We start from the raw sequence: 111,077 nt of genomic DNA, 5'->3' as shown, positions 1-111,077 counted from the left end.
CATGCCATCGCCACGCCCACCGAAGCCGGCGCCATGGGCGCTGTGGGCTCGTTGATCCTGGCGGCCATCCACAAGCGCCTGAACTGGCAGCTGCTCAAGGAGGCCATGGACGGCACCATGCGCCTGACGGCCATGGTGGTCTTCATCCTGATCGGCTCGCGCGTGTTCTCGCTGGTGTTCCAGGGCGTGGACGGCGCCATCTGGATCGAGCACATGCTCACCGACCTGCCGGGCGGCCAGATCGGCTTCCTGATCGTGGTGAACATCTTCATCTTCTTCCTGGCGTTCTTCCTGGACTTCTTCGAGATCGCCTTCATCATCTTGCCCCTGCTGGGCCCGGTGGCGCACAAGCTGGGGATCGATCTGGTCTGGTTCGGCGTGCTGCTGTGCGTGAACATGCAGACCTCGTTCATGCACCCGCCCTTCGGCTTTGCGCTGTTCTACCTGCGCGGCATCTCGGACACGCTGTTCAAGGAAAAGCGCATTGACCGGCCCGTCAAGTCCAGCGACATCTACATGGGCTCCATTCCCTGGGTGGTGATGCAGCTGATCCTGGTGGCCATCGTGATCTTCTTCCCGCAGACCGTGACCGTCTTCCTCGACAAGGAGGTGGTCGTGGACCTGGACAAGGTCCAGCTGGAGATGCCGGCCGACATGCAGCCGCAGGGCGGCAGCATCGACCTGGACAATCCGTTCGGCGCGTCCGCAGATACACCGCCCGCCGATACGCCACCCGCTGACACGCCCGCAGCGCCCGATGCTGCACCGGCTCCGGCTGAACCGGCAGCGCCCGCGCAATGACGCAGGAGCCGTCCACTGCGGCGCTGGAAAGCGCCGCCTACCCTCCGCTGGTGCGCGTGATGGCCGTGGCCATCGTGCTTGCACTGGCGGCCTTCGCTGCCTGGTCGGCGCCCGCATTGAGCGATGCGCAATGGTCGTTCGCCAGCCTGAGCACCTATGCGCTGGCCGCCGTGCTCATCGCCTGGGTGGGCTGGTGGATGGTCTTCAGCCGCACCCGATACCAGGACGGCGAGCTGACCCAGACCTGGCTCTGGGACAAGCGCGTGCAGGCGCGCGAGGTGGCCACCTTCAAGATCGTGCACTGGCCCTGGCTGCAGGGCTTGGTGGCGCCGCGCATGCTGGTGCGAAGGCGCAACGGCTCCATCGCCTGGATGCATTCGGCCGACCCGCGCCTGCTGGTCGCCTTCGGCGAAGCCGTAGTGCAGCAAGGCATGCAGCCCGCAGCGGCACAAACCTGAAGCCGCGCCAAAGAAAAAGCCCCGCTGGTATTGCGCCAGCGGGGCTTTTTTGTCGCGCAGCAGGCCTTGCGGCCTGCCTGCGCTCACAGCTTCTGTTGCTGCATGAAGCGGTCGAAGGTGCCTTCGGTGAAGCGGAACCAGGCGTTCTGGTCGGCCAGGAACTTGGCGTAGTCGGTGTAGACCTTCTTCCACTCGGGATTGGTGTTGTTCAGGTCGGCATAGATCTGCTGGGCCGACTTGAAGGCGGCCGTCATCACGTCCTGCGTGAACGGGCGCAGCTTGGTGCCCGAGCCCACCAGCTGCTTGATGGCAACGGGGTTCTTGGCGTCGTACTTGGCCAGCATGGTCACGTGGGCGTGCGAGGCGGCAGCCTCCACCACGGCCTTGTATTCGGCCGGCAGGCCTTCCCAGGCCTTGGTGTTGATGTAGAAGTCCAGCTGCGGACCGCCTTCCCACCAGCCGGGGTAGTAGTAGAAGGGCGCGACCTTGTTGAAGCCCAGCTTCTGGTCGTCATAGGGACCCACCCATTCCAGCGCGTCGATCGTGCCCTTTTCCAGCGCGGGATAGAGGTCGGCGCCGGGGATGGACTGGGGGATCACACCGAAGGGCTCCAGCACCTTGCCCGCAAACGGGTTGGTGCGGAACTTCAGGCCCTTGAGGTCGGCGACCGACTTGATTTCCTTGCGGAACCAGCCGCCCATCTGCGCGCCCGTGTTGCCGCCGGGCAGGTTGATGATGTTGTACTTGGCGTAGAACTCGCGCATGAGCTTGAGGCCGTTGCCCTCGTACATCCATGCGTTCATCTGGCGGGCGTTCAGGCCGAAGGGAACAGCGCAGCCCAGGCAGAAGGTAGGGTCCTTGCCGTAGAAGTAGTAGGGAGCGGTGTGGGCCATTTCCACGGCCGCGCTCTGCACGCCGTCCACCACGCCGAAGGCCGGCATCAGTTCGCCGCCTGCGTGCACCGAGATCTGGAACTTGCCGCTGGTGGCTTCGCTGACCTTCTTGGAGAAGACTTCCGCCGTGCCGTAGATGGTGTCCAGGGACTTGGGGAAGCTCGATGCCAGGCGCCAGCGGATCGCCGCTTGCGCATGCACGGCGGGGGCTGCACCAGCAGCCAGGATGCCGGCGATACCGGCGTTTTTGAGGATGGAACGACGATCCACTTCACTCTCCTTGATGAACGGAATTTCTGGGCGGGCTGCCAATCTGTGTCAGCTTGTATGACCGCCTGAAAATGTACATGAGGAGAGGGCAGGCACCGCCCCCAAATGGGCTGTGCCTTCTAGGAACTTCTACCTACGAAACGCCCGCAACTCTCGCGCTCACAGCCGCACCACGCTCATGTAGCTGCTGTAGCGGAATTCGGAAAAACGGTCCCACAGCAGCTGGTCGCGCTGGAAGCTGCGCAGGCTGTGGTGGATCTTCTTGAACTGGGGTGACTTGGCGTCGTTCTCGGCCAGCACTTCCATGGAGGCCTTGAAGCCCGCATCCATGAAATCCTTGGGAAAGGCGCGCAGCTGGACCTTGTCGCCCAGCAGCTTCTTGAGGGCCCCAGGATTCAGCGCCACATAGCGCGAGGTCATCTCGCGCGCGGCCACGGCGGCAGCGGCATCGACCATGGCGCGGAACTCGGGCAGCAGCGACGCATAGGCCTTGGTGCTGATGAAGAAGGACAGCTCGGCGCCACCCTCCCACCAGCCCGGGTAGTAGTAGTAGGGGGCGACCTTGCTGAAGCCCAGCTTCTGGTCATCGTAGGGGCCGACGAATTCGGCCGCGTCCAGTGTGCCCTTCTCCAGTGCCTGGTAGGTGTCGCCCACGGGAATGTTGTGGGCGACCACGCCCAGCTTGTGCATGGTGTCGCCGAACAGGCCGCCGCCTAGGCGCATGCGCAGGCCCTTGAGATCGGACAGGGTCTTGATCTCCTTGCGGAACCAGCCGCCCATCTGCGTGCCGGTGTTGCCCGCGCTCAGGCTCTTGATGCCGTACTGGGCATAGAAGTCGTCCATGAGCTTGCGGCCGCCGCCGTGCTCCATCCAGGCGTCCATCTGGCGCGCGGTCAGGCCGAAGGGAATGGCGCAGCCCAGCGCGAAGATGTAGTCCTTGTCGGTGAAGTAGTAGGGTGCCGTCAGCGCCATCTCCACGGTGCCGTTCTGTATGCCATCGACGACGCCGAAGGCCGGCATCAGCTCGCCGGCAGGGTGCACGCTGACCTCGAACCGCCCGGCAGACAAGGCCTTGAGCGTGCGCGCAAAGGTCTCGGCCGAGCCCAGGATGGTGTCCAGCGACTTGGGAAAGCTCGCAGCCAGCCGCCAGCGCACCGTGCCTGCCGCCGCATCCTGCGCGTGGACTGCGGGTGCGGCCGCCGCTGCCAGCACGCCGGCCATGCCTGCATGTTTGATGAGTGAGCGACGGTCCATGGATGGCTCTCCCTGATGGCCTTTTTCAGCAAAAAAAACGCACGTCTGCACGTGCGTTCGCTACTGTAGCAGGCGCCAGCCCTGCCAACGGTCCCGCAGCGCGCCTGAAGAGGCTCCCGCAGGCCGCCCGGCGCCAGCTGGCGCGGCCTGCGGCGCATCTGACGGAAAGCTTGCGGGGCGCCAGCCCTGCTCAGGCCACGGCACGCTCGGGTGCCAGATGGGCGCGGACCGAAGCCTCGATGCCCGCCGCATCCAGGCCCTGCAGGGCCAGCAGCTTGGCGGGATCGCCGTGCTCGATGAACTCGTCGGGCAGGCCCAGCTGCAGCAGCTGTCGCGTGATGCCGGCGGCCTGCAGCGACTCGGCCACGGCGCTGCCTGCGCCGCCCATGATGCAGCCCTCTTCCACGGTGACGATGAGCTCGTGCGTGGAGGCCACCTGGCGCAGCAGTTCCTCGTCCAGCGGCTTGGCCCAGCGCATGTTGACCACGGTGGCGTCCAGCGCCTCGGCTGCGGCCAGGGCCGGGTACAGCAGGGTGCCGAAGGCCAGGATGGCGACCTGCTTCTTGGCAGACTCGCGGCGCACCTCGCCCTTGCCGAAGGGCAGGCCCTCCAGGCTCTCCAGCGGCGCCACACCCACGCCCGCGCCACGCGGGTAGCGCACGGCCACGGGATGGTCCTGCTCGTAGGCCGTGGTCAGCAGCTGGCGGCATTCGCGCTCGTCGGCCGGGCAGGCCATGCTCATGTGCGGAATGCAGCGCACGAAGGCGATGTCATACGCACCTGCGTGCGTGGCGCCATCAGCGCCGACCAGGCCTGCGCGGTCCAGCGCAAAGACCACGGGCAGCTTTTGCAGCGCCACGTCGTGGATCAACTGGTCGTAGCCGCGCTGCAGGAAGGTGGAGTAGATGGCGACCACGGGCTTGAGGCCCTCGCAGGCCATGCCGGCCGCGAAAGTGACCGCATGCTGCTCGGCAATGCCCACGTCGTAGTAGCGGCCCGGAAAGCGCTTGTGGAATTCCACCATGCCCGAGCCCTCGCGCATGGCGGGGGTGATGCCCACCAGGCGCTGGTCCTTGTCCGCCATGTCGCACAGCCAATGGCCGAAGACCTGGGTGAAGGTCTGCTTCGGGGGCGTGGCCGGCTTGACCAGGCCCACGCTGGGATCGAACTTGCCGGGGCCGTGGTAGGCCACGGGATCGGCCTCGGCCAGCTTGTAGCCCTGGCCCTTCTTCGTGACCACGTGCAGGAACTGCGGGCCCTTGAGGCTCTTGATGTTCTCCAGCGTGGGGATCAGCGAATCGAGGTCATGCCCGTCGATGGGGCCGATGTAGTTGAAGCCGAAGTTCTCGAACAGCGTGGCCGGCACGACCATGCCCTTGGCCTGCTGCTCCAGCCGCTTGGCCAGCTCCAGCAGCGGAGGCACCTGCTTGAGCACGCTCTTGCCCATGTCGCGCGCCTTGGCGTAGAACTGCCCGCTCATGAGCTGGGCCAGGTAGCGGTTGAGCGCGCCCACGGGCGGGCTGATGCTCATGTCGTTGTCGTTGAGGATGACCAGCAGGTTGGCATCGGTCACGCCGGCGTTGTTAAGCGCCTCGAAGGCCATGCCGGCCGTCATGGCGCCGTCGCCGATGACGGCGATGGCGCGGCGGTCCTCGCCCTTTTGCTTGGCAGCCAGGGCCATGCCCAGGGCGGCCGAGATGCTGGTGGAGGAGTGCGCCGTGCCGAAGGTGTCGTACGGGCTCTCGGCGCGCTGCGGAAAGCCCGACAGGCCGCCGAACTGGCGCAGCGAGGCCATGCGCTCGCGCCGGCCCGTGAGGATCTTGTGCGGATAGGTCTGGTGGCCCACGTCCCAGACCACGCGGTCGTAGGGCGTGTCGAACACCGCATGCAGCGCCACCGTCAGCTCCACCGTGCCCAGGTTGGAACTCAGATGCCCGCCGGTCTTGGAGACGCTGTCGAGCACATAGGCACGCAGTTGCTGGGCCAGGGTCTTGAGTTCGGCACGCGACAGACGCCTCAGATCCGCGGGATCGTCGATGGTCTGCAGCAGGGAGTAGGTGTTCGTGGTCATGCTAGGTATCTTGGAGCGGCAAGGCCGCGGTCCGTATTGTCAGTGGGTGCGGCTCACCACCATGTCGGCAAGCGCCGCCAACGCGCGGGTATCAGGCAGGCCGCTGCGCGCCAGCGCCGCGTGCGCCAGGGCGCACAGCTCGTCGGCATGGGCGCGGGCCTGGTCCAGGCCCAGCAGCGAGACGTAGGTCGGCTTGTCGTTGGCCGCGTCCTTGCCGGCCGTCTTGCCCAGGGTGGCCGAGTCGGCCACCACGTCGAGGATGTCATCCACCACCTGGAAGGCCACGCCCAGCGCCTGCCCGTAGTCGGACAGCGCCTGCCAGGCCTGGGCATCCACGCCCTCCTTGCAGGCCGCTCCCATGAGCACGCTGGCATGCAGCAGGGCGCCGGTCTTGAGGCGGTGCATCTCGCGCAGTTGGGCCTCGCTCAGTTGCAGGCCCACGCTGGCCAGGTCGATGGCCTGGCCACCGGCCATGCCCTGCGCGCCTGCGGCACGGCCCAGCAGCCGGCACAGCCGCGCCTGCAGGGCGTCAGGCATGCTGCCGGCCTGATCGGGCTCGGGAACGAGCAGCTCGAAGGCCAGCGCCTGCAGCGCATCGCCAGCCAGCAGGGCCGAGGCTTCGCCGAACTGCACATGCACCGTGGGCTTGCCACGGCGCAGCACGTCGTTGTCCATGCAGGGCATGTCGTCGTGCACCAGCGAATAGGCATGGATCAGCTCCACCGCGCAGCCGGCACGCACGGCCGCGGGCTGCAGGCCATCGACGGCCTCCGCGGCGGCCCAGACCAGCAGCGGGCGCAGGCGCTTGCCGCCATCGAGCACGGCGTAGCGCATGGCCTCGCCCAGGCCCGCAGGCGCATCCACGCCCACCCATTGCGACAGCGCGCTTTCGGTGCGCGCCAGGCGATCGGTCATCCAGCAGGGGAAATCCAGCGCGCCGGGGCCGGCCGGCTGGGAAACATCGGAAGCGCAAGTCATCACGGCACTCATGGCAATCTTCAATCCTGGCTCCACGGGGCCAGCGTCCCCTCGTCAAGCACCTTGACCTGTTCCTGCACCGCGTCGAGCTGGCCGCGGCAATAGCCGAGCAGCTGCGCCGCGCGCTGGTAGCCTGTCAGCATCTGCTCCAGAGGCAGCTGGCCCGACTCGATCTGCGCGATGAGCTGCTCCAGCTCCTGCAGCGCGGATTCGTAACTGGTGGGCTCGGCAAGAGCCTTGGGAGCAGCCTTGGGCATGGTGCGATGGCGGTGCGTTGTGGGGAACCGACGATTCTAGGCGCCCCTCCGTGACCGTGCCGCCAATAACCGGACAGCCCTTGACAGGCGGCATCCGGCGCGCGCAATACACGTACCGGGCATCCGGAAATAACCCCACGGGCTATAATCCCATTCCCCGTCAAACCGGCCCCTTGCCTGGGCATACGGTCGGGCTCATCGACAAGAGACAGCGCCTCGGGCGCCGCTTCTTTTCACGTCGTGAAGCCTGCCTCCATGTCCAGGAACGGCCGGTTTTGCTTTTTCCAATCCCGTGCGCACGCGCACCCTCCCTGTGGGGAGTCTTTAGGTCAGGTCACCCATGTCTGATTTAAGTCTTCAACTGCAGCAGGCCGCAAGCCAACTACCAGTTTCCAGTTACTTCGACCCTGCGTTGTTCCAGCGCGAGTTGGAGACCATCTTTCAACGCGGCCCGCGCTACGTGGGCCACCAACTGGCCGTTCCCGAGATAGGCGACTACTACGCCCTGCCCCAGGAAAAGGAAGGCCGAGCTCTGGTGCGCAACGCCAGGGGGCAGGTGGAGCTGATCTCCAACGTCTGCCGCCACCGCCAGGCCGTGATGCTCAAGGGCCGGGGCAATCTGATGACCGAAGGCAAGGGCCATGCGGGGGGCAACATCGTCTGCCCGCTGCACCGCTGGACCTACAGCACCAGCGGCGAGCTGCTGGGCGCACCGCACTTCAGCCACGATCCCTGCCTGAACCTGAACAACTACCGGCTGCGCGAGTGGAACGGCCTGCTGTTCGAGGACAACGGCCGCGACATCGAGTCCGACCTGGCCGGCATGAAGCTGCGCGAGCAGCTGAGCTTCGAGGGTTTCGTGCTCGACCATGTCGAGATGCACGAGTGCAACTACAACTGGAAGACCTTCATCGAGGTCTACCTCGAGGACTACCACGTGGGCCCCTTCCACCCGGGCCTGGGCAACTTCGTGACCTGCGACGACCTGCAGTGGGAGTTTGCCAAGGAGTACTCGGTGCAGACCGTGGGCGTGGCGCCCGGCTTTGCCCAGCCCGGCTCGGACACCTACAGGAAGTGGCACGACGTGCTGCTGGCCTACCGCAACGGCGAGCTGCCCGAACGCGGCGCGATCTGGCTGACCTACTACCCGCACATCATGGTGGAGTGGTATCCGCACGTGCTCACGGTCTCGACCCTGCACCCGCTGGCGGTGGACCGGACGCTGAACGTGGTCGAGTTCTACTACCCCGAGGAGATCGCGGCCTTCGAGCCCGAATTCGTGCAGGCGCAAAAGGCCGCCTACATGGAGACCTGCATCGAGGACGACGAGATCGGCGAGCGCATGGACGCCGGCCGCAGGGCCTTGTACGAGCGCGGCGACAACGAGGTCGGCCCCTACCAGAGCCCCATGGAAGACGGCATGCAGCACTTCCATGAGTGGTATCGCGGCGTGATGGGTGACGCAGTCCCCGCACGCTGATCTGCTCCGGCTCTCCCGACGGCCCGCATTCGTGCGGGCCGTCTGCATTAGGCCGTCTGCATTAGGCCGTCTGCATCGGGCCGCTTGCAGCGGGCCGTCAGTATTGAGCGGCAGGCCAACTGCACAGCTCCTCTGAATGCAAGCGCCCTGATGTGCCCAATGGGCAGGGCTGGCGGCGGCAATGCATCCCGAGGCAAGTCCAATGTCTTGGCTTATGCAATACAGTTCCTTGCGCGTGTCCCTGCCACGGCCCTGGGCCGTACGCAGCCAGGCGGCATGCGCCAAAAACAAAACCCAACCCTTTTCTCGTCCAGCGCCGCGGCCCTTGTGCGGCTCTATCCGGTCATTTATATGCAAGCCCTGTGGATGGTGGCGGCCGCATTCGTTTTTGCGGTCATGAGTGTGTGTGTGAAGTTCGCCTCCCAGGATTTCAACGCGGCGGAAATCGTCTTCTACCGCGGGCTGGTCAGCATGGTGGCGCTGTGGTGGCTGGCGCGCCACCAGGGAATCTCGCTGGCCACGCGCTATCCGCGCGAGCATGCCTGGCGCAGCTTCGTGGGCGTGACTTCCATGGGCGCCTGGTTCTACTCCATCGGCCATCTGCCGCTGGCCACGGCCGCCACCTTCAACTCCATGAGCAGCATCTGGATGGCGGTCTTTCTGATCGGCCAGGGCCTGCTGCTGCGCCACCAGCTGCGCCGCCAACCCGAATCGCATGCGCTGCGCGCGCTGCCGCCGTTTCCCTGGAGCCTGGTCGCCACCGTGGCCCTGGGCTTCGTGGGCGTGATCCTGGTGCTGCGCCCCAGCGCGGCGCCGCAGGAATTCGTGGCCAGCGCGGGCGGCCTGATCGGCGGGGTGTTCGCCGCCATGGCCTATATGCAGGTGGCCACGCTGTCGCGCATGGGCGAGCCCGAGGCGCGCGTGGTCTTCTATTTCGCACTGGGCTCGGCCGTGGCCGGCGCCCTGGCCATGTGCTTTACGGGCGTGTCCGTCTGGCCGGGCTGGCGCGCGCTGTGGCTGCTGCCCGTGGGCGTGCTGGCCGCCGTGGCCCAGGTCTGCATGACGGCGGCCTACGCCTCGGCCAGCAACAGCCGCAACACCCTGGTCGTGGCCAACCTGCAGTATTCGGGCATCGTCTTCGCGGCCCTGCTGAGCTTGGCGATGTTCGGCGAAAGCGTGCCGCTGATCGGCTGGGCCGGCATTGGCCTGATCGTGGCCAGCGGCGCCCTGGCCACGGCCCTGCGTTCGCGCGGCTGACGCCGCCGGCCCGCCTGGGGCCGTCGCATAATGGATCGGATCTTTTGCCGCAGGCGCACCACCGCCTGCACAGGCCTTCGGAGTTCCGCATCCATGACTTCCAACACCCCCTACCAGACCCACCAGACCCTGATCTCCGTCCAGGAGCTGGCCGCGCTGCAGGCCAGCGGCCGTCCGCTGATGGTCTTCGACTGCAGCTTCGACCTGACCCAGCCTGCGGCCGGCAAGGCCCAGTACCTGCAGGCGCATATTCCAGGCGCCGTCTTCGCCGACCTGGACCATGACCTCAGTGCCAAGCATGGCGTGCCCGGCGCCCATGGCAGCGTGGCGGCCAGCGAGCAGGCCGCCTCGGGCGGCCGCCATCCGCTGCCCAACCGCGAACGCTTTGCCGTGTGGCTGTCCAGCATCGGTTTTTCCAACGACATGCAGGCCGTGGTCTATGACCGCAATGGTGCCAACCACTGCGGGCGCCTGTGGTGGATGCTGCAATGGGCCGGCCATGGCGATGTGGCCGTGCTCGATGGAGGTCTCCAGGCCTGGCAGGCCGCAGGCCAGCCTGTGGCATCGGGCGAGGAAAGCGCGCGCTTCCAGTCCAACTTCGAGCTGCGCGAGCCGCTGCAGCAACTGGCAACGGCGCAGCAGGTGCTCGATGCACTGGGCAGCGCAGGCCAGACCGTGGTCGATGCACGCGCCCCCGCCCGCTACCGCGGGGAGGTCGAGCCGCTGGACCCTGTGGCCGGCCACATCCCGGGCGCACTCAACCGGCCCTTCACCGAGAACATCGCCGCCGACGGCCGCTTCAAGCCTGCCGCCCTGCTGCGCGCGGAGTTCGAACAGCTGCTGGCAGGCCGCGATCCGGCCAGCGTGGTGCACCAGTGCGGCAGCGGCGTGAGCGCGCTGCCCAACCTGCTGGCGATGCGCATTGCGGGGCTGCCGCCTGCAAGGCTGTTCGCGGGCAGCTGGAGCGAGTGGTGCAGTGACCCGAAGAGGCCGGTGGAGCGCGGCTAATTCGGCTTATGCCTCCCCTTGGGGAGGCTGCACAATGACAGCACTGTGTCAAAAGGCCGACATGCAACAACACCACTGCAGCGGCCTGCTCCCAAGCCCCCAGACGGCGGGGCCTGAGCGAAATCGAGTCATCCAAACCTTGCTACAGGTGTAAGGTAAATCTTACAAACGCCGTCTCACAACCAGACATCCGGCGCAGACCTGCCCCGACTTCAACGGCGAAGGGCCCTCCTCCACAATCCATCTCAACAGATCGCAACAGGTTGAACATCTTGTTTCTACCCGGGCGTTGCGGCTGCCGAGATGCAAAGGATGGTCCTATGAACAATGAACAGCTGCTTGCCGAAATCCGCGAAGCCAACCTCACTTACCTGATGCTGGCCCAGACCCTGATCCGCCAGGACAAGGCCGAAGCGGTGTTCCGCCTGGGACTGAACGAAGAATCGTGCGACCTGCTGGCCGCACTGTCGGCAGCCCAGGTGCTGAAGCTGGCCTCGCGCAACACCTTGCTCGCCAGCTTCCGGGTGGACGACGAAATGGTCTGGAGCTTGCTGACCAACCACAGCAGCAACAAGATCGGCAACGGTGCGACCAACACGCTGCACGCCAACATCCTGATGGCCAGCCGCGTCTCCGAAGTCCTCTGATCCGCCTGAAGAACTCTGGAGCCCGCCATGTCCACCCCCGCCAAAAGTGTCCTGAACGAGTCCAAGCAGATCGAGCGCGCCGCCATGCTCATCGAAATGGGTGCACGCATGCAGGTGCTCGAATCCGAGACCACGCTGTCCTACGAGCGCCTGATCCGCCTGTACAAGGAGATCGCCGGCAAGTCGCCTTCCAAGGGCCAGCTGCCGTTCTCGACCGACTGGTTCCTGACCTGGCAGGAGAACATCCACAGTTCGCTGTTCCTGAATATCTACGAATACCTGTCCAAGGGCGCCGAGCTGGATGCCGTTGAACAATTGACCAAGGCCTACCGTCTCTATACCGAGCAGATCCAGGCCGCCGAACTGGAAGCGCTGCTGTCCTTCACCCGCGCATGGCGCCTGGTGAAGTTCGTCGACGCGCAGATGCTGACCCGCACCCAGTGCACGGTGTGCAAGGGCCAGTTCGTGACCGAGCCCTACGAGAACGAGCGCCACTACCAGTGCGGCCTGTGCAATCCGCCCGCACGCGCCGGCAAGAGCAAGAGCGCCGGCTCGCTGATGCTGCACTGATGATCTGCACTGCGCATCGCACCCGCGATGCCGCCACAGGAATCCAGGAATCTAGACCGTCCCGCCTGCCCTGGCGGCGCAGTCCCTGGCGAACTGCGGCAGTTTCTCGCCCGGCAGGGCGCGGCTGAAGTACCAGCCCTGCACCAGCAGATCGCCCTCGAAGCCCAGGGACTGCAACTGCGCCTCGGTCTCCACGCCCTCGGCCACCACGTTCAGCTGCAGCGCCTCGCAAAAGCGCAGCAGGCCGTCCAGCACCAGCTCGCCCTTGGCATGGCCGCTGGCCACGACGAAGCTGCGGTCGATCTTGATGGCATCCACATCGAACTGGTGCAGGTAGCTCATGGACGAGAAGCCGGTGCCGAAGTCATCGATGGACACCTTGGCGCCCAGCGCATGGATCTGCCCTATGGCGCGGCGGATCGCCTCCACGTCGCCCACCATTTCTTCCTCCGTGATCTCCACGCCGACCTGCCCCTTGGCCTGGGCCAGCAGCAGCATCAGGCGCGAGCAGTGCTCGGGCGAGGTCAACGTGGCACCCGACACATTGATGCTGATCGGCATAGCAAAGCCCTCCTGGCGCCAGTGCCGGCTCTGGCGCACGGCAGCGCCCGCCACCCACAGGTCCACCTCGCGCATCAGCCCCGCATCGGCCAGCCAGCGCAGGAAACTGCCGGGCTGCTGCAAGCGGCCCTGCGCGTCCCGCGCGCGCAGCAGGGCCTCGCAGCCCAGGCACAGGCCGCTGCGGTGCGAGACCTGGGGCTGGAATTCCAGGTGAAACTCGTACTCGCTGATGCGACGGATATGCGCCAGCATGGTCTCGCGCCGGGCCTGCGCCTGGTGCGCCTGCACCAGCGGATCGCGCACGATCAGGCCGGCCTCTTCGGGCAGGCGCGAGAACGTGGTGTCCAGCGCGTGCAGCACGATGGCACCGTCGTCCTGGCCCAGCCGGTCGATGGCCCGCACGTAGGGCGCATAGATCAGCGCTCCCAGGGCCGTCAATGCCAGTTGCAGCACCACGGCCGCCATGTCCCCGCCCGTGCTCACATAGGCATTGAAGACCACGGGCGCAGTCAGCGGCAGCACCATGGAGGCCGGTGCCACCCAGCCGGCCTGCACCACCGTGACGGCCACGACCAGGTTGATGGCGGGTACCGCGAGAAACGGCACGAGCAGGCGCAGGTTCAGGATGATCGGCAGCCCGAACAGCAGGATCTCGTTGACGTTGAGCAAGGAGATGGGCAGCGCCGCCAGCGCCAGCACGCGCAGGCCCCGCCCCCGGCAAAACAGCAGCACGGCCAGCGCCAGCGACAGCGTTGCGCCGGAGCCGCCGATGAAGACGAAGGAGCCCATCAGCCCGCCGCTGAGCGCCCAGGGCGCCTGCAGCCCCTGCGCCATCGCGGCGGCATTGGCCACCACCGCCTGGTCCAGCACCTGGAAGAAGGGCTGCATGGCGTAGTAGCCCTGGACGCCGAAGAACCAGAGCACGGAATTGAGCAGTGCCAGCGTCAGCCCGCTGCGGTAGGGGTTCTCGGGGCCCGCGATGGCCAGCGGCAGTTCGGCCCGCGTGATATCCGGCAGCACCTGTTGCAGGCCCAGCAGCAGCAGCACGAGCAGCACGGCGACAAGGGCGCCGGGAACGACGAGGTTCATGACCTCGCGCACGTTCTCGCTCACGAAGCCGGTGCGCGCGATGCGCGTCCAGCGCAGCCGGCTCAGGCGCGCCATCAGGGGCACGGTGATCAGGGGGGAGGCTATGGAGATGAACAGCACCAGGGTGGCCGCCGCGCGCGGATGCTCGCTCAGCAGATAGATGGCCATCTGCACATGCGCGAAGCACAGAAAGGTCACCGGCAGGCGCGGCAGCCGGTGGCGTATGGAGAGCATGTAGCCGATGGATGCGGCCACCAGCAGCGGCAGGATGCTGCCGATCTCCGCGTGCAGGCCCGCAAGCACCCGCACCACGGGTTCGGGCTGGCCGGACATCTGCGCCAGCGCCGACAGGATGAGGAACAGGGCCGAGACCAGCAGACAGGGAACCAGCCAGAGCAGGCCCTCGCGTATGGCCCGCATGGAGTTGGCGCCGGCCAGCCTGGCCAGGCGCTGTGTCAGGAACAGTTGCACGTCCGGAAAGCCGGCCCGTGACCTCTTGTTGCCCATGGCTCCCACCCTTTTCTTCCCGGCAGAAGTCAGGCGCTCCTGTCCGGAGCACATCGTACAACGCCGGCCGCAAAGGGCTGTTGCGGCCTCCAGAGAGCAGGATCAGCCCGTGTTGCGCACCCCGGCCGCGATGCCGTTGATGGACAGGTGGATGCCGGTCTTGATGCGCTCATCGGTCTGGCCAGCGCGCCAGCGGCGCACCAGCTCCACCTGCAGATGGTGCAGCGGATCGATGTAGGGGAAGCGATGGCGGATGGAGCGCGCCAGCGCTTCGTTGTGGGCCAGGCGCTGCTTGTCGCCCGTGATGCGCGCCAGCGCATCGACGGTGCTATGCCACTCGGCCTCGATGGCGCTGAAGATACGGCGGCGCAGGCGCGCGTCCGGCACCAGGTCGGCATAGCGCGAGGCCAGGTTCAGGTCGCTCTTGGCCAGCACCATGTCCATGTTGGACAGCAGGGTACGGAAGAACGGCCACTGGCGGTACATCTTCTGCAGCAGGGCCAGCTGGGCCTTGCCATCCTTGCCCGGCTGGTCGATGAAGGCCTTGACCGCGGCGCCAAAGCCGTACCAGCCCGGCAACGTGAGCCGGCACTGGCCCCAGCTGAAGCCCCAGGGAATGGCGCGCAGGTCCTCGATCTTCTGCGAGGGCTTGCGCGAGGCCGGGCGCGAGCCGATGTTCAGCTCGGCAATCTCGCGGATGGGCGTGCTGCTGAAGAAGTAGCTGGTGAAGCCGGGGGTCTCGTACACCAGGGCGCGGTAGGCGCCCATGCTGGCGTCGGACAGGAAGGCCGCCGCATCCAGGAAGGCGCGCGTGGCCGGCTTGGTCGGCTGCAGCAGCGTGGCCTCCAGCGTGGCGGCCACCAGGGTCTCCAGGTTGCGCCGGCCGATCTCGGGGTTGGCGTACTTGGAGGCGATGACCTCGCCCTGCTCGGTCAGGCGGATCTGGCCACGCACCGTGCCCGGGGGCTGGGCCAGGATGGCCTGGTAGCTGGGGCCGCCGCCCCGGCCCACGGTGCCGCCGCGGCCATGGAACATGCGCAGGCTGATGCCATGGCTGTCGGCCAGCTCGTCGAACAGCTCGACCAGCGAGATCTCGGCGCGGTACAGCTCCCAGTTGCTGGTGAAGATGCCGCCGTCCTTGTTGCTGTCGCTGTAGCCCAGCATGATGTCCTGCTCGCCGCCGCTGCGCTGCACCATGGCCGCCACGCCGGGCAGCTGGAAGTAGCGGCGCATGATGGGCGAGGCGCTGCGCAGGTCGCCAATGGTCTCGAACAGCGGCACGACGATCACATCGCAGATGGCGCCGTCGTCCAGCGTGCCGCGCAGCAGCCCGGCCTCCTTTTGCAGCAGCAGCACTTCCAGCAGGTCGCTGACCGACTCGGTGTGGCTGATGATGCAGTGGCGTATGGCCTCGGCGCCCAGGGCCGCGCGCAGGCGGCGCGCGGTCTCGAAGATGGCCAGTTCGCCGCGCGCATGCTCGGAATAGTCGGCGCCCACCACGCGCAGCGGCCGCGCCTCTTCCAGCAGGCGCACCAGCAGGGCGCACTTGGCGTCTTCCTGCAGGCCCGAGTAGTCGGGCTCCAGGCGCGCGGCAGCCAGCAGCTCGGCCACCACTTCCTCATGCTTGTCCGAGCTTTGGCGCAGGTCCACCGTGGCCAGGTGGAAACCGAAGACCTGCACGGCGCGCATCAGCGGGCGCAGACGCTGGGGCGCCAGCACCTCGCCGTGGTTGCGGCTCAGGGAATCATCGATGACGCGCAGGTCGGCCAGGAACTCCTCGGGCGAGGCATAGGCGTTCTGCGGCGCCACGGCGTGGCGCGCGGCCTCGCCGCCCGTCAGCCCCTTGAGCGTGGCCGCCAGGCGCGCGTAGATGCCGGTGAGCGCGCGGCGGTAGGGCTCGTCGGAGCGGTGCTCGTTGGTGTCGGGCGAGCGCTCTGCCAGCGCCTGCATCTCGGTGGACACATCGGTCAGGCGCTGGGACAGCGACAGCTCGCCGCCCAGGTAGTGCACCTCGCGCAGATAGTGGCGCAGGGCCACGTCGGCCTGGCGTGACAGCGCCAGCTCCAGGCTCTGGGCCGTGACATTGGGGTTGCCGTCACGGTCGCCGCCGATCCAGTGGCCCATGCGCAGGAAGCTGTGCACGGGCAGGGTGTTGCCCAGCTCCTGCTCCAGTTGCGCATACAGCTTGGGGATCTCGCGCAGAAAGGTGGCTTCGTAATAGGACAGCGCGTTTTCGATCTCGTCGGCCACGGTGAGCTTGGAGTAGCGCAGCAGGCGTGTCTGCCACAGCTGGCTGACACGGGCGCGCAGCTGGGCCTCGTTGCGTTCCAGCTCGCGCGGGGTGAGCGCGTCCTTGGCGCTGTTGTACAGCTGGGCGCGGGCCACGATGTCCTCGCGTGCGGCCAGCAGTTGGGAGATGTCGCGCTCGGCCACCAGAATGCTCTGGCGCTGCACTTCCGTGGGGTGGGCCGTGAGCACGGGCGCCACATAGCTCTTGGCCAGCGTCTGCGCCACGGTACCGGCCGAGATGCCGGCCCAGCGCAGGCGCGCCAGCGCCACTTCGATGCTGCCTTCCTGGGTGTTGCCCGCGCGCTCGTGCACGGCGCGGCGGCGGATGTGGTGGCGATCCTCGGCGAGGTTGGCCAGATGGCTGAAATAGGTGAAGGCGCGGATCACGCTCACCGTCTGGTCCGTCGTCAGGCCCTTGAGCAGACGCTTGAGCGCGCGGTCGGCGGTCTCGTCGGCATCGCGGCGGAAGGTCACCGACAGCTGGCGCACCTGCTCGATCAGCTCGAAGGCCGCCACGCCTTCCTGCTCGCGGATCACATCGCCCAGAATGCGCCCCAGCAGGCGTATGTCCTCGATCAGCGGCAGGTCCTTGTCCGTCTTGCGGACAGGCTTGTCATCACGCCTGTCATCTCGCGCATTGCTCTTGCGGGGGGCGGTGGCCATCAACGAATCTCCTGGAATCGGTCAGCGTATCGGTTTGCTTGGGCTTCGGTCCTGGTGCCGGGTTTACTGCGGCGCAGCATGCTAGCATCCCGCGCTCCCCCCGAGGCACCTGATGAACACCAAACCACTTCTCCCCCACTCCATCGTGATCGCCACGCGCGAGAGCCAGCTGGCACTGTGGCAGGCCGAGCATGTCCAGGCGCTGCTGCGCGCCCGGGGCATCAGGTGGAATTGCTGGGCATGACCACCAAGGGCGACCAGATCCTGGACCGCACGCTGTCCAAGGTCGGCGGCAAGGGCCTGTTCGTCAAGGAGCTGGAAGTGGCGCTGGAAGAAGGACGCGCCCACATCGCCGTGCACTCGCTCAAGGACGTGCCCATGGAGCTGCCCGAAGGCTTTGTGCTGGCCTGCGTGATGGAGCGCGAGGACCCTCGCGACGCCTTTGTCTCCAATCGCTACGCCACGCTGGCCGAGCTGCCGCAGGGCGCCGTCGTCGGCACATCGAGCCTGCGCCGCCAGGCACTGCTGCAGGCCCTGCGCCCCGATCTGAAGATAGAGCCGCTGCGCGGCAACGTGAACACCCGCCTGCGCAAGCTGGACGAAGGCCACTACGACGCCATCGTGCTGGCCGCCGCAGGCCTGATGCGCCTGGGCCTGGCCGACCGCATCCGCGCCAGGTTCGCGCCCACCGGCATGCTGCCGGCCGCAGGCCAGGGCGCGCTGGGCATCGAGGTGCGCGCCGACCGCCAGGACCTGATCGACGCGCTGGCCCCGCTGGCCCACCAGACCACCTGGCTGACCGTGACCGCCGAGCGCGCCGTCAGCCGCTGCATGGGCGGCAGCTGCTCCATGCCGCTGGCGGCACACGGCACATTCGACGGCCAGCAACTGCGCCTGGACGCAGCCTGGGGAGACCCGGAAGGCCGGCTGCCGCTGGTGCAGGTGCACGCCGACGCCACCGTCACCGACTTCGCCAGCGCAGACGCGCTGGGCCAGCACGTGGCTGCGCTGCTGCAGGCGGCCGGCGCCCAACCGGCCCCCAAGCTCTAGACGGCACGCCCACATGCCACCGCGCATACTCGTCACCCGCCCGGCCCATGACGCAGCCGCGTGGGTGGATGCGCTGCAGGCCCGGGGCCTTCCGGCCCAGCCGCTGGCGCTGATGGCCATAGGCCCCTGCCGCGATGCGGCCACGCAACAGGCCTTGCAGGCCGCCCGCAACGCGCTGCGCGAAGGCCCGGGCTACCGCGCCGTGATGTTCGTCAGCGGCAATGCCGTCCAGCATTTCTTCGGCACCGCCCCCGCACGGCTTGCGGCCTCCACCCGCGCATGGACGCCCGGCCCCGGCACGGCCCAGGCGCTGCTGGCCCTGGGCATTGCGCCAGCACAGATCGACGGCCCGCCACCGGACGCCGCCCAGTTCGAATCCGAAACGCTATGGCAGCGCGTGCATGACCAGATCCATCCGGGCGACCGCGTGCTCATCGTGCGCGGCGACAGCCAGGCAGGAGCGCCCAGGACCGTGCCGGCCACGGCAGGCGCCGGCCGCGATTGGCTGGCCGCCCGACTGCGCGAGGCAGGCGCCCAGGTCGAAATGCTGGCCGTCTACCAGCGCGAACTGCCTGCCTGGGATGCAGCCCAGACGGCACTGGCACGCCAGGCGGCCGAAGATGGCTCGCTCTGGCTGCTCAGCAGCGCCGAATCCGTTGCCAACCTGCAACAGCTCCTGCCGGGCCAACCGTGGCAAAAGGCGCGAGCGCTTGCTACGCACGAGCGAATCGCCGCCCAGGCCAAACAACTGGGATTCGGATATGTCAAGCAATGTCGGCCGGCTCTGGAGGACGTGGTTGCGTCGATAGAATCGACGCCATGAGTTCCGACGCAGCGCAAGACCGCCCCACCCCGCAGGACCTGACGCCCCCAGCCTCCGCCGCAGCATTCGCTGCCGGCTCCGCCCAAAGCAGCCCCGCTGCAGACCTGCGCAGCGGCTCCTCTGCCCTGGTCCTGGGCGTGGGCGCCGTGGCCGTGGCGGCGCTCATTGCCTGCGGCATGCTCTGGCAGCGCCTGGGCAATATCCAGGAACAATTGGCCCGCCAGTCAGCGCAGTCCGGCTCCCAGTCGGTCGAGGCCCGCACCCTGGCGCGCGACGCCCAGGACCTGGCCCGCGACAGCGCGGCGCGCACCTCGGTGATGGAAGCGCGCATTGCCGAGCTGTCGCTGCAGCGCACGCAGCTCGACGAACTCCTGCAAAGCATGTCGCGCTCGCGCGACGAGAACCTGGTGGTGGACATAGATTCCTCCATCCGCCTGGCCCAGCAGCAGGCCGAGCTGTCCGGCAGCCTGCAGCCGCTGGTGGCCACGCTCAAGAACGCCCGCCAACGCATAGAGCGCGCCGCACAGCCCCGTCTGGCTCCCGTGATGCGGGCGCTGGACCGCGACCTGGAGCGGCTGGCCCGCATGAGCGTGACCGACACTGCCGGCCTGCTCACCCGCATCGAAGACCTGGTACGCCTGGTCGACGAGATGCCCCTGCTCAACGCCGTGGCCCAGCCACGCGCCAGCCGCCATCGCGGCGTGGCCGGCCAGGCGGCCCGCCAGCCCGAGCCTGCCCCCATCGAGGGCAGCCCCACCGAGTGGAGCTGGTGGCAGTCCTGGGGTGAGCGCGGCTGGACGGCCGTGCGCGAAGAGGCCCAGGACCTGCTGCGCGTCAGCCGCATCGACCACCCGGACGCCATCTTGCTGGCGCCCGAGCAGGCCTATTTCCTGCGCGAGAACCTCAAGCTCAAGCTGCTGAACTCGCGCCTGGCCCTGCTGTCGCGCCAGTGGGATGCGGCGCGTGCCGACCTGGCCGCCTCGGGCATGGCCGTGAACAAATACTTCGATCCTGCCGCGCGCCGCACCCAGATCGTGCAGGCCCAGCTGCAGCAGATCCAGGCCAATCTGCGCACCACCGAACAGCCGGCGCTGCAGGAAACCCTGGCGGCGCTGGCAACAGCCGCCGCAGGCCGCTGAGCAGCCGGGAGACAGACGAATGCGCGCTGCACTGTGGTTGATCGGTTTGTTCGGCATGGCCGTTGCGGCCGCCTTGTTCGCGGGCTCCAACCAGGGCACGGTGACCCTGTTCTGGGCGCCCTACCGGCTGGACCTGTCCCTGAACCTGGCCATTGCCATCATCGTGCTGGCCTTCGTGCTGCTGTATGCCGCGCTGCGCGCCCTGGCCGCGCTGCTGCAGATGCCGCACCAGGCACGGCGCTGGCGCAGCCAGCAAAAAGAGCGCGCCATGCACCACAGCCTGCTGGAAGCCCTGTCGCACCAGCAGGCCGGCCGCTTCCTGCGCGCACGCAAGTCGGCACTGGCCGCCCTGGCGATGGAGGAGTCCCTGGCCGAGGCCCATGCCGCCGTGCCACACGGCACGCGGCTGCGTGCAGCCGCCCACATGGTGGCCGCCGATGCCTCCCACGCCCTGCAGGACAGCCCGCAGCGTGACCACCACTGGCGCGAAGTCCTGGCCAATGCACCGGCCCAGGGCAATGCCCAGGAGCAGGAAATGCGCGAAGGCGCCCAGATGCGCGCCGCGCGCTGGGCCCTGGACGACCGCGACGCAGCTGATGCGCTGCGCCGCCTGGCCGAACTGCCCCAGGGCGCGGCACGCCGCACGATTGCGCTGCGCATCCGCCTGAAGGCCTCGCGCCTGGCCGGCCAGACATCGACGGCGCTGGACACGGCGCGCCTGCTGGCCAAGCACCGCGCCTTCTCGCCAGCGGCCGCCGCCAGCGTGGTGCGCGGCCTGGTGCTGGAGAGCATCAACGAGGCACGCGACACCACGCAGCTGCAGCACTTCTGGCTGTCGCTGGACGGTGAGGAACGTGCCATGCCCGAGATCGCGCTGCCGGCCGCATCGCGCCTCATGGCCCTGGGCGGCGAGGCCGCGCAGGCCCGCGCCTGGCTGCTGCCCGTGTGGGAACGCCTGCTGTCCCATGCCGGCCCGCGCAGCGAATCGCATCTGCCGCGCCTGGTCCAGGTGCTGGAGCCCTGCCTGGACGGCCTGGATGGCACCTGGCTGGCACGCATCGAGGCGGCCACCAACAGCCATCCGCGCGAACCCCGCCTGCAATACCTGGCCGGCATGGCCTGCGTGCAGCGCCAGCTCTGGGGCAAGGCCCAGCAACTGCTGCTGCGCGCTGCGCCCCATCTGCAGGAAAGCGCACTGCGCACCCGTGCCTGGCAGCGCCTGGCCCTGATGGCCGAGCACCGGGGCGATGCCGACGCAGCCGCAGCCGCCTGGAAGCAGGCGGCGCAGGCCGTGGTCATGCTGCCCGCCGATCCCGCCCGGCCCTGAACTCCCGCAGCCCGCGCGTAGTGCGGGTGCTGCGGGTGCTGCGGGTACCACCGGTGCTGCGGCCTTCATCTTTTTTGAATTGAGCCGTCAATACCGCTGAACTCTTTTGGATTTGCCGCTTCCTACACTGCACGTTGTCCGCAGTGCACGAAGTTCTCGCAGAGCGCACCGCACCCTTTTTGCCATCCAGGGCCCCTTCACAGGGGCCCTGAACGGTTCCAAAGCCTGCCGCCATCCATGACAGAGTCCTCAGCCCGCGCCAACGCGCCAGCAAAATCCTCCTCCAGAGCCACGCGCTATACCGGCGTGGCCATGGCCGCCCACTGGGTGCTGGCACTGGGCCTGATCGCCGCCCTGGGCCTGGGCTGGTACATGACTGGCCTGCCGTTCTCCCCCTCGCGCCTGAAGCTGTACAACTGGCACAAGTGGCTGGGCGTCACGCTTTTGTCGCTGAGCCTGCTGCGCCTGCTCTGGCGCGTCACCCACCGCCCGCCCGAGCTGCCGCCCGCCGTGGCCCACGCCATGCCGCAATGGCAGCACTGGGCCCACAACGGCACCCACCACGCCATGTACCTGCTGTTCTTCGCCGTGCCCCTGCTGGGCTGGGCCTACAGCTCGGCGGCCGGCTTTCCCATCGTCTTCCTCGGCATGCTGCCCCTGCCTGACTTCGTGAGCGCCAGCCCCGAACTGGCGGAAACCCTCAAGCCCCTGCACGGCTGGGCGGCCTGGGCCCTGGTCGTGCTGATTGCCATGCATGTGGGCGCCGCCCTCAAGCACCAGTTCATCGACCGCGACGGCCTGATCTCCCGCATGCTGCCGGGCCGCGCCTGAACCTTTCGCCAACCTCTCGCCAGCCAGGGCCGGTGTACATCCGGCCCCAGCCACCCCCTGACCGGATTTTCCCGACCCCTAGGAGTCTCGCCATGCGCTTTTCCTCCACGCTGACCACCATCGCCCTGGCCGCTGCGGCCCTGGCTTCCCAAGCGGCACTGGCCGAGCAAAAGCTCGTGCCCGCACAGAGCGCCGTGAACTTCACGGCCAAGCAGATGGGCGTGCCCCTGCAGGGCCACTTCAAGAAGTTCGATGCCCAGGTCCAGTTCGACACCTCCAAGCCCGACACCAGCAAGATCCGCTTCACCGTGGACACCGGCAGCGCCACCATGGGCGCCAAGGAAACCGACGCCGAACTGCCCAAGGCGGATTGGTTCAACGTCGCCAAATTCCCGCAGGCCGTGTTCGACTCCACCGCCGTCAAGGCGCTGGGCGGCGGCAAGTACCAGGTGGACGGCAAGCTCAGCATCAAGGGCCAGGTCCAGAACGTGAGCATTCCCGTGCAACTGGCACAGTCCGGCACCACGACCACGGCCACCGGCACGCTGCCGCTCAAGCGCCTGCAATTCAAGATCGGCGAAGGCGAATGGGGCGATACCTCCATGGTGGCCGACGAGGTGCAGGTGCAGTTCAAGCTGGCACTGACCGGCGTGGGCAAGCTGTAAGCCGCGTCCCTGCCCAAGATCGGCCATTTTCTTTCCCGTTTCGTGCAACCCCAACCTAGGAGTTCTTTCATGCGCACTTCCGTGTTTGCCCTGGCCATTGCCGGCCTGTTCGCCACCGCTGTCCAGGCTGCTCCCGCAACCTACGCCATCGACCCGACGCACACCTTCGCCACGTTCGAGATCGACCACAACGGCGCCTCGACCAACCGCGTGCGCTTCGACAAGAAGAGCGGTACCGTGGAATTCGACCGTGACGCCAAGGCCGGCAAGGTCGAAGTCGTGCTGGAAATGGAATCGCTGAGCTCGGGCACCGCCGCCTTCGACAAGCACCTCAAGAGCGCCGACATCTTCAACGTGGCCAAGTTCCCCCAGGCCAAGTTCGTCTCCGACAAGTTCGTCTTCGACGGCGACAAGCTCAAGGAAGTCACCGGCCACCTGACCATCCTGGACAAGACCCAGCCCGTGACCATCAAGGCCAACAAGTTCACCTGCTACCCCAACGCCATGCTGCAAAAGCGTGAGACCTGCGGTGGCGACTTCGAAGCCGTGATCGACCGCACCGCCTTCGGCGTGAACTACGGCGTGGACTATGGCTTCCCCAAGCAAGTGCGCCTGGTGATGTCCATCGAAGCGGTCAAGCAGCAGTAAAACCGCATTCGCCGCAGTGCCTTTCAGGGCGCTGCCGCCCAAAGCCCGTGATCCGCAAGCCGGTCACGGGCTTTTTTTTGCCTTTTCTGAATTCCCGGAAAAGACCTTGCCAATGCTCTCCATTCGCACCTGCTCCACAGAGGCACAGCGAGCACATTGGCGGCCTTTGCAAATGCATCAAATTGATAGCGATTTCACGGTCATTGAGAAGTCGCAGCATAACGATTCCTCGATATCGATAGATACAAATAGACATACTCCAAAAAACTTACTTTAAATTTCATTTTCCGATCACTCCCTGGCATTCACCCATGAAGCAGATCTCCATTGCCCCCGCCGTTGTCGCCGCCATTGCCGCCCATTCATTCCCAATGGCCGCCAATGCCCAGAGCATCACGGTCGCTCCGGCTGCCGCCGTCGCGGCAACCGCGATTCCGGTGGACAACCCTTGGAGTCTGTTGGCCCTTGCCATAGGGCTGGCCATGGCCGCCTGGCTGGTGCTGCGCAACCGGCAGCACCGGGCGCTCTTCATGGCGCTGTGCACCAGCGCCATCGTGTGCGCCACGCTGTGGCACAGCCCCGATCTGCGTGCCCAATTGACGGGCAGCTTTACCAACCCGGCGGGCGAGACACGGCCATTGCTCGTTGCGCAAATTGTCAATGGCGGCAATATCAATGGATTTTCTGCAGAAGATTTCACCAATGATTCCGGTGTGGCACTCAAAATCACCGCCATTCAGCCACCGAATTTGAATCAGTGTTTTCCCTCGGGTTTCACCCATCTCATGCCGCCAGGGGCACCGCCCGCATCGCCCCCACCTCTTTGCGCCGTGGGCAACACCATTGCGCCCAATGGCACATGCCGGGTGAATGTGGAAACCATTTGCCGCGCCGAGGCAGCCCAGGCCACGGCCGGCGCCAGCCCCACCACGCTCAGCGTTCCCGGCGCGGGCCTGTCATTTGCCGCAGGCAGCACCGGCACGGTGAACGTCAGCAACAGCGGCGGCTCGGCAGCGCTCAATGTGCAGGCCACCATTCCCGCAGGCAGCGGCATCACCATCTCCTCCAACAGCTGCGCGGCAACGCTGCCTGCGGGCTCCAGCTGCGCCATCACCCTGACGGCACCCGCAGCGGAAGGCCCGACCACGGTCAGCATTGCCGGCAGCAACGCCGCAGCCACCACCACCCCGGTCACCGTGACAGGTGGCCCGGCCCCGACCACCACGCTGAGCATTCCCGCCACGCCGCTGTCGTTTGCGGCGGGCAGCACGGGATCGGTGACCATCACCAACAGCGGCGGCGCAAATGCGCTCAATGTGCAGGCCAGCATTCCTGCAGGCAGTGGCATCACGGTGTCCAACACCACCTGCCCTGCCGCCCTGGCACCCTCTGCCAACTGCACGATCACGTTGACCGCGCCCTCGGCGGAAGGCCCGACCGCCATTGGCTTCGGCGGCAGCAATACAGCGTCCACTTCCGTGCCGGTCACGGTGTCGGCAACCGGCACGCCCACGACGCTGAACATTCCGGCGACGTCCGTGTCCTTCGGAGCGGGCGGCGCCGGCTCGGTGACCATCACCAACAGCGGCAGCGCACCTGCGCTCAATGTGCAGGCCAGCATTCCAGGGGGCAGTGGCATCACGGTGTCCAACACCACCTGCTCCGCCATCCTGGCTCCCTCGGCCAGCTGCACGATCACGCTGACAGCCCCCTCGGCGGAAGGCCCGACCTCCATCGGCTTCGGCGGCAGCAACACGGCTTCCACGTCCTTGCCCGTCACGGTGACGACTGCCGTCCTGCCCGCGACGCTAACCATTCCCTCGGCTTCCCTGTCCTTTGGAGCGAACGGTGCTGGCTCGGTGACCATCACCAACAGCGGCAGCGCACCTGCGTTCAATGTGCAGGCCAGCATTCCGGGGGGCAGCGGCATCACGGTGTCCAACACCACCTGCGCCGCCATCCTGGCTCCCTCGGCCAATTGCACGATCACGTTGACTGCCCCTTCGGCCGAGGGCCCGACCAACATCGGCTTCGGCGGCAGCAATGCGCCCGCCGCTACCGCACAGGTCACGGTCACCGCACCCGTCGCGCCAACCGCGCCTACCGTTCCCCCGGCACCCGTGCTGTTCGGCGCCTACGGCGCAGGCTCGGTGACCATCACCAACAACGGAACGGCGCCTGCGTTCAATCTGCGGGCCATCATTCCGGTCGGCAGCGGCATCACGGTGGCCTCCTCCACCTGCCCGGCGTCACTGCCGGTGGGCGCAAGCTGCACCATCACACTGACGGCGGCAGGACCGGAAGGCCCGACGAACATCGGTGTTGGCGGCAGCAACACGCCGGCCACGACGGTGCCTGTCACGGTGACGACCCCTGTCACGCCGACTACGCTGAACATTCCCACCGCCCCCGTGTCCTTCGGCACCGGCGGCGCCGGTTCGGTGACCATCAACAACAGCGGAAGCGCACCCGCGTTCAACGTACAGGCCACCATTCCGGCCGGCAGCGGCATCACGGTGTCCAACTCCACCTGCGCCGCCATCCTGGCCCCCGCTGCCAGCTGCACGATCACGCTGACGGCCGCTGCGGCCGAAGGCCCGACCAACATCGGCTTCGGCGGCAGCAACACGCCGGCCACGACCGTGCCGATCACGGTGACAGCCCCCGTCGTGCCCACCACGCTGAACATTCCCACGACACCCCTGTCGTTCGGCACCGGCGGTGCAGGTTCGGTGACCATCACCAACAGCGGAAGCGCACCCGCGTTCAACGTACAGGCCACCATCCCGGCCGGCAGCGGCATCACGGTGTCCACCACCACCTGCCCCGCCATCCTGGCCCCCGCTGCCAGCTGCACGATCACGCTGACGGCCGCTGCGGCCGAAGGGCCGACCGCGATCAGCTTCGGCGGCACCAACACACCGGCGACGACGGTGCCGGTCACGGTGACGGTCCCCGTCGCGCCGACTACGCTGGACATTCCCGCCGCACCCGTGTCGTTTGGCACCAGCGGAGCGGGCACGGTGACCATCACCAACAACGGATCCGCACCGGCGTTCAACGTGCAAGCCACCATTCCGATCGGCAGCGGCATCACGGTGGCGTCCAGCACCTGCCCCATCTCCCTGGCCCCCGGGGCCGACTGCACGATCACGCTGACGGCTGCGGCGGCAGAAGGCCCGACCGCGGTCATCTTTGGCGGCAGCAATACGCCCACCACGACCGTGCAGGTCACGGTGACGGTGCCCGTTCCCACGACCACGCTCTCGATACCCAGCGCTCCGCTGTCGTTCGCTGCGGGCGGTTCGACAACGGTCCTCATCAGCAACACTGGCGCTTCTGCGGCCTTCAACGTGACCGCCACGGCGCCAGCCGGTAGCGGAATCACCGTGCAGTCGAACACGTGCGGTGCCGCACTCGCCTCTTTGGCCAGCTGCGGCATCACCCTGACTGCGGCCGCCGCCGAAGGCCCCACGGCCATCAGCTTCGGCGGCAGCAATACGCTGGCCACGACCGTGCCGGTCACGGTGACGGCGCCCGTCACGCCGACCACGCTGGGCATGTCCACCACGCCCGTGTCGTTCAACACAGGGACAACGGGCTCGGTGACCATCACCAACAACGGTGGGGCCCCTGCGCTCGACGTTCAGGCCACGATTCCGGCAGGCAGCGGCATCACGGTGTCGGCCAACACCTGTGGTTCATCGCTGGCAGCGGGGGCCAATTGCACGATCACGCTGACTGGAGCCACGCCGGAAGGTCCGACGGCCATCAGCTTCGCTGGCAGCAATACCCCGGCAACGTCCGTGCAGTTCACCGTGACGGCGCCCAGCACCACGACCACGCTGGGGATCTCTGCACCAACTCTGACGATTGCTTCTGGCGGCACAGGCTCCGTGACCATCACCAACACGGGATCGAATGCCGCCACCGGCATCGGCGCCACCATCCCCGGCGGCAGTGGGCTGTCCGTTTCCGGCAACACCTGCGGGCTGTCGCTGCCGGCCGGGGGGACTTGCACGGTGACCTTCACCGCAGGTGCGGACGAGGGGCCGACCAATGTCACCATCCAGGGCAGCAACACCGACACCGCAGCCCTGTCGATCACGGTCTCGGGTTCCATCGACATTGGCGCCTACCACCTCGATGGCACCTGTGGTGTGCTTGGCGTCCTTGGCCCCGGCTTCACCCTCACGGCAGGCTCTGCGCCGCTTCCCGTCGGCACTACGGTGACCATCACCGGTTCGGGAGTTGCCAACATCGGTGTGTTCAGTGTGACGGGAGGCACAGCCAGTGTGTCGGTACTTTCCCCAACCTCCCGCCAGGTCACCCTGACCTCGGCACTGCCGGCAGGGGCCGTGATCGCGTTCAGAACCACGCTGTCCATCAGCGTCGCCTTCACGCTGAATGGCTCGACGACGCTGCCCAACGGCTATGCAGGCACAGGCGGGAAGCCCGCTGGCAGCGTGAGTTCCACGCTCATTCTCTGCAGCGCCACCTGATTGCAGGCGCTGCGGCAATACCCGGAAACCTCAGCGTTGGCAAGGCGGGGCCTCGAAGGCCCCGCCTTTTTTCTGTCCATCCCGCACCACGCCCGCCAGCCTGCGCACCCCTTGCTCGATGGCCTGCGGCTGCAGGCTCGCATAACCCAGGACCAACCCGGCGCAGGACTGGCGGCGATGGGCATCACCGGCCGCATAGAGCGGCGAGATGGGGCGAACGCCCACGCCACGCTCTCGCGCCAACCGCACCAGGGCAATCTCATCGCGCTGATGCACGGCAGGCACCCAGGCCACCACATGCAGGCCGGAGGCCGAGCCTTCGACCTGCACCGCGCCCGGCAGGTGCCGCTCCAGCGCCTGCAGCAATGCCGCCCGCCGGCCTTCGTTGCGACGGCGGGCAGCGCGCACATGGCGCTCGTAGCTGCCGTCCTCGATCAGCGCGGCCAGCACCAGCTGGTCCAGGCGCGGTGCATGCCGGTCGGCCAGCCGCCGGGCTTCCCGGAACACGGGCACCAGGGACGGCGGCAGCACCAGGTAGCCCATGCGCATCTGCGGCGACAAGGCCTTGGAGAAAGTGCCGACATGGATGACGCAGCCCACCTCGTCAATGGACTGCAGGGCGTCGATGGGGCGCAGCCCGTAGCGGAATTCGCCGTCGTAGTCGTCTTCCAGAAGCCAGGCACCCGTGGCGCGCGCCCAGGCCAGCAGTTGCTGCCTGCGGCCTATGGGCAGCACGCCGCCCAGCGGAAACTGGTGCGAGGGCGTGACATAGGCCAACCGCGCCTGGCGCCCGGCCAGCGCCGAGGTATCCAGGCCCTGTTCATCGACGGCCATTTCCTGCAGGCATGCGCCCTGGGCCTCGAACACGCGGCGCGCCATCAGGTAGCAGGGCTCTTCCATCAGCACGGTCTCGCCCGGATCGACCAGCACGCGCGCGCACAGGTCGATGGCCTGCTGCGAGCCCTGCACCACCACGATCTGATCGGCCGAACAGACAAGCCCCCGCGCCCGGCGCAGATAGCCTTGCAGCGCCATGCGCAGCGCCGGCTCGCCTTCGGGCGCGTCGTAGGACAGGGAAGACTGGCGCTGCACGATGGCGCGGTTGTAGGCGCGCCGCCAGGCCAGCGTGGGAAAGTCGTCAAAGGCCAGGGCGCCGTAGAGAAAGTCGATCGGGGCCGGCCCACCATCGCCTGCTGCCGGCGGCAGGGCTGACGCCAGCGCATCCACCCGCTGCCCATAGGAAGACAGCCGGGGACGGCCATGCTGCTGGGCCGCTGACGGCATGCTGCGCGCACGGCTGCGCTGTGCCGCGCCAGCCGCCACGCGCGCCCTGCTGCCTGGAGCGGTCTCCAGATAGCCTTCGGCCGCAAGCTGCTCGTAGGCGGCCGTGACGGTGGTGCGCGACACGCCCAGGTCCAGCGCCAGGGCGCGGGTGGAGGGCAGGCGTGCGCCCACGGCCAGGCTGCCGTCGGCCACCTGTGATTTCAGCCATTCGTGGAGGGTGCGGGCGCCGGGCGCTGCACCGGCATGGCGGGTGAAAGCGGATTTCAACTGGTCTGCCAAAAAATCACAAAACTGGATTTTTCATTGTGCCAGGGATGGTGGATAGTCCGGTTTCCCCCGATGCCGGCACACCAGCCCAGGAAGCGCCCATGTACACGCCCGCCCATTTCTCCCTCACCGATTCCGACAGCCTGCACGGCCTGATCCGCAGCCACCCCCTGGGCACGCTCGTCACCCAGGCCAACGGCGTGCTGGACGCCAACCACCTGCCGTTCCTGCTGGATGCGGACCCAGGGGAGATGGGCACGCTGAGCGCTCATGTGGCCCGCGCCAATCCGCTGTGGCAGCAGTGCCGCGACGGCGCCGAGGTGCTGGTCGTCTTCCGTGGCGCCGAAGGCTATATCTCGCCCAGCTGGTATCCAAGCAAGCACGAGACGCACCGCCTGGTGCCCACCTGGAACTACGAGGCCGTGCATGTGCACGGGCAAATCAGCATCCATGACGACGAGAGATTCGTGCGCGGCCTGGTCGGGCGGCTCACGCGGGTCCATGAGGCATCGCAGGCCCAGCCCTGGAAGATGTCCGACTCGCCGCGTGAATTCATCGACGGCATGCTGCAGGCCATCGTCGGCCTGCAGATCCGCATCACCCGCCTGGAGGGCAAGGCCAAGCTCAGCCAGAACCGGCAGGCCCGCGACCTGGAAGGCGCCATCGGCGCGCTGCGCGAGCGCGGACAGGAGCCGCTGGCCGGTGCCATGGATGCGGCGCCGCGCCTCTAGCGCCTGCCATCCTCACACAGATTGCCAACCACCGATGTACACATCCACCTTCACCTTCGCGCCGGGCGAATATGACGCGCCATTCCATGCCCTTGACGGCCGGATCGCCGAGATCGCCCGCGCCATCCCCGGCTACCTGGGCGAAGAGGCCTGGGAGAACCCCGCCACAGGCCTGGTCTCCAACGTCTACTACTGGCAGACATGGGAGGCGCTGCAGCAACTGATGCGCCACCCTGCGCACCTCGAAGCCAAGCAGCAACAGGCGCGCTGGCTCAACGGCTACCAGGTGGTGATCGCCCAGGTGGTGGGCAGCTACGGCGATGGCGGGATAGCGCACCCGCTGGCCACCGCTGCGCAAGGCACTGCGCATCCGGCTCGCTGACCGGACCCGCTTTTGGCCCGATGATGGCGGCCATGCGATGGCGTTTTGATCCTGTTTCCCTGGCGTGGGCGGTGGCCCTGTTTGTCTTGCTCGTGCTGCTGGCCACCGTCGGCGCGCGCTGGGGCTGGGTGCGCAGCTTCTTCGGCGACGTGATGGCCGTGGCCTGGGTCTATGCCGTGTTCAAGACCGTGATCGCCGCGCGCGTGCTGCCGCTGGCGTCGGCCGCGCTGTGCGTGGGCCTGCTGGTGGAGCTTGGCCAGTTCCTGGCATCGACCTTCCATTTGCACATTCCCAACCGCGCTTTGCGCATCGTGCTGGGCAGCACGGCCGACTGGTGGGATGTGCTGGCCTATGTGATGGGTTTTGCAGCCGTGCTGGCGGTGGAGGCTGCGTTCCGTGGCCGCAGGCGTCCCGTCTTCACGGCATAAACCCGCAGCGGTCCGCTACGGCTCTGGAACAAACTCCTCGACAACGGATTCGCAGTGGATTTTCAGCCGCCCATAGTGGGACAGCTGCAAGAACAGATGCTGCGCCCTTGCTGACGAAGGCCTCTTCGTATCCCGCTGCAGCACTTCGCAGCGGTCCAGGCAGTCATCCATCTCTGCGGCTGCGTCGCGCTGGACGTCGGCAAAGTACGCCTGCACGGCAGGAAAGTTGACGATCCGTTCAAGGCGGATGGCTACCCTGGCCTGCGGCCTGTCGAACACGGCATAGAGAAAGAAGCACAGTTCCACGCTCCGGGCCGCCACACCCAGGCGCACCTGCTCCAGCAGTCCATCGTGGTACTGGTACTGCAATCGATGGCTCCGCGCCGGATCAGGCCCGTACAGCGCAGCCGCCGGCCTTGAGCACCCGCTTCGTAGAGGCCGGATACCGCTCCAGCCTGTCCGCCGGCCGGCGCGGCCTGGCCACCAGCTCGCCACCGCAGTTGGGGCAGGCGCCGTGCAGCACATGATCCGCACAGCCGGCACAGAACGTGCACTCGAAGGTGCAGATGCGAGCCTCGGCAGACTCTGGCGGCAGGTCCTTGTCGCAGCATTCGCAGTTGGGTCGAAGCTCAAGCATCGGTGCACTCCGGGTGTGGTCCATGAAGACTGGCATCCTAGTGGATGTGCTCTGCCGGGGAGCGGTCCTCGCTCTCCATCTGCAGCGTCGTATGGTGCAGGTCGAAGCCGGCCTGCAGCCTGTCTTCGATATCGCGGCGCACCTGCTCGCCGTCCGCGCCGGGCAGCAGCACCACATGGCCGGTCAGCATGGGCTTGCTCTGCGTGACCGCCCACAGGTGGACATCGTGGATCGCTGCCACGCCCGCCGTGCCCGCAATCGTCTCGCGCACTGCCTGCAGGCTCATCCCTGAGGGCACGCCTTCCAGCAGGATGTTGATGCACTCGCGCAGCAGGGTCCAGGTCCGCGGAAACACCATGAAGCCGATGCCCACGGCCACCGCCGAGTCGATCCACCGCCAGCCCGTCAGCCAGATCAGCGCGGCACCGGCGAGCACGCCAACCGAGCCCAGCATGTCCGCCCATACCTCCAGGTACGCGCCCTTCACGTTCAGGCTCTCATCCTTGCCACCCGACAGCAGGCGCATGGAGAGCAGGTTGATCACCAGGCCCACGGCCGCCACCGCCATCATGCCCAGGGACTGGATTTCTGCAGGCGCCGACAGCCGGCGGTAGGCCTCATACAGGATGTAGAAGGCCACGCCCAACAGCACCAGCGCGTTGACGGCGGCGGCCAGGATCTCGAAGCGCGCATAGCCGTAGGTGCGCAGCAGGTCGGCTGCCTTGCGGCCGGCACGTATGGCCACCAGGGCCAGCAGCAGCGCCATCGCGTCGGTCAGCATGTGCATGGCGTCGGAGATCAGGGCCAGGCTGCCCGTGACGATGCCGCCGATGATTTCCACCACCATGAAGGTGCCGGTCAATCCGAAGGCAAACCAGAGACGGGATTCCGGCAGGGCACGCACGTCGCCGTGCTGATGGCTGTCGCTCATGAGGCTCCTTGACTTGAAAACGGTTGTGAACAGAGGGTCGCTGCACCGATGGCATCCATGGCAGGCAGGGGCACGGACCTCCATGAGAAAGCATGAAGTAACTTGAAGGTCAAGTGCTGCCGGCAACTCGGCACCGCAGGTGGCCCGGACACCGCAGCGCGCATATCCCTGCATCCATCGCGACATTTCATTTAGGTAAATTGATTACGAATAGTAGAATTAACACATCCACCAAGGAGACATTCGATGAACACAAGCGCCCGTCCCGACCTGTCCACACTGCCACCGCCCGCCGCCGTGCAGCAGCTGCACCACTACGCCTACAAGGCCCGCGATGCCGAGGAGACCCGCCACTTCTACGAGGACATCCTGGGCCTGCCGCTCTATCACATCATCCAGAGCGACTACGTGCCCAGCACGGGCGAGTACTGCCCCTACACGCACTTCTTCTTCCGCCTGAAGGATGGGTCGTTCATCGCCTTCTTCGACATCGGCGACGACGAAAAGGCCCTGCCCTCGCCCAACACGCCGCTGTGGATCAACCACATCGCCTTCCGCGTGGACACCGTCGAGGAACTGGAGAACACCAAGGCCCGCCTGGTGGCGCATGGCATCGAGGTGCTGGGCGTGACCGACCACCACATCTTCAAGAGCATCTATTTCTTCGATCCCAACGGCATCCGCCTGGAGCTGTCGGCCCAGCTGGCCGACGAAGTGCAGATGGCGCGCGAAAGCACCACCGCCCACGCCCGCCTGAACGAGTGGACGGCACGCAAGGAGCAATGGCGCAAGGAACGCGCCGAAGGCAAGGCCGCCCAGCCGCTCAAGCCCCAGAGCAACGACCGGCCCGAGTTCGTCCCCGACGCAGCGGCCTGAATAAGACCCGGCGAACAGGCAGGCGGACGGGGTCGGTAGAATCCCCGTCAAACCGTCATCCATTTCGCATATGCAGACGGCATCCCTTCAACGGATGCCGTTTTCATTTGCCAAACGCCATTCGCACAATTCCCCGCAAGCAAGCCATGAGCGACACCATTGCCCAGCCAGGCCTCGACAGCCTGTCCAAATCGTTTGAACCCGCCGCCATCGAGGCCCAATGGGGCCCTGAATGGGAAAAGCGCGGCTACGGCGCAGCCGGCGTGCGCGGCACGGGCCAGGCAGATGCATCCCAGCCATCGTTCTCCGTCCAGCTGCCGCCGCCCAATGTGACGGGCACGCTGCACATGGGCCATGCGTTCAACCAGACCATCATGGACAGCCTCACGCGCTACCACCGCATGAAGGGCCACAACACGGTCTGGGTTCCCGGCACCGACCACGCGGGCATCGCCACCCAGATCGTGGTGGAGCGCCAGCTGCAGGAGCAGGGCATCGCCAGCCGCCACGACATGGGCGCGACGCCTCCCGAGGCGCGCAAGAACTTCGTGAGCAAGGTCTGGGAGTGGAAGAACCAGAGCGGCAACACCATCACCGGCCAGATGCGCCGCATGGGCGACAGCGTGGACTGGAGCCGCGAGTACTTCACCATGGACGACAAGCTGTCGTCCATCGTCAACGAGACCTTCGTGCGCCTGTACCAGCAGGGCCTGATCTACCGCGGCAAGCGCCTGGTGAACTGGGACCCCAAGCTGATGTCCGCCGTCTCCGACCTCGAGGTCGAGAACGAGGAAAAGGACGGCTCGCTGTGGCACATCGCCTACCCGCTGGCCGACGGCTCGGGCCAGCTCGTGGTGGCCACCACGCGCCCGGAAACCATGCTGGGCGACGCGGCCCTGATGGTGCACCCCGAGGACGAGCGCTACCAGGCGCTGATCGGCAAGACCGTGATCCTGCCCCTGGTGGGCCGCGAGATCCCCATCATTGCCGACGACTACGTGGACCGCGAGTTCGGCACGGGCGTGGTCAAGGTCACGCCTGCGCATGACAACAACGACTACGCCGTGGGCCAGCGCCACGGCCTGCCGATGATCTGCGTGCTGACGCTGACGGCCACCATCAACGACGAGGCGCCCGAGAAGTACCGCGGCATGGACCGCTTCGTGGCGCGCAAGGCCATCGTGGCCGACCTGGACGCGGCCGGCCTGCTGGTCGAGACCAAGAAGCACAAGCTCATGGTGCCCATCTGCACGCGCACGGGCCAAGTGATCGAGCCCATGCTGACCGACCAGTGGTTCGTGGCCATGAACAAGGTCGGCGAAGGCGATGCCACCGGCAAGTCCATCGCGCAGAAGGCCATCGATGCCGTCTCCAGCGGCCAGGTGCAGTTCGTGCCCGAGAACTGGGTCAACACCTACAACCAGTGGATGAACAACATCCAGGACTGGTGCATCTCGCGCCAGCTGTGGTGGGGACACCAGATTCCCGCCTGGTACGACGAGGACGGCAAGGTCTACGTGGCCCGCACCGAGGAAGAAGCCCGCGCCCAGGCCCCCGGCAAGACGCTCACGCGCGACGAGGACGTGCTGGACACCTGGTACTCCTCGGCCCTGGTGCCGTTCTCCACCATGGGCTGGCCGAACCAGACCGAGGCGGCCGACGATGACTACAACCTCTACCTGCCCAGCTCGGTGCTGGTCACGGGCTACGACATCATCTTCTTCTGGGTCGCCCGGATGATCATGATGACCACGCACTTCACGGGCCGCGTGCCCTTCCGCCATGTCTACATGCATGGCCTGGTGCGTGACGCCCAGGGCAAGAAGATGAGCAAGTCCGAGGGCAACGTGCTCGACCCCGTGGACCTGATCGACGGCATCGACCTGGACACCCTGCTGGACAAGCGCACGCAGGGCCTGCGCCGCCCCGAGACCGCGCCCCAGGTGCGCAAGAACACGCAAAAGGAATTCCCCGAGGGCATTCCCGCCTACGGTGCCGACGCGCTGCGCTTCACCTTCGCGGCCCTGGCATCGCTGGGCCGCTCCATCAACTTCGACAGCAAGCGCTGCGAGGGCTACCGCAACTTCTGCAACAAGCTGTGGAACGCCAGCCGCTTCGTGCTGATGAACTGCGAAGGCCATGACTGCGGCCTGCTGCCCCACACCAAGGAGCAATGCCAGGCCGGCGGCGAGTTCGCGGGCTACATGCAGTTCAGCCAGCCCGACCGCTGGATCGCCTCGCAGCTGCAGAAGGTCGAGGCCGAAGTGGCCAAGGGCTTTGCCGAATTCCGCCTGGACAACGTGGCCAACGCGCTGTACGACTTCGTCTGGAACGAGTTCTGCGACTGGTACCTGGAAATCGCCAAGGTGCAGATCCAGACCGGCAACGAGGCCCAGCAGCGCGCCACGCGCCGCACGCTGATCCGCACGCTGGAGGCCATTCTGCGCCTGGCCCACCCCATCATCCCGTTCGTGACCGAAGCCCTGTGGCAGAAGGTTGCCCCGGTCGCCGGCTTGCCCGGCGAGTCCGTGGCCGTGGCCCGCTACCCCGAGGCCCAGCCCGAGAAAATCGACGAGGCCGCCATCGCCTACGTGGGCCGCATCAAGCAGATGATCGACGCCTGCCGCACGCTGCGCGGCGAGATGGGCGTGTCGCCCGCACAGCGCCTGCCGCTGCTGGCCGTGGCCAGCTCGGCCGACGAGGCACAGTTCCTGCGCACCAATGCCGCCGTGCTGCAAAACCTGGCCAAGCTCAGCGAGGTCAAGGTGTTCGACGACGAAGCCGCCTGGGCCGAGGCCGCCCAGGCCGCCCCGGTCTGCGTGGTGGGCGAGGCGCGCCTGGCGCTGTTCGTGGAGATCGACGTGGCCGCCGAAAAGGCCCGCCTGTCCAAGGAAGCCGCACGCCTGGAAGGCGAGATCACCAAGGCCAATGCCAAGCTGGGCAACGAGGCCTTCGTGGCCAAGGCGCCCCCGGCCGTCATCGACCAGGAAAAGAAGCGCGTGGCCGATTTCGGCGCCACGCTGATCCGCATCCAGGAACAACTCGCCCGCCTGGGTTGACATGGAATCTCCCCCTGAGCGGCTGTGCCGCTTCCCCCTCTCTCGCTTCGCGGGAGGGGGACGACACCCTCGGCGCGGGGCGGCCCTTCCTCGGTGTCCCTGATCTTGGGCTGCGCCAGTTTCATCGTCCGAGGGCATCAAGTCGCACAATGAAAGCTGAGACACTTAGCGAAGAAGACGCAAAGCCGCACGCTTTTTCCATCACCTGAATCCCAAGATTTTCATGAGTAATCAGACCCGTGTCCGCAAAGCCGTGTTTCCCGTTGCCGGGCTCGGCACGCGCTTTCTGCCCGCCACCAAGGCCTCTCCCAAGGAGATGCTGCCCGTGGTGGACAAGCCGCTGATCCAGTACGCCGTGGAAGAGGCCTACGAGGCCGGCATCCGCGACATGATCTTCGTCACCGGCCGCAGCAAGCGCGCCATCGAGGACCATTTCGACACCGCCTACGAACTGGAAAACGAACTGGAGAACGCCGGCAAGCAGGCCATGCTGGAGCTGGTGCGCAGCATCAGCCCCGCCGACATGAACTGCCTGTTCGTGCGCCAGCCGCGCTCGCTGGGCCTGGGCCATGCCGTGCTGTGCGCCGAGCCGCTGGTGGGCAACGAGCCCTTTGCCGTGCTGCTGGCCGACGACCTGATGGTGGGCGAGCCTGGCGGCCCCGGCGTGATGGCGCAGATGACATCGGCCTTCCACAAGCAGGGCCGCTCCCTGCTGGCCGTGCAGGAAGTGCCGCTGGAGCAGACCAAGCGCTATGGCATCGTGGCTGGCGAGCCGGCCGGCGGTTCGCTGATGCGCATCGAGAAAATCGTGGAAAAGCCCGCGCCCGAGAAGGCCCCCTCGCGCATGGGCGTGGCTGGCCGCTACGTGCTGACACCGGCCATCTTCGAGGAGATCCGCAACCAGCCCAAGGGCGTGGGCGGCGAGATCCAGCTGACGGACGCCATCGAACGCCTGATGGCCCATGAAGCCGTCTACGCCTTCCAGTACCAGGGCAAGCGCTACGACTGCGGCAGCAAGGAAGGCTTTTTGCAGGCCACGGTGGAACTGGCGCTGCAGCACGAGGATGTGGGCGCGAGCTTCCGCGAATACCTGCAGGGCCTGAGCATCTGAGGCCGGGCCTCAGAGCCGCCCCTGCCCCATGCAAAAGGCCTGCGAAAGCAGGCCTTTTTCTTTGGAGCGAACCGCGTGCAGCCGCTCAGCGCCGGCGCAGGATATGGATGAACTCCGCACCCACGGTCTGCTGCTCCACCAGTTCATTGCCGGTCTGCTTGGCAAAGGCCTGGAAGTCGCGCAGCGAGCCCGTGTCGGTGGCCACCACCTTGAGCAGCTGGCCGCTGTCCAGTTCGGCCAGCGCCTTCTTGGCCTTGAGAATGGGCAGCGGGCAGTTGAGCCCGCGCGTGTCGATTTCCTTGTGAATTTCCATCGGATGCACCTCTTGAGCCTGGGATTCTAGGCGGCATCGCGGCTGAGGCCGGCAGCAGTGTCTTGATCGGCGCGACTCGCTTCAGCCTCCTGGGCCTGCTCGGCACGCTTCCAAAAGTCACGGATCACAGGATCATGCCCCCGGCTGCGCAGCCACTTGGCCAGCGCCATGCCGGTGCCCGAAGGCCAGGCCTGGACTTTCTCGGGCTCCAGCAGGCGGTACTCGAGCAGCTCGGGCGACAGCCGCACCTGGCCGCTGGCGCGCACATGGAAGGCGATGATCACCTGGTTCATGCGCAGGAACTCATGCACGCTGATCAGCTCCAGCGACTCGGCCTGCAGGCCGGTTTCCTCCGCCACCTCGCGTGCCACGCCCTCCTCGGGCGACTCGCCGGCTTCCATGAAGCCCGTGATCAGGCCGAAGACCTTCTCGGGCCAGGCCGCATTGCGCGCCAGCAGCACCTTGCCGTCCAGCTCCACGATGGCGGCCAGCACCGGCGTGGGATTGTTCCAGTGCGTCCAGCCGCACTCGGGGCAGCGCAGGCGCGATACATCGCCGCCGTCCTCGGCCTGGATCACCCACTGCAGGGGCGTTGCGCAGTGCGTGCAATAGCGGGTTTCATAGTGCATGGGGCTGTTCCTGGTTTTTTGCTGTCCTGGCTCAATGCAAACAGGAAGGCCCGCCGGAAGGCGGGCCTGTCGCTGCGTCAGGCGGGGAAGACGCCCGTGGACAGATAGCGGTCGCCGCGGTCGCAGACCACGAAGACGATGGTGGCGTTGTTCTCGCGCTCGGCAATCTGCTGGGCCACCCAGCAGGCGCCCGCCGCCGAGATGCCGGCAAAGATGCCTTCCTCGCGCGCCAGGCGGCGCGCCATATCCTCGGCATCGTCTTGCCCGACGAGCACGGTCTCGTCGATCAGCGAGGCGTCATAGATCTTGGGCATGTACTCCTCGGGCCACTTGCGGATGCCGGGGATGCGCGATCCTTCGGCCGGCTGGGCGCCCACGATTCGGATGGCCGGGTTCTTTTCCTTGAGGAACTTCGCCACGCCCGTGATCGTGCCCGTGGTGCCCATGGCGCTCACGAAATGCGTGATCTCGCCGCCGGTCTGCTCCCACAGCTCGGGGCCGGTGGTCTCGTAGTGGATGCGCGGGTTGTCGGGGTTGCCGAACTGGTCGAGCACCACGCCCTTGCCCTGGGCCACCATCTGGTCGGCCAGGTCGCGCGCGTATTCCATGCCGCCGCTCTTGGGCGTGAGGATCAGCTCGGCGCCATAGGCCTTCATCGTCTGGGCACGCTCGATGGACAGGTCCTCGGGCATGATCAGCACCATCCGGTAGCCCTTGATCGTGGCGGCCATGGCCAGCGCAATGCCGGTATTGCCCGAAGTCGCCTCGATCAGCGTGTCGCCGGGCTTGATGTCGCCGCGCTCTTCGGCGCGGCGGATCATCGACAGGGCCGGCCTGTCCTTGACCGAACCGGCCGGGTTGTTGCCTTCCAGCTTGCCCAGCACCACGTTGCCACGTTCCTGGCGAGACTGCGCACCGATGCGCTGCAATGCCACCAGGGGCGTGCGGCCGATGGCGTCTTCGATGGTCGGATAAATTTTCATAGCCTCACACTGTGCCATAATTCGCCCCTGCGCTAAGTAGCCCGGGTGGTGAAATTGGTAGACGCAGGGGACTCAAAATCCCCCGCCGCAAGGCGTGCCGGTTCGATTCCGGCCCCGGGCACCAGAGATTACGTAGCCGAAAAAGCAGTCCCCTGCTTTTTCGGCTATTTCTTTTCCGGCCGCTGTCTTCACAGCGTCCGCACAAACCTCAAGCCCCTTTGCATCCAGCCGTGTTCAACGGCTGCACTGCATTTCAAGGCCCTCCAGCCTGCACCGATCCTGCGTCCTCATGCCTTGGGCGGGATGACGCCTGCGCGCTTTTCGCCGCACAGGGTCCAACCTGTGTACAACTTTGGCATCAACCGCCTCTCAAGGCCTGCCAGGCCTGGACCTTGGCCCATGCTGAAGCCTCCTTGAAGCAGCTCCATCCCAGCCCGCAGGCAGGGCTGCAGCCCTGCGTCAAATTCAGCACTTTCCCTCTGAAAACCGCCACTTGCACCACCGTCATGCAGCCCTTGCCCAGCGCGGGCACCAGCCCGGTGCGCCCACGGTTCGGGCCTGTGAAAGCCCATGAAAAAAGCCACCCTGAGGTGGCTTTCTTTCTCCACAGATCCATTGAACAACCCTGTGGATAATCAGTGAACAGCAAGTGAACGAGGCGTCCAAGTGCTTGCATTCACTGGCCGCAGGCTAAGCTGCCTGCAAATCAGGCAACCTCCAGATCCAAGGGAAAACCCTCGATTTGGAAGGTGCCTGACACACCTCGCCTCAGGCATCCGTGCGGCGGATCTGCGCGCGCCCTGCCGCCGTGATGTGCCATTGATGGCTGCTGTCCACTTCGACCAGTCCACGCTCGCGCAGCCTCTTGGACAGATGCTCGCGCGCCGCGCTTTCCAGCGACACGGGCTCGCCCATCTCCAGCTTCTTGAGCACTTCGAGTTCATCCACCGTCGGCTCGTACACGGGTGCGTGATATGTGGTTTCGGCCATCGCTACTCCTTCGCTATTCAAAGTCTCATGCCCCAGGACTCTCGGGGGCACGGACCCAAACATAGCCTTGGCCCGGGAGCCGCGCAATCGGTGGCCGCACCTTTTTTCGAGTTGTGGGCGATGATTGCACGCTTTGCGGCGGCGTCCCACAGGCGCCAGGGCCAGGCCCCGGCCTGACAACGGGCGATCCACGCTCTTGCCGCACCCGCCCCGTTGGCCGCTCCCTCACCATCTGACCCAGGAATTCAGGTTTTCATGCTGTACGCCATCACCGCCTTGTTCGCCTTCCAGTTGCTGGGGGAGGCCATCGTCCAGCTCACGGGGCTGCCGCTTCCGGGCGCGCTCGTGGGCACGCTGCTGCTGCTGGGGGCGCTGCTGCTGCACGGCCGCCTGCCCGAGTCGCTGGAGAAGGCCGCCGGCGTGCTGCTGCAGAACATGATGCTGCTGTTCATTCCCGTCATTGCAGGCGTGATGCTGGAGTTCGACCGGCTGTCGCGCGAATGGCAGCCCTTTGTGATCGCCTGCGTGGCGGGTGCGGCCATTACCTTCCTGGCCACGGCCTTCACCTTCCGCTGGTGCCTGGAGCGCCAGCGCGCCCGCGAAGCGGCCGCCAGCCGGGGAGACAAGGCATGAGCGCGCTCGCCACCCACTGGCAAAGCGCCTGGCAGTCGCTGTCCGGCAATGCCTCCACCGCCCATCTGCCCTGGCTGGTGCTGACCATGGCCGTCTACCTGGCGGCCATGGCGCTGTACCGCCGAAGCGGCAACCATCCGCTCCTGATTCCCGTGTTCACGGCCGTCGTCGTCATCGTGGGCGTGCTGCTGGCCACGGGCACCTCCTATGCCAGCTACCGCAGCGGCGTCTCGCTGCTGGGGCTGCTGATCGGCCCGGCCACCGTCGCGCTGGCAATTCCGCTGTACGCCCAGCGCGAGCGCATACGCGCGCTGTGGCTGCCCATCAGCGTGGCCCTGGCCGTGGGCTGCGTGGTGGCGTTGCTGTCGGCACTGCTGATCGGCTGGAGCCTGGGTGCCACGGTGCAGACGCTGGTGGCGCTGGCGCCCAAGTCGGCCACCATTCCCATCGCCCTGCCCATGGCCGAGCGCTTTGGCGGGCCGGCCTCGCTGGCGGCCGTGGCCGTGGCCATCACCGGCATTGCGGGCACGATGATGGCGCCGCTGCTGATCCGCCTGGTGCGCAGCGATGACCCGGCCGTGCAGGGTTTTGCCCTGGGTCTTACGGCCCACGCCATTGGCACGGCACGCGCGCTGCAGGTGAATCCGACCATGGGCGCCTTCTCGGCCCTAGCCATGGGCCTGAACGGCGTGGCCACGGCCGTGGTCATGCCGTTGTGCCTGGCCGTGCTGCCCTGGTTTTGAGCACGATTGCGGGTTTTCCCCAGAGACACCCCCACAAGCCTGTGGACAAGCGCCGCCAGCAGCAAGGATAAGTCAGTTAAGTGACTGTCATCGTTGAACAATCCAAAGCCTGCTTAATTTTCAGGCAGGCCGGTGCTCCCTGGCGCGCTGCTGCAGCCATGAAGAGAACACGCGCAGGGCGGGCGCGGGCTGCGCATCGGGCGCCAGGGCCGGCGTGACCAGGTAGTAGGCGCGGTTGCCGCGCAGTGGCTGGGGGCAGGCAATGATGAGGTCGCCGCGCGCCAGTTCCTGCTCGATCAGCATGGGTGGCATCAGCGCCACGCCCAGGCCCTGGCTGGCGGCCACAGCCAGCATGGAGAACAGCTCCAGCCGCATGCCATCCAGCGCGCGCGGCGCGGCCACGCCCATGGCATCGAACCACTGCTGCCAGCCGTAGGGCCGCGTGCTTTGCTGCAGCAGCGGCATCCGGGCCACGATATCCGCCCCCACGGGCAGCCAGGCGCGGCCCGGCTCGCGCGCCTGGGCCGTGGCCAGCAGTTGCGGGCTGCACACGGGCACCACCTCTTCGTCCATCAGCCATTGCGCCTGCACACCGGGCCAGCGCGCCACCTGCTCGGGCGTGCCTGCATAGAGCGCGGCGTCGAACACGGTATCGGCGAAAAGGAAGGGCCGCGTCTGCACGTCGATGTGCACCGTGACCTCGGGATGCTCGCGCGCCAGCTGCGGCAGGCGCGGCAGCAGCCAGCGCGTGGCGAAGGTGGGCACGGCAGCCAGGTTGAGCGGGCCGCCTTCGCCCTGGTGGGCCATGATGTCCAGCGTGTCGCGCTCCAGGCCGTGCAGCCAGCGCGAGACCTGCTGGGCGTACTGCGTGCCCGCCTCGGTCAGCAGCACGCCGTGGCGCGTGCGCCGGAACAGCTGCACGCCCAGGAACTCCTCCAGCGCAATGATCTGGCGTGAGACCGCGCTTTGCGTGAGCGACAGTTCCTGCGCAGCACGCGTGTAGCTGATGTGCCGGGCGGCCGACTCGAAGCAGGCCAGGGCTTGGGTGGATGGCAGGGCTCTACGCATATCTCATGAATTCAACGCACTCCAATGGCACGCATCATAGGGAATAACCCGCAACATGGAATCCATACATGCGCTTTACGCATTCATGGATGAACAAACATCGTTTGCGCCACGCGCAGGCCCGCTTCTAAGATGCGTCGCAACAACGCTCCATGGCCACAGCCTGCCCGGCTTTGGCATATGGCAGCGACCCGCCCTTGACCTCTTTGTTTTTGGAGAAACCACGCCATGGCCCGCAACAGCTTCCAATGGGATGACCCCTTCCAGCTCGACCAGCAACTGAGCGAAGACGAGCGCATGATCCGCGACGCGGCCCATGCCTACTGCCAGGAGAAGCTGGCCCCCGCGTGCTGGAGATGTTCCGCCACGAGAAGTCCGACGTGAGCATCTTCCGCGAGATGGGCGAGCTGGGCCTGCTGGGCCCCACCATCCCCACGCAGTACGGCGGCGCCGGCCTGAACTACGTCAGCTACGGCCTGGTGGCGCGCGAGATCGAGCGCGTGGACTCGGGCTACCGCTCCATGGCCAGCGTGCAAAGCTCGCTGGTGATGGTGCCCATCAATGAATTCGGCACCGAAGACCAGAAGAACAGGTACCTGCCCAAGCTGGCCAGCGGCGAGTTCATCGGCTGCTTCGGCCTGACCGAACCCGACCACGGCTCCGACCCCGGCAGCATGTCCAGCCGCGCCTACAAGGTGGACGGCGGCTACCGCCTCAAGGGCAACAAGATGTGGATCACCAACAGCCCCGTGGCCGACGTGTTCGTGGTCTGGGCCAAGGAAGTGACCGAGGACGGCCATGTGGGCGAGATCCGCGGCTTCATCCTGGACAAGGGCATGAAGGGCCTGTCGGCCCCGGCCATCCACGGCAAGGTGGGCCTGCGCGCCTCCATCACGGGCGAGATCGTGATGGACGACGTCTTCGTTCCCGAGGAAAACGCCTTCCCCGAAGTGCGCGGCCTCAAGGGCCCCTTCACCTGCCTGAACAGCGCACGCTTCGGCATCGCCTGGGGCGCCCTGGGCGCAGCCGAGTTCTGCTGGCACACGGCGCGCCAGTACACGCTGGACCGCAAGCAGTTCGGCCGCCCCCTGGCTGCCAACCAGCTGATCCAGAAGAAGCTGGCCGACATGCAGACCGAGATCACCCTGGGCCTGCAGGCCGCGCTGCGCGTGGGCCGCATGAAGGACGAGCACCAGAACGTGATCGAGATCACCTCGCTGATCAAGCGCAACAACTGCGGCAAGTCGCTGGACATCGCCCGCATGGCGCGCGACATGATGGGTGGCAACGGCATCAGCGACGAGTTCGGCGTGGCCCGCCACTTGGTCAACCTGGAAGTGGTCAACACCTACGAAGGCACGCACGATGTGCATGCGCTGATCCTGGGCCGGGCCCAGACCGGCATCGCAGCTTTTGCCAACTGACCCCCTGAGGCGCTTCGCGCCTTCCCCCTTCTCGCTTCGCGGAGGGGGACGACGCCCTCGCCGCGAGGCGGCTCTTGCTCGGCGTCCCTGGCCTGTTCCACGCCCGTGTCACACGCTATGGGTGATGGAAGCTCAAGCCCTCAGCTGAACTACCAGCGGCATCGGGCGCGCTCATATTTCTTCTCTCTCATGTCCTCCACATCCTCCGCGCCGGCCGCATTGGCTGGCATCAAGGTGCTTGATCTTTCCCGCGTGCTGGCCGGGCCCTGGTGCACGCAGACACTGGCCGACCTGGGTGCCGATGTGATCAAGGTCGAGCGGCCCGTGGCCGGCGATGACACGCGCCACTGGGGGCCTCCGTTCCTGCCGCGCGACGATGGGCAGGCCACGCAGGAGGCCAGTTATTTCACGGCCTGCAACCGCAACAAGCGCTCGGTCACCATCGACATGTCCACCCCCGATGGGCAGCAGCTGATTCGCCAGATGGCGGCCGGGGCCGATGTGCTGGTGGAGAACTTCAAGGTCGGTGGCCTGGCCCAGTACGGGCTGGACTACGAAAGCCTCAAGGCGCTCAACCCGCGCCTGATCTATTGCTCGGTCACGGGTTTCGGCCAGACCGGCCCGTATGCCGAGCGCGCGGGCTACGACCTCATGGTGCAGGCCATGTGCGGGCTGATGAGCATCACCGGCCATGCCGACGAGGCGCCCGGAGGCGGCCCGCTCAAGGTGGGCGTGGCCGTGATCGACGTCTTCACGGGCCTGTATGCCAGCAATGCCATCCTGGCCGCGCTGCATGCGCGCCAGGCCTCGGGCCGGGGCCAGCACATCGACATGGCCCTGCTCGACGTGGGCATGGCCGTGCTGGCCAACCAGGCCGCCGGCTTTCTGGCCACGGGCGAATCGCCGGGCCGCGCCGGCAACATCCACCCCAGCCTGGCGCCCTACCAGGACTTCGCCACGGCCAACGGCAACGTGCTGCTGGCCATTGGCAATGACGGGCAGTTCGCGCGCTTTTGCGCCGCCTTCGGCGAAGCCGGCTGGGCGCAGGACGAGCGCTTTGCCACCAACACCGCGCGCGTGCGCAACCGCCAGGCGCTGCTGGAGCGGATGGTGCCCCTCATGAAGACACGCGGCACGGCCGAATGGATTGCGCTGCTGGAAGACAAGGCCGTGCCCTGCGGCCCCATCAACACCATCGCCCAGGCCTTCGACGACCCGCAGGTGCGCGCACGCGGCATACGCGTCGAGCTGCCGCGCGAGGCCGGCGACGGCATCTCGCGCATCGCCGGCGTGGCCAGCCCCATGCGCCTGAGCGATACCCCGCCCGTGCTGCGCAGCGCACCGCCCTCCCTGGGCCAGCACACCGATGAAGTGCTGGGCGAGCTGGGCATTGCGCCCATGGCCATCCAGGCGCTGCGCTCGCGCGGCGTGGTCTGATCGCCAGCGCCGCGCAACACCTCCTCCACATTTCTCAGCCCAAGCACCGCCATACGAATGTCCTAAAGAATCACGCCCTCCCACCCGTCGGTGCCTCACAACAAACGTCCACAACATCCATTCAAGGAGACAACACCATGACTCACACCTCCCGCATCGCGCTCGCCGGCATCCTCGGCGCCCTCGCGCTTTCGGGCGCAGCCCATGCCCAGGGCTACCCCACCAAGCCCATCAAGCTGCTCGTGCCCTTCGCGGCCGGCGGCACCACCGACCTGATCGCGCGCATCGTGGCCGAACCGCTGGGCCGTGCCCTGGGCCAGCCCGTGGTGGTCGAGAACAAGGGCGGCGGCGGCGGCAGCATCGGCGCGGCCGAGACGGCGCGCTCCCAGCCCGATGGCTACAGCCTGGGCATCGCCACCGTGTCCACCACGGCCACCAACCCGGCGATCAACCCCAAGATCCCGTACAACGTGCTGACCGACTTCACGCCCATCGTGAACATCGCGGCCACGCCCAACATCATTGCGGCCAACCCCAAGTTCGCGGGCAAGAACTACCAGGAGTTCCTGGCCGAGGTGAAGAAGAACCCCGGCAAGTACTCCTACGCCTCGCCCGGCAACGGCAGCATCACCCATCTGATGATGGAGATGTTCAAGCTGTCCACTGGCACCGACATCACCCACGTGCCCTACCGTGGCAGCGGCCCCGCGCTGAACGACGCCGTGGCCGGCCAGGTTCCGCTGATCTTCGACAACCTGCCCTCCGCCCTGGGCTTCGTCAAGGAAAAACGCCTGGTGCCCATCGTGGTGGCCGCGCCCCAGCGCCTGGCCGCCCTGCCCGATGTGCCCACCTTCAAGGAAGTGGGCCTGGCCCCCGTCAACCGCATGGCCTACTACGGCATCGTCGGCCCCAAGAACCTGCCGCGCGACATCGTGGACAAGGTCAACGCCGCCACGCGCAAGGTGCTGCAGGACCCCGCCATCAAGAAGCGCATCGAGGAAACCGGCTCGCTGATCGTGGCCGACACGCCTGAGCACTTCTTTGAAGAGATCAAGGCCGAGCTGGCGGTCTACAAGGACGTGGTGCAAAAGCAGAACCTGACGATGGATTGAGCCTGCGCGTCACCCACTGACCATCCCCGCCACGGCGGGGATTTTTTTCAGGCTTCGCCAGCGGTAGGCGACAGCAACGCCTCACACACCTCGCACAGGCGCTCAGCCAGGCGCCGGCCCGGCGCCGACAGCTGGGCGCGCACGTGCAGTGCCACTTCCACATCAGGCACGGGGGCGAAGCCGGCCATGCCGTCGAGCAGGCGGTGGCCGGGCCCGACCAGCCGGCGCGGCAGCAGGCTGATGCCCAGGCCCTGTTCCACGGCGGCTTCCAGGCTGGCCAGGCTGGCGCTCACATAGGCCAGGCGCCAGCGCCGGCCTGCGGCATCCAGCGCATGCGTCATCTCGCTGCGGTACAGGCCGCCCTGCGGAAATACCACCAGGGGCAAGGGATCCATCCCGTGGCAGGGATGCCGCGCACTGTCTATCCAGGCCAGCGGTTCGGGCCAGCGCGCCATGCCGGGCGTGCTGCCGCTGCGCTGCTTGACGATGGCCAGGTCCAGCTCGCCGGCCTGCAGTTGCTGCCATATCGCCTGCGACAGTCCGCTGGTCAGCTCCAGGCGCAACTGCGGCTGGCTGCGCGCCAGCGCGCCCAAGGCAGGCATCAAGGCATTGCCGGCAAAGTCCTCTGGTACGCCGATGCGCAGCACGGCTTCGGTGGCGCCAGCCAACTGCTCCACGGCCTCGTCCATGAGGGCCAGGATGCGTTGCGCATAGGCCAGCAAGCGCTCTCCTTCCAGCGTGCATTCCACATGGCGCCCGCTGCGGTCCAGCAGCGTGCAGCCCATTTGCTCCTCCAGCCTGCGGATCTGCTGGCTGACCGTGGACTGGGTCAGGTGCACGCCCTGCGCCGCGCGCGTGAAGCTGCCGGTTTCGGCCACGGCGCAGAAGCTGCGCAGCAGGGTGGGGTCTATGGAAGAGGGTTGCATGGGGCGTGGGCGGATTTCAGTGGCTTTGTCACTGCCCTGCATTTGATCATTTAATTTTCCAATTGATGGCCCCCGTCCTAGACTGCGGCCTCAGCTCCCGATTGCCCAGCCATCCCCATGCAAGAACAAGAACACATCCGCCTGCTGCGCCATGCCGTGCAGCTGGCGCACGACAACCGCCTGCGGGGCGGGCGGCCCTTCGGCGCCCTGCTCGCGCGCGAGGGGCAGATCCTGTCCACGGGCGTCAACGAGATCGTGCAAAGCCATGACCCCAGCGCCCATGCCGAAATGCAGGCGCTGCGCGCAGGCACGCGCGCCCAGGCCAACCCCAGCCTGGCTGGCTGCACCATCTACGCCAGCGGCCACCCCTGCCCCATGTGCCTGGCGGCGCTGGTGATGGCCGGGGCCGAGCAGGTTTTCTTCGCCTTCGACAACGCGGATGCCCAGCCTTACGGCCTGTCCAGCGAAGGCGTCTACCAGCGGCTGCGCATGCCGCTGCAGCCGCCACCGCTGCCCCTGGTTCGGCTGGACACGGGCATCACGGCGGCCCAGCTGTATGGCAACGCCCCCTGGGCCTGAAGCCATGTCGTCCATTGCGCCTGCACGCACCGAGGCGCCTGCCGCAGCGCACGCCATTCCAACGGCGCTGTGGCTGGCCACCGTGGTCCTGGTCACGCTGAACCTGCGCCCGTTTCTCACGGCCATCGGCCCGCTGGGCCCGCAGATACAGTCCGCCACCGGCATGGATCTGTCCACGCTGTCCTGGCTGACGCTGCTGCCCATGGCGTTGATGGGCGTGGGCGCCTGGCTGGCCCCGGCCGCGCTGCGGCGCCTGGGTCCGCGCTGCGCCGTGGTCGGGTCCTTGGCGGTGATTGCGCTGGGCTGCGCGCTGCGCGTGGCGGGCTCCAGTGCGGCCGCCCTGCTGGCCACGGCCGCGCTGTGCGGCGCTGGCGTGGCCCTGGTGCAAGGCGTGCTGCCGGGCCTGATCAAGCGCCAGTCGCCCGCACGCATGGCCCAGATGATGGGGTTGTACTCGGCGGCGCTCATGGGCGGCGGGGCGCTCGGTGCCCAGATTTCGCCGCTGGCCGTGCAATGGGGACTGGACTGGCGCTTTGCACTGGCGCTCTGGACTGCCCCCGCCCTGCTGGCATTGGCGCTGGCGCGGCATGCGCTGAGCACATTGCCGGGTCCGGCACCCATGGCGGCCCATGCCTCGCAAGACACCGGCTGGCTGCGCCAGCGCCCGCGCACCTGGCTGCTGATGGCCTGCTTCGGCCTCATCAATGGCGGCTATGCGGCCATGGTGGCCTGGCTTGCGCCCTTCTACCAGACGCACGGCTGGAGCCCCGCGCAAAGCGGCGGCCTGGTGGCCCTGCTGTCGGTGGCCCAGGCCAGCGCCGCGCTGGGACTGCCCGTGCTGGCTTCGCGCCATGCCGACCGGCGGCCATGGCTGGGGTTCACGCTGCTGTGCCAGATCATCGGCCTGGCCGCGCTGGCCTGGTGGCCTGATGCGGCGCCGCTGCTCAACATCGTCATCCTCGGCATCGGCCTGGGTGGCTGCTTCGCGCTGATGATGGTGGTGGCGCTGGACCATCTTCCCCACCCCACGCAGGCCGGTGCGCTCAACGCACTGATGCAGGGCGGCGGCTTTCTGATTGCGGCGCTGGCGCCCTATGTGATCGCCCGGCTGCACCAGTTCACGGGCGGATTCGGCGCCGGCTGGCTGGCCCAGATGGCCGCCGTGCTCGTGGTCTGCGTACTGGTGTCACGCCTGGCGCCGCAGCGCTACGCCCAGGCCATGCGGGCACCCGGCGACTGACCCGCTTCAGTGCGCGGCCTGGAAGCCGGCCGACCAGCGCACGAAGGCCCAGATGCACCAGGCCAGGCCCAGCGCCACCAGGCCGCCGCCGATCCAGCCGATGTTCTGCATGCCCGCGTGCATGCTGACCTGGCTGCCCAGCAGCGCACCGCCGCCAATGCCGATGTTGAAGATGCCCGAGAACATGGACATGCCCACATCGGTGGCGTCGGCCGCCAGCTTGAGCACCTGGGACTGCATGGCCAGGGCGAAGCAGATCATGGCGACACCCCAGACCGAGCTCATCACGTAGAGCGATGCCTCATGGCCCGAGGCCGGCACCAGCATCAGCAGGCTGGCCGACAGCACGCCAATGGCGGCCAGCAGAAAGCCGCGCGGATGGCGCAGGCCCCACCAGCTGAACATCACGCTGCCCACGATGCCCATGCCGCCGTACAGCAGCAGCACGGCCGTGGTCACCTTGCCCTCGAAGCCCGCGATGTCCTGCACGAAGGGCTCGATATAGCTGTAGGCCGTGAACTGCCCGGTGATCACGACCACCAGCAGGATGTAGATGGACAGCAGCGCCGGGCGGCGCAGCAGCATGGGCACGCTGGCCAGGTTGCCCGCGTTCTCGCTGGGCAGGCGCGGCAGCAGCCGGGCCAGGGCCACCATGACGATGGCGGCCACCCCGCCCACGGCCAGGAACGTCGTGCGCCAGCCCAGCCATTCGCCCACGATGCGACCCAGCGGAATGCCCAGCACCATGGCCATGGAAGTGCCGGTGGCCAGCAGGCTCAGCGCCACGGCCTTCCTGCCGGGCGGTGCCACGCGCACGGCCAGCGAGGCGGTGATGGACCAGAACACCGCGTGCGACAGCGCAATGCCAATGCGGCTGACCATGAGCGAGGCAAAGCTCCAGGCCACGCCCGACAGCACATGGCTGGCCACGAACAGCGCGAATACGCCCATCAGCAGCTTGCGCCGCTCCACATTGCGCGTGAGCAGCATGAAGGGCAGCGAGGCCAGGGCCACGATCCAGGCATAGATGGTCAGCATCAGCCCGACCTGCTCGGTGGGCATGGCAAAGCTCGCGCCAATGCTGCTGAGCAGGCCCACGGGCACGAACTCGGTGGTATTGAAGACGAAGGCGCCCAGCGCCAGCGCGATCACGCTGAGCCAGGCCTGGGCGGCCGTGGGTGTGGATGACGCGGAAACGGAGCCGGCCGCAGCGGAGACGGAAGGGGGCATGGGGAACGTGGGGCCTTTTTTGTTGCAGCGCAATATTGTGCTGCGCCATGCGACCGCCTGATGTCAGCTGCCGCGCAGGCCCCAGTGCCGCCAGGGAGACTCAGGCCGGAGGCAGGTGGCAGACGGCCTCGATGTTGTGGCCGTCGGGGTCGAGCACGAAGGCCGCGTAATAGTCGTCGTGGTAATGCGGTCGCAGGCCGGGCTCGCCGTTGCAGCGCCCGCCTGCCGCCAGGGCCGCAGCATGGAAGTCGTCGACCATGTGGCGGTTGTCCACGCGGAAGGCCACATGGATGGGCGGCTGGTTGGGCCTGCCCCCGCTGATCCAGAAGTCGGGCTTGGGCGGCTCGCCGAAGCCCGCAGTGTTCGTATGGCCCGTGACTTCGGCAGAAAGCTCCATGAGGATTTCATAGCCCAGCGGCGCCAGGGCGCGTGCATAGAAATCCTTGCTGCGCTCGAAGTCCGATACGAGGATTCCCGTGTGGTCGATCATGGCTGTGCTCCTGCCTGTTCATGACGGACACCAGCATGCCATGGAGACCGCTGCGGCACCAGTGGACTGGCGCAGGTGTTCAGTAAGCGACGGTGAAACGCTGGCGCAGGTGCAGGCCCTTGTCCAGCGCGTCGACCAGGGCCACGGCCAGGTCCGCCGCCGAAATCGTGCCGGGCTGGCCATCGGCCTGCATCAGCGGCTCATCCTTGCCCGTGCGGTATTGGCCTGTGCGTTCGCCATGGTCGCCCAGATGCAGGGCAATGGGCGGGCTCAGCATCGTCCAGTCCAGGCCCTGCTCCTTTTGCAGATCGTTGAGGGCATCGCGGGCAGCCGAGGCGCCAGGCTTGATGGCGGCCGGGAACTCGGGCGTGTCCACCAGTTGCTTGCCGGGTGCGATGTAGAGGCTGCCTGCGCCGCCGACCACCAGGTAGCGCTTGATGCCGGCCGCCTTGGTGCCCGCCACGATGGCGCGCGAGCCGCGCATGAAGTCCTCATAGATGTCGGGATTGCCCCAGCCCGCGTTGTAGGCGCTGACCACGGCGTCCGCGCCCGCCACGGCGCGCTGCACGGCGGCGGCGTCCAGTACATCGGCCTGCACGGCCTGCAGCCGCGGCTGGGCCGCCAGCTTGGCGGGGTCGCGCACCAGGGCCACGACCTCATGGCCGCGCTGCAGCAGCTCCTTCAATACCGCCGAACCCACAAAGCCGGTTGCGCCAATCAATGCCACTTTCATCTTCGGTCCCTTATGGCGCCAGGGCGCCTGTTCACGATGGCATTGAGATTACGCCGTTCACAATGCATGCGGTAGACGGCAATTTTTACCAAGACCTTGAAGTGCAGCTTCACAATACAGCCCATGGATGACTACAAACGCATGGCCGTTTTCGCCGCCGTGGTGCAGCACGGCTCCATGAGCGCCGCCGCGCGTGCCCTGGGCATGAGCCCGTCGGCCGTGAGCCAGCAGGTGCGCCAGCTCGAACGCGACGGCGGCGTCACCCTGCTGCACCGCTCCACCCGACAGATCGCGCTGACCGACACGGGCGAGCGCTACTACCAGCAGTGCGCCGCCATGGCCCAGGCCGCCAGCCAGGCGCGGGCCGAGCTGGCGGCCGCGCGCGACGAGCCCGGCGGCGAGCTGCGCCTGTCAGCCACCGTGGGCTTTGCCCGCCACATCGCGCCGGCCCTGGGCCACTGGCTGGCCCGGCACCCCGCACTGCGCCTGCACCTGGATGTGGACGACGCGCCCATCGACCTCATACAAAGCCGCATCGACCTGGCCTTGCGCTTCGGCCGGCTGGCCGATTCCGGCTGGGCCGCCCGGCGCCTGGGCGCCATGCGCAACTGGCTGTGCGCCTCGCCCGCATGGATACAGGCCCAGGGTGGTAGCGGTGCCTGGCGCCACCCGGCACCGCTGGCCAGCATGCGCTGGCTGGGCCTGGCGCGCGAGGGCCAGGGCCAGGCCCTGCGTGCCGAGGCGCGCCACCCTGACACGGGCGAGACCTACAGCCTGCAGGTGCTGCCGCATGTGGCCAGCAACAACCAGCTGTCCATCCAGCAGATGTGCGAGGCCGGCCTGGGCCTGGCCCTGCTGGGCAGCATGGACGTGGCCGACACGGTGGCCGAAGGCCGCCTGGTGCGCCTGCTGCCCGACTGGGACTTCGGCGGCCTCGACATCTGGGCCGTCACCCCGCAGCGCCAGGCACAGCCCGCCAAGGTGCGCCAGGCCATCGCTGCCTTGCAGGCCTATCTGGCCCGGTTGCCGGGCGTGGTCGATGCGCCGGCCCCGGCCTGAGGATCATGGACAGCGCACGAAAAAAAGCCCGCACGGGGCGGGCATGAAAACGAAGGAAGGACGCTCGCTCAGTCGAGGGCTGTCTTCTGGCCGTTCTTGAACACGCTCAGCGTGTACGAGGGATTCTTCATCTCGCCATTCTTCTCGAAGGCGATCTTCGAGGTCACGCCCGAGTAGTCGGCCTTCTGCAGGAAGGGGATGTAGACCTTGGGGTCCCAGGAGTTGGCGCGCTTCATGGCGTCGGCCAGCATCATGGTGGCATCGTAGAAGTACGGGCTGTAGACCTGGAACTGGCCGGGGTACTTGGCGTCGTAGCGCTTTTTCCATTCCGTGCCGCCGGGCATCTTGGCCAGCGAGGCGCCGCCATCGGCGCAGATCACGTTGTCCAGCGGCTTGGCACCGGCCGCCACCTTGGCCAGCTCGGGCACGCACAGGCCGTCGCCGCCGAAGTACTTGGCATCGTTCAGGCCCAGTTGGGCCATCTGGCGCAGCATGGGGCCGGCCTGGCCGTACATGCCGCCGTAGAAGATGCCATCGGGCTTCTTGGCCTTGATCGAGGTCAGGATGGCCATGAAGTCCGTGGCCTTGTCGTTCGTGAACTCCGAGGCCACGACCTTCACGCCCAGCTTTTCCGCATCCTTCTTGAACACATTGGCCAGGCCCTGGCCGTAGGCCGTGCGGTCATCGATGATGGCCACGGTCTTGAGCTTGAGCGTCTGCGCCGCGTACTTGGCCAGTGCCGCGCCCAGCGCGTTGTCATTGGCGATCACGCGGTAGGTGGTGTTCCAGCCGGGCTTGGTCAGGTCGGGGTTGGTGGCCGCGCCCGTGATCATGGGAATGCCGCAGTCCTGGAAGACCTTGGACGAGGGAATGGCCACACCCGAGTTGAGGAAGGCCACTGCGCCCGCGACCTTGTCGTCGCACAGCTTCTGCGAAGCGGCCGTGCCCTGCTTGGGATCGGCCACATCGTCTTCGGCCACCAGCTGGAACTTGACCTTCTTGCCGGCGATCTCCATGCCCTTGGCATTGAGCTCGTCGATGGCCATGCGCACGCCGTTTTCGTTGTCCTTGCCGAAATTGGCCTGGGGACCGGACACCGGGCCGATGTGGCCGATGCGGATCACCTGCTCCTGGGCCATGGCCACGCCACCCATGCCGGCCACGACGGCCACGACGGCCGCAATACACAACTTCCGGGACATCTTCATCGCGCACTCCTCAGTTGAAACAGGCCGTCACGTTATTCCCGTCATCGCGGCTTGGCAATGCCGCGTGACGGGGCCGCGACACTCGGCACCAACTCAGTGTTTACGAGCATCCGTCCCCACCCAAAGCTGTGCTGGGTGGCGCGCCGCAACCGGCGACGCAGGCGGCGCTTGCAACTCAGGCCGCGCGGGCCTGGCCCAGCGCCTGCACCTGGGCCAGCTGGTCCAGGGCCGCCAGGCAGGCATGGGCCACCTCCACGCCCTTCTTCACGAAGTGGGCGCGGAAGAACTCCACATGGTCGCCGTGCTCGTGGAAGTCGCGCGGCGTGAGCACGGCGGAGAACACGGGCACCTCGGTGTCGAGCTGCACGCGCATCAGCCCGTCGATCACGGCCGAGGACACGAACTCATGGCGGTAGATGCCGCCATTGACCACCAGAGCGCAGGCGACGATGGCGTCGAAGCGGCCAGTGTCGGCCAGCTTCTTGGCCAGCAGCGGGATCTCGAAGGCGCCGGGCACATTGAAGTGGCTGATGTTCTGCGCGGCCACGCCCTGGGCCTGCAGTTCGGCCGCCATGGAGTCGCGCGCCTGGTGCACGACATCGGTATGCCAGCTCGCGCAGATGACGGCCACGCGGCTGCGGCCCGCGACGGCCCTCCACGGCGTGCCCGAGGCCGTGCCGTGTGCGGAGAAATTCAAGGAGACAGGAGTCTGATTCATGGTGCTCTTTCAAGATGAGACAAATGAATCAGGGCGCGCGCCATGGCGCCGCATGGCGCGGCGCAGCCCATGGGAAAACCATGGGCATGGCGCCTGCCATGCAGGTGCTGCGCGATCTCTTTCATCCGGACTGTGACCGTCGGCTCTGGCATCTCACCAGATCTGCTGACCCCGGCCGGCCTTGCGGCTTGCCGGGCGCTCGCGGGCTCCTGGACACATGCCGAAAGACAGATCCAGATACCGCCGGTGGGGAATTTCGCCCCGCCCTGAGAACGCTGCTTTGCGGCGCACGGACTGCGCACCGCCAAAGACAGAGGCCATTCTAGCCGCGCCCGCAAGCCATTGCCGCGATCGGGGCGGCAGGCGCCCTTGCGCACCACGCCTGCGCAATTCATCTGGCAACACCTACAGAATATGGGCGAATTGCTATCAAAATAGAAGCTCCGCTGTCGCCCTTGTTGCCTTGCAAGGACGACCCAGGTCAACCAATACGGCCTGTCAAACGTCATAGGAAGAGATCCAGACAGGAAACACGCCTTTGCCCGGACCCCATACCATGCCCCGTTCCAACGCCCCCACCGCGCAGTCACACCAGCAGCGTGACCTGCGCCCCCTGCGCATGCTGCGCCTGCTGGCCGGCCTTGGCCTCGCCGCCCTGGTCACCGCCTGCGCCGTGCCGCCCGATGGCTACTCGGACATGGGCTCCGGCTACCCCAGCTATCCGACCTACCCCAGCTACCCCTCTGGCGGCGGCGTCATCTACCCCTCCTATCCCACGCAGCCCGCCTATCCCGACAACGGCTGGTACGAGCGCCAGCGCCTGCAGCGTGAGCGCGATCGCCTGCAGTACGAGCGCGAGCGCATTCAGCAGGAGCGCAACCGCGACGCCTGGCGCGACCGCCAGGAGCGCGAGCGTGAAATGCGCGAGCGCGACCGGGACCGGGACCGCCAGGCACAGGACCGCGACCGCCAGTTGCGCGAGCGCATGCAGGAGCAGCAGCGCCGCGAAGCCGAGCGCCAGCAGCGGGACCGCGAGCGCGACCAGGGCCAGCAGCAACGCGATCGTGAACGCCAGCAACGCGACCGGGAACAGCAGCAGCGTGACCGCGAGCAGCAGCAACGCGCCATCGAGCGCATGCAGCGCGAAAGCCAGGGCGGCGGCAACCCCTACCCCACGCAGGATCCGCGCCACTGGCGTTGAACGGCTGACCAGCGGCATGTCCAGCCCCCTGCGCTGCGCACCATAATCGGCAATGCACCACATCCCTGTGCCGTTTGTGATGGGAAAGGAAACCGCCATGCACCGCACCCAAGACCTTTGCCAGCGCCGGGCACTGGCGGCGCTTGTACCGATGCTTGCAACGCTGGTGGTGGCACTCACCGCAGGCCCGGCCTCGGCCCAGGTCATCCGCTGCACGGACGCCAAGACCGGCCGCGTCACCTACACCAACAGCAGTTGCAAGGACGGCGAAAACCGCGTGCAGGTGCAGGAAGCCCCCAGCCCCGAAGAGCTGGAACGCGAGCGCGCGCAGGCTGCCGCCGCCATAGAGCGCAAGAACCAGCAACTGACCCGCGAAGAGGCCGAGCGCCGCGCACGCGCCCAACAGCAGGAGCGCGAGGCGCGCAGCCGGCGCGAGCGCGAGAACTCGGCGCAGCGCGACAGCGGCGACTCACCTGCCTGCCAGCAGGCGCGCCGCCGTCTGGACACCATCCTGGCCGAGTCCAATCCCGATCCCGCCACCTGGGGCCCGCGCAGTCAGGCCGCCCAGCAGCAAATGGAAATGGCCTGCCTGGGCCCCAAGGCCTATGAGCAGCTGCAGCAATCGCGCGCATTGCAGCCCAATGCCATCAACCGGCCGTGGATCGTCGGGCGCCCCGTGCCGCCGCAGCCGCTGCCGCCTTCGGCGCCCATCTCGCACTGCAACGTATTTCGCTGCTACGACACCAACGGCGGCATCCATCCGCGCTGATTCACGCGCGCAGGCCCTGCTCCACGGTGGGGTAGCGCAGGCGCAGGCCCAGCTCGGCCTTCAGGCGCTGGTTGCGCAGGCGGCGTGACTCCCCCATGAAGCTCAGCAGGCTGGCCGGCAGCTCGCGCTGTGCCTGCTCGCGCGTGATGCGCGCGGGGCGCGGCAGGCCGTAGAGATCGGCCGCAAAGTCGAAATAGTCCCCCATGCGCAGCTGCGTATCGTCGCTGGCGTGGTACATGCGCTGCGGCCGGCCGCGCCACAGCGCCCGCACGCAGGCGCGGGCCAGATCATCGGCATGGATGTGGTTGGTGTAGACATCCTCTGCGGCACACAGCAGGGGCGTGCCGCGCAGCAGCCGCCCGCGCGGCGTACCGTTTTCCCGGTCCGGCGCATAGATGCCCGGGATGCGCAAAATGCTGGCGCGCAGGCCGCCGCGCCCGGCAAAGCGCACGGCACGCTCGGCGTTCACGCGGCGCTGGGCACGCGCCGTGGCCGGTGCGGGCGGGCGGCTTTCGTCGATCCAGGCGCCCTCGCAGTTGCCATAGACGCCGGAGGTCGAGCCATAGACCAGGCTCGCCGGCCGGCCGCGACGGCGCAGCACGCGCAGCAGGGCCGTGGTGCGCGGGTCCAGCCACCAGCCCTCTTCGCCAGCGGGCGGATTGGGTGGCGGCGCCAGGTGGACGACGCGCGTGGCCAGGCCGGCCAGACGGCGCAGCGTGGCTGGTGCGTCCAGATCGCCCAGCAGCGGCGTGATGCCGCGCCCGCGCAGATCCTGCAGGCGCTCGGCGCCACGCGTCAGGGCCAGCACGCGCGGGCCCCGTCGTGCGGCACCGGAGCGCGCGCCGGGCGCGCCCGCCAATGCACCAGCCACGCGCAGCCCCACGTCGCCGCAGCCGACGATGAGCACGCGTTCGCGTCGAAAGCGCGCCGGCAGCGCGCCCAATGGGTTTTGGTTTGAGGGCAAAATCCTGGCCTGTTGCGAGGGCGGCCACCCGCGCGCCGCCGGTCGCGGCAGCGGCATGTCCGTCCGGGAAAGAAGATCGCCGGCGCGCTCCACGCGCCCGCCAGCGCCCCCGAGGATACCGAGAACATGACCGAGATAGCCAACGCTTCCCACGAAATCACCGTACAGCCCAGCGGCCGCGCCTTCGCCACGCAGGGCAGCGAGACCATCCTGGCCGCCGCCATCCGCTCCGGCGTGGGCCTGCCCTATGGCTGCAAGGACGGTGCCTGCGGTTCCTGCAAGTGCAAGAAGCTCAGTGGCGATGTCACCCATGGCCCGCATGCCGACAAGGCGCTGACCGCCCAGGAAGAGGCCGACGGCTATGTGCTCACCTGCTGCGCCAGGCCGGCCACCTCGGTGGTGCTGGAGTCGCGCCAGGTCACCGATGCCAGCGCCTTTCCCATCAAGAAAATGCCCGTGCGCGTGGCCACGCTGGAGAAGAAGTCGCACGACGTGATGCAGGTGCGCCTGCAACTGCCCGCCGCAGACAAGTTCCGCTACCACGCAGGCCAATACGTGGAGTTCATCCTGCGCGACGGCGCCCGCCGCGCCTACTCCATGGCCACGGCCCCCCACGTGCAGGACACGGCACCGGGGCTGGAGCTGCACATCCGCCACATGCCCGGCGGCAAGTTCACCGACCATGTGTTCGGCGCCATGAAGGAAAAGGAAATCCTCCGCGTGGAAGGCCCGTTCGGCAGCTTCTTCCTGCGCGAGGACAGCGACAAGCCCATCATCCTGCTGGCCTCGGGCACGGGCTTCGCCCCCATCAAGGCATTGCTGGAGCACATCCGCCACAAGGACATCCACCGCTCCGTCACCCTGTATTGGGGCGGCCGCCGCCCCGAAGACCTCTACATGGACGCCTGGGTGCGCGAACAGGCCGAAGCCATGCCGCAGCTGTGCTACGTGCCCGTGGTCTCGGATGCCCTGCCCGAAGACGCCTGGACCGGCCGCACGGGCTTCGTGCACCAGGCCGTGCTGGACGATTTTGCCGACCTCTCGGGCCACCAGGTCTATGCCTGCGGCGCGCCCATCGTGGTCGATTCCGCGCACCAGGCCTATGTGCACCAGCGTGGCCTGCCCGACGAAGAGTTCTACGCCGACGCATTCACCACGGAAGCCGACAAGGCGGCCTGAAGCCAGGGCAGATCAATCAATACGCAGAAAAACTGCTCTGCATACCTACGCGCAGCCAGGTGTCGCAATTTTTTTGCACAATAGCGCCCCTATGAACCGTAGAAACAGCCTTCTCTCGGTCATGGCGGCCGCTGCTGCCCTGGCCTCCCCGCTTGCCCTGGCGCAAGAGCCCATCCGCCTGATCGTGCCCTATGCGCCCGGCGGTCCGCTGGACATCACCTCGCGCGCGCTGGCCGAGCGGGTGCGTGACTCCCTGGGAGTGGTGATCATCGACAACAAGGCCGGCGCCGGCGGCAACATCGGCGCCGACGCCATTGCCCGCGCCACGCCGGACGGCATGACCATCGGCCTGGCCGCCACGGCCACCCATGCCGTCAATCCCTGGCTGTACGCCAAGATGCCCTATGACGCGGGCAAGGACTTCGCCGGCATCACCCAGATGGTGCGCGTGCCCAATGTGCTGGTGATGAACGCGGCCCGTGCCGAGCAGCTCAAGATCCACAGCGTGGCCGACCTGATCGCCTACGCCAAGGCCAACCCCGGCAAGCTCAACTACGGCAGCGGCGGCAACGGCAGCGCGGGCCACCTGGCCGGCGAAATGCTCAAGCAAAAGGCCGGCATCTTCGCGCTGCACGTGCCCTACCGCGGAGCCAACCCGGCCCAGCTGGCCCTGCTGTCGGGCGAGGTGGACTTCAACATCGACAACCTGGCCGCCGCAGCGCCCAACATCCGCTCGGGCAAGCTCAAGGCGCTGGCCGTGACCACGCTGAACCCCACCACGCTGCTGCCCGGCGTGCCCGCACTGTCCAAGACCTTCCCCGGCTTTTCCATCGACACCTGGTGGGGCCTGGTGGCCCCGGCCGGCACGCCCAAGCCCGTGCTGGACAAGCTGAGTAAGGCCTTTGGCGATGCACTGGCCGCGCCCGAGACCAAGACCCGCTTCGAGACCCTGATGGCCGAGCCCGTGTCCTCCACGCCCGCCGAATTCGACAGGTTCATGGCCGCCGAGCGCGCCAAGTACCAGCCCATCGTCAAGGCCTCCGGAGCGAAGGTGGACTGAGCCGATCCACCGCGTCCCGACTGGCAAAAAGCCGCAGCCGCCCTCAGGGCGCTGCGGCTTTTTCATTCAGGCCACTGTCGGGATTCAGGCTTGTCGGAGATGCCAGCCAGGCTTGTGCGCCAGACAAATGCCCTGCCCCGCCACGGCCTGCAATTGCCCTGGCGTGATGCGCTCAGGCGCGATCTCGGCCAGCGGCACGAGCACGAAGGCGCGCTCGTGCATGCGCGGGTGCGGCACGCTCAGGCGCGGCAGCGCGATGCGCTCGTCGTCCCACAGTTCGATGTCCAGGTCCAGCGTGCGCGGCGCGTTGCGGTAGGGACGCTCACGGCCGGCCGCCAGTTCGATGGCCTGCAGCGCATCGAGCAGCGCCAGCGGCTGCAGCGTGGTGTGCACGGCGGCCACGGCGTTCAGATAGTCCGGACCGCTGGAATCGACGGGCGCCGTGCTGTAGAGAGAGGACACGGCCACAAGGCGCGTGCCAGGCAGGCCGCCAATGGCCTGCAGCGCCTGGGCCAGCGCCTGGCCCCGGTCGCCCAGATTGGCGCCCAGGCCAATGGCGACCCAGTGCCCCGGCTCAGTCATCCCCGCCCACGGCGCCATCACCACCGCCCTGTGGCTTGCGGCGACGGCGGCGGCGCTTCTTGGGCGCTGATCCTTCCTCACCCTCCACCTGGGGCAAGGCGGCAGCAGGTGCGTCGGCCTGCTGCGCTTCGCCAGCGCCGGCCTCCTCGCGCGCAGGGCGAGCCTTGGCCACGCGGTGCACCTTGGGCTCGGCGCTGCGCTGGCGGGCGCGCTGCTCGTCGCGGGCCTGGGCGATCAGGTCGTCGCGGCGCGCGTCGTCGGCGTTCTGGAATTCCTGCCACCAGCTGGCCAGGCTTTCATCGACCTCGCCGATGTCGGCGCGCAGGCGCATGAAGTCGAAGCCCGCGCGAAAGCGCGGCTGGGCCACCAGGCTGAACGGCGTGGCGCCCGTGCGCTTGTCGAAGCGCGGCTGCATGACCCAGATCTCGCGCATGTCGGCGGCCAGCTTGCCGCGGCCCGAGACATCGCCGATGCGCTGGTCGAACACTTCGTCGATGGATTCCTGCAGCGCGGGGAAGGGGTGCTGGCGCTGGTTCAGGCGTCGCTCCCAGCCGGTCTTGACGTCATGCCACAGCACGCAGGCCAGCAGGAAGCTGGGCGCCACGGGCTTGCCTTCCTCGACACGGCGGTCGGTGTCGGTCAGCGCGGCGCGCACAAAGGGCTGCTCCGCGCGCTCGACCACCACATCCAGCAGCGAGTAGATGCCGCGTGCCAGGCCCAGGCCACGCAACTGCTCCACCGAGGCCAGCGCGTGGCCGGTCTGCAGCAGCTTGAGCATTTCATCGAACAAGCGGCTTTGCGGCACATCGGCCAGCAAGGGCTCGCATTCCACCAGGGGCTTGGCGGTCTTGGGCTCGATCTTGAAGCCCTTGCCCGCCAGCTTGGCCGCGAAGCGCACGGCGCGGATGATGCGCACCGGGTCTTCGCGGTAGCGCGTGGCCGGGTCGCCGATCATGCGCAGCATGCGCTTCTTGGCGTCGTCGATGCCCTTGTGATAGTCCACCACGATCTGCGTGCGCGGGTCGTAGTACATGGCGTTGATGGTGAAGTCGCGGCGCGTGGCGTCCTGGTCCTGCGGGCCCCAGACGTTGTCGCGCAGCACGCGGCCGCTGGCGTCCACCGCATGGTGCATGCCGGCGAGCTGGGCCTTGCTGGTGCGCTCGTTGCCGCTCACGGCCTCGGCCGCGCTGTTGTCCAGGAAGGCGCGGAAGGTGGAGACTTCGATGACCTCGTTCTCGCGCCCGCGGCCATAGACCACGTGCACGATGCGAAAGCGCTTGCCGATGATGAAGGCGCGGCGGAACAGGCCCTTGACCTGCTCGGGCGTGGCATTGGTGGCCACGTCGAAGTCCTTGGGGCGCAGGCCCAGCAGCAGGTCGCGCACGGCGCCGCCGACGATATAGGCCTCATAGCCGGCATCCTGCAGCGTCTCGACCACGTCGATGGCACGCCGGTCCACCAGGTTGGGGTCGATGCCGTGCACCTGCACGGGCACTTCCTGGCGCTTGCCGAAGGGGGACTTGCGGGCGCGGGGGGCAGCCGAGGTCTTGCCCAGCAGCTTGTCGATGATGTTCTTGATCATGGTGCTTCGCCAAACAGGTCCAGAATGCGCCAGCCACGTTCCTGGGCCAGGGCGCGCAGCCGTGCGTCGGGGTTGGTGGCCACGGGATGGTCCACGCGTTCGAGCAGGGGCACGTCGTTCCAGGAGTCGCTGTAGAAGAAGCTCTCCACGCCGCCCCAGTCCAGGCCACGCGCATCCAGCCACTGCTGCATGCGCTGGACCTTGCCGTCGCGCATGCTGGGCGTTCCACGGATCTCGCCCGTGAACCAGCCCTGGGCGTCGCGCTCCAGTTCCACGGCAATCAGCTCCTGCACGCCCAGTGCGGCGGCGATGGGGCGCGTCACGAACTCGTTGGTGGCCGTGACGATGATGATCTGGTCGCCCGCCTGCTGGTGCGTGCGCAGCAGCTCCAGTGCCTGGGGACGGATCGCGGGGGTGATCACCTCGCGCATGAAGCGCTCATGCGCCTCGCCGGCCTGTTGCGCGCCACGGCCGCAGAAAGCCTCGGTGGCAAAGCGCACATAGTCGTGCACGTCGAGCGTGCCGGCCTGGTAGTGCGCGAAGAACTCGGCGTTGCGGCGGCCGAACTCGGCCGGATCGGTCCAGCCGATGCGCGTCGTGAACTCGCCCCACTCGTAGTCCGAATCGAGCGGCAGCAGCGTATGGTCCAGGTCGAACAACGCCAGCCGGGGCCGGAGTTGCTTCTGATCAGAGGTCATGCATATCCTAAAAAAATGGGTCCCGCGCTGCCCTTGCAACGCAGGCTCCGCCGGCTCCCGCAGTCCCTGCCCACACGAGAATGTGGGCTCATTCGGTTTCCAGCATCGTCTTGAGCAACGGGATGGTGATGGCGCGCTTGTTGCGAAGCGCAAAGCCGTCGAGCATGTCGAGCAGCTGCATCAGGCTGCCCAGGTCGCGTGAGAAGCGCTTGAGCATGTAGTCCATCACATCGTCGCCCAGAAAAACGCCACGGGCATCGGCCTCCTGGCGCAGCACCGCGCGGCGCGCGGTTTCATCGAGCAGTTGCAGCTGGAACACATGGCCCCAGCCCAGCCGCGTGCGCAGATCCTCGCGCAGCTTGAGGTCGGCCGGCGGCAGGGGGCCGGCACCCAGCACCCAGCGCGGCGAGCCCGTGGCCGGGCTCGTCGCATTCACGAACCAGTTGAAGGCCCGCGCCTGCTGCAGCGGAGTGTAGATGTCCACGTCGTCCATCAGCACCGCCGCCCAGCGCTCGTCGAACGGCGGCGGGAACAGGGTGGATGCATCCATCCAGCCCACCATGGCGCCCTGCTCGCGCAGCGCCTCACGCACGGCCTTGAGCAGGTGGGTCTTGCCCGAGCCCGACTCGCCCCAAAGATAGGTGGGCACCGGCGTGCGGGCGGTCTGCATGCGGCCGTCGCCCACCCAGTGGCGCAGATGATCGATCACTGCGGCATTGGGACCGACGAAAAAGCGCGACAGCGTCGGACTCGACGCCATGCTGATATCCAGAGCCAGCTGCTTCATCTGCGACATACGCGCAGCGCCCCCTTTCCTGTGTCCAGGCGGGTCCATGCGGCAAAAGCAGGCAGAGGAATCGGCAACGGCATTGGGTTGAGAGCAAAGACAGGCCCGCCTCGGCGCAGCGCTGCGGCAAGGCGGACAACGCCCGGGAGCTCCCGGGCGGACGAGGGATTTTAGTCTGCGCGGCGCCCGGCACGGCGGCAGCCGGCCCGCATGTGCAACGAAAGCCCCCTCGAAGCCCACTGGCGCGCGCGCCTGCCGGCGGCCGGCGCCGTAGAATCCCGGGGTTCCAGCCCGGCATCGGGCCTACCGCACCGTACCCATCCATGAGCTCTTCTGCCCCCTCCTCTACCCCGATTTCCTACAAAGACGCCGGCGTCGACATCGTCGCTGGCGATGCGCTGGTCGAGCGCATCAAGCCGCTGGCCAAGAAGACCATGCGCGAAGGCGTGATGGCCGGCATCGGAGGCTTCGGCGCGCTGTTCGAGGTGCCCAAGCGCTACAAGGAACCCGTGCTGGTCTCGGGCACCGATGGCGTGGGCACCAAGCTCAAGCTGGCCTTCGAGTGGAACATGCACGACACCGTGGGCATCGACCTGGTGGCCATGAGCGTCAACGACGTGCTGGTCCAGGGCGCCGAGCCCCTGTTCTTCCTTGACTATTTCGCCTGCGGCAAGCTGGACGTGGACACGGCCGCTGCCGTGGTCGGCGGCATTGCACGCGGCTGCGAGCTGTCGGGCTGCGCACTGATCGGCGGCGAAACCGCCGAAATGCCCGGCATGTACCCGGCCGGTGAATACGACCTGGCGGGCTTTGCCGTCGGCGCCGTCGAAAAATCCAAGATCCTGACGGGCCAGAGCGTGGCCGCAGGCGACGTGGTGCTGGGTCTGGCCTCGGCCGGCGTGCACTCGAATGGCTTTTCCCTGGTGCGCAAGTGCATCGAGCGCGCCGAAGCCCAGGGCAGCCTGCCCGAATCGCTGGACGGCAAGCCGTTCAAGCAGGCCATCATGGAACCCACGCGCCTGTACGTGAAGAACGTGCTGGCCGCACTGGAGCAGCACCCCATCAAGGCGCTGGCCCACATCACCGGCGGCGGCCTGCTGGAGAACATCCCCCGCGTGCTGCCCGAAGGCCTGGCCGCCCACCTGGATGCCGGCAGCTGGCCCCAGACCGAGCTGTTCGCCTGGCTGCAGAAGACGGCCGGCATCGACGCCGTGGAAATGAACCGCACCTTCAACAACGGCATCGGCATGGTCGTTGTCGTGCCTGCAGAGGCTGCCCAAGCCACGGCCGCCACGCTCAAGCAACTGGGCGAGACGGTCTACACCATCGGACGCATCGCCGCACGCGGCGAGGGCGAGCCTGTCGAGGTCCGCTGACCACGGGCCCGCAGCGCATGACCCAGCACCTGCCCTCGCCCATCATCTCCCCGCAGCCCGCGCCCACGCGCGGCGTGACGCTTTCCAGCTATGTGCTGATGGCAGGCGCCCTGCTGCTGATCATGTGGCAGGGCCTGTTGCCGGGCATGCTCTGTGTCTGCGTGGGCTTTCTGGTCACGCGCGCTCTTGCCGGGCTGCTGGCACGGGCCCAGCCCAAGGCCCGGCGCGGCTCGCTGCCGCGCTGGACCCAATTGGTGGCAGCCACCATCGTCATTCTTGCGCCGCTGGCCCTGCTGAGCGGCGCGCTCTCGCATACACGCACCTACATCACCGACGCGCCGCAGCAGTACCGCGAGCTGCTCGACTATCTGGCCCACACGGTGCTGGAGCTGCGTGACAAGCTGCCCGCCGACATGGCCGACCAGTTGCCGGACGGCGCGCAGGAAATCCAGCACCTGCTGGCCAGCTACCTGGCGGCCAAGGCCGGCGCCCTGGCCCATGCGGGCCGCGCCTGGCTTACCGGCCTGCTGTACGCCTATGTGGGCCTGATCATCGGCGCGCTGGCCGCCGTGCGTCCCATCACCACGCGCCGCCCGCCCCTGGTGGCTGCGCTGCGCGAACGCATCCGGCTCATGGGGCTGGCCTTCCGCCAGATCGTGGCGGCGCAGTTCTGGATTGCGGCCTTCAACACCTTCCTGACGGCCATCTTCCTGCTGGGCGTGCTGCCGCACTGGAACCTGACCCTGCCCTACACGCCAGCCCTGATCACGCTGACCTTCATCGCGGGCCTGGTGCCCATCGTGGGCAACCTGCTGTGCAATGCGGTGATCACCATCGTGGGGCTGTCGGTCTCCCCGGTGGCCGCCGCGGCCTGCCTGGGCTTTCTGATCCTGATCCACAAGGCCGAGTACGTGATCAACGCCAAGGTGGTGGGCCAGCGCACGCACATGGGCGTGTGGGAGCTGCTGGCCGTGATGTTCGTGGCCGAGTCGGTGTTCGGCCCCGCAGGCCTGGTGGCGGCGCCACTGTTCTACGCCTATCTCAAGAAAGAGCTGGAAGCCGTCCGGCTGGTCTGAGCAGCGCTCCGACCCTGGGGGCTGCCGCCGCTACAGCCCCCTGAGCCGCCGGATCACCTCGCGCACGGCCACGGCCTGCGCGCCCTGCTGGGAATGCAGGAAGCGCTCCAGGTCTTCGAGCGCACGCTCGGTCACTCCCCATTGCGCATAGGCCAGCCCCCGGTCCCGGAAGATCTCCGGCATGTCGGGCCGCAGCACGGCCAGCCGGTTGAGCACGGCCACCAGCAGCGGCCAGTCGCGCCGCGCATGGTGAATCTCCTGCAGATTGCGCAGCATGCGCTCCAGGATGTCGCGCGGCGATGCGCCCTGCAGGTACATGCCCAGCGGAGCCGCCTCCTCGGCGGACAGGCCGGCGTTCTGCCAGAAGGGCTCCAGCCGTTCGGCCAGGCTGTTGGCCGAGAAGGATTCACCGCTCAGCGGGTCCATCACCACCTGCCCCTGGGGCAGACGCAGCTTGACCAGGAAATGCCCGGGAAAGCTCACGCCCTGTGCCGGCAGATCGATGGCCGCAGCCAGCTCCAGCCAGATCAGCGCCACACTGATGGGAATGCCGCGCCGCGTCTGCAGCACGTGGTGGATGTAGCTGTTGGACGGGTCGTAGTAATCGTTGAGATTGCCGCCAAAGCCCAGCTCGCCATAGAAGAACTGGTTGAGCACGCGCAGGCGCTGCAGCGAATCGGTTTCGCCGGCCAGGCGCTGGAGCAGGCGCACCTGCAGCCGGTCCAGCTCGGCGCTGGCCGCCTGCAGGTCGAGATCGGGCACGGCATCCTGGGCGATGCTGATTGCCGCCTCCATCAACGGCAGGTGGTCATCGCTTTGCACCAGCGCTGCAAAGTATTGCAGGGCCGTTGGCGTGTCTTCGTAACTCCAGCTCATGATGCTTTGTATATTGCAGCGCCCAAGCCTGCAATTATGCGGGTTTGGGCAATGCCTCTCAGCGCCGCAGCAGTGCGCGCAGCTTGAGCCCCGCCGCCCACAGCGCACCGAAGTACAGCAGCACCGAGGCGGCCATCAGCGCGGCGAGCAGGCCCACACGCTGCCAGCCGTTGGCGCGCAGCGCGATCCAGTCGAAATGCTGGCTGCCCCAGGTCAGCAGCACGGCCAGCAGGCTGCTGGCCGCGATTACCTGCAAGCCCAGCCGGCCCCAACCCGGCTTGGGACGGTAGACACCCCGGCGCAGCAGCCCCCAAAGCAGCCAGCCCGCATTGACCAGGGCCGCCAGGCCGATGGACAGCGCCAGGCCGGTATGCGCCATGAAGGGCACCAGGACCAGGTTGAGCAGTTGGGTGATGACCAGCACCACGATGGCGATCTTGACGGGCGTGCGGATGTCCTGGCTGGCGTAGTAGCCTGGCGCCAGCACCTTGATAGCCACCAGGCCCACCAGGCCTGCGCCGTAGCCGACCAGCGCCAGGGCGATCTGGCCCACGTCGCTGTCCTGCAGCGCACCGCGGTGGAACAGCGTGGCCACCAGCGGCTCGGCAAAAGTGAGCAGGCCCACGGCGCACGGCACGGACAGCAGCACCACCAGGCGCAGCCCCCAGTCCAGCATGGCCGAGTAGCGCTCCGAGTCGTCGGCCGCCTTGGCAGCGGCCAGCTGGGGGGTGAGCACCACGCCCAGCGCCACGCCCAGCAGCGCCGTCGGAAACTCCATGAGCCGGTCGGCATAGAACAGCCAGGTCACGCTGCCCGGTTGCAGATAGGAGGCGATCTGGGTGTTGATCATCAGCGAGACCTGGGCCACGCCCACGCCCAGCAGGGCCGGCGCCATCAGCTTGAGGATGCGGCGCACGCCGGCCTCGGCCCAGGCTTGGCGCAGCGCAGCTGGCGAAAAGCCGATGCGCGGCAGCAGGCCCAGGCGCGCCAGCGCAGGCAGCTGCACTGCCAGCTGCAGCACGCCGCCCAACATCACGCCACCGGCCATGGCATAGATGGGCTCGATGCCGCGCGCCTGCAGCCAGGGCGCGCCCCAGAAGGCGGCGGCGATCATGGCCAGGTTCAGCAGCACCGGCGTGGCGGCCGAGACGGCAAAGCGCCGCCAGGTATTGAGCACACCGGCCGACAGCGCCACCAGCGACATGAAGCCGATGTAGGGGAACATCCAGCGTGTCATCAGCACGGCGGCGTCATAGCCCTCGGGCGACTGGCGCAGGCCGCTGGCCAGCAGCCAGACCAGAAGCGGCGCGCCCACCACGCCCAGCACGCAGGTCACCAGCAGCACCCAGAACAGCAGCGTGGCCACGTGCGAGATCAGCGTGCGCGTGGCCTCTTCTCCCTCCTTGGCCTTGCTGGCGGCCAGCACCGGCACGAAGGCCTGGCTGAAGGCCCCCTCGGCGAACAGCCGCCGAAAGAGATTGGGAATCCTGAAGGCGACATTGAACGCATCGGTCAGCGCATTGGCTCCGAACATGGAGGCCATGAGCAGATCGCGCACCAGCCCGGTGATTCGGGAGGCCAGCGTCAGCAGGGAAACGGTGGAGGCGGCTTTGAACAGTGACACCGTGGGGAGTGTATGCGCTGGCATGCCCCGCCGGCCGGCGCTCCAGGCGGGCCTGGCCGCTCTTGCACTCCGTTGCAACAGGCCGGCCCGCGCGGCCTGGGCCCTCAAGGCCCTGTCCGGGCTGCGTGCTATAATCCCGCGCTTCGCCGACAACATCCTCAGACACTAGGAATACATATCATGGCATCTAAGCCCGCAAAGAAGAACCCCCGTCTCGCCTCCGGCCGCAAGCGCGTCCGCCAGGACACCAAGCTCAACGCAGCCAACACCTCGCTGCGTTCCAAGTACCGCACTGCCGTCAAGAAGGTCGAAAAGGCCGTTCTGACTGGCGACAAGGCCAAGGCAACCGAACTGTTTGCCGCAGCCCAATCCGTTCTGGACACGATCGCCGACAAGGGCATCTTCCACAAGAACAAGGCCGCTCGCGACAAGAGCCGCCTGTCCGCCAAGGTCAAGGCCCTGGCCGCCGCCTAATCCAATTAGGCAACCGCACGGATGGCTCCGGCCATCTGCCGTTTGTAACGGGTGCGCTGTCAGCGAACGAGAAAACCGCCTTCGGGCGGTTTTTTTGTGCCTGAACGATGCCCCTGCATCCGCAGGATCCACCAAAAAAGCCCCACCCTCCGGAGCACAGGCAAAAAAAAACGCACCCCAGGCGCGCTTCACATCGGACGGGAACGACCCGCAAAAAAAGAAGCCGGCCTCAGCGGGCCGGCTCGTCCGGTATCAGGCAGGCCTCGGCAACCTGCAGGTTGTTGTCCTTGGCGAAGTTCAGGCAGAAATCCCAGGCCATGGGCTCGTAGTCGCGCAGGTCGCGGTGCACGACCACGCACTTGACGCCATTGAGCGTTGTGGGAACACACCAGGGCGAGTAGCTCAGGTGGCTGCCGCGCTGGGCACCACCGGGGCGAAACTGGCTCATGACGCCTGCCAGCCGCTCAGCCCAGTCGCTGGGCCGGAAAGTCTTGCCTTCGTGGGTGATGCCCTGGATGAACAGTTCTTTGCTGGAGGGAGAGACCATCAGGATGCACGCCAAAATACGACTTGCGCAACAAGGAACAACACAGGCGACCTGCCAAGGGGCACGGCGCCCTGCCACATCCTGTTTGCGCAAGTCCTTCAAAAAAGTCAGAGCCCACAGGCAGGATCGCTGCCAGCAGGCCAAGCCGGCATTTTATCTCTTATATAAGAGCTGAGGCCTTGTTGCAGCGCACTACCCAAGTGTGGCGTAGGTTCATTGCATGGCTGTGATGCGCAAACCGCAACGGTAGGCCATCGCGCGGCCCCTAGAATCGGGCTTCGCTGTTTTTCAGGCATCTGCGGCGGCAACGCCCGGATGCCGTTTACTTTCCAGCTCAGGAGATTTTTGCAATGACCGCTTTCATTGAGGCTGCCTCGCCCCACGTGATGAACACCTATGGCCGCGTACCGATCGCTCTGGAGCGAGGCCAGGGCTGCCGCGTGTGGGACGTCAACGGCAAGCAGTACCTCGATGCGCTGGGCGGCATTGCAGTGAACACGCTGGGCCACAACCACCCCAAGCTGGTGCCTGTGCTGCAGGACCAGGTGGCCAAGCTCATCCACACCTCCAACTACTACCACGTGCCCGGCCAGGAAACGCTGGCCAAGCTGCTGACCGAGCGCGCGAAGATGACCAATGTCTTCTTCTGCAGCACGGGCCTGGAGGCCAACGAGGCCGCCATCAAGATCGCGCGCAAGTACGGCGTGGACAAGGGCATCGCCAAGCCGGTGATCGTGGTCTACGAGCATGCCTTCCACGGCCGCTCCATCGCCACCATGACGGCCACGGGCAACCCCAAGGTGCGCGACGGCTTCGGCCCCCTGCTCGACGGCTTCCTGCGCGTGCCGGTCAATGACTTCGAGGCGCTCCAGAAGGCCACGGCCGGCAACCCCGACGTGGTGGCCGTGATGATGGAGCCCATCCAGGGCGAAGGCGGCCTGCACCCCATGCGCATCGAGTACATGCAGCAGGTGCGCGCACTGTGCGATGCCAACGGCTGGCTGATGATGTTCGACGAAGTCCAGGCCGGCATGGGCCGCACGGGCAAGTGGTTCGCCCACCAGTGGGCCGGCATCATCCCCGACGTGATGACCCTGGCCAAGGGCCTGGGCTCGGGCGTGCCCATCGGCGCCGTCGTGGCCCATGGCAAGGCGGCCACCGTGCTGCAGCCGGGCAACCATGGCTCCACCTTCGGCGGCAATCCGCTGGCCATGCGCGCGGGCATCGAAACCATCCGCATCATGGAAGAGGACGGCCTGCTGGCCCACACCACCAAGGTGGGCGACCACCTGAAGGCCTCGCTGCAAAAGGAACTGGCCGAGGTCAAGGGCGTGGTCGATGTGCGCGGCCAGGGCCTGATCATCGGCATCGAGCTGAACAAGCCCTGCGGCGCCCTGCTGGGCCGTGGCGCCGAAGCCGGCCTGCTGTTCAGCGTGACCGCCGACACCGTGGTGCGCCTGGTGCCGCCGCTGATCATGACCGAGGCCGAAGCCGACGAAGTGGTCGCCAAGCTCAAGCCCCTGATCGTGCAATTCCTGTCCGAATGAGTACCTGCCTATGACTGCCATCAAGCACTATCTGCAGTTTTCCGACTTCACGGCCGACGAGTACGCCTATGTGCTCGAACGCGCGGCCCTGATCAAGAAGAAGTTCAAGGGCTACGAAAAGCACCACACGCTCAGCGACCGCACGCTGGCCATGATCTTCGAGAAGGCCAGCACGCGCACCCGCGTGAGCTTCGAGGCGGGCATGTACCAGCTCGGCGGCTCGGTGGTCCACCTGACCACGGGCGACAGCCAGCTGGGCCGCGCCGAGCCCATCGAGGACAGCGCACGCGTCATCAGCCGCATGACCGACCTGGTGATGATCCGCACCTATGGCCAGGACAAGATCGTGCGCTTTGCCGAATACTCGCGCGTTCCCGTCATCAACGGCCTGACCAACGAGTTCCACCCCTGCCAGATCCTGGCCGACATCTTCACCTTCATCGAGCACCGCGGCTCGATCCAGGGCAAGACCGTCGCCTGGGTCGGCGACGGCAACAACATGGCCAATACCTGGCTGCAGGCGGCCGACCTGCTGGGCTTCACCGTCCACGTCAGCACACCGGGCGGCTACGAGGTGGACGAGAAGCTGGCCTTTGGCGGCAAGACCCCGCGCGAGGGCTGCTACAAGGTCTTCAAGGACCCGCTGGACGCCTGCAAGGGCGCCGACCTGGTGACCACCGACGTGTGGACCAGCATGGGCTACGAGGCCGAGAACGAAGCCCGCAAGAAGGCCTTTGCCGACTGGTGCGTGGACGCCGAAATGATGGCCGCCGCACGTGGCGATGCCCTGTTCATGCACTGCCTGCCCGCCCACCGCGGCGAGGAAGTGGAGGCCGAGGTCATCGACGGGCCGCAGTCCGTGGTCTGGGATGAGGCAGAGAACCGGATGCATGTGCAGAAGGCTCTGATGGAGTACCTGCTGCTGGGCCGCCAGCCGAACTGATAACGCAGTCCGCTCAAAAAAGAATGCCTGCAGGCTTTGCGCCTGCAGGCATTCTTTTTTCCCGGCGGAAGTTCGGGCCGTGGCCTTACGGTCCCCGCTTGTCCGGTGCGCAGCTGTCCCCGCCGCAGGCACTGCAGCCGCCACAGCCGCCCGCATCCTTGGGCGCCAGAGCCGGATGCATCTGCCCGGCCTTCTGGCGCCAGCGCGCGGGCAGATAGCGCCAGACCAGAGACACGCCGGCCAGGGCCACGATCAGCCCGACGATGATGTTCTGCCACATGGTGCTTGTTCCTTTCAGCCCGCGCCCAATGCGATGGCCACGCGGTAGGTGATGAAGCTGGCAAGGTAGGCCAGCGCGAACAGATAGCCGGTCATCAGCAGCGGATAGCGCCAGCCGTTGGTCTCGCGCCGCACGGCGGCCAGCGTGGAGATGCACTGGGGCGCGAACACGAACCAGGCCAGCAGCGACAGCGCCGTGGCCATAGACCAGGTGTGGGCGATCAGCGGCCCCAGTTGCTCGGCCATGGCCTCGTCGCTGGCGGCGGACAGGGCATAGACCGTGCCCATGGCGCTGACGGCCACTTCGCGCGCGGCCATGCCCGGCACCAGGGCGATGGCGATCTGCCAGTTGAAGCCGATCGGCGCCAGCACCACCTCCAGCCAGCCGCCGATGCGGCCCGCAAAGCTGTAGCGGATGGCCGCTTCGGTGACGCCATCGGGCGGCGCCGGGTAGCTGGCCAGGAACCACAGCACGATGCTCACGGTCAGGATGATGCCGCCGACGCGGCGCAGGAAGATCATGGCGCGCTCGTACAGGCCCAGGGCCAGACTGCGCGGGCTGGGCCAGCGGTAGGAGGGCAGCTCCATCAGCAGCGGCGTGGGTCCGGCGCTGCGGCCGGCCAACTTGGCCACGCCGGCCACGGCCATGGCGCTGACGATGCCGGCCACGTACAGCGCGAACAGCACCAGGCCCTGCAGGTTGAAGATGCCGCCCACCGTGCGCTCGGGAATGAAGGCGCTGATCAGCAGCGCATAGACCGGCAGGCGCGCCGAGCACGTCATCAGCGGCGCGATCATGATCGTCACCAGGCGGTCGCGCCAGCTGGTGATGGAGCGCGTGGCCATGATGCCGGGCACGGCGCAGGCGAAGCTGGACAGCAGCGGAATGAAGGAGCGGCCCGACAGGCCGACCTTGCCCATGATGCGGTCCAGCATGAAGGCGGCGCGCGGCAGGTAGCCCGAATCCTCGAGTGCAAGGATGAACAGGAACAGGATCAGGATCTGCGGCAGGAAGACCAGCACGGCGCCCGTGCCGGCGATCACGCCATCGGCCAGCAGGCTGCGCAGCGCGCCTTCGGGCATGTGCTCGTTGACCAGGGCCGAGACGGCCGAGACGCCGCCCTCGATGCCGTCCATAAGCGGCTGCGCCCAGCTGAACACGGCCTGGAACATCAGGAACAGCGTGGCCGCCAGCAGCAGCATGCCCCACAGCGGGTGCAGCACCACGGCGTCGATGCGGTCATCGCGCCGGGTGTCCACCACGGGTTCCTTGACGCAGTCGGCCATGATGCGGGCCACCTGCTGGTGCAGGGCCAGCACCTGCTCGCGCGCATCGCCCGGGTGGGCCGGGGCCTGCAGCTGCGGCGCTGCCAGGGCGCGGGCTTCGGGGCCGTCCAGCCATTGCAGCAGTTCGCGCGCGCCGTCCTGGCGCACGCCCACCGTGGACAGCACGGGCATGCCCAGGGCGCGTGACAGCGCCTCGCGGTCGATATCGATGCCCTGGCGCTTGGCCATGTCGCTCATGTTGAGCACCAGCAGCATGGGCAGGGCCAGGCGCTGGGCTTCCAGCACCAGGCGCAGGTTCAGGCGCAGGTGGGTGGCGTCGGTGACGCAGACCAGCAGTTCGGGAGGCGCCTCGCGCGCGTGGCGGCCCGAGACGATGTCGCGCGTGATGCGTTCGTCCTCGCTGTGGGCGTGCAGGCTGTAGGTACCCGGCAGGTCCAGCACGCGCACACGCCGGCCGCTGGCCGTGCTCAGCCAGCCTTCCTTGCGCTCCACGGTCACGCCCGCGTAGTTGGCCACCTTCTGGCGTGCGCCAGTCAGCAGGTTGAACAAGGCTGTCTTGCCGCAGTTGGGGTTGCCCAGCAAGGCCAGGCGCAGTGCGGAATCACCACCGCCGCCACCACCCTGGGCAGGCTGCAGCGGCTGGATGAGTTTGGGAGAGGACGACGCGCTCATGCCACCGCCTCAGGTGCCACGCGCACCAGGGCCGCCTCATGGCGGCGCAGAGCGAACGTGGCCTGGCCCACGCGCACGGCCAGCGGGTCGTCGCCCGGAAAGCCTGCGGCCAGGATGCGAACGGGCTCGCCCGGCAGGAAACCGATTTCCATGAGACGCAGCAGCAGTTCCTGCTCGGCCGTGTCGCGCGCCGCATGGAGTTCGACCACGCGCGCCGGAACCTGGCGCGGCAGCGCATCCAGGGTGATGGCCGCAGCGGTGGCCGGGCTTGGAGAGCTGGGAGGCGCGGACAGCGCGGACGGAGCCGTGGCGTCCGTCCCGGGATTCATCGAATGCATGGCGTGTTGTATCAACTGATTTTTATTCTCATTTTGATTTTGATCGAATCCCCGTGGGAAGCCCGCGCATGGTATCGGAGTAAGAGGCAGGGTCTTGCCAAATGGCCGTCATGGTTTTTGGCCGGTTCCAGGCGCCCCGCACGCGTGCGCGCGACAATCGCGCTCCCACGATCCGCACCTGCACCTGCTTGCCCACGCCATGACCCATCCCTGCCTGAGCTGCGGCGCCTGCTGCGCATCGTTTCGCGTGGACTTTTCCGTGCACGAGTCGCAGGAGCATGGCGGCCGCGTGCCGGCCGGGCTGATCGAGGAAGTCACCGACTACACCTGCCGCATGCGCGGCACGGACTGGTCGCGCCCGCGCTGCGCAGCGCTGGTGGGCAAGGTGGGCGAGAAGGCCCATTGCGGCATCTACGAGTGGCGGCCCTCGCCTTGCCGCGAATTTGCGGCCGGCAGCGATGCCTGCAACCGCGTGCGCGTGCGCCATGGCATGCAGGCGCTGGACAGCGGCCTGCTGTAGCAACCAGCCAGGCGCCAACAGCCGCCACCACCAGCCGCTATTCCACGGGCAGCCCCGCCAACTGCCCCTTGAACTCCTGCAGCGAGAAATGCGTGTGCACCTGGCGCACGCCGGGCAGCCGGTGCAGGCGGGTGAGCAGCAGGTCCGAATAGGCATCGAGATCGCGCGCCACGACGACCAGCAGGAAGTCTTCCGGCCCCGAGATGCCGTGGAACATCACGACCTCGGGAATGGCGCAGACCGCTTCCTGGAAGTGGCGCGATGACTCCTCGTTCTGATGGTCTATGCCCACCATCACGAAGGCCAGCACGCCAAAGCCGATGGCGCGCCGGCTCAGCGCGGCGTGGTAGCCGGTGATCACGCCCTCATCCTCCAGCCGCTTGATGCGCCGCCACGACGGCGATTGCGACAAGTGCACGCGTTGCGCCAATTCGCCCGAGGTCAGCCGCGCGTTGTCCTGCAAGGCGCGGATCAGCAGCCGGTCCGTTCTGTCGATCTCGATTGACATAAACCACCTATGAATTCATGTTTCACAGAATAACTTATCCAAGATCAAGCGCATTTAGGGATAACTACTAAACGCCCTGCGAAGGCCGTAACTAGCATCCGCCTCCGAAGCCCCCCACAGCAACGGAGACAACAACCCATGCCAGCCTTCGAAGACATAGTCCAGCGCGAAGCCGGACTCCAACAGCAGCTGTCCGCCGGACAGATGACCATGATCGCCATCGGCGGTGCCGTCGGCACCGGCCTGTTCCTGGGCAGCGGCTTTGCCATCGGCTTCGCCGGGCCCAGCGTGCTGATCAGCTATGCCATCGGCGCGGTGATCTCGCTGCTGCTCATGGGCTGCCTGGCCGAGATGACGGTGGCCCATCCGACCTCGGGCTCGTTCGGCGCCTATGCCGAGCACTACATCGCCCCCTGGGCCGGCTTCGTGGTGCGCTATGCCTACTGGGCCTGTGTGGTGCTGGCCGTGGGCACCGAGGTGACGGCCGTGGGCCTGTACATGGGCTACTGGTTCCCCGAGGTGCCGCGCTGGGCCTGGGTGGTGATCTTCTCGGGCGCGCTGATCGGCGTGAACATGATGAGCGTCAAGGCCTTCGGCGCCGTGGAGTACAGCTTCTCCATGATCAAGATCATCGCCATCGTGGCCTTCATCGTGGTCGGCGCCTGGGTGGTGTTCGGCACCCGGCCGGCCGGCGTGGGCTTTGCCAACTACGTCAACAACGGCGGCTTCTTCCCCAACGGCCTGTGGGGCACCTGGGTGGGCGTGATCATCGCCATCTTCAGCTACCTGAGCATCGAGATGATCGCCGTGGCCGCTGGCGAGGCCAAGGACCCGCAGCGCGCCGTCACCAGCGCCTTCCGCTCCACCATGGTGCGCCTGGTGGTGTTCTATCTGGCCACGATTGCGCTGATGCTGGCCATCGTGCCGTGGTCGGCCGCCGGCAAGGACGGCAGCCCATTCGTCAAGGTGATGGAGATCATCGGCCTGCCCGGCGCGGCCAGCGTGGTCAATTTCGTGGTGCTGGTGGCTGCCCTCTCGGCCATGAACAGCCAGCTGTACATCACCACCCGCATGATGTTCAGCCTCTCGCGCGCCGGCCATGCGCCCGCCGTGCTGGGCCGCGTGAACTCGCGCGGCGTGCCGCTGCCGGCGCTGCTGCTGTCCTGCCTGGGCATTGCCGTGGCCACGCTGTTCAACATCATCAATCCCGAGCAGTCCTTCATGCTGATGATGGCCGTGGCCATGTTCGGCGCCATGTTCACGTGGTTCATGATTTTCGTGACCCACCTGTTCTTCCGCATCCACTGGGTGCGCCAGGGCAACAAGCCGCTGGCCTTCCGCATGTGGGGCTTTCCGGTGCTGACGCTGCTGGGCGCGGCACTGATGCTGGCCGCCCTGGTGTCCACGCTGTTCACCGACGTGTTCCGCCTGACCGTGCTCACCGGCCTGCCCTTTTTGCTGCTGCTGGGCGCCATCTACGCCATCTGGTACCGCAAGCCGGCCGGCCAGACCGCAGCCGCTCCTCAAGCCAATCCCCCAACCCAGGCCCAGGCCCAGGCCCGGTGACATCCGGCCTTCCGTTTTTCTCCCTACCTTAGAAACATGACGACTCTTGCCCCCCTCGATACCGCCCGCGCCTCGATGTTCAGCCACGTCCCGCCCTACCCCGGAGATCCCATCCTGTCGCTGATGGAAGCCTTTCAGCAGGACCCGCGCGCCGACAAGGTCAGCCTGAGCATCGGCCTGTATTTCGACGAGGCCGGCCGCCTGCCCGTGCTGGACTCCGTGCGCCAGGCTGGCGATGCCCTGGCCCGCGAGCAAAGCCCCAGCGGCTACCTGCCCATCGAAGGCATAGCCCCCTACCGCCAGCTGGTGCAGAACCTGGTGTTCGGCGCTGAGCACGAGGCCGTGCGCGCGCAGCGCATCGCCACCGTGCAGACCTTGGGCGGCTCGGGCGCGCTCAAGCTGGGCGCGGACTTCATCAAGCACTATTTCCCCGACGCCGAGGTCTGGCTCAGCGATCCCACCTGGGACAACCATCTGGCCATCTTCCAGGGCGCGGGCCTGCGCACCCACAGCTACCCCTACTACGACGCGGCCACGGGCAGCCTGCGCTTCGACGCCATGCTGCAGACACTGCGCAGCCTGCCCTCGGGCAGCGTGGTGCTGCTGCATGCCAGCTGCCACAACCCCACGGGCGTGGACCTGTCGCGCGAGCAGTGGCAGCAACTCATCCCCGTGATCGTGGAGCGCGGCCTGATCCCCTTCGTGGACATGGCCTACCAGGGCTTTGGCGATGGGCTCGATGAAGACGCCTGGTCCGTGCGCGCGCTGGCCGATGCGGGCGCCCAGGCCTTTGTGGCCAACTCGTTTTCCAAGAACTTCTCGCTGTATGGCGAACGCGTGGGCGGCCTCAGCGTGGTCTGCAGCGACGCGGCCACGGCCGGCAATGTGCTGGGCCAGCTCAAGGCCACGGTGCGCAGCAACTATTCCTCGCCCCCCACCCGTGGCGCGCGCCTGGTGCAGCAGGTGCTGGCGTCGCCCGAACTGAGCGCCCAATGGGCACAGGAGCTGGCGCAGATGCGCGGCCGCATCAAGGACATGCGCGCCCAGCTGCACGGCGCGCTGCATGAACGCTTTGGCGAGCGGCGCGACTTCGGCTTCCTGCTGACCCAGCGCGGCATGTTCAGCTACACAGGCATCAGCGAGCCCCAGGTCCACCGCCTGCGCGACGAACACGGCGTGTACCTGATCCGCTCGGGCCGCATGTGCATGTCGGGCCTGTCCGGCGCCAACGTGCAGTACGTGGCAGACGCCATTGCCACGGTGCTGGAGGCACCGCAATGAGCGGCTGCCCCGTCCATGGAGGCCTGACCGAGCGCATCGTCGCCGAGGAAAGGGCGCAGCTGGATTTCAGCCAGTCCATGAGCTATGGCGACTACCTGCAGCTGGACGCCATCCTCGGCGCCCAGCAACTGCTGTCGCCCACGCATGACGAGCTGCTGTTCATCATCCAGCACCAGACCAGCGAGCTGTGGATGAAACTGATGCTGCACGAGCTGGGCGCGGCCACGGCCGCCGTGGCGGCCGACCGCCATGCCGATGCCTTCAAGATGCTGGCCCGCGTGAGCCGCATCATGGAGCAGCTGGTGGGCGCCTGGTCCGTGCTGGCCACCATGACGCCTACCGAGTACACGGCCATGCGCCCGTATCTCGCCAGCTCCAGCGGCTTCCAGAGCTACCAGTACCGCTGCATCGAGTTCGCGCTGGGCAACAAGAATGCCGCCATGCTCCAGCCCCATGCCCACCGGCCCGACCTGCTGGCCCGGGTGGATGCCGCATGGCGCGCACCTTCCCTGTACGACGAGGCCCTGCGCCTGCTGGCACGCCAGGGCCTGGCCATTCCTGCCGGGCACCTGGAACGCGACTGGACCCAGCCCTACACGGCCAGCCCCGAGGTCGAGGCCGCCTGGGCCCAGGTCTACCGCGACCCGCAGTCGCACTGGGACCTGTACCAACTGGGCGAAAAGCTGGCCGACATCGAGGACGCCTTCCGCCTGTGGCGCTTTCGCCATGTGACCACGGTGGAGCGCGTCATCGGCTTCAAGCGCGGCACGGGTGGGACCGGCGGCGTCAGCTATTTGCGCAAGATGCTGGACGTGGTGCTGTTCCCCGAAATCTGGTCCGTGAGAACGAAACTGTGACCCCTGAGCGGCTTTGCCGCTTCCCCCGCTCTCGCTGCGCGGGCGCGGGACGACACCATCGCTGCGGGACGGCCCTTGCTCGGCGTCCGCCGATGGGCCGCGCCAAGTTTCCGACGCAAGAACACCATGCCTTCGCATGTAGTCAAAACACAAGGAAATCCATGAAGCAAATCATCGACGTGGGACTGCCGCCGCTCAAGCAGCCCTTCTCCTGGGCCGTCAAGGCCAGCGGCCAGATGCTGTTCACGGCCCACGGCCCCGTGCGGCCCGACGGCAGCATCGACACCGGCCCCATCGAACAGCAGGCGCGCCTGACCTTCACCAACCTGCGCAACGCGCTGCAGGCCGCAGGCGGCACGCTGGCGCATGTGACCCAGGTGCTGATCTATATGACCGACGTGGCCGACATGCCGGCCATCGACGCCGTGTACCGCGAGTTCTTCGAGGCGCCCTACCCCAACCGCTCCAGCATGGGGATTTCGGCGCTGGTGGTGCCGGGGATGAAGCTGGAGATCGTGGCCTACGCCATGCTCCCCTAGAGGATGTGACGGACATGCCGGCGCCCCGCAATTGCGTTCAATACAGGGGCGGCGTGCGGGACGAGACTGCGGGCCTTGTGCAGTCCTGCGTCCGCGCGAAATCTCATGTCCTCCTCGCTGCTCGCCATGGGCGTCTTCACCCTCGTCGGCGCCATCACGCCCGGCCCCGTCAATGTGCTGGCCCTGCGCCACGGCGCAGCGCGCTCGCGCCTGGTCTCTGCCGCCTATGTGCTGGGCGCCAGCGCCAGCTATGCGGCCGTGGTCTGGGTCATGGGCCAGGGCGCACAGTGGCTGCTGCAGACGCTGCCGCAGCTGTCTGCGGCCGCGCAGTGGCTGTGCGCTGCCTATCTGCTGTGGCTGGCCTGGCGGCTGGCCAACGCACCTGTGGGCCAGGCCGGTGCGCAGCAGCAGGCCGGATCGCAGCGCACGCTGCAGGCCCTGCTGCAAGCGCTGTTGCAGGGCACGGCCGTGCAGACGCTCAACCCCAAGGCCTGGCTGGTGGCGCTGGCCGGCGTGGGCCTGTTCGTGCTGCCCCACGCGAATGCGCCGTGGGCGCTGCTGCAGTTTTGCGCCATCTCGCTGCTGGCCTGCCTGGTGGGGGTCGGCAGCTGGGCGCTGCTGGGGCAGCTGCTTTCGGGCTGGCTGCGCACCGAACGCCGCCAGCGCCTGTTCCACCGCCTGCTGGCCCTGCTGCTGGTCGCCAGCGTGGCGGCCATGCTGGCATGATGGCTGGCCGCCATGACTTCAACCTCTCCCCACCGCTTCCACCGCCATCCGGCCGCCCCCTGGGCCGAGCTGCGCGACAGCGCGCGCTCGCCGCATTGCTTTCGGCTGCACATGCATGCCGAGTATTCGATAGGCATCGTGGACGCGGGCCGCACCGTGTTCCACCATGCCCACGGACCGCAGCCTGTGGAAGCGGGCGGCGTGGTGCTGATCGAGCCCGGCGCCTGGCATGCCTGCAATCCCGACCCAGGCGCGCCGTGGTCCTACCGCATGCTGTTTGTCGATGCCGACTGGCTGCACGCGCGGCTGGGCGTGGCCGCGCTGCGCTTTCCCCGGCGCACGCTCACGGATGCGGACATTGCCCGCCTGGTGGATGGCCTGTGCCGCCCCGTCGATGGCACGGCGGCCGCCGACCGCCTGGCCCTGGGCCTGGAGCACCTGCTGGACCGCTGTGCCCAGCCCGCAGCCTTGCCCCTGCCCGGCGATGCGGCGGCCCTGGCCCCCGCACTGCAGCGCCTGCATGCGGGGCCCGATGCGGGCCTGACCGTGCAATCGCTGGCCCAGGAATGCGGCATGAGCGCCACGCGCTTCATCCGCCGCTTCAAGTCCGCCACGGGCATGACGCCCGGCAGCTACCGCCTGAACCTGCGCATCAACGGCGCGCGCCGCCTGCTGGCCACGGGCGCGGCGCTGTCCGATGCGGCCTATGCCATGGGCTTTGCCGACCAGGCGCACCTGCAGCGCGCCTTCAAGGCCCACCATGCGCTGACGCCGGGCTGCTACGCACGCGGCGCCTGAGCCGGTACCTGGGTCGGCCGCACCTGAGCCGGCCGCACCTGAGCCGACCGCATCTGGGCCGGACCCTCCCATGGTTTTGCAGCGGCCAGCCCGGGGCCGGCGGTGAAAGCGCAGATACTTACGCCTTCCGCTTTCAGCCCCCACCTGCCGCGCACCATGGCCGCCTTCCAAGACATTCAGCAACGAGAAACCGGCCTGCGCCAGCAGCTGTCCGCCGCCCAGATGGTGATGATCGCCATTGGCGGCGCCATCGGCACCGGCCTGTTCATGGGCAGCGCCTTCGCCATCGGCTTCGCCGGCCCCAGCGTGCTGGTCAGCTATGCCATCGGCGCGCTGATCTCGCTGCTGCTGATGGGCTGCCTGGCCGAGATGACGGTGGCCCACCCGACCTCGGGCTCGTTCGGCGCCTATGCCGAGCACTACATCAGCCCCCTGGCCGGCTTCATGGTCCGCTATGCCTACTGGGCCGCCGTGGTGCTGGCCGTGGGCATGGAGGTGACGGCCATCGGCATCTACATGGGCTACTGGTTCCCGGACGTGCCGCGCTGGATCTGGGTGCTGGTGTTCTCGGGCGCGCTGGTGGCCGTCAACGCCAGCAGCGTCAAGGCCTTCGGCCAGGTGGAGTACGGCTTTTCCATGGTCAAGATCATCGCCATCGTGGCCTTCATCCTGATCGGCGCCTGGGTGGTGTTCGGCTCGCAGCCCCAGGGCATCGGCTTTTTCAACTACACGGCCGATGGCGGCTTCTTCCCCAAGGGCCTGTGGGGCACCTGGGTGGCCGTGATCATCGCCATCTTCAGCTACCTGAGCCTGGAGGCCGTGGCCGTGGCGGCCGGCGAGGCCGAGGACCCCAAGCGCGCCATCACCCGGGCCTTTCGCACCACCATGGCGCGCCTGGTGATCTTCTACCTGGCCACGATCGCGCTGATGCTGGCCATCGTGCCCTGGCAGCAGGCCGGCACGGACAAGAGCCCCTTCGTGAAGGTAATGGAGATCATCGGCATCCCGGGCGCTGCCAGCATCATCAACTTCGTGGTGCTGGTGGCCGCGCTGTCGGCCATGAACAGCCAGCTGTATGTGACCTCGCGCATGATGTTCAGCCTGTCGCGCGGCGGCTATGCGCCCTCGGTGTTCGGGCGGTTGAACAGCCGGGGCGTGCCCGTGGCGGCGATTGCCATCTCCTGCCTGGGCATTGCCGTGGCCGTGGCCGTGAACCTGTGGAAGCCCGAGGGCTCGCTGCTGTGGATGATGTCCGTGTCCATGTTCGGCGCCATGTTCACCTGGTTCATGATCTTCGTGACCCATCTGTTCTTCCGCGCGCGCTGGTCGCGCGAGCATCCGGGCCAGCGCCTGCAGTTCCGCATGTGGGGCTTTCCGCTGTTCACGCTGGCCGGCGCCGCGCTGATGCTGGGCGTGATCGTCACCACCTTTTTCACCGAGGTCTTCCACATGACGCTGCTCACGGGCCTGCCCTTCCTGGGCCTGCTGGCCCTGGTGTACGCGCTGTGGTACCGGCCCCGCGCACAAGCGCGCAAAAAGGACTGAAGCCATGACCCGCAGACTCTGGGACATCTCCCCGGCCGTGCAGGCCGCCAGCCCCGTCTTTCCCGGCGACACGGCCTACAGCCAGCAGTGGTGCGCCACCATCGGGCCGGGCTGCCCGGTCAATGTCAGCGCCATCACGCTGTCGCCCCATGTGGGAGCGCATGCCGATGCACCGCTGCACTATGACGCCGACGGGGCATCCATCGGCAACGTGGACCTGGACGCCTTCCTCGGCCCCTGCCGCGTGATCCACGCCATCGGCAAGGGACCGCTGGTCGAATGGGAGCACATCGCCCACGCCGTGGAGCATCTTCCGGCACGCGTGCTGGTGCGCACCTACGAGCGCGCCCCCACCACCTGGGACCAGGAACTGGCCGCCTATGCACCGGCCACGGTGGAGCGCCTGGCCGACCTGGGCGTGAAGCTCATCGGCATAGACACGGCCAGCATCGACCCGGCCAGCAGCAAGAGCCTGGACAGCCACCAGGTGATCCGCCGGCGCGGCCTGCGCGTGCTGGAGAACCTGGTGCTGGACGAGGTGGCCGAGGGCGACTACGAGCTCATCGCCCTGCCGCTCAAGCTGGTCGAGGCCGATGCCTCGCCCGTGCGCGCCGTGCTGCGCGCCCTGGCCTGATCCCTGCCCGCATTGCGGCGCCGGCCCTGCCCGCGCCTTTCGCCTTTTCGATACCCAAGGAGACCCCGTGACGAGCCTGCAAGACTGCCTCACCCTCGATGCGCAAGACCCGCTGCGCGCCTTGCGCGACCAATTCACGCTGCCCGAAGGCGTGATCTACCTTGACGGCAATTCGCTGGGCGCCAGCCCCCGCGCCGCCGCCGCGCGCGTGGCCGAGGTGGTGCAGCAGGAATGGGCGCAGGGCCTGATCCGCTCGTGGAACGATGCCGGATGGATCAGCCTGCCCCAGCGCCTGGGCGACCAGTTCGCCCCCTGGCTGGGCGTGGGCGCGGGTGAGCTGGTGTTCACCGACACGGCTTCCATCAACCTCTACAAGGTGCTGACAGCGGCGGCCCGCATCGCGCGCGAGGACGCGCCGCAGCGCAAGCGCCTGATCAGCGAGCGCAGCAACTTCCCCACCGACCTCTATATCGCCCAGTCGGTCTGCCAGGAATACGGCCTGGAGCTGGTGCTGCTAGAACCCGAGGAAATTGCCGGCGCGCTGACCGACGAGGTGGCCATCTGCATGCTCACCCATGTGAACTACCGCACGGGCGCCATGCACGACATGGCTGCCGTGACGGCTGCCGCGCAGGGCAAGGGCATTCTCTGCGTCTGGGACCTGTGCCACAGCGCGGGTGCCGTGCCTGTCGATCTCAAGGGCGCAAATGCCGACTTCGCCATCGGTTGCAGCTACAAGTACCTCAACGGCGGCCCCGGTGCGCCGGCCTTTGTCTGGGCCAACCCGCGCCTGATCAACCGCTTCTGGCAGCCGCTGTCGGGCTGGTTCGGCCATGCCGAGCCTTTCAAGTTCGTGCCGGACTACCACCCGGCCCAGGGCATACAGCGCTACCTGTGCGGCACCCAGCCCATGGTCAGCCTGAGCGTGCTGCAGTGCGGCCTGGACGTGTTCACGGCCGTGGAGCCGCTCGGCGGCATGGACGCGCTGCGCAACAAGTCGCTGGCGCTGACCGACCTGTTCATCGCCCTGGTCGAGGAACGCTGCCAGGGCCACGGCCTGGGCCTGGCCACGCCGCGCGAGCACGGCCGGCGCGGCTCCCAGGTCTGCCTCACGCGCGAGGAGGGACTGGGCGTGGACGGCAAGGACAGCGGCGCCTATGCCATCGTGCAGGCGCTGATCGCGCGCGGCGTGATCGGCGACTTCCGCAAGGGCGACAGCACGGGCCTGCACAAGGACATCCTGCGCTTCGGCTTCACGCCGCTGTACGTGGGATTCGAAGACGTCTGGCATGCCGTGGAGCACCTGCGCCAGGTGCTGGAATCGGGCGAATGGCGCAAGCCGGAGTTCAACCGCGTCAATGCGGTGACCTGAAGCCTGGAGCCAGCCCTTCAGAACGCCGTGGACGACAGCGAGGCCCAGAGGTGGGCCGCGACCAGGGCGCGCCAGGGTGCGAAGTCCCGCAGCCACAACTCGGTCTGCACCGCGTCCATGGCGCCCGTCTTCAGCAGCAGGGCCAGGGCCCGGCGCACGGCCACATCGCCGTGCAGCGGGCCGTCCAGGTGGCCATAGCCGCGCAGCAGCATGTAGTTCACGGTCCACGGGCCTATGCCCTTGAGGGCCAGCAGCCGCTCGCGGATCTCGGCCACCGGCAGTTCAGGCAGGGCCGCCCAGTCGTCCAGCGGCAATTCACCCGACTGCACGGCCTGCGCCAGCAGGCGCAGCGTGTGCGTCTTGCTCCGCGAAAAGCCGGCGGCGCGCAAATCCTCCTCACCGAGCTGCGCCAGCTGGGCGGCCTCCGGCATGCACCACAGCTGCTGCGGCGCGTCGGCATGGCCATCGTGCAGCGCCACCGGCTGGCCGGCTGCGGCGATCAGGCGGCGGCGCAGCGACACGGCTGCCGCCACGCTGATCTGCTGCCCGGTGACGGCCCAGCTCAGCGCCTCCCAGGGCGTGCAGGCCGCCGGCACATGCAGGCCACGCTGGCGCGCCAGCAGCGGCCCCAGCCGCGCATGGCGGCCAAAACGGCGCTCGAATTCGCCCACATCCTGGGACAGTCCGAACATGCGCCGCAGCATGGCGGCCAGCACATCGTCCATGCCGGTGACTGCGCCTGCACCGGCAGGCAGGCGCCATCGAGCCTGCACCACGGCCGCCTCTTCGCACTGCTGCGTCAGCTCCAGGGTCAGCAGCGTGGGAAGGCCCTTCCACATCAGGCCCTTGTGCATGCGGATGGTGTCGCCGTTCTGCAGATCGCATTCGGACAGGCGCTGGGCATCGCGCCGGTGAAAGCCCCAGAACTCGTTCATGCGGTAGCCGGCCGGCAGCGTCAGTTGCTGCTGCGCCTGATGGATCTGGCCGGTGCCACGCCCTTGCCCTTGTCCTTGCCCGCTCATGCGCTTCCTGCCTGGCGCAGCGGTGCGTGCCCGGCGTCCTTGCCAGCGGCCTCCTGCGCCTGGCGCGCCTCGCGCAGCAGCAGGGCACGCTTGCGCTCCACGCCCCAGCGGTAGCCGGAGATGCTGCCGTCGTTGCGCACCACGCGGTGGCAGGGCACGGCCACGGCAATCGGGTTGGCAGCGACGGCGCTGGCCACGGCGCGGGCGCCCGTGGGCATGCCCAGGCGCAGGGCCAGTTCCGAATAGCTCAGGGTCTGGCCGGCCGGAATGGCGCACAGCGCCTGCCACACGCGCTGCTGGAAGACCGTGCCCTGCACATCCAGCGGCAGCGCCAGGCCGCGGCGCGGCTGCTCGACCAGGGCCACGACCTGGGCCACGGTGTGCTCGAAGCCCGCATCGCCACCCACCAGCTCGGCCAGCGGAAAGCGCTGCTGCAGGTCCTGCACCAGGGCCTCGGCGTCGTCGCCCAGCAGTACGCAGCACACGCCGCGCTCGGTGCTGGCCACGAGGATGCTGCCCAGCGTGCATTCGGCCACGGCAAAGCGGATGGTCTGGCGCATGCCGCCGCGCCGGTAGTCGCCGGGTGCCATGCCCAGCATGGCGCCTGCGTCGCGGTAGAAACTGCTGCTGGCCGCATAGCCGCTGGAGTAGGCCGCATCGGTGACCGAGTCGCTCTGGCCCGGCTGCAGCGCCGCGCGCAGGGCATGCGCGCGATGGGCCTTGGCATAGGCCTTGGGCGTGAGGCCCGTGGCCTGCTTGAACAATCGGTGCAGTTGCCAGGGGCTCAGGCCCGAGCGTTCGGCCAGCTGGCCCAGGGCGGGTGGGGGCTCCTCGGTCTCCAGCCAGCGGCAGCATCGGGCCACCAGGGCCGTGGGGTTGGCAGTGGCATCGCTGGCTTGATTCATGGCTTGGTTGGACACGGCATGTCTTTCTGGGTCATCGGATGCCCTACTCTACGCAGCCCGGAGCACCCGCGCATCCCGCTTCTTGCAACCCGCAGGATTTCAGCGCGGGATTCGGTTACGCTGCGCCCTGCATTTTCCGCGTCGAGACTTGCGAGACTCCCACATGACCACCGAACACTCCGGCTGCCCCATGAACAGCCCCGGCCGCACCGAATCCATCGTCAAAGAGGAGCGCGCCCAGCTGGACTTCAGCCAGTCCATGAGCTATGGCGACTACCTGCACCTGGACCAGATCCTCACGGCACAGCATCCGCTGTCGCCCGCGCATGACGAGATGCTGTTCATCATCCAGCACCAGACCAGCGAGCTGTGGATGAAGCTGATGCTGCATGAGGTCCGAGCCGCCACGGCCGCCATCGCAGGCGGCACGCGTGCCGACGCCTTCAAGATGCTGGCCCGCGTGAGCCGCATCATGGAGCAACTGGTCAGCGCCTGGACCGTGCTGTCCACCATGACCCCGCCCGAGTACACGGCCATGCGTCCCTACCTGGCCAACTCCAGCGGCTTCCAAAGCTACCAGTACCGCTGCATCGAGTTCTCGCTGGGCAACAAGAACGCCGCCATGCTCCAGCCCCATGCCCACCGGCCCGACCTGCTGGCCCAGGTGGAGGCGGCATGGCGCTCGCCCTCGCTCTACGACGTGTCCCTGCAGTTGCTGGCGCGCGAGGGCATTGACGTGCCCGCCGACCGGCTGGAGCGCGACTGGACCCAGCCCTACGAGGCCAGCGAGGGCGTCAAGCAGGCCTGGATCACCGTCTACCGCGATCCCCACAAGCACTGGGACCTGTACCAGCTCGGCGAAAAGCTGGCCGACATCGAGGACGCCTTCCGCCTGTGGCGCTTCCGCCACCTGACCACGGTGGAGCGCGTCATCGGCTTCAAGCGCGGCACGGGCGGCACCGGCGGCGTCAGCTACCTGCGCAAGATGCTGGACGTGGTGCTGTTCCCCGAAATCTGGGCGCTGCGCACCGAGCTGTAAGAACTGGCGGGCGCCACCGACGGCAGACCGCTGCGGTGGCGACAGCGCGCAGGCGCGCAAACGGGTAAGCTGCGGCGCCAGGAGAAATACCGTGTCCGCAGCGCCGCAACAGCCCCCACACAACAACACACACACAGAGGCTTCGCAGACCTCCACCGCAGCACCGCCGCCGCGCAGCCAGCTGCTGTGGGCCATGCTGCTGGCCCTGCTCTCGGCCTTTGCGCTGAGCCAGGCCTTTCGCACCACCACCTCGGTCATGGCCACGGGTCTTCAGCAGGATTTCGGGCTTACGGCCCAGTCGCTGGGGGCCTTTGCGGGCCTGTTCGGCCTGTCCTTCGGCGTGGCCCAGCTGCTGATGGGCATCGGCATGGACCTCTACGGCCTGCGGCGCACGGTGCTGCTGTCGTTTCCGCTGGCGATTGCGGGGTCGGCACTGTCCGCCGCCGCACCCAACTACGGCTGGCTGATGGTGGGCCAGTTGCTGATCGGCGTGGGCTGCTCGCCCGCCTTTCTGGCCTGCACCATGTTCATCTCGCGCCACTTTCCCATGGACCGCTTTGCCTTTCTGTCGGGCGTGGGCATGGGTGTCGGCGGTCTGGGGCTGCTGTTCACAGGCACGCCACTGGCCTGGCTGGTCCAGCATTTCGGCTGGCGCTCGGGCTTTGCGCTGCTGGCCGTGATGTCGGCCCTGTCGTGGCTGCTGATCTGGTGGCGCGTGCACGAGCCCGCCCGCAGCGGAGCACAGACCGCCGCACGGGAAAGCTGGGGCGTGGCGGCACGCCGCATGGCCGAGCTGTTCACGCTGCCGCACACGCTGGGCATCGTCCTGCTGGCCATGGCCTGCTATGCATCGTTTCTGGCGCTGCGCGGCCTGTGGCTGGGGCCGCTGCTCATCCATCGCTATGGCTTTTCGCTGGTGGAAAGCGGCAATGTGGCGCTGGTCGTATCGATGATCTCGCTGTTCAGCCCCGCGATTTTCGGGCGCATGGATCCCGGCCCAGGACGGCGCCGGCGCTGGCTCACCAATTACTCGCTGCTCATGGGCAGCCTGTTCATGCTCATGGCCTTTTTGCACCATGGCTGGACCAATGTGGCGCTGATCTTCGCCATGGGCCTGCTGTCGGGCTATTCGGTGCTGCAGTACGCCGATGTGCGCGCTTCCTACCCCCCAGAGATGACCGGCCGCGCGCTGTCGCTGTTCACCATGGCCATGTTCCTGGGCGTGGCCCTGGTGCAATGGTTCACGGGCTGGGTCGCCGCCTGGGCCGAGGCCTGGGGCGTGGAGCCCTACAAGGCCGTGATGATCTCGATTGCAGCCACGCTGGTGGGCGCGTCGACCGCGTTCCGTTTCCTGCCCTCCTCGCCGCTGCTGCGCCAGGCCCCGGCCGCCTAGCGGCCGGAGTCTCTGTCTCTACAAGGCGTTGGCGGCCGAGCCATCGCCACGGTACAGCCAGGGCAGATCCATCAGCCGGGAGCCCAGCAGGCGCAGCGACAGGTCACGCCCCCAGCGCACGGGACCCGTGGCATGGAAGATGCGGCCATTGCGCTGCGAGCGCGCCTGCACGCGCGCATTGCGCTGCCAGCGGTTGAGCGCGTAGCGGCGCAGGCGCATGTTGACGTCGAGATCGTGCATGGACAGGGCGCGCTGCAGCTCCGCTGCATCTTCGATCGCCATGCCGGCGCCCTGGGCCAGGTAGGGGCGCATGGGATGGGCCGCATCGCCCAGCAAGGCCACCACGCCGCGCGCCATCTGCGCGGCCGATTGCACGGGCGGGCGGTCGCCCACCGGCCACAGCCGCCAGTCGCCACCGGCTGCAGGCACATGCTGGACCAGGTCCAGCAGCTGGGGGCAACTGCCCTGCAGCACCCGCACCAGATCGTCAAGATTGCCCGCATGGTCCCAGTTCGCCAGATCCTCGGGCGCCGGGCCCTGGATGATGATCACCAGGTTCTGCAGCTCGCCCCGGCGCACGGGGTACTGGATGGCATGCATGCGCGAGCCCAGCCAGGCCGTGACATCGGTGGCCCGCAGGCGCTTGGGCAGCTGGGCCTGGTGCACCAGGGCGCGGTAGGCCAGGTGCCCGGTGACACGCGGCGGGCCGTCGCCCAGCAACTGCTGGCGCAGAACGCTGCGCACGCCATCGGCGGCGACCAGGGCATCGCCTTCTATCAGCTTGCCGGCCCGGGTTCGCACGGTGACCACGCCGTCGGTCTCGGAAAAGCTCTCGATGGGCTGGCCCAGGTTCAGGTGCATGCCCGGATAAGTCTGAGCGGCTTCCCGCAGCAATTGCTGCAGATCGGCCCGGTGGATGGTGGCGTAGGCCGCGCCATAGCGTTGCACGGACTCGCTGCCCAAGGGCATGTGCGCCAATTCCTGCCCGGTGACTGCGCTGCGCACGCGCAGGCTGCCCGGCAATGCCACCACCTGCTGCAGCGGTTTTTGCAGGCCCCAGGCCTGAAGCCGCCGCACGACATTCGGACCGATCTGGATTCCGGCGCCCACTTCACTGAGCGCGGGCGCCTGCTCGAAAAGACGCACTTCCCAACCCGCCCGCGACGCACCGATGGCGGCGGCCAGGCCACCAATGCCGCCGCCGGCAATCAACACCTGCTTGTTCATGTGCGTATTGTGCCCCTGCCGCCAACCATGGCGGCCGGGGCCTGATTATTCAAGTCGGACACCGCTGAAGAAAATCAAAGAATGCTCGGAATCTTCTGAAACATGCGCGCATCCCCCAGGCATTGAGGCGCATCAAGATCCCAAAAACGGGCATCTCGCCACGCACCAGACTGCCATAAAGGACATCGCCCCACCATCACCTGTGCGGCGCGGCCAAAAATCGGCCTTTGCATCGCCGCTCTGGAAATGTCCATACACGGATCCACACTTTATGCCTCAGATGATAGAGATTCTCAACTGAGACAATCTTTTGACAAATGGCCGTGACAATGAAAAAAGCCCGCACTGGGCGGGCTCTTTCATGCGCGACGGGAAAATCAGATGACAAACTTCTCACGGTCCTGATTCTGAATCCACTTTGGCGGCTTGCCGCGTCCGGTCCAGGTTTGGCCGGTTGCGGGATCGCGGTACTTGGGAGCCACTTTGGCGCCGGTTGTGCCAGCGGTACGACCACGAGCTGCAGGAAACACGTCATCGGCAGTCAGACCATATTCGGCAATCAAGTTGCGAACCTGTCCCACGGCGTCGGCAAGCTCGCGCTTGCGTGCTTCCTGGATCTGTTGCTCCAGTTCCTGTCGCTGCTTCAGCAGTTCCTTGTAAGAGCTCATGGTATGCGCCTTGAAAGTAGTTTAAGAGCTTTCATTATAAAAACATAATCAGCCCATGGCGCAAGACGCATGTAAGCAAAACCCACAATATCGCTGCTGCCTATTGCGAAGAGTAGTTCTCGGATAAATCCGATATGGCCAGCACCTTGTCAATGCGTTTGCCATCGAGATCGATGACCTCGAAGATCCAGCCTGCACAGCTGACCCGTTCCCCCAGAATGGGCAAATGACCGCTTTCTGCCATGAGAAGGCCCGCCACGGTGTTGTATCGGCCGCGGTGCTCATCGGGAAGATCACGAATATCGAGGCGCGCCTTCAGCTCCGATATGGGCATCAGGCCGTCCAATAGCCAGGAGCCATCCTCGCGCTGCATGGCCCAGGCTTCTGCCTCGGTCACAGGCTGTAACTCGCCGGTAATCGCCTCGAGCAAATCCCGGGGCGTCATGATGCCCTGCACCACGCCATATTCATCCACCACAAACACCATGCGCCCGGACCGGGCACGCAATTGCTCCAGCAGCTCCATGGCGCTGAGCGTCTCGGGCAGGAAAGAAGCCGGCAGCACATGTTCGTACAGCGTGGTGCCGGCGGCATCCGAGCCCAATGCCAGCAGGCGCGCCACGCTGATGATGCCGACCACGTCATCCAGCGAATTGCGGCACACCGGGTACCAGGAATGCCCGCCCTTCGAGTGGTCGTCGGCCGAGGCCTGCAATGCCTCGGTGACGGTCATGTCGGCATCCAGCCATTGCACATCGCCGCGCGGGACCATGATCGACGTCAGTGAGCGGTCATCGAGGTGAAAGACGTTTTGCACCATCTGGTGCTCGTTGGCCTCGATCACCCCGGCATCCCGCCCTTCGGCCAGGCTTGCCACGATTTCCTCTTCGGTCACGGCGCGCGCTGCGGATTCATTGATGCGCAGCAGAGTCAGCATGGCGCGCGTGGAAAAGGCCAGCAGCCGCACAAAGGGCTTTGCGGCGGATGCCACCCAGGTCATGGGCCGGGAAACCACCGTGGCCACGGTTTCGGGATAAAGCTGGCCTATGCGCTTTGGCACCAGCTCGCCGAAGACGATGGTGACGAAGGTGATCACGGTCACGACGAGCGCCGTGGCAGAAATGCTGGCCGCGCGTTCCGGAATTCCCAGGCCCAGCAGCCATGCGGCCAGCCCGTCACTGAAGGCCGCCTCGCCCAAAATGCCGTTGAGCAGGCCGATGGAGGTGATGCCCACCTGCACCGACGAAAGAAATTGCGTGGGGTTTTCGAGCAAGGCCAGTGCTGCCACCGCACCCTTGTCGCCTGTTTCAGCCAGTGCCACCAACCGAGCCTTGCGGCTGGAGGCCAGTGCCAATTCGGACATTGCAAACACCCCATTGAGCAGCGTAAGCAACGCGATCAGCAGAAAATCCATGGTTCGTATATCAGAAAGAAGACCATGGCACTTTACTGTATCGGCGATATCCAGGGATGCCACGACGCCTTTGAGCGCCTGCTGCACCGCGTGGACTTCTCCGCCAGCCGCGATACCTTGTACATCCTGGGCGACCTTGTGAACCGCGGTCCGGAATCGGACAAGGTGCTGCGCACCTGCATGGCCGCCGGCGACTCTATGCGCGCCCTGCTGGGCAACCATGACCTGCACCTGCTGGCCGCTGCCCAGGGCGTGCGACGCAGCAGCCGGCGCGACACGCTGGCCCGGGTGCTGGATGCGCCCGACCGCGATCAGCTGCTGGACTGGCTGCGCCACCAGCCGCTGGCGCGCAGCCACCGCATGGCGCATGGCGAGGAACTGCTGATGGTCCATGCCGGCGTGCTGCCGCAGTGGAGCAGCCAGGACGTGATGGCGCTGGCGGGCGAGGTGCATTCGGTACTGCGCAGCAAGCAGTTGCCCGATTTCTTGCAGGCCATGTACGGCAACCAGCCCGATCGCTGGTCACCCGACCTGCAGGGCTGGGAGCGCCTGCGGGTCATCGTCAACGCCTTGACCCGGCTGCGCTTTTGCACCGCACAGGGTGTCATGGATTTCGACAGCACCGAGTCGGCCGAGCAGGCGGCGCCCGGCCTCATGCCCTGGTTCGACGTGCCGGGCCGCGCCACGGCGAGCGCAACGATTGCGTTTGGCCACTGGTCCACGCTGGGCCACATCAGCCGGCCCGACCTGGTGGCGCTGGACACCGGCTGCGTCTGGGGTGGCTGCCTGAGCATGATGCGTTTCGGCGATCACCTGGCGGACCGGGAACTGATCCAGGTGGACTGCCCGCAGGCGCAGGCCCCGGGCTGACCTGGACGACGCCGATGAGCGAGCGCCCATGAAAAAACGCCTGCAAGGCAGGCGTTTTTCGTGAGGCAGGCGGCTTGCGCGGCGCTCAGACCTCGGAAGTGGCGACGGGTGCCACAGGCGGGACCGGCGCGACAGGCGCAACAGGCGCCTTGAACAGCGCGGCCAGCTTGCGCTTGGGCTTGATGCCGCTGCCCGCCTTGGGCGCGGCAGCACCCTGGCTGTCCCAGCTCGCATCGACGCTGGCGGTTGCCTCGTAGGGCTTGTCGAAGAACGGGTCCGAATGCGCCGGGCGCTGGGCCATGCGCGAGCCGCGATGGCCAAAACCGGAACTGCCCCGCGACGCATCACCGCCGCGATCGCCACGCTCGGCGCCGCGATCCCGTTCACGACCGTAGCCGCCGCTGCTTTGGCGCGGCAGCTCGTCAAAACGGTGACCACGCGGTGCGCTGCCACGGAAATCTTCCATGGGGCAGGCCTCGACGTTGATCTTCTTCTTGATGAGCTTCTCGATCTCGCCCACCAGGCGCGCATCGTGGTTGGTCACCAGGGTCACGGCAATGCCGGAGGCGCCTGCGCGGCCCGTGCGGCCGATGCGGTGCACATAGTCTTCGGCGTTGAAGGGCACGTCGTAGTTGAAGACGGCCGGCACGTCCTTGATGTCCAGGCCACGGGCCGCGACATCGGTACACACCAGCAGATCCACCTCGCCGCGCTTGAAGGCTTCAAGCGCCTTCAGTCGCTCGTCCTGGCTCTTGTCGCCGTGCAGCGCCGTTGCGCGCAGGCCATCACGCTCCAGAGCGCGCGTCAGGCGCGCACAGCCCAGCTTGCTGTTGGAGAAGACGAAGGCCTGGCGGATGTCGCGCTGCTTGAGCAGGGAGCGCAGCGCATAGCGCTTGTCGTCGTCGCTGACGCTGTAGAAGCGCTGCTCCACCGTGGAAGCCGTCTCGTTGGGGCGGGCCACTTCGATGGTGACGGGGTCCTGCAGGTAGCTGCTGGCCAGGCGCTTGATCTCGGGCGAGAAGGTGGCGCTGAACAGCAAGGTGGTGCGTGTCTTGGGCAGGTGGGACAGGATGCGCTGCAGATCGGGCAAAAAGCCGATGTCCAGCATGCGGTCTGCCTCGTCAAGCACCACGTACTCGACCTGGTTGAGCACGGCGTTCTTGGCTTCGATGTGGTCAAGCAGACGGCCCGGCGTGGCCACCAGCACCTCGACGCCCTTCTTGAGCTCCAGCGTCTGCGGCTTCATGTCCATGCCGCCGAACACCACGGTGCTGCGCAGCTTGGTGTACTTCGCATACTGGGCGATCTGCTGGGCCACCTGGTCCGCCAGTTCGCGTGTGGGCAAAAGCACCAACGCCCGCACGGGGTGGCGTGCAGGCGAAGCGGAGGTATTTTCGTGGCGCATCAGCCGCTGCAGCAACGGCAGCGAGAACGCCGCCGTCTTGCCTGTGCCGGTCTGGGCGGCGCCCATGACATCCTTGCCGGTCAGAACGACCGGAATGGCCTGTGCCTGGATGGGCGTCATGGACTCGTAGCCCATGTCGGCCACTGCGCGCGCCAGGGACTCAGCCAGCTGGAGATTGGAGAAAGAGCTTGTCATTGAGAGCGCTATTGTCGCACCTAGCGCGATTTGTGCGTTGCAATAACGCCAATTGGCACCTGGACAAGCATGGCGTTGTGTGAGCGCAACCCGCAAAAACCCGGTATGAGGGCCCGCAATGCGGGCATTTTGTCGTCGCCGGGCAGCCTCCAGATGAAAAAGCGGCCCCTCGCAGGGGCCGGCGAACCTTGAACAGCAAGGCGAGTGTAGGGGGTACTTCTCAGAGAGAAGCGGCCGAAAAAGTGTCGCAGGACTTGACGCTGCCGGTACGCAGGCCGGTGCTGAACCAGCGCTGGCGCTGGGCGCTGGTGCCGTGCGTGAAGCTGTCCGGCACCACGGCGCCGCCGCCTGCGCGCTGCAGGGCGTCGTCGCCGATCTTGGATGCCGCATTCATGGCCGACTCCACATCGCCCTGCTCCAGGATCTGGCGGGCGCTTTGCGCGCGGTTCGCCCAGACGCCGGCCAGGCAATCGGCCTGCAGCTCCAGCTTGACCGACAGATGGTTGTATTCGACCTTGCTGACGCGGCCACGGGCGCGGTCCACCTGGGCGCTGATGCCCAGCAGGTTCTGCACGTGGTGGCCCACCTCGTGGGCAATCACATAGGCCTGGGCGAAATCGCCGGGCGCGCCCAGCTGGTTCTTGAGCGTTTCGTAGAAGCCCAGGTCGATATACACCTTCTGGTCGGCAGGGCAGTAGAAGGGCCCCATGGCCGACTGCCCCGTGCCGCAGGCCGTGGGCGTTGCGCCACGGAACAGCACGAGCTTGGGATCGGTATATTGGGCGCCACCTTGGCGGAACACATCGCGCCAGACATCTTCGGTATCGGCCAGCACGGTGGAAACAAAGCGGGCGAGCTTGTCATCGGCCGGCGGCTTGTGGGCCGGGCCCTGAGGCTGCTGCACCTGCACCGGCGAGCCGCCGCTGAGCGCACCCAGGATGGTCAGCGGGTTGATGCCCAGCACCCAGCCGCCGACCAGGGCGATGACGATGGTGCCAATGCCTATGCTGCGTCCGCCGAAGACGGGGCCGCCGCCACCGCCACCCTCGTCACGGCGGTCTTCCACATTGTCCGACTCGCGGTTGCCATCCCATCTCATGGTGTTCACTCCTGGATCTGTGCTGCAGCCTGCAGCATCGGGCGGCGATATTACGTCGGAACCTGCAGGACTGCAGCGACCGCAGCTGTGGCAATGATACGGCGTGTATCAGCGCACGGGCTGCACCGCCATGGGGGCGGTGGCGGGTGGCGCCTGGCTGCGCAGGACCTGCTCGCGGGCCACCAGCACCATGGCGGCCAGCAGCGCGGCGACGATGCCCAGGCCGATGACGACCGCCAGGCCCAGCCCCCATCCGCCGCGCCTGCGCCGCTCGCGTGCGGGCTCGCCGGGCCGGCGGGGCGCGGGAGCCTGCTCGCTGGGCGGCTGCTCGCGCTGCCACGGCTCGGGCGCGGGTCCGCGCCGCTGCTGCTCATAGCGCGGGGCCGATTCCTTGCGCGGAGCTTCGGGCCGCGCCGAACCGTCCCAGCGGGGCTCTTCGCGCGGATAAGAAGGCTTTTGTGACATAGGCGACATCGTAGTGCCTGCGCAGGCCCTCACGGGCCTGTGCGCAGCACTGGACACATCGCGAATTGGTCGATCCAAGCCTACTGTGTACAGTCGCGGCCATGAGCCATTCCAGCATGCCCTCCTCCACCGCCCTTGACGCCCAGGCCACGGCCGGGCTGTTGCCCTGGAACGAACTGGCCGAAGAGATCGCCGCCCTGCTGCTGCAGCCCCAGGCAGCGCAGGTGCCGGCGCGCATCGTGATGCCCCTGCCGGCCGGTGGCAGCCTGTTTTGCATGCCCGCCACCGACGGCCAGGTGGCCATGACCAAGCTGATCAGCTTCACGCCCGGCAACGCCGGCACGCCGCGCGCCACCATCCAGGGGGATGTGGTGGTCTTCGACGTGGCCACGGGCGAGCGCCGCCTGATCCTGGACGGCCCCACGGTCACGGCGCGGCGCACGGCCGCCGTATCGCTGCTGGCCGCGCAAAGGCTGGCGCCGAATCCGCAGGGTCCGTTGCTGATCGTGGGCGCCGGCGTGCAGGGCCTGGCCCATTTGCAGGCCTTTGCCGCAGGCCTGGACGTGCGCGAGGTTCAGGTGGCATCGCGCAGCGCGCAGAGCGCCCAGGCGCTGGTCGACCAGGCCCGGGCCATGGGACTGCAGGCCACCGCCGTGGAGGATGTGGAGGCGGCGGCGCGCCACTGCCCGCTGATCGTGACCTGCACGCCCGCCCGGGCCGTGGTGCTGCGCGAGGCGCCGCGCAGCGATGCCTTCATCTCGGCCGTGGGCGCCTTCACGCCGCAGATGGTGGAGCTGGCACCCGGCCTGTGCCAGGGCTTGCTGCAGTCGGGCCGCGTGGTGGTCGATACCGGGGATGCGCTGCATGAGGCCGGTGACCTGCTGCAGGCCGGCATCGATGTCGCCGCCCTGCCCACGCTGGAGCAGGTGGTGCGCGAGCAATGGCCGCGCTCGGATTCGCCCGTGCTGTTCAAATGCTGCGGCTGGGGTGGCTGGGATCTTGCAGCCACCCGCCTGGCCATGCGCCGGACCGCACTCCAGAACAGTTGAAAGCGGATTTCTGCGTTGAACGAGCTTTTCCCCCCGGATTCCCCCGCCCCGGCTTCCAGCACCGCGCCCAGTCGCTGGCAGCGCCTGGGCCTTCGCACGCAACTGGCCCTGGTCTTCGGCTCGCTGCTGGTGGGCGTGACGGTGCTGATGTCGCTGGCATTCGGCGAGCTGCTGCGCTGGCGCATGGAGCGCGAGGTCAGCGCCTCGCTGCATGCCATGGCCTCCAACGCCGCCCGGCAGCTGTCCGATGGCCTGTTCAGCCGCGCCCATACCGTGGAAGTGCTGGCCGCCTCGCCGGAGCTCTGGATCCAGGGGCTGGAGGCCCCGGGCGTGGGCGCACTGCTCAACCGCGCCCGTTCACTGACGCCCACCAGCCTCTGGATCGGCGTGGCCGACGCCGAGGGCACGGTGCGCAGCGCGACCGACCAGGTGCTGGTGGGCCTCGATGTCAGCGACCGGCCCTGGTTCGAGCCGGGCCTGCAGCGCGTCCATGTGGGCGATGTGCGCGCCTCCTCGCCTGTGATGTCCGCCTTGCTGCCGCCTGCGGCCGACGGCGCGCCGCGCCGGTTCATGGACTTCGCGGCGCCCATTCGCGTGGGCGATCTCACCCAGGGCGTGCTGTGCATGCACAGCAGCTGGGAATGGGTGCGCGAAACCATGCAGACCCTGCAGCAGGCCGACAGCGCCGACCGGCAGATCGGCCTGTTCATCTTCGACCGGCGTGGACGGCTCATCCACGCGCCGGGCGACAGCCTGGAGCCGTTGCTGGCCCTGGACCAGCGCCTGCCGGTGGCCCATACCGTGTCAGCCGACACGGCCGATGCCACGCTGCAGCCCGTACAGGTGGCGCGCTGGCAGGACAGCCCGCAGAGCTTTCTGACAGCCACCGTGCCGCTGCAGGCCCACAACCGGGCAACCGCCATGGGCTGGCACATCGTGGCCCGGCAGCCGCATGACAGCGCCTATGCGCCCGCGCGCCAGGCCATGCACCAGGTGCTGGCCGGCGGCCTGGCAGCCGCGCTGGTGGCCGCCGTCATCGCCTGGCTGGTGGCGCGCAGGCTGAGCCAGGATCTCAAGCGCCTGGCCCGTGCCGCCAATGGCATCGACGGCAGCGGTGCGGCCTCCGACATCCCGCAGCTGCACAGCAGCCGCGAAGTGCACCGCCTTTCGCAGGCGCTGCGCGGCAGCATTGCCCAGTTGCGCTCGGCCAATGAGGCCATGGAGCGCCAGGTGCGCGAGCGCACGCTGCAGCTGCAGCAGGCCAATGCCGAACTGGAGCACCAGGCGCGCAGCGATCCGCTCACGGGCCTGCTCAACCGCCGGGGCTTCGATTTCCAGCTGGACTTCGCCATGGCGCTGGCGCGCCGCAGCGGCCGCCCCTTGAGCGTGCTCGTCATCGACGTGGACTACTTCAAGCGCATCAACGACCAGCACGGCCACGACATGGGCGACGCCGTGCTGCGCACCCTGGCGCGCGCCTTCCGCATGCGGCTGCGCGAGTCCGACGTGCTGGCCCGCATGGGGGGCGAGGAATTCCTGGCGCTGCTGCCCGACACCACGGCCGATGCCGCCGTGGTCATTGCCGAGCAACTGCGCGAACTGCTGGCCTCCACGCCCATGGCCCACGGCGAGCCCGTCACCGCCAGCGTGGGCGTGGCCACGCTGCGCGGCACCACGGACACTGCCACCGCCATGCTGCGCCGTGGCGACGAAGCGCTGTACGAGGCCAAGGGCGCGGGCCGCAACAACGTGCAGCTGCAGCGCTGAGGCGGCCCCGCGCCGCTTTTCCCGCCCTCGATTTCCTGACTGCCGCAAAACACCTGTGCGGCAAAAAACACCACACTAATACTCAAATTGAGCATATTATTCGCAGCCATCACCAGCCCTTTCCACAGTCCCGGACGGCCACCATGCAGCTCAAATCCGTGCAGTACGACAAGCCCCATTTCTCCCTCGCCGGCCAGTGCGGCATCGGCGAGGCCTGGGCCCGCATTCCTCCCGAACTTGACCGCGCCCAGCGCCTTCGGACCGCCGAGCGCATACGCGCCCTGCTGCACGAGCGCGATGCCGTGCTCGTGGCCCATTACTACGTGGACGGCGAACTGCAGGACCTGGCGCGCGAGACCGGCGGCTGCGTGGGCGATTCGCTGGAGATGGCGCGCTTCGGCGCCCAGCACCAGGCCAGCACCCTGGTCGTGGCCGGCGTGCGCTTCATGGGAGAGACCGCCAAGATCCTCAGCCCGGAAAAGCGGGTGCTCATGCCCGACGACGACGCCAGCTGCTCGCTGGACCTGGGCTGCCCGGCAGACGAGTTCAGCGCCTTTTGCGACGCCCATCCCGACCGCACGGTCGTGGTCTACGCCAATACCAGCGCGGCGGTGAAGGCGCGCGCCGACTGGGTGGTCACATCGTCGGTGGGACAGGACATCGTGGCCCACCTGCACGCCTGCGGCGAGAAGATCCTCTGGGCGCCCGACCGCCACCTGGGCGCCCACATCCAGCGCCAGACCGGCGCGGACATGCTGCTGTGGCATGGCTCCTGCCTGGTCCATGACGAGTTCAAGGCCGACGAACTGGCCGCCATGGCGCTGGAGCACCCGCAGGCCGCCATCCTCGTGCACCCCGAGTCGCCGGCCGCCGTGGCCGCCCAGGCCGATGTGGTGGGCTCCACCACCCAGCTCATCAACGCGGCAGGCCGGCTGCCTACCGACACCTTCATCGTCGCCACCGACCAGGGCATCCTGCACGACATGCGCATGCGCTACCCGGGCAAGACCTTCCTGCCCGCGCCCACGGCCGGCCAGGGCGCCACCTGCAAGAGCTGCGCCATGTGCCCCTGGATGGCGATGAACAGCCTGCACGGCGTGGAACTGGCCCTGGAGCAGGGCCTGTGCGCCATCGAGGTGGACCCCGCCATTGCCCAGGCCGCGCGCCGCCCCATCGAACGCATGCTGGCTTTCGCGGCCGGCCACCGCCAGCCCGTGCGCGCCAGCGGCGACCTTGCGCGCGATGCAGCGCTCTTCCAGCATTTCGGTCCCGCCTGAGGACAGCGCCATGACACAGCCTTGCACAGACGTACTCATCATCGGCGCCGGCCTGGCCGGCATGGCCGCCGCCCTGTCGCTGCCGCCGCATCTGCGCGTGGCCCTGCTCAGCAAGGGCGCGGCCGAGGAATGCGCCAGCGCCTGGGCCCAGGGCGGCATTGCCGCCGTGCTGGATGCACAGGACAGCATCGACGAACACGTGGCAGACACCCTGGTCGCGGGCGCAGGCCAGTGCGATGCACAGGCCGTGCGCGCCATCCTTGAGCAGGCGCCTGCCGCCATCAATTGGCTGGTGGCCCACGGCGTGCCTTTCACGCGTGACGACAGCGGTGGCCTGCACCTCACGCGCGAGGGCGGCCACGGCCGCAGCCGCATCGTGCATGCCGCCGACTGCACCGGACAGGCCGTGCACGCCGCCCTGCTGCACGCCTGCCGGGAGCGCGCGAACATCGATTTGCATGAGCACACCAGCGCGCTGGACCTGCTGACCGAAGGACAGCCTGCGCACTGCACAGGCGCGCTGGTGCGCCTGCCCGATGGCCACCAGCAGCGCTGGCATGCCGCGCATACCGTGCTGGCCACGGGCGGGCTGGGGCAGGTCTATCCCGCCACCACCAACCCGGCCACCGCCACGGGCGACGGCGTGGCCATGGCCTGGCGCGCGGGCTGCCGTGTGGGCGACCTGGAGTTCATGCAGTTCCATCCCACGGCCCTGCAGGTGGGCGGCCGTGCGGCCGGCCTGGTCTCCGAGGCATTGCGCGGCGAAGGCGCCCTGCTGCGCCTGCCGGACGGCACGCGCTTCATGCCTGCCCATGACGAGCGGGCTGAACTGGCGCCGCGCGACATCGTGGCCAGGGCCATCCGGCACGAGATGGACCGCCATGGCCTGGCCTTCGTGCACCTGGACATCACCCACCGGCCACGTGCCTGGCTGCAGTCGCATTTCCCGGGCGTGATGGCCCTGTGCGCCAGCCATGGCATCGACATTGCCACGCAGCCGATTCCCGTGGCCCCCTGCGCCCACTACGCCTGCGGCGGCGTGCTGGCCGATATCGACGGGCGCACGGATGTCGATGGCCTGCGCGCCATTGGCGAGGTGGCGCGCACCGGCCTGCACGGCGCCAACCGGCTGGCCAGCAATTCGCTGCTCGAATGCGTGGTGATGGGGCGGGCTGCCGCCCGGGCCATCGCGCAGCAGCCGGCTGCCGCCCCTGCGCCGGCCCGGCCGACCGAAACCCTGCAGGCCGGCGCACAGGAGCAGGACACGGCAGCCGTCGCGCAGGAGTTGCGCCAGCTCATGCAGGACTGCGTGGGCATACAGCGCAGCGACCAGGGCCTGGCGCAGGCCGTGCAGCGCATTGCGGCATGGCGTGAAAGGCTGGCACCTGCCGCAGGCCATGCGCTGCGCAACCAGCTCGATGTCTGCTGGCTCATGGCCACGGCCGCCGCCGCACGGCGCGAGAGCTGCGGCGCACATTCGCGCATCGACGCCGCCCTGGCGCTGGTGGAATGAAAATGGCCCCCACGCTCCCCTTGCTGCGCAAGGTCCGCTGCCCCCCGAGGGGGCTGCTTTTCATCTTGGGGCGGCCCGGCGATGAAAAATGGCCCCCACGCTACCCTTGCTGCGCAAGGTCCGCTGCCTCCCCGAGGGGGTTGCTTTTCATCTTGGGGCGGCCCGGCGATGAAAAATGGCCCCCACGCTACCCTTGCTGCGCAAGGTCCGCTGCCCCCCAGGGGGCTGCTTTTCATCTTGGGGCGGCCCGGCGATGAAAAAGGCCCGCAGCTTTCGCTGCGGGCCTTGTCTTCCGGGCCAAAGCCGTCAGGCCTTGGGAAGCGTCACGCCCACCTGGCCCTGGTACTTGCCGCCACGGTCGCGGTAGCTGACCTCGCAGACATCGTCGGGATCGCTCTCGAAGAACAGCACCTGGGCGCAGCCTTCGCCGGCGTAGATGCGGGCGGGCAGCGGCGTGGTGTTGGAGAACTCCAGCGTCACATAGCCTTCCCATTCGGGCTCGAAGGGGGTGACGTTGACGATGATGCCGCAGCGCGCGTAGGTGCTCTTGCCCAGGCAGATGGTCAGCACGTTGCGCGGGATGCGGAAGTACTCGACTGTGCGCGCCAGCGCGAAGCTGTTGGGCGGGATGATGCAGCTGTCACCCTCGAAATCGACGAAGCTCTTTTCATCGAAGTTCTTGGGGTCCACCACGGTGCTGTGGATGTTGGTGAACACCTTGAATTCGGGTGCGCAGCGGATGTCGTAGCCATAGCTGCTGGTGCCGTAGCTGATGATCTTGCGGCCATCGACGTTGCGAACCTGGGCCGGCTCGAAAGGCTCGATCATGCCGTGATCCTCGGCCATGCGACGGATCCACTTGTCGCTCTTGATGCTCATGGCAATTCCTCGTTCCCTAGCTGCACTTGTCAGGCGCCAGCACCCGGCCGGGCACTGGCGCAAAGGCGCTATTTTGCTTGAGAAACGACGGTGCGCTCGATCAGGCGGTCATCGCCCAGGATGATCATGGCGAACAGCAGCTCGTCCAGGCTCTCGGCCTGGCGGGTCTTGCGCTCGAGCAGCGGCGTGCAGGCCGGGTTGATGACCACGAAGTCGGCCTCGCAGCCCGGCTGCAGGTTGCCCACCTGGCCCGCCAGGCCCAGGGCGCGCGCCGCGCCCGCCGTGTGCTGCCACCACAGGTTGCCCGGAGACAGGCTCAGGCCCTGCTTGGTCTGGCCCTCGCGGCCCGCCACATAGGCGGCCTGCATGGTGCGGAAAGGGCTGAAGCTCATGCCGCCGCCCACGTCGCTGGCCAGGCCGTAGAGGAACTGCGCGGCATCGGCCCGCGCAAAGTCGAAGAAGCCGCTGCCCAGGAACAGGTTGCTGGTGGGGCTGACGGCCGCAGCGGTGCTGCGTTCACGCATCAGTGCGCGGTCCTCGTCGTCCAGGTGGATGCAGTGCGCGTAGACGGCGCGCTCGCGCATCAGGCCGAAGTCGTCGTAGACCGACAGATAGCTGCGGGCCTTCGGAAAGAGCTCGGCCACCCAGCGCACTTCGTCCAGGTTCTCGGCCACGTGCGACTGGATCCAGACATCGGCGTACCGTGCGGCCAGCTCGCCCGCGCCGCGCAGCTGCTCGTGCGTGCTGGTGGGCGCAAAGCGCGGCGTGATGGCGTAGCCCAGGCGGTCCACGCCATGCCAGCGCTGGATCAGGTTTTCGGTGTCGATCAGGCTTTGCTCGGTCTGGTCGCGCACGCCGTCGGGGCTGTGGCGGTCCTGCAGCACCTTGCCCGTGATCATGCGCATGCCGCGCGCCTGCGACGCGCCCATGAACGCATCGACCGAACCCGGGTGCGAGGTGGCAAAGGCCAGCGCCGTGGTCACGCCGTTGCGCTGCAGCTCGTCCAGGAAGAACTCGGCCACGCTGTCGGCATGGGCGCGTTCGCAAAAGGCCGACTCGTGCGGAAAGGTGTATTTCTCCAGCCAGGGCAGCAGGCCGGCGGCGGGCGCGCCGATCACATCGGTCTGCGGATAGTGGATGTGCAGGTCGATGAAGCCCGGCGCCAGGATGCGACCCGGCAGATGGGTGACTTCGGCGCCCGGCTGTCCGGTGAACTGCGCCTGCAGCGCTTGCCAGCTGCCGGCGGCGACGACGCGCTGCTGCCCCCTGTCATCCGGGGCGACGGCCAGCAGGCCGTCTTCGTCGTAGAGCGCCTGGCCATCGTCGGCAAAACGCAGCAATGAGGAACGGTAGATTTGCATGCCGCCAAGCTTAGCGGGCGGACAGGCAGATGCCATATCCGCAGCGCTATAGGCGCCATTGGCAGGCGCCATCCTAGGGTTTACGCCAGGATCGGACGCCCCGCAGGCGGCATCACTTGGGCAGGGTGGCCTGCACGCCTTCCACCAGCCAGTTCATCTGCAGGATCTGTGCATCGTCCAGCTGCTTGCCGGCAGGAATGCGCACCTGGCCCTGGTTGTCGCGCACCGGCTGGTCGCCGGCCTTGAAGGGCTGCAGGCGGCCCTGGGCCATGTCCTTTTGGCGCTGCAGCACTTCCTCGCGCACGGCGGGCGGCAGCTTGGGGCCGAAGCCCTCCACGCGGATCATGCCCTCGCGCACGCCGCCCCAGGTGTCCTGGCTCTTCCAGCTGCCGTCCAGCACGGCGCGGGCGCGCGCCGTGTAGTAGTCGCCCCACTGGTGGGTGACGGCCAGCAACTGGGCGTCGGGCCCGTCCTTGCGCATGTCGGAGTGGTAGGCAATCGCCATGCGGCCGCGCTCCTGGGCGGCCTGCATCACGGCCGTGGATGCGACCTGGAAGGACACCACGTCCACGCCGCCGTTGAACAGCGCCATGGCCGCATCGCGCTCGCGCGGCGGGTCGAACCAGGTATCCAGCCAGACCACCTTGACCGTGGCCTTGGGATTGACAGAACGCATGCCCAGCGTGAAGGCGTTGATGCCTTGCAGCACCTCGGGAATCGGAAAGCCGACCACGAAGCCGGCCACGCCCGTCTTGCTGGCACGGCCGGCGGCAATGCCCGACAGATAGCGGCCCTCGTAGTAGCGCGCATTCGAGGTGGCCACGTTGTCGGTGCGCTTGAAGCCCGTGACCGACTCGAACTTCACCTGCGGGAAGTCGCGCGCCACGCGCATCACGGACTCGGTGTAGCCGAAGCTGGTGGTGAAGATCAGCTGGTTGCCCGAGGCCGCCAGGTCGCGCAGCACGCGCTCGGCGTCGGGGCCCTCGGGCACGCTGTCCACCGCACGGGTCTGCACGCGCGGGCCCAGGGCCGCCTGCAAGGCGCGCCGGCCCTCGTCGTGCTGGCGCGTCCAGCCGGCGTCGAGCACGGGCGTCAGATAGACGAAGGCGGCCTTGAGGGGCGCGGACCCTGCGGGGGATGAAGGGGCGGGATGGCCTTGGGACAAGGCCGTGGATACAAGACTTGCGGCCGCGACTGCGGCTGCGAGGTTTTTGTACATGGTGTTCCTCTACATGGCCCGGAAATGAAAACGCACCGGCCATGGGCAGCGGCCGGTGCGGGGCGCGATTATAGGCAGCGGCCCTGAGGGCTGCCTGGGCCTGCGCTTATGGCCTCCATAAGGGACGGCAGATACCGTCCACTAAGATCGTCGGCAAATTCCAACCCCAAGCAACCACCAAGGAGTACAGGACCATGCCGATGTTCGTCGATACCTCGCCCCCGGGGCAGTGCCTTTTTTGCCGCCTCGTGGCGGGCGAGATCCCGTCCGCCAAGGTGTTCGAGGACGAGCAGACCATCGCCTTCATGGACATCGGCCAGGTCAACCCCGGCCATGTGCTGGTGGCCAGCAAGCGCCATGCCGTGACCCTGCTGGACCTCACGCCCGACGAGGCCGGCGCCGTGATGCGCACGGCCCAGCGCGTGGCGCAGGCCGTGCAGTCAGCGTTCGACCCCGAAGGCATCAGCCTGTTCCAGGCCAATGGCGCGGCCGGCGGGCAGACCGTCTTCCACTTCCACCTCCATGTGCTGCCGCGCCACGAGGGCGACGGCGTGGGCCTGGGCTGGCCGCGCAAGGAGCCCGGCATGCAGGCGCTGCAGGACCATGCCGAGCGCCTCAGGCAGGCGCTGGCCTGAACGGGCTCAGGCCAGGGCGGCGTATCGGGCGAACACGGCCTCCAGCTGGCGCATCCAGTGGGCGCGCTGCTGGGGTGTGACGAAGCTGGCGTCAAAGCTGTTGACCGCCAGCTGCCAGGCCTGCTGCGAGTTCATGCCCGTGGCGGCGAACAGCTGCAGGTAGTTCTCGTTCACATAGCCGCCGAAATAGGCCGGATCATCGGAGTTGACCGTGACCTTGAGCCCTGCCTCCAAGAGCTGGGGCAGGTTGTGCTGGGCCAGGTCGGACACCACACACAGCTTGAGGTTGGACAGCGGGCACACGGTCAGCGGCACGCCGTCGCGCACCAGGCGCTGCATCAGGGCCTCGTCGCGCGCGGCCTGCACGCCGTGGTCTATGCGCTCGGAATGCAGCACGTCCAGCGCGCCCCAGATGTAGGCGGGAGGTCCCTCCTCGCCCGCATGCGCGACCAGGTGCAGGCCCAGCTCGCGGCAGCGCGCGAACACGCGGGCGAACTTCTCGGGCGGGTTGCCGACCTCGCTGCTGTCCAGCCCCACGCCGATGAAGCGGTCGCGCAGCGGCAGCGCGGCCTCCAGCGTGGCGAAAGCGTCCTCTTCGCTGAGGTGGCGCAGAAAGCTCAGGATCAGCGCCGACGAGATGCCCTGCTCTATCTCCGCATCGCGGCAGGCGCGGTACAGGCCGTTGATCACGGTCTCCATGCCCACGCCGCGCTGGGTGTGGGTCTGGGGGTCGAAGAAGATCTCGGCATGGACCACGTTGTCCTGCGCGGCGCGCGTCAGGTAGGCGCGGCCCATGTCGTAGAAATCCTGCTCGTACAGCAGCACGCTGGCGCCGGCGTAGTAGATGTCCAGAAAGCTTTGCAGGTCGGTGAAGGCATAGGCGCGGCGCAGGTCTTCCACGCTGGCGTAGGGCAGCTTCACGCCGTTGCGCTGGGCCAGGGCGAAGATCAGCTCGGGCTCCAGCGAGCCTTCGATGTGTATGTGCAGCTCGGCCTTGGGCATGGCCTTGAGCAATTGGGGCAGATGCGCGGCATCCACGGCGGGTACGGTGTGCATCAGCAGACTCCGAAGGTGATGCCGCTGGCCCGGAGGTAGCGGCGGTAGGCGGACGACATGCGGTCGGCCGCAGAGTGCATTTCGGCGCGCGGGTCCAGCGGCAGGCACTTGGGCTGCTGGGACTCCAGCACGGGCTGGTCCTGGCAGAAGATGGTGTGCTGGAATTCCTGCAGCTGGGCGTCGGGCGAGTCGAAGTCTGCCACGGCCAGCCGGAACCAGACGCGGCTGGTCTCGGGCGTGACGGGGCAGATGAACAGTGCGATGGACTCGCGCCAGCCTACCTTGGTGGTGCCGGACTCGGGCAGCTTGGTCAGCACGGCAGCATAGGGCGCCGTGACTTCGTAGGTGTATTCGACCTCGGCCGCGCTGGTGGAGTGCAGGTTGGACTGCGGCTGCACGGCCTTGCAGCCCGTGGCCAGCACACCCGTCGACGTGGTCTCCACGGCATAGGCTTCGATGGCCGTGGCGTCGCGGCTGCCCAGCCAGCCTTCGTGGACAAAGCCGAAGTGCGACATGTCCAGGAAGTTCTCGATGATGCGCGGCGCGCTGGCGGCCACATCGTAGGGGCCGCAGTTGAGCTTGCGCAGGTGCGCGTCCGCCTCGGCTTCAAAGGCTGGAAGTGCCGCCAGGGCCGCCAGGGCCGGAGCCGCCGAGAGCTCCTCGCCCGTGGCCAGCCGCACCCAGACCAGGCCGTAGGCTTCCTGTGCCTCGAAGGCCTTCACGCATTGCGAGGGCGGCGGCGTGAAGCTGGGCAGGGCCGGCACCTTGACGCACTGGCCGCTGTCGGCGAACTGCCAGCCGTGGTAGGGGCATTCAAGGTGGCCGTTCTCGACACGGCCCATGGACAGGCGTGCGCCACGGTGCGGGCAGCGGTCCACGAAGACGCGGACCAGGCCTTGCGGATCGCGCCACAGCACCAGGGGCTGGTCCAGCAGTTGCACGCCCAGCGGCGCATCGACAACTTCGTGGGCCTGGGCCACGGGATGCCAGAGGGAGTTTTCGATCATGGGGGAATCTCTTGCTGTCAGTCTGTTCCGCGGCGGCGGGCAGGCCGCGGCTGGGAGCGAGCATAAACCCACTCGATGCGCAGCACAGGTACGGCACAGGTACGGTAAAGGTGCGGCACCTGTTCAGCACCTGTTCAGCACCTGTTCAGCACCTGTGCGGCGCATGAACGCCAAGGCCGCCCGAAGGCGGCCCTGCCGGCGGCAGGCAACCCGGCCTGCGCCGGGCGGCCTGGCGTCTGTCTTACTTGCTGTCCTGGCCCGGCACCTTGCCTTCCACGCCCTTGACGTAGAAGTTGATGCCCGTGAGGAACTTGTCCTCGGCCACGGCGTCGGCGGCCAGCAGTTCCTTGCCGTCCTGGCCTGCGATCGGGCCCTTCCAGATGTGGAAGGTGCCGTCCTTCAGGCCCTTCTTGACCTCTTCGATCTTCGCCTTGGCTTCGGCGGGCACGTCATCGGCCAGCGAGACGATGTCGATCGCGCCTTCCTTCACGCCCCACCAGGTCTGCTGGCTGCTCCACTTGCCGTCCAGCATCTCGCGCACGGTCTTGGTGTAGTAGGGCGTCCAGTTGATGATGGCCGAGCCCAGGTGGGCCTTGGGGCCGTAGGCCGTCATGTCGGAGTCCCAGCCGAAGGCGCGCTTGCCCTTTTCCTCGGCCGTCTTGAGCACGGCGGCGGAGTCGGTGTTCTGGAACAGGATGTCGGCGCCGCCGTTGATCAGCGAAGTCGCAGCCTCGGTTTCCTTCGGGGGGGCGAACCACTCGTTGACCCAGACCACCTTGGTCTTGATCTTGGGGTTCATGGACTGCGCGCCCAGCGTGAAGCTGTTGATGTTGCGCAGCACTTCGGGAATCGGCACGGAGCCGACCACGCCCAGCACATTGGACTTGGTCATGGAGCCCGCGATGATGCCGGCCAGGTAGGCGCCTTCGTAGGTGCGGCTGTCGTAGGTGCTGACGTTGGCGGCGGTCTTGTAGCCGGTGGCGTGCTCGAACTTCACATCGGGGAAGTCGGGAGCGATCTTCTGGATGGGCTCCATGTAGCCGAAGGTGGTGCCGAAGACCAGCTTGTTGCCGTTGGCGGCCATGTCGCGCAGCACGCGCTCGGCGTCGGCGCCCTCGGGCACGCTCTCCACATAGGAGGTCTTGATCTTGTCGCCGAATTCCTTCTCCAGCGCCAGGCGGCCCTGGTCGTGGGCAAAGGTGTAGCCGCCGTCACCGACGGGGCCCACGTAGGCGAAGGCGATCTTCAAAGGCTCGGTTGCAGCGGCAGCAGGGGCCTCGGCAACGGGAGCGGGCGCAGGCGCGGCCTCCTCCTTCTTGCCACAGCCGGCCAGCGCGGCGGCGGCCACGGCCGACAGCGCTGCCACCTTGATCAGGGAGCGTTTGTGAAGATCAGTCATCGAAGTTTCCTCAAGTGGTCCTGCGGCAGGCAGGAAGAAGGCGGTGTCCGCAGGGGCGCAGACCCGCCGCGATGGGTCCCGAGAATAAAGCAAGAATGGCGCCAGCCGCCTGCGCCAGAGCCACCAAGCATGCGGGAAAACCACATTTTGGGGGCTTTGCACAATCGTGGTGCATAGGGCGGACCCGTCTGGCGGATCGCGGCAGAAAAAAGGGCCCGAAGGGCCCTTGGTGCATGGACTGCCGTCGGATCACTTGGCGCCCGGCACCTTGCCTTCGACGCCGTTGACGAAGAAGTTGATGCTGGTCATGAAGCCCAGATCGCCGACCTGGCCTGCCGTCAGCACTTCCTTGCCGGTGTTGTCCTTGATGGGGCCGGTCCAGACGGCGAAGCTGCCGTCCTTCAAGCCGTCGCGTGCCTTGGCGACCTTGTCCTTGATGTCCTGGGGCACGTCGTCGGCGATCTTCACGAGGTCGATGGCGCCTTCCTTCACGCCCCACCAGAACGAGCCGCCCTGCCACTTGCCGTCCAGCGTGTCCTGGGTGACCTTGCTGTAGTAAGGCGTCCAGTCGATCACGGCCGAGCCCAGGTGGGCCTTGGGCGCGAAGGCGCTCATGTCGCCGTCCTTGCCGAAGGCGCGCGCACCGCGTTCCTCGGCCGTCTTGAGCACGGCCGGGGAGTTGGTGTTCTGGTAGAGCACGTCCACGCCGCCGTTGATCAGCGAGGTGGCAGCCTCGGACTCCTTGGG

At 67.4% G+C, this 111,077-nt stretch carries 105 protein-coding genes, 1 tRNA gene, 3 pseudogenes and 1 riboswitch (2 of these 110 cut by a window edge); of the genes and pseudogenes, 58 read left to right on the top strand and 51 right to left on the bottom strand.

Annotation, left to right across the window (positions count from 1 at the left end; translation table 11 throughout):
• Both BO996_RS10565 and BO996_RS10560 read left to right on the top strand, forming a co-directional pair.
• Positions 1-801: the 3' portion of a TRAP transporter large permease gene (locus tag BO996_RS10565; RefSeq protein WP_013803618.1), read on the top strand. It extends 762 nt beyond the left edge of the window; only the last 801 of its 1,563 coding nucleotides appear in the window; the start codon falls outside the window, past its left edge; its stop codon occupies positions 799-801.
• Positions 798-1,259, top strand: a complete 462-nt coding sequence (locus tag BO996_RS10560; RefSeq protein WP_013803619.1) for a hypothetical protein — start codon at positions 798-800, stop codon at positions 1,257-1,259. The genes BO996_RS10565 and BO996_RS10560 overlap by 4 nt, the downstream gene beginning before the upstream one ends.
• Before the next feature lie 83 nt (positions 1,260-1,342).
• Here BO996_RS10560 and BO996_RS10555 read toward each other — a convergent pair whose 3' ends face one another.
• The 5 genes from BO996_RS10555 to xseB form a co-directional block, all read right to left on the bottom strand.
• On the bottom strand, positions 1,343-2,422 hold the full coding sequence (locus BO996_RS10555) for a TRAP transporter substrate-binding protein (RefSeq protein WP_013803620.1): 1,080 nt from the start codon (positions 2,420-2,422) through the stop codon (positions 1,343-1,345).
• 159 nt (positions 2,423-2,581) lie between these two features.
• Positions 2,582-3,676, bottom strand: coding sequence for a TRAP transporter substrate-binding protein DctP (gene dctP, locus BO996_RS10550; protein ID WP_013803621.1), 1,095 nt, complete (start codon positions 3,674-3,676; stop codon positions 2,582-2,584).
• A gap of 190 nt (positions 3,677-3,866) precedes the next feature.
• Positions 3,867-5,747, bottom strand: a complete 1,881-nt coding sequence (gene dxs, locus BO996_RS10545; RefSeq protein WP_034391284.1) for a 1-deoxy-D-xylulose-5-phosphate synthase — start codon at positions 5,745-5,747, stop codon at positions 3,867-3,869.
• A gap of 39 nt (positions 5,748-5,786) precedes the next feature.
• Positions 5,787-6,737, bottom strand: coding sequence for a polyprenyl synthetase family protein (locus BO996_RS10540; RefSeq protein WP_012204164.1), 951 nt, complete (start codon positions 6,735-6,737; stop codon positions 5,787-5,789).
• Between the two features lie 8 nt (positions 6,738-6,745).
• Positions 6,746-6,982 carry an exodeoxyribonuclease VII small subunit gene (gene xseB / locus BO996_RS10535; RefSeq protein WP_012204163.1) on the bottom strand — a complete coding sequence of 79 codons (237 nt, stop codon included), beginning with the start codon at positions 6,980-6,982 and terminating at the stop codon, positions 6,746-6,748.
• 340 nt (positions 6,983-7,322) lie between these two features.
• Here xseB and BO996_RS10530 point away from each other — a divergent pair, with 340 nt between their 5' ends.
• The 5 genes from BO996_RS10530 to flhC all read left to right on the top strand — a co-directional run bounded on the left by BO996_RS10530 (position 7,323) and on the right by flhC (position 11,944).
• Positions 7,323-8,462, top strand: a complete 1,140-nt coding sequence (locus BO996_RS10530; RefSeq protein WP_012204162.1) for an aromatic ring-hydroxylating oxygenase subunit alpha — start codon at positions 7,323-7,325, stop codon at positions 8,460-8,462.
• A 351-nt stretch (positions 8,463-8,813) separates the two neighbouring features.
• A complete protein-coding gene (locus BO996_RS10525; RefSeq protein WP_063326876.1) occupies positions 8,814-9,719 on the top strand; it encodes a DMT family transporter in 906 nt (301 codons plus the stop codon).
• Positions 9,720-9,812: 93 nt separating this feature from the next.
• Positions 9,813-10,727, top strand: a complete 915-nt coding sequence (locus tag BO996_RS10520) for a sulfurtransferase (RefSeq protein ID WP_071954689.1) — start codon at positions 9,813-9,815, stop codon at positions 10,725-10,727.
• 320 nt (positions 10,728-11,047) lie between these two features.
• Positions 11,048-11,374 (top strand): flagellar transcriptional regulator FlhD, encoded by a 327-nt coding sequence (gene flhD, locus BO996_RS10515; RefSeq protein ID WP_012204159.1) that lies wholly within the window; start codon positions 11,048-11,050, stop codon positions 11,372-11,374.
• Positions 11,375-11,401: 27 nt separating this feature from the next.
• Positions 11,402-11,944, top strand: a complete 543-nt coding sequence (gene flhC / locus BO996_RS10510) for a flagellar transcriptional regulator FlhC (protein WP_012204158.1) — start codon at positions 11,402-11,404, stop codon at positions 11,942-11,944.
• Between the two features lie 51 nt (positions 11,945-11,995).
• Here flhC and BO996_RS10505 read toward each other — a convergent pair whose 3' ends face one another.
• Positions 11,996-14,101, bottom strand: a complete 2,106-nt coding sequence (locus BO996_RS10505; RefSeq protein WP_071954688.1) for a PTS sugar transporter subunit IIC/EAL domain-containing protein — start codon at positions 14,099-14,101, stop codon at positions 11,996-11,998.
• A 102-nt stretch (positions 14,102-14,203) separates the two neighbouring features.
• Positions 14,204-17,053 carry a phosphoenolpyruvate carboxylase gene (gene ppc / locus BO996_RS10500; protein WP_013803627.1) on the bottom strand — a complete coding sequence of 950 codons (2,850 nt, stop codon included), beginning with the start codon at positions 17,051-17,053 and terminating at the stop codon, positions 14,204-14,206.
• 112 nt (positions 17,054-17,165) lie between these two features.
• Between ppc and hemC the strand changes: the two are divergent.
• The 7 genes and pseudogenes from hemC to BO996_RS10465 all read left to right on the top strand — a co-directional run bounded on the left by hemC (position 17,166) and on the right by BO996_RS10465 (position 23,536).
• A pseudogene (gene hemC, locus BO996_RS10495) lies at positions 17,166-18,103 on the top strand (hydroxymethylbilane synthase).
• 13 nt (positions 18,104-18,116) lie between these two features.
• The gene (locus BO996_RS10490; RefSeq protein WP_071954687.1) at positions 18,117-18,926 is read left to right on the top strand and encodes a uroporphyrinogen-III synthase; all 810 of its coding nucleotides are present in this window, start codon (positions 18,117-18,119) and stop codon (positions 18,924-18,926) included.
• Positions 18,923-20,065 (top strand): uroporphyrinogen-III C-methyltransferase, encoded by a 1,143-nt coding sequence (locus BO996_RS10485; protein ID WP_012204153.1) that lies wholly within the window; start codon positions 18,923-18,925, stop codon positions 20,063-20,065. Before BO996_RS10490 ends, BO996_RS10485 begins: the two co-directional genes overlap by 4 nt.
• A 19-nt stretch (positions 20,066-20,084) precedes the next feature.
• On the top strand, positions 20,085-21,392 hold the full coding sequence (locus BO996_RS10480) for a heme biosynthesis HemY N-terminal domain-containing protein (RefSeq protein WP_012204152.1): 1,308 nt from the start codon (positions 20,085-20,087) through the stop codon (positions 21,390-21,392).
• A gap of 237 nt (positions 21,393-21,629) precedes the next feature.
• Positions 21,630-22,223: a cytochrome b gene (locus tag BO996_RS10475; protein WP_071954686.1), complete on the top strand. Its 594-nt coding sequence runs from the start codon at positions 21,630-21,632 to the stop codon at positions 22,221-22,223.
• Between the two features lie 92 nt (positions 22,224-22,315).
• Positions 22,316-22,888 carry a YceI family protein gene (locus tag BO996_RS10470; RefSeq protein WP_071954685.1) on the top strand — a complete coding sequence of 191 codons (573 nt, stop codon included), beginning with the start codon at positions 22,316-22,318 and terminating at the stop codon, positions 22,886-22,888.
• 69 nt (positions 22,889-22,957) lie between these two features.
• A complete protein-coding gene (locus BO996_RS10465; RefSeq protein WP_012204149.1) occupies positions 22,958-23,536 on the top strand; it encodes a YceI family protein in 579 nt (192 codons plus the stop codon).
• On the opposite strand, the gene BO996_RS28945 is transcribed toward BO996_RS10465, so the two are convergent.
• Complete coding sequence (locus BO996_RS28945; protein ID WP_156897931.1) at positions 23,523-23,756, bottom strand: hypothetical protein; 234 nt, start codon at positions 23,754-23,756, stop codon at positions 23,523-23,525. The two genes, BO996_RS10465 and BO996_RS28945, sit on opposite strands and share 14 nt — an antisense overlap.
• 91 nt (positions 23,757-23,847) lie before the next feature.
• On the opposite strand from BO996_RS28945, the pseudogene BO996_RS30040 reads away from it, so the two are divergent.
• A pseudogene (locus BO996_RS30040) lies at positions 23,848-24,351 on the top strand (midcut-by-XrtH protein); the annotation flags it as partial.
• Positions 24,352-24,408: 57 nt separating this feature from the next.
• Positions 24,409-28,038 (top strand): beta strand repeat-containing protein, encoded by a 3,630-nt coding sequence (locus tag BO996_RS10460; protein ID WP_232240508.1) that lies wholly within the window; start codon positions 24,409-24,411, stop codon positions 28,036-28,038.
• 30 nt (positions 28,039-28,068) lie between these two features.
• Here the strand turns inward: BO996_RS10460 and pdxR are convergent, their stop codons facing one another.
• Positions 28,069-29,589, bottom strand: coding sequence for a MocR-like pyridoxine biosynthesis transcription factor PdxR (gene pdxR, locus BO996_RS10455; RefSeq protein WP_071954683.1), 1,521 nt, complete (start codon positions 29,587-29,589; stop codon positions 28,069-28,071).
• A 101-nt stretch (positions 29,590-29,690) separates the two neighbouring features.
• On the opposite strand from pdxR, the gene BO996_RS10450 reads away from it, so the two are divergent.
• Genes BO996_RS10450 through BO996_RS10440 form a run of 3 tightly spaced genes read left to right on the top strand, consistent with a single transcriptional unit; the run spans position 29,691 to position 31,130 of the window.
• Complete coding sequence (locus BO996_RS10450; RefSeq protein ID WP_071954682.1) at positions 29,691-30,320, top strand: FMN-binding negative transcriptional regulator; 630 nt, start codon at positions 29,691-29,693, stop codon at positions 30,318-30,320.
• 34 nt (positions 30,321-30,354) lie between these two features.
• Entirely contained in the window at positions 30,355-30,702 is a 348-nt protein-coding gene (locus BO996_RS10445) for an antibiotic biosynthesis monooxygenase family protein (protein ID WP_071954681.1), read from the top strand.
• A 20-nt stretch (positions 30,703-30,722) separates the two neighbouring features.
• The gene (locus BO996_RS10440) at positions 30,723-31,130 is read left to right on the top strand and encodes a ribosomal maturation YjgA family protein (protein ID WP_071954680.1); all 408 of its coding nucleotides are present in this window, start codon (positions 30,723-30,725) and stop codon (positions 31,128-31,130) included.
• A 15-nt stretch (positions 31,131-31,145) separates the two neighbouring features.
• Here the strand turns inward: BO996_RS10440 and BO996_RS10435 are convergent, their stop codons facing one another.
• Genes BO996_RS10435 through BO996_RS10425 form a run of 3 tightly spaced genes read right to left on the bottom strand, consistent with a single transcriptional unit; the run spans position 31,146 to position 32,698 of the window.
• Positions 31,146-31,499 (bottom strand): hypothetical protein, encoded by a 354-nt coding sequence (locus BO996_RS10435; RefSeq protein ID WP_071954679.1) that lies wholly within the window; start codon positions 31,497-31,499, stop codon positions 31,146-31,148.
• 19 nt (positions 31,500-31,518) lie between these two features.
• Complete coding sequence (locus BO996_RS10430) at positions 31,519-31,767, bottom strand: DUF1272 domain-containing protein (RefSeq protein ID WP_071957066.1); 249 nt, start codon at positions 31,765-31,767, stop codon at positions 31,519-31,521.
• Between the two features lie 37 nt (positions 31,768-31,804).
• A complete protein-coding gene (locus BO996_RS10425) occupies positions 31,805-32,698 on the bottom strand; it encodes a cation diffusion facilitator family transporter (protein WP_071954678.1) in 894 nt (297 codons plus the stop codon).
• A gap of 246 nt (positions 32,699-32,944) precedes the next feature.
• Here BO996_RS10425 and BO996_RS10420 point away from each other — a divergent pair, with 246 nt between their 5' ends.
• The 3 genes from BO996_RS10420 (at position 32,945) to galU (ending at position 37,744) form a co-directional block, all read left to right on the top strand.
• Positions 32,945-33,574 (top strand): VOC family protein, encoded by a 630-nt coding sequence (locus BO996_RS10420; RefSeq protein ID WP_012204140.1) that lies wholly within the window; start codon positions 32,945-32,947, stop codon positions 33,572-33,574.
• A 146-nt stretch (positions 33,575-33,720) separates the two neighbouring features.
• Positions 33,721-36,633, top strand: coding sequence for a valine--tRNA ligase (locus BO996_RS10415; RefSeq protein ID WP_012204139.1), 2,913 nt, complete (start codon positions 33,721-33,723; stop codon positions 36,631-36,633).
• A gap of 223 nt (positions 36,634-36,856) precedes the next feature.
• A complete protein-coding gene (gene galU, locus BO996_RS10410; protein WP_012204138.1) occupies positions 36,857-37,744 on the top strand; it encodes a UTP--glucose-1-phosphate uridylyltransferase GalU in 888 nt (295 codons plus the stop codon).
• An 85-nt stretch (positions 37,745-37,829) separates the two neighbouring features.
• Here galU and BO996_RS10405 read toward each other — a convergent pair whose 3' ends face one another.
• From BO996_RS10405 to cysM, 3 genes are all read right to left on the bottom strand, one after another.
• Positions 37,830-38,057, bottom strand: a complete 228-nt coding sequence (locus BO996_RS10405) for a sulfurtransferase TusA family protein (protein ID WP_012204137.1) — start codon at positions 38,055-38,057, stop codon at positions 37,830-37,832.
• A gap of 26 nt (positions 38,058-38,083) precedes the next feature.
• Positions 38,084-38,686 carry an NUDIX hydrolase gene (locus tag BO996_RS10400; RefSeq protein WP_013803642.1) on the bottom strand — a complete coding sequence of 201 codons (603 nt, stop codon included), beginning with the start codon at positions 38,684-38,686 and terminating at the stop codon, positions 38,084-38,086.
• A gap of 77 nt (positions 38,687-38,763) precedes the next feature.
• Positions 38,764-39,669, bottom strand: coding sequence for a cysteine synthase CysM (gene cysM, locus BO996_RS10395; protein WP_017407070.1), 906 nt, complete (start codon positions 39,667-39,669; stop codon positions 38,764-38,766).
• 39 nt (positions 39,670-39,708) lie between these two features.
• Between cysM and BO996_RS10390 the strand changes: the two genes are divergently transcribed.
• Positions 39,709-39,793, top strand: a tRNA-Leu gene (locus BO996_RS10390).
• A 644-nt stretch (positions 39,794-40,437) separates the two neighbouring features.
• Here BO996_RS10390 and BO996_RS10385 read toward each other — a convergent pair.
• Positions 40,438-40,659, bottom strand: a complete 222-nt coding sequence (locus BO996_RS10385) for a hypothetical protein (protein ID WP_012204134.1) — start codon at positions 40,657-40,659, stop codon at positions 40,438-40,440.
• A gap of 255 nt (positions 40,660-40,914) precedes the next feature.
• Between BO996_RS10385 and BO996_RS10380 the strand changes: the two genes are divergently transcribed.
• Both BO996_RS10380 and BO996_RS10375 read left to right on the top strand, forming a co-directional pair.
• Complete coding sequence (locus BO996_RS10380) at positions 40,915-41,292, top strand: CidA/LrgA family protein (protein WP_043824084.1); 378 nt, start codon at positions 40,915-40,917, stop codon at positions 41,290-41,292.
• Positions 41,289-42,035, top strand: a complete 747-nt coding sequence (locus BO996_RS10375) for an LrgB family protein (RefSeq protein ID WP_065346817.1) — start codon at positions 41,289-41,291, stop codon at positions 42,033-42,035. Before BO996_RS10380 ends, BO996_RS10375 begins: the two co-directional genes overlap by 4 nt.
• Positions 42,036-42,155: 120 nt before the next feature.
• Here the strand turns inward: BO996_RS10375 and BO996_RS10370 are convergent, their stop codons facing one another.
• Positions 42,156-43,103 (bottom strand): LysR substrate-binding domain-containing protein, encoded by a 948-nt coding sequence (locus BO996_RS10370; protein ID WP_012204131.1) that lies wholly within the window; start codon positions 43,101-43,103, stop codon positions 42,156-42,158.
• 228 nt (positions 43,104-43,331) lie between these two features.
• Here BO996_RS10370 and BO996_RS10365 point away from each other — a divergent pair.
• The 3 genes and pseudogenes from BO996_RS10365 to BO996_RS10355 all read left to right on the top strand — a co-directional run bounded on the left by BO996_RS10365 (position 43,332) and on the right by BO996_RS10355 (position 47,076).
• Positions 43,332-44,527, top strand: a pseudogene (locus tag BO996_RS10365) (acyl-CoA dehydrogenase).
• 189 nt (positions 44,528-44,716) lie between these two features.
• Positions 44,717-45,964: a CaiB/BaiF CoA transferase family protein gene (locus BO996_RS10360; protein ID WP_071954677.1), complete on the top strand. Its 1,248-nt coding sequence runs from the start codon at positions 44,717-44,719 to the stop codon at positions 45,962-45,964.
• A gap of 137 nt (positions 45,965-46,101) precedes the next feature.
• Positions 46,102-47,076, top strand: coding sequence for a tripartite tricarboxylate transporter substrate binding protein BugE (locus BO996_RS10355; protein ID WP_012204128.1), 975 nt, complete (start codon positions 46,102-46,104; stop codon positions 47,074-47,076).
• Positions 47,077-47,123: 47 nt separating this feature from the next.
• Here BO996_RS10355 and BO996_RS10350 read toward each other — a convergent pair whose 3' ends face one another.
• A complete protein-coding gene (locus tag BO996_RS10350; protein ID WP_071954676.1) occupies positions 47,124-48,002 on the bottom strand; it encodes a LysR family transcriptional regulator in 879 nt (292 codons plus the stop codon).
• A 117-nt stretch (positions 48,003-48,119) separates the two neighbouring features.
• On the opposite strand from BO996_RS10350, the gene BO996_RS10345 reads away from it, so the two are divergent.
• Entirely contained in the window at positions 48,120-48,581 is a 462-nt protein-coding gene (locus BO996_RS10345) for a nucleoside deaminase (RefSeq protein ID WP_071954675.1), read from the top strand.
• A 4-nt stretch (positions 48,582-48,585) separates the two neighbouring features.
• Complete coding sequence (locus BO996_RS10340; protein ID WP_071954674.1) at positions 48,586-49,821, top strand: cyanate transporter; 1,236 nt, start codon at positions 48,586-48,588, stop codon at positions 49,819-49,821.
• 6 nt (positions 49,822-49,827) lie between these two features.
• Here the strand turns inward: BO996_RS10340 and BO996_RS10335 are convergent, their stop codons facing one another.
• The 3 genes from BO996_RS10335 to BO996_RS10325 all read right to left on the bottom strand — a co-directional run bounded on the left by BO996_RS10335 (position 49,828) and on the right by BO996_RS10325 (position 52,274).
• Complete coding sequence (locus tag BO996_RS10335; protein WP_071954673.1) at positions 49,828-51,051, bottom strand: sugar transporter; 1,224 nt, start codon at positions 51,049-51,051, stop codon at positions 49,828-49,830.
• Between the two features lie 100 nt (positions 51,052-51,151).
• Entirely contained in the window at positions 51,152-51,541 is a 390-nt protein-coding gene (locus BO996_RS10330; RefSeq protein ID WP_071954672.1) for a VOC family protein, read from the bottom strand.
• A gap of 79 nt (positions 51,542-51,620) precedes the next feature.
• Positions 51,621-52,274 (bottom strand): NAD(P)-dependent oxidoreductase, encoded by a 654-nt coding sequence (locus tag BO996_RS10325; RefSeq protein WP_012204122.1) that lies wholly within the window; start codon positions 52,272-52,274, stop codon positions 51,621-51,623.
• 123 nt (positions 52,275-52,397) lie between these two features.
• Here BO996_RS10325 and BO996_RS10320 point away from each other — a divergent pair, with 123 nt between their 5' ends.
• Positions 52,398-53,333, top strand: coding sequence for a LysR family transcriptional regulator (locus tag BO996_RS10320; RefSeq protein ID WP_043824067.1), 936 nt, complete (start codon positions 52,398-52,400; stop codon positions 53,331-53,333).
• 68 nt (positions 53,334-53,401) lie between these two features.
• Here the strand turns inward: BO996_RS10320 and BO996_RS10315 are convergent, their stop codons facing one another.
• On the bottom strand, positions 53,402-54,541 hold the full coding sequence (locus tag BO996_RS10315; RefSeq protein WP_071954671.1) for a branched-chain amino acid ABC transporter substrate-binding protein: 1,140 nt from the start codon (positions 54,539-54,541) through the stop codon (positions 53,402-53,404).
• Between the two features lie 175 nt (positions 54,542-54,716).
• A complete protein-coding gene (locus tag BO996_RS10310) occupies positions 54,717-55,259 on the bottom strand; it encodes a 6,7-dimethyl-8-ribityllumazine synthase (protein ID WP_013803651.1) in 543 nt (180 codons plus the stop codon).
• 109 nt (positions 55,260-55,368) lie between these two features.
• A riboswitch (FMN riboswitch) is annotated at positions 55,369-55,537 on the bottom strand.
• 278 nt (positions 55,538-55,815) lie between these two features.
• On the opposite strand from BO996_RS10310, the gene BO996_RS10305 reads away from it, so the two are divergent.
• Both BO996_RS10305 and BO996_RS10300 read left to right on the top strand, forming a co-directional pair.
• Positions 55,816-56,460: a hypothetical protein gene (locus BO996_RS10305; RefSeq protein WP_043824066.1), complete on the top strand. Its 645-nt coding sequence runs from the start codon at positions 55,816-55,818 to the stop codon at positions 56,458-56,460.
• Between the two features lie 97 nt (positions 56,461-56,557).
• On the top strand, positions 56,558-57,229 hold the full coding sequence (locus BO996_RS10300; protein ID WP_043824151.1) for a DUF4124 domain-containing protein: 672 nt from the start codon (positions 56,558-56,560) through the stop codon (positions 57,227-57,229).
• 1 nt (position 57,230) lies between these two features.
• On the opposite strand, the gene BO996_RS10295 is transcribed toward BO996_RS10300, so the two are convergent.
• Entirely contained in the window at positions 57,231-58,250 is a 1,020-nt protein-coding gene (locus BO996_RS10295) for an SDR family oxidoreductase (RefSeq protein ID WP_198041278.1), read from the bottom strand.
• Positions 58,251-58,319: 69 nt separating this feature from the next.
• Between BO996_RS10295 and BO996_RS10290 the strand changes: the two genes are divergently transcribed.
• Together BO996_RS10290 and BO996_RS10285 are read left to right on the top strand one after the other, a co-directional pair.
• Positions 58,320-59,372, top strand: a complete 1,053-nt coding sequence (locus BO996_RS10290) for a CDP-6-deoxy-delta-3,4-glucoseen reductase (protein ID WP_043824065.1) — start codon at positions 58,320-58,322, stop codon at positions 59,370-59,372.
• Between the two features lie 91 nt (positions 59,373-59,463).
• Positions 59,464-60,432, top strand: coding sequence for a Bug family tripartite tricarboxylate transporter substrate binding protein (locus BO996_RS10285; protein ID WP_043781175.1), 969 nt, complete (start codon positions 59,464-59,466; stop codon positions 60,430-60,432).
• Between the two features lie 84 nt (positions 60,433-60,516).
• On the opposite strand, the gene folK is transcribed toward BO996_RS10285, so the two are convergent.
• The 4 genes from folK to hda form a co-directional block, all read right to left on the bottom strand.
• Positions 60,517-61,032 (bottom strand): 2-amino-4-hydroxy-6-hydroxymethyldihydropteridine diphosphokinase, encoded by a 516-nt coding sequence (gene folK, locus BO996_RS10280; RefSeq protein WP_043824063.1) that lies wholly within the window; start codon positions 61,030-61,032, stop codon positions 60,517-60,519.
• Positions 61,007-62,596 carry a polynucleotide adenylyltransferase PcnB gene (gene pcnB, locus BO996_RS10275; RefSeq protein WP_043824061.1) on the bottom strand — a complete coding sequence of 530 codons (1,590 nt, stop codon included), beginning with the start codon at positions 62,594-62,596 and terminating at the stop codon, positions 61,007-61,009. The genes folK and pcnB overlap by 26 nt, the downstream gene beginning before the upstream one ends.
• Entirely contained in the window at positions 62,593-63,294 is a 702-nt protein-coding gene (locus tag BO996_RS10270; protein ID WP_012204110.1) for an HAD family hydrolase, read from the bottom strand. Before BO996_RS10270 ends, pcnB begins: the two co-directional genes overlap by 4 nt.
• A gap of 88 nt (positions 63,295-63,382) precedes the next feature.
• Positions 63,383-64,081 (bottom strand): DnaA regulatory inactivator Hda, encoded by a 699-nt coding sequence (hda, locus tag BO996_RS10265; RefSeq protein WP_026062235.1) that lies wholly within the window; start codon positions 64,079-64,081, stop codon positions 63,383-63,385.
• A gap of 323 nt (positions 64,082-64,404) precedes the next feature.
• On the opposite strand from hda, the gene purM reads away from it, so the two are divergent.
• Both purM and BO996_RS10255 read left to right on the top strand, forming a co-directional pair.
• The gene (gene purM / locus BO996_RS10260; RefSeq protein ID WP_013803658.1) at positions 64,405-65,457 is read left to right on the top strand and encodes a phosphoribosylformylglycinamidine cyclo-ligase; all 1,053 of its coding nucleotides are present in this window, start codon (positions 64,405-64,407) and stop codon (positions 65,455-65,457) included.
• Between the two features lie 17 nt (positions 65,458-65,474).
• A complete protein-coding gene (locus tag BO996_RS10255) occupies positions 65,475-66,533 on the top strand; it encodes an AI-2E family transporter (protein WP_012204107.1) in 1,059 nt (352 codons plus the stop codon).
• A 30-nt stretch (positions 66,534-66,563) separates the two neighbouring features.
• Here BO996_RS10255 and BO996_RS10250 read toward each other — a convergent pair whose 3' ends face one another.
• Together BO996_RS10250 and murJ are read right to left on the bottom strand one after the other, a co-directional pair.
• Positions 66,564-67,409, bottom strand: a complete 846-nt coding sequence (locus tag BO996_RS10250) for a SirB1 family protein (RefSeq protein WP_013803659.1) — start codon at positions 67,407-67,409, stop codon at positions 66,564-66,566.
• A 58-nt stretch (positions 67,410-67,467) separates the two neighbouring features.
• Positions 67,468-69,033 carry a murein biosynthesis integral membrane protein MurJ gene (gene murJ / locus BO996_RS10245; protein WP_071957065.1) on the bottom strand — a complete coding sequence of 522 codons (1,566 nt, stop codon included), beginning with the start codon at positions 69,031-69,033 and terminating at the stop codon, positions 67,468-67,470.
• A 180-nt stretch (positions 69,034-69,213) separates the two neighbouring features.
• On the opposite strand from murJ, the gene rpsT reads away from it, so the two are divergent.
• Entirely contained in the window at positions 69,214-69,507 is a 294-nt protein-coding gene (rpsT, locus tag BO996_RS10240) for a 30S ribosomal protein S20 (protein WP_012204104.1), read from the top strand.
• Between the two features lie 229 nt (positions 69,508-69,736).
• On the opposite strand, the gene BO996_RS10235 is transcribed toward rpsT, so the two are convergent.
• Positions 69,737-70,054 (bottom strand): DUF3579 domain-containing protein, encoded by a 318-nt coding sequence (locus tag BO996_RS10235; protein WP_012204103.1) that lies wholly within the window; start codon positions 70,052-70,054, stop codon positions 69,737-69,739.
• Between the two features lie 350 nt (positions 70,055-70,404).
• Here BO996_RS10235 and BO996_RS10230 point away from each other — a divergent pair, with 350 nt between their 5' ends.
• Positions 70,405-71,601, top strand: a complete 1,197-nt coding sequence (locus BO996_RS10230; protein ID WP_071954669.1) for an aspartate aminotransferase family protein — start codon at positions 70,405-70,407, stop codon at positions 71,599-71,601.
• 10 nt (positions 71,602-71,611) lie between these two features.
• Positions 71,612-72,544: an ornithine carbamoyltransferase gene (gene argF / locus BO996_RS10225; RefSeq protein WP_012204101.1), complete on the top strand. Its 933-nt coding sequence runs from the start codon at positions 71,612-71,614 to the stop codon at positions 72,542-72,544.
• Positions 72,545-72,629: 85 nt separating this feature from the next.
• Here argF and BO996_RS10220 read toward each other — a convergent pair whose 3' ends face one another.
• The 3 genes from BO996_RS10220 to BO996_RS10210 are packed head-to-tail and all read right to left on the bottom strand — an operon-like array spanning position 72,630 to position 75,120.
• Positions 72,630-72,824 carry a hypothetical protein gene (locus tag BO996_RS10220; RefSeq protein WP_043824054.1) on the bottom strand — a complete coding sequence of 65 codons (195 nt, stop codon included), beginning with the start codon at positions 72,822-72,824 and terminating at the stop codon, positions 72,630-72,632.
• 14 nt (positions 72,825-72,838) lie between these two features.
• Positions 72,839-74,782 (bottom strand): ferrous iron transporter B, encoded by a 1,944-nt coding sequence (feoB, locus tag BO996_RS10215; RefSeq protein ID WP_071954668.1) that lies wholly within the window; start codon positions 74,780-74,782, stop codon positions 72,839-72,841.
• Complete coding sequence (locus BO996_RS10210) at positions 74,779-75,120, bottom strand: FeoA family protein (protein WP_043824050.1); 342 nt, start codon at positions 75,118-75,120, stop codon at positions 74,779-74,781. The genes feoB and BO996_RS10210 overlap by 4 nt, the downstream gene beginning before the upstream one ends.
• 199 nt (positions 75,121-75,319) lie before the next feature.
• Between BO996_RS10210 and BO996_RS10205 the strand changes: the two genes are divergently transcribed.
• Positions 75,320-75,640 carry a YkgJ family cysteine cluster protein gene (locus BO996_RS10205; RefSeq protein ID WP_034391185.1) on the top strand — a complete coding sequence of 107 codons (321 nt, stop codon included), beginning with the start codon at positions 75,320-75,322 and terminating at the stop codon, positions 75,638-75,640.
• A 37-nt stretch (positions 75,641-75,677) separates the two neighbouring features.
• Here BO996_RS10205 and BO996_RS10200 read toward each other — a convergent pair whose 3' ends face one another.
• Positions 75,678-76,148, bottom strand: a complete 471-nt coding sequence (locus BO996_RS10200) for an Lrp/AsnC family transcriptional regulator (protein ID WP_012204096.1) — start codon at positions 76,146-76,148, stop codon at positions 75,678-75,680.
• 138 nt (positions 76,149-76,286) lie between these two features.
• On the opposite strand from BO996_RS10200, the gene BO996_RS10195 reads away from it, so the two are divergent.
• The 9 genes from BO996_RS10195 to kynU all read left to right on the top strand — a co-directional run bounded on the left by BO996_RS10195 (position 76,287) and on the right by kynU (position 85,466).
• On the top strand, positions 76,287-77,714 hold the full coding sequence (locus BO996_RS10195) for an amino acid permease (RefSeq protein WP_071954667.1): 1,428 nt from the start codon (positions 76,287-76,289) through the stop codon (positions 77,712-77,714).
• Between the two features lie 75 nt (positions 77,715-77,789).
• Positions 77,790-78,995, top strand: a complete 1,206-nt coding sequence (locus BO996_RS10190; protein WP_198041294.1) for an amino acid aminotransferase — start codon at positions 77,790-77,792, stop codon at positions 78,993-78,995.
• Positions 78,992-79,852 carry a tryptophan 2,3-dioxygenase gene (kynA, locus tag BO996_RS10185; protein WP_043790480.1) on the top strand — a complete coding sequence of 287 codons (861 nt, stop codon included), beginning with the start codon at positions 78,992-78,994 and terminating at the stop codon, positions 79,850-79,852. Before BO996_RS10190 ends, kynA (BO996_RS10185) begins: the two co-directional genes overlap by 4 nt.
• Positions 79,853-80,013: 161 nt before the next feature.
• Positions 80,014-80,391 (top strand): RidA family protein, encoded by a 378-nt coding sequence (locus tag BO996_RS10180; RefSeq protein ID WP_013803668.1) that lies wholly within the window; start codon positions 80,014-80,016, stop codon positions 80,389-80,391.
• A 105-nt stretch (positions 80,392-80,496) separates the two neighbouring features.
• Complete coding sequence (locus tag BO996_RS10175) at positions 80,497-81,117, top strand: LysE family translocator (RefSeq protein ID WP_034365336.1); 621 nt, start codon at positions 80,497-80,499, stop codon at positions 81,115-81,117.
• A 12-nt stretch (positions 81,118-81,129) separates the two neighbouring features.
• Positions 81,130-81,915, top strand: a complete 786-nt coding sequence (locus BO996_RS10170) for a helix-turn-helix domain-containing protein (RefSeq protein WP_071954665.1) — start codon at positions 81,130-81,132, stop codon at positions 81,913-81,915.
• Positions 81,916-82,071: 156 nt separating this feature from the next.
• On the top strand, positions 82,072-83,460 hold the full coding sequence (locus BO996_RS10165; protein ID WP_071954664.1) for an amino acid permease: 1,389 nt from the start codon (positions 82,072-82,074) through the stop codon (positions 83,458-83,460).
• 4 nt (positions 83,461-83,464) lie between these two features.
• Entirely contained in the window at positions 83,465-84,094 is a 630-nt protein-coding gene (kynB, locus tag BO996_RS10160; protein ID WP_043824042.1) for an arylformamidase, read from the top strand.
• A 67-nt stretch (positions 84,095-84,161) separates the two neighbouring features.
• Positions 84,162-85,466: a kynureninase gene (gene kynU, locus BO996_RS10155; RefSeq protein WP_071954663.1), complete on the top strand. Its 1,305-nt coding sequence runs from the start codon at positions 84,162-84,164 to the stop codon at positions 85,464-85,466.
• Between the two features lie 17 nt (positions 85,467-85,483).
• On the opposite strand, the gene BO996_RS10150 is transcribed toward kynU, so the two are convergent.
• Together BO996_RS10150 and ada are read right to left on the bottom strand one after the other, a co-directional pair.
• Complete coding sequence (locus tag BO996_RS10150) at positions 85,484-86,488, bottom strand: DNA-3-methyladenine glycosylase family protein (RefSeq protein ID WP_071954662.1); 1,005 nt, start codon at positions 86,486-86,488, stop codon at positions 85,484-85,486.
• The gene (gene ada / locus BO996_RS10145; protein ID WP_062794107.1) at positions 86,485-87,393 is read right to left on the bottom strand and encodes a bifunctional DNA-binding transcriptional regulator/O6-methylguanine-DNA methyltransferase Ada; all 909 of its coding nucleotides are present in this window, start codon (positions 87,391-87,393) and stop codon (positions 86,485-86,487) included. The genes BO996_RS10150 and ada overlap by 4 nt, the downstream gene beginning before the upstream one ends.
• A gap of 163 nt (positions 87,394-87,556) precedes the next feature.
• Between ada and kynA (BO996_RS10140) the strand changes: the two genes are divergently transcribed.
• Both kynA (BO996_RS10140) and BO996_RS10135 read left to right on the top strand, forming a co-directional pair.
• Positions 87,557-88,432, top strand: coding sequence for a tryptophan 2,3-dioxygenase (gene kynA / locus BO996_RS10140; RefSeq protein WP_034391164.1), 876 nt, complete (start codon positions 87,557-87,559; stop codon positions 88,430-88,432).
• A gap of 91 nt (positions 88,433-88,523) precedes the next feature.
• Positions 88,524-89,825: an MFS transporter gene (locus BO996_RS10135; protein WP_071954661.1), complete on the top strand. Its 1,302-nt coding sequence runs from the start codon at positions 88,524-88,526 to the stop codon at positions 89,823-89,825.
• A gap of 18 nt (positions 89,826-89,843) precedes the next feature.
• Here BO996_RS10135 and BO996_RS10130 read toward each other — a convergent pair whose 3' ends face one another.
• The 4 genes from BO996_RS10130 to BO996_RS10120 all read right to left on the bottom strand — a co-directional run bounded on the left by BO996_RS10130 (position 89,844) and on the right by BO996_RS10120 (position 93,134).
• Positions 89,844-91,052 (bottom strand): FAD-dependent monooxygenase, encoded by a 1,209-nt coding sequence (locus BO996_RS10130; protein WP_013803678.1) that lies wholly within the window; start codon positions 91,050-91,052, stop codon positions 89,844-89,846.
• 74 nt (positions 91,053-91,126) lie between these two features.
• The gene (locus BO996_RS28940) at positions 91,127-91,306 is read right to left on the bottom strand and encodes a hypothetical protein (RefSeq protein WP_143290083.1); all 180 of its coding nucleotides are present in this window, start codon (positions 91,304-91,306) and stop codon (positions 91,127-91,129) included.
• A gap of 123 nt (positions 91,307-91,429) precedes the next feature.
• Positions 91,430-91,720, bottom strand: a complete 291-nt coding sequence (locus BO996_RS10125) for an H-NS histone family protein (protein WP_012204081.1) — start codon at positions 91,718-91,720, stop codon at positions 91,430-91,432.
• 100 nt (positions 91,721-91,820) lie between these two features.
• Positions 91,821-93,134, bottom strand: a complete 1,314-nt coding sequence (locus tag BO996_RS10120) for a hemolysin family protein (protein ID WP_012204080.1) — start codon at positions 93,132-93,134, stop codon at positions 91,821-91,823.
• 24 nt (positions 93,135-93,158) lie between these two features.
• Here BO996_RS10120 and BO996_RS10115 point away from each other — a divergent pair, with 24 nt between their 5' ends.
• Positions 93,159-94,004 (top strand): symmetrical bis(5'-nucleosyl)-tetraphosphatase, encoded by an 846-nt coding sequence (locus tag BO996_RS10115; RefSeq protein ID WP_071954660.1) that lies wholly within the window; start codon positions 93,159-93,161, stop codon positions 94,002-94,004.
• A gap of 85 nt (positions 94,005-94,089) precedes the next feature.
• Here BO996_RS10115 and BO996_RS10110 read toward each other — a convergent pair whose 3' ends face one another.
• The 3 genes from BO996_RS10110 to BO996_RS10100 all read right to left on the bottom strand — a co-directional run bounded on the left by BO996_RS10110 (position 94,090) and on the right by BO996_RS10100 (position 97,168).
• Positions 94,090-95,604 carry a DEAD/DEAH box helicase gene (locus BO996_RS10110; protein WP_013803680.1) on the bottom strand — a complete coding sequence of 505 codons (1,515 nt, stop codon included), beginning with the start codon at positions 95,602-95,604 and terminating at the stop codon, positions 94,090-94,092.
• 220 nt (positions 95,605-95,824) lie between these two features.
• The gene (gene ypfJ, locus BO996_RS10105) at positions 95,825-96,703 is read right to left on the bottom strand and encodes a KPN_02809 family neutral zinc metallopeptidase (RefSeq protein WP_012204077.1); all 879 of its coding nucleotides are present in this window, start codon (positions 96,701-96,703) and stop codon (positions 95,825-95,827) included.
• A gap of 108 nt (positions 96,704-96,811) precedes the next feature.
• Positions 96,812-97,168 carry a hypothetical protein gene (locus tag BO996_RS10100; protein ID WP_224986416.1) on the bottom strand — a complete coding sequence of 119 codons (357 nt, stop codon included), beginning with the start codon at positions 97,166-97,168 and terminating at the stop codon, positions 96,812-96,814.
• Between the two features lie 101 nt (positions 97,169-97,269).
• Here BO996_RS10100 and BO996_RS10095 point away from each other — a divergent pair, with 101 nt between their 5' ends.
• The 4 genes from BO996_RS10095 (at position 97,270) to nadB (ending at position 102,774) form a co-directional block, all read left to right on the top strand.
• Positions 97,270-98,217 carry a delta(1)-pyrroline-2-carboxylate reductase family protein gene (locus BO996_RS10095; RefSeq protein WP_071954659.1) on the top strand — a complete coding sequence of 316 codons (948 nt, stop codon included), beginning with the start codon at positions 97,270-97,272 and terminating at the stop codon, positions 98,215-98,217.
• Between the two features lie 15 nt (positions 98,218-98,232).
• The gene (locus BO996_RS10090; RefSeq protein WP_071954658.1) at positions 98,233-99,984 is read left to right on the top strand and encodes a sensor domain-containing diguanylate cyclase; all 1,752 of its coding nucleotides are present in this window, start codon (positions 98,233-98,235) and stop codon (positions 99,982-99,984) included.
• A 143-nt stretch (positions 99,985-100,127) separates the two neighbouring features.
• A complete protein-coding gene (nadA, locus tag BO996_RS10085; protein WP_071954657.1) occupies positions 100,128-101,261 on the top strand; it encodes a quinolinate synthase NadA in 1,134 nt (377 codons plus the stop codon).
• A 10-nt stretch (positions 101,262-101,271) separates the two neighbouring features.
• Entirely contained in the window at positions 101,272-102,774 is a 1,503-nt protein-coding gene (gene nadB, locus BO996_RS10080; protein ID WP_071957064.1) for an L-aspartate oxidase, read from the top strand.
• Between the two features lie 306 nt (positions 102,775-103,080).
• Here nadB and dcd read toward each other — a convergent pair whose 3' ends face one another.
• The 3 genes from dcd to BO996_RS10065 form a co-directional block, all read right to left on the bottom strand.
• Positions 103,081-103,653, bottom strand: a complete 573-nt coding sequence (gene dcd, locus BO996_RS10075; RefSeq protein WP_013803686.1) for a dCTP deaminase — start codon at positions 103,651-103,653, stop codon at positions 103,081-103,083.
• A 68-nt stretch (positions 103,654-103,721) separates the two neighbouring features.
• A complete protein-coding gene (gene guaD, locus BO996_RS10070) occupies positions 103,722-105,014 on the bottom strand; it encodes a guanine deaminase (protein WP_071954656.1) in 1,293 nt (430 codons plus the stop codon).
• 112 nt (positions 105,015-105,126) lie between these two features.
• Complete coding sequence (locus BO996_RS10065) at positions 105,127-106,233, bottom strand: BMP family ABC transporter substrate-binding protein (protein WP_071954655.1); 1,107 nt, start codon at positions 106,231-106,233, stop codon at positions 105,127-105,129.
• A gap of 194 nt (positions 106,234-106,427) precedes the next feature.
• Here BO996_RS10065 and BO996_RS10060 point away from each other — a divergent pair, with 194 nt between their 5' ends.
• Positions 106,428-106,868 carry an HIT family protein gene (locus BO996_RS10060; RefSeq protein ID WP_071954654.1) on the top strand — a complete coding sequence of 147 codons (441 nt, stop codon included), beginning with the start codon at positions 106,428-106,430 and terminating at the stop codon, positions 106,866-106,868.
• A 6-nt stretch (positions 106,869-106,874) separates the two neighbouring features.
• On the opposite strand, the gene BO996_RS10055 is transcribed toward BO996_RS10060, so the two are convergent.
• The 4 genes from BO996_RS10055 to BO996_RS10040 all read right to left on the bottom strand — a co-directional run.
• The gene (locus BO996_RS10055; RefSeq protein WP_071954653.1) at positions 106,875-107,924 is read right to left on the bottom strand and encodes an adenosine deaminase; all 1,050 of its coding nucleotides are present in this window, start codon (positions 107,922-107,924) and stop codon (positions 106,875-106,877) included.
• Positions 107,924-108,931: an aromatic ring-hydroxylating dioxygenase subunit alpha gene (locus BO996_RS10050; RefSeq protein ID WP_071954652.1), complete on the bottom strand. Its 1,008-nt coding sequence runs from the start codon at positions 108,929-108,931 to the stop codon at positions 107,924-107,926. The genes BO996_RS10055 and BO996_RS10050 overlap by 1 nt, the downstream gene beginning before the upstream one ends.
• A 241-nt stretch (positions 108,932-109,172) precedes the next feature.
• The gene (locus tag BO996_RS10045; RefSeq protein WP_012204065.1) at positions 109,173-110,330 is read right to left on the bottom strand and encodes a BMP family ABC transporter substrate-binding protein; all 1,158 of its coding nucleotides are present in this window, start codon (positions 110,328-110,330) and stop codon (positions 109,173-109,175) included.
• A gap of 249 nt (positions 110,331-110,579) precedes the next feature.
• Positions 110,580-111,077, bottom strand: partial view of a BMP family ABC transporter substrate-binding protein gene (locus BO996_RS10040; protein ID WP_012204061.1) — the 3' end only. 675 nt of this gene lie beyond the right edge of the window; only the last 498 of its 1,173 coding nucleotides appear in the window; its start codon lies off the right edge, out of view; the stop codon is at positions 110,580-110,582.

The sequence above is a fragment of the Delftia sp. HK171 genome, assembly GCF_001886655.1.
In the GTDB taxonomy this organism is placed as follows: domain Bacteria; phylum Pseudomonadota; class Gammaproteobacteria; order Burkholderiales; family Burkholderiaceae_C; genus Comamonas; species Comamonas acidovorans.
The sequence above is the reverse complement of the archived record's forward strand: the minus strand, read 5'-3'. Positions and strand labels throughout refer to the sequence as shown.

What these genes read in the sequence shown, in the direction of transcription:
- BO996_RS10560 (WP_013803619.1), top strand. Translation starts at nt 798, where the DNA reads ATGACGCAGGAGCCGTCCACTGCGGCGCTGGAAAGCGCCGCCTACCCT.
- dctP (WP_013803621.1), bottom strand. Translation starts at nt 3,676, where the DNA reads ATGGACCGTCGCTCACTCATCAAACATGCAGGCATGGCCGGCGTGCTG.
- dxs (WP_034391284.1), bottom strand. Translation starts at nt 5,747, where the DNA reads ATGACCACGAACACCTACTCCCTGCTGCAGACCATCGACGATCCCGCG.
- BO996_RS10540 (WP_012204164.1), bottom strand. Translation starts at nt 6,737, where the DNA reads ATGAGTGCCGTGATGACTTGCGCTTCCGATGTTTCCCAGCCGGCCGGC.
- xseB (WP_012204163.1), bottom strand. Translation starts at nt 6,982, where the DNA reads ATGCCCAAGGCTGCTCCCAAGGCTCTTGCCGAGCCCACCAGTTACGAA.
- BO996_RS10530 (WP_012204162.1), top strand. Translation starts at nt 7,323, where the DNA reads ATGTCTGATTTAAGTCTTCAACTGCAGCAGGCCGCAAGCCAACTACCA.
- BO996_RS10525 (WP_063326876.1), top strand. Translation starts at nt 8,814, where the DNA reads ATGCAAGCCCTGTGGATGGTGGCGGCCGCATTCGTTTTTGCGGTCATG.
- BO996_RS10520 (WP_071954689.1), top strand. Translation starts at nt 9,813, where the DNA reads ATGACTTCCAACACCCCCTACCAGACCCACCAGACCCTGATCTCCGTC.
- flhD (WP_012204159.1), top strand. Translation starts at nt 11,048, where the DNA reads ATGAACAATGAACAGCTGCTTGCCGAAATCCGCGAAGCCAACCTCACT.
- flhC (WP_012204158.1), top strand. Translation starts at nt 11,402, where the DNA reads ATGTCCACCCCCGCCAAAAGTGTCCTGAACGAGTCCAAGCAGATCGAG.
- BO996_RS10505 (WP_071954688.1), bottom strand. Translation starts at nt 14,101, where the DNA reads ATGGGCAACAAGAGGTCACGGGCCGGCTTTCCGGACGTGCAACTGTTC.
- ppc (WP_013803627.1), bottom strand. Translation starts at nt 17,053, where the DNA reads ATGGCCACCGCCCCCCGCAAGAGCAATGCGCGAGATGACAGGCGTGAT.
- BO996_RS10490 (WP_071954687.1), top strand. Translation starts at nt 18,117, where the DNA reads ATGCCACCGCGCATACTCGTCACCCGCCCGGCCCATGACGCAGCCGCG.
- BO996_RS10485 (WP_012204153.1), top strand. Translation starts at nt 18,923, where the DNA reads ATGAGTTCCGACGCAGCGCAAGACCGCCCCACCCCGCAGGACCTGACG.
- BO996_RS10480 (WP_012204152.1), top strand. Translation starts at nt 20,085, where the DNA reads ATGCGCGCTGCACTGTGGTTGATCGGTTTGTTCGGCATGGCCGTTGCG.
- BO996_RS10475 (WP_071954686.1), top strand. Translation starts at nt 21,630, where the DNA reads ATGACAGAGTCCTCAGCCCGCGCCAACGCGCCAGCAAAATCCTCCTCC.
- BO996_RS10470 (WP_071954685.1), top strand. Translation starts at nt 22,316, where the DNA reads ATGCGCTTTTCCTCCACGCTGACCACCATCGCCCTGGCCGCTGCGGCC.
- BO996_RS10465 (WP_012204149.1), top strand. Translation starts at nt 22,958, where the DNA reads ATGCGCACTTCCGTGTTTGCCCTGGCCATTGCCGGCCTGTTCGCCACC.
- BO996_RS28945 (WP_156897931.1), bottom strand. Translation starts at nt 23,756, where the DNA reads ATGCTGCGACTTCTCAATGACCGTGAAATCGCTATCAATTTGATGCAT.
- BO996_RS10450 (WP_071954682.1), top strand. Translation starts at nt 29,691, where the DNA reads ATGTACACGCCCGCCCATTTCTCCCTCACCGATTCCGACAGCCTGCAC.
- BO996_RS10445 (WP_071954681.1), top strand. Translation starts at nt 30,355, where the DNA reads ATGTACACATCCACCTTCACCTTCGCGCCGGGCGAATATGACGCGCCA.
- BO996_RS10440 (WP_071954680.1), top strand. Translation starts at nt 30,723, where the DNA reads ATGATGGCGGCCATGCGATGGCGTTTTGATCCTGTTTCCCTGGCGTGG.
- BO996_RS10430 (WP_071957066.1), bottom strand. Translation starts at nt 31,767, where the DNA reads ATGCTTGAGCTTCGACCCAACTGCGAATGCTGCGACAAGGACCTGCCG.
- BO996_RS10425 (WP_071954678.1), bottom strand. Translation starts at nt 32,698, where the DNA reads ATGAGCGACAGCCATCAGCACGGCGACGTGCGTGCCCTGCCGGAATCC.
- BO996_RS10420 (WP_012204140.1), top strand. Translation starts at nt 32,945, where the DNA reads ATGAACACAAGCGCCCGTCCCGACCTGTCCACACTGCCACCGCCCGCC.
- BO996_RS10415 (WP_012204139.1), top strand. Translation starts at nt 33,721, where the DNA reads ATGAGCGACACCATTGCCCAGCCAGGCCTCGACAGCCTGTCCAAATCG.
- galU (WP_012204138.1), top strand. Translation starts at nt 36,857, where the DNA reads ATGAGTAATCAGACCCGTGTCCGCAAAGCCGTGTTTCCCGTTGCCGGG.
- BO996_RS10405 (WP_012204137.1), bottom strand. Translation starts at nt 38,057, where the DNA reads ATGGAAATTCACAAGGAAATCGACACGCGCGGGCTCAACTGCCCGCTG.
- BO996_RS10400 (WP_013803642.1), bottom strand. Translation starts at nt 38,686, where the DNA reads ATGCACTATGAAACCCGCTATTGCACGCACTGCGCAACGCCCCTGCAG.
- cysM (WP_017407070.1), bottom strand. Translation starts at nt 39,669, where the DNA reads ATGAAAATTTATCCGACCATCGAAGACGCCATCGGCCGCACGCCCCTG.
- BO996_RS10385 (WP_012204134.1), bottom strand. Translation starts at nt 40,659, where the DNA reads ATGGCCGAAACCACATATCACGCACCCGTGTACGAGCCGACGGTGGAT.
- BO996_RS10380 (WP_043824084.1), top strand. Translation starts at nt 40,915, where the DNA reads ATGCTGTACGCCATCACCGCCTTGTTCGCCTTCCAGTTGCTGGGGGAG.
- BO996_RS10375 (WP_065346817.1), top strand. Translation starts at nt 41,289, where the DNA reads ATGAGCGCGCTCGCCACCCACTGGCAAAGCGCCTGGCAGTCGCTGTCC.
- BO996_RS10370 (WP_012204131.1), bottom strand. Translation starts at nt 43,103, where the DNA reads ATGCGTAGAGCCCTGCCATCCACCCAAGCCCTGGCCTGCTTCGAGTCG.
- BO996_RS10360 (WP_071954677.1), top strand. Translation starts at nt 44,717, where the DNA reads ATGTCCTCCACATCCTCCGCGCCGGCCGCATTGGCTGGCATCAAGGTG.
- BO996_RS10355 (WP_012204128.1), top strand. Translation starts at nt 46,102, where the DNA reads ATGACTCACACCTCCCGCATCGCGCTCGCCGGCATCCTCGGCGCCCTC.
- BO996_RS10350 (WP_071954676.1), bottom strand. Translation starts at nt 48,002, where the DNA reads ATGCAACCCTCTTCCATAGACCCCACCCTGCTGCGCAGCTTCTGCGCC.
- BO996_RS10345 (WP_071954675.1), top strand. Translation starts at nt 48,120, where the DNA reads ATGCAAGAACAAGAACACATCCGCCTGCTGCGCCATGCCGTGCAGCTG.
- BO996_RS10340 (WP_071954674.1), top strand. Translation starts at nt 48,586, where the DNA reads ATGTCGTCCATTGCGCCTGCACGCACCGAGGCGCCTGCCGCAGCGCAC.
- BO996_RS10335 (WP_071954673.1), bottom strand. Translation starts at nt 51,051, where the DNA reads ATGCCCCCTTCCGTCTCCGCTGCGGCCGGCTCCGTTTCCGCGTCATCC.
- BO996_RS10330 (WP_071954672.1), bottom strand. Translation starts at nt 51,541, where the DNA reads ATGATCGACCACACGGGAATCCTCGTATCGGACTTCGAGCGCAGCAAG.
- BO996_RS10325 (WP_012204122.1), bottom strand. Translation starts at nt 52,274, where the DNA reads ATGAAAGTGGCATTGATTGGCGCAACCGGCTTTGTGGGTTCGGCGGTA.
- BO996_RS10320 (WP_043824067.1), top strand. Translation starts at nt 52,398, where the DNA reads ATGGATGACTACAAACGCATGGCCGTTTTCGCCGCCGTGGTGCAGCAC.
- BO996_RS10315 (WP_071954671.1), bottom strand. Translation starts at nt 54,541, where the DNA reads ATGAAGATGTCCCGGAAGTTGTGTATTGCGGCCGTCGTGGCCGTCGTG.
- BO996_RS10310 (WP_013803651.1), bottom strand. Translation starts at nt 55,259, where the DNA reads ATGAATCAGACTCCTGTCTCCTTGAATTTCTCCGCACACGGCACGGCC.
- BO996_RS10305 (WP_043824066.1), top strand. Translation starts at nt 55,816, where the DNA reads ATGCCCCGTTCCAACGCCCCCACCGCGCAGTCACACCAGCAGCGTGAC.
- BO996_RS10300 (WP_043824151.1), top strand. Translation starts at nt 56,558, where the DNA reads ATGCACCGCACCCAAGACCTTTGCCAGCGCCGGGCACTGGCGGCGCTT.
- BO996_RS10295 (WP_198041278.1), bottom strand. Translation starts at nt 58,250, where the DNA reads ATGCCGCTGCCGCGACCGGCGGCGCGCGGGTGGCCGCCCTCGCAACAG.
- BO996_RS10290 (WP_043824065.1), top strand. Translation starts at nt 58,320, where the DNA reads ATGACCGAGATAGCCAACGCTTCCCACGAAATCACCGTACAGCCCAGC.
- BO996_RS10285 (WP_043781175.1), top strand. Translation starts at nt 59,464, where the DNA reads ATGAACCGTAGAAACAGCCTTCTCTCGGTCATGGCGGCCGCTGCTGCC.
- folK (WP_043824063.1), bottom strand. Translation starts at nt 61,032, where the DNA reads ATGGCGCCGTGGGCGGGGATGACTGAGCCGGGGCACTGGGTCGCCATT.
- pcnB (WP_043824061.1), bottom strand. Translation starts at nt 62,596, where the DNA reads ATGATCAAGAACATCATCGACAAGCTGCTGGGCAAGACCTCGGCTGCC.
- BO996_RS10270 (WP_012204110.1), bottom strand. Translation starts at nt 63,294, where the DNA reads ATGACCTCTGATCAGAAGCAACTCCGGCCCCGGCTGGCGTTGTTCGAC.
- hda (WP_026062235.1), bottom strand. Translation starts at nt 64,081, where the DNA reads ATGAAGCAGCTGGCTCTGGATATCAGCATGGCGTCGAGTCCGACGCTG.
- purM (WP_013803658.1), top strand. Translation starts at nt 64,405, where the DNA reads ATGAGCTCTTCTGCCCCCTCCTCTACCCCGATTTCCTACAAAGACGCC.
- BO996_RS10255 (WP_012204107.1), top strand. Translation starts at nt 65,475, where the DNA reads ATGACCCAGCACCTGCCCTCGCCCATCATCTCCCCGCAGCCCGCGCCC.
- BO996_RS10250 (WP_013803659.1), bottom strand. Translation starts at nt 67,409, where the DNA reads ATGAGCTGGAGTTACGAAGACACGCCAACGGCCCTGCAATACTTTGCA.
- rpsT (WP_012204104.1), top strand. Translation starts at nt 69,214, where the DNA reads ATGGCATCTAAGCCCGCAAAGAAGAACCCCCGTCTCGCCTCCGGCCGC.
- BO996_RS10235 (WP_012204103.1), bottom strand. Translation starts at nt 70,054, where the DNA reads ATGGTCTCTCCCTCCAGCAAAGAACTGTTCATCCAGGGCATCACCCAC.
- BO996_RS10230 (WP_071954669.1), top strand. Translation starts at nt 70,405, where the DNA reads ATGACCGCTTTCATTGAGGCTGCCTCGCCCCACGTGATGAACACCTAT.
- argF (WP_012204101.1), top strand. Translation starts at nt 71,612, where the DNA reads ATGACTGCCATCAAGCACTATCTGCAGTTTTCCGACTTCACGGCCGAC.
- BO996_RS10220 (WP_043824054.1), bottom strand. Translation starts at nt 72,824, where the DNA reads ATGTGGCAGAACATCATCGTCGGGCTGATCGTGGCCCTGGCCGGCGTG.
- feoB (WP_071954668.1), bottom strand. Translation starts at nt 74,782, where the DNA reads ATGAGCGCGTCGTCCTCTCCCAAACTCATCCAGCCGCTGCAGCCTGCC.
- BO996_RS10210 (WP_043824050.1), bottom strand. Translation starts at nt 75,120, where the DNA reads ATGCATTCGATGAATCCCGGGACGGACGCCACGGCTCCGTCCGCGCTG.
- BO996_RS10205 (WP_034391185.1), top strand. Translation starts at nt 75,320, where the DNA reads ATGACCCATCCCTGCCTGAGCTGCGGCGCCTGCTGCGCATCGTTTCGC.
- BO996_RS10200 (WP_012204096.1), bottom strand. Translation starts at nt 76,148, where the DNA reads ATGTCAATCGAGATCGACAGAACGGACCGGCTGCTGATCCGCGCCTTG.
- BO996_RS10195 (WP_071954667.1), top strand. Translation starts at nt 76,287, where the DNA reads ATGCCAGCCTTCGAAGACATAGTCCAGCGCGAAGCCGGACTCCAACAG.
- BO996_RS10190 (WP_198041294.1), top strand. Translation starts at nt 77,790, where the DNA reads ATGTTCAGCCACGTCCCGCCCTACCCCGGAGATCCCATCCTGTCGCTG.
- kynA (WP_043790480.1), top strand. Translation starts at nt 78,992, where the DNA reads ATGAGCGGCTGCCCCGTCCATGGAGGCCTGACCGAGCGCATCGTCGCC.
- BO996_RS10180 (WP_013803668.1), top strand. Translation starts at nt 80,014, where the DNA reads ATGAAGCAAATCATCGACGTGGGACTGCCGCCGCTCAAGCAGCCCTTC.
- BO996_RS10175 (WP_034365336.1), top strand. Translation starts at nt 80,497, where the DNA reads ATGTCCTCCTCGCTGCTCGCCATGGGCGTCTTCACCCTCGTCGGCGCC.
- BO996_RS10170 (WP_071954665.1), top strand. Translation starts at nt 81,130, where the DNA reads ATGACTTCAACCTCTCCCCACCGCTTCCACCGCCATCCGGCCGCCCCC.
- BO996_RS10165 (WP_071954664.1), top strand. Translation starts at nt 82,072, where the DNA reads ATGGCCGCCTTCCAAGACATTCAGCAACGAGAAACCGGCCTGCGCCAG.
- kynB (WP_043824042.1), top strand. Translation starts at nt 83,465, where the DNA reads ATGACCCGCAGACTCTGGGACATCTCCCCGGCCGTGCAGGCCGCCAGC.
- BO996_RS10150 (WP_071954662.1), bottom strand. Translation starts at nt 86,488, where the DNA reads ATGAGCGGGCAAGGACAAGGGCAAGGGCGTGGCACCGGCCAGATCCAT.
- ada (WP_062794107.1), bottom strand. Translation starts at nt 87,393, where the DNA reads ATGAATCAAGCCAGCGATGCCACTGCCAACCCCACGGCCCTGGTGGCC.
- kynA (WP_034391164.1), top strand. Translation starts at nt 87,557, where the DNA reads ATGACCACCGAACACTCCGGCTGCCCCATGAACAGCCCCGGCCGCACC.
- BO996_RS10130 (WP_013803678.1), bottom strand. Translation starts at nt 91,052, where the DNA reads ATGAACAAGCAGGTGTTGATTGCCGGCGGCGGCATTGGTGGCCTGGCC.
- BO996_RS28940 (WP_143290083.1), bottom strand. Translation starts at nt 91,306, where the DNA reads ATGGACATTTCCAGAGCGGCGATGCAAAGGCCGATTTTTGGCCGCGCC.
- BO996_RS10125 (WP_012204081.1), bottom strand. Translation starts at nt 91,720, where the DNA reads ATGAGCTCTTACAAGGAACTGCTGAAGCAGCGACAGGAACTGGAGCAA.
- BO996_RS10120 (WP_012204080.1), bottom strand. Translation starts at nt 93,134, where the DNA reads ATGGATTTTCTGCTGATCGCGTTGCTTACGCTGCTCAATGGGGTGTTT.
- BO996_RS10115 (WP_071954660.1), top strand. Translation starts at nt 93,159, where the DNA reads ATGGCACTTTACTGTATCGGCGATATCCAGGGATGCCACGACGCCTTT.
- BO996_RS10110 (WP_013803680.1), bottom strand. Translation starts at nt 95,604, where the DNA reads ATGACAAGCTCTTTCTCCAATCTCCAGCTGGCTGAGTCCCTGGCGCGC.
- ypfJ (WP_012204077.1), bottom strand. Translation starts at nt 96,703, where the DNA reads ATGAGATGGGATGGCAACCGCGAGTCGGACAATGTGGAAGACCGCCGT.
- BO996_RS10100 (WP_224986416.1), bottom strand. Translation starts at nt 97,168, where the DNA reads ATGTCACAAAAGCCTTCTTATCCGCGCGAAGAGCCCCGCTGGGACGGT.
- BO996_RS10095 (WP_071954659.1), top strand. Translation starts at nt 97,270, where the DNA reads ATGAGCCATTCCAGCATGCCCTCCTCCACCGCCCTTGACGCCCAGGCC.
- nadA (WP_071954657.1), top strand. Translation starts at nt 100,128, where the DNA reads ATGCAGCTCAAATCCGTGCAGTACGACAAGCCCCATTTCTCCCTCGCC.
- nadB (WP_071957064.1), top strand. Translation starts at nt 101,272, where the DNA reads ATGACACAGCCTTGCACAGACGTACTCATCATCGGCGCCGGCCTGGCC.
- dcd (WP_013803686.1), bottom strand. Translation starts at nt 103,653, where the DNA reads ATGAGCATCAAGAGCGACAAGTGGATCCGTCGCATGGCCGAGGATCAC.
- guaD (WP_071954656.1), bottom strand. Translation starts at nt 105,014, where the DNA reads ATGCAAATCTACCGTTCCTCATTGCTGCGTTTTGCCGACGATGGCCAG.
- BO996_RS10065 (WP_071954655.1), bottom strand. Translation starts at nt 106,233, where the DNA reads ATGTACAAAAACCTCGCAGCCGCAGTCGCGGCCGCAAGTCTTGTATCC.
- BO996_RS10060 (WP_071954654.1), top strand. Translation starts at nt 106,428, where the DNA reads ATGCCGATGTTCGTCGATACCTCGCCCCCGGGGCAGTGCCTTTTTTGC.
- BO996_RS10055 (WP_071954653.1), bottom strand. Translation starts at nt 107,924, where the DNA reads ATGCACACCGTACCCGCCGTGGATGCCGCGCATCTGCCCCAATTGCTC.
- BO996_RS10050 (WP_071954652.1), bottom strand. Translation starts at nt 108,931, where the DNA reads ATGATCGAAAACTCCCTCTGGCATCCCGTGGCCCAGGCCCACGAAGTT.
- BO996_RS10045 (WP_012204065.1), bottom strand. Translation starts at nt 110,330, where the DNA reads ATGACTGATCTTCACAAACGCTCCCTGATCAAGGTGGCAGCGCTGTCG.